The 99,902-nt window shown below is 59.6% G+C and carries 71 protein-coding genes and 30 pseudogenes; 52 read left to right on the plus strand and 49 right to left on the minus strand.

Annotation, left to right across the window (positions count from 1 at the left end):
* Positions 1-118 precede the first annotated feature (118 nt).
* From EHH60_RS32355 to EHH60_RS38850, 6 genes and pseudogenes are all read right to left on the minus strand, one after another.
* Positions 119-915 (minus strand): annotated as a pseudogene (locus EHH60_RS32355) (IS66 family transposase); the annotation flags it as partial.
* A 70-nt stretch (positions 916-985) separates the two neighbouring features.
* Entirely contained in the window at positions 986-1,333 is a 348-nt protein-coding gene (gene tnpB / locus EHH60_RS32360; RefSeq protein ID WP_036032545.1) for an IS66 family insertion sequence element accessory protein TnpB, read from the minus strand.
* 350 nt (positions 1,334-1,683) lie between these two features.
* Positions 1,684-3,280, minus strand: a pseudogene (gene tnpC / locus EHH60_RS32365) (IS66 family transposase).
* Between the two features lie 100 nt (positions 3,281-3,380).
* The gene (tnpB, locus tag EHH60_RS32370) at positions 3,381-3,734 is read right to left on the minus strand and encodes an IS66 family insertion sequence element accessory protein TnpB (protein ID WP_124163395.1); all 354 of its coding nucleotides are present in this window, start codon (positions 3,732-3,734) and stop codon (positions 3,381-3,383) included.
* A gap of 21 nt (positions 3,735-3,755) precedes the next feature.
* Positions 3,756-4,166, minus strand: coding sequence for an IS66-like element accessory protein TnpA (gene tnpA / locus EHH60_RS32375; protein ID WP_148090219.1), 411 nt, complete (start codon positions 4,164-4,166; stop codon positions 3,756-3,758).
* A 32-nt stretch (positions 4,167-4,198) separates the two neighbouring features.
* Entirely contained in the window at positions 4,199-4,354 is a 156-nt protein-coding gene (locus EHH60_RS38850; RefSeq protein WP_081493138.1) for a transposase, read from the minus strand.
* A 581-nt stretch (positions 4,355-4,935) separates the two neighbouring features.
* Here EHH60_RS38850 and EHH60_RS32385 point away from each other — a divergent pair.
* Positions 4,936-5,124 carry a hypothetical protein gene (locus EHH60_RS32385; protein ID WP_124163396.1) on the plus strand — a complete coding sequence of 63 codons (189 nt, stop codon included), beginning with the start codon at positions 4,936-4,938 and terminating at the stop codon, positions 5,122-5,124.
* A gap of 295 nt (positions 5,125-5,419) precedes the next feature.
* On the opposite strand, the gene EHH60_RS32390 is transcribed toward EHH60_RS32385, so the two are convergent.
* Positions 5,420-5,788, minus strand: coding sequence for a hypothetical protein (locus EHH60_RS32390; protein WP_124163397.1), 369 nt, complete (start codon positions 5,786-5,788; stop codon positions 5,420-5,422).
* A gap of 1,530 nt (positions 5,789-7,318) precedes the next feature.
* Between EHH60_RS32390 and EHH60_RS38225 the strand changes: the two are divergent.
* The 4 genes and pseudogenes from EHH60_RS38225 to EHH60_RS32425 all read left to right on the plus strand — a co-directional run.
* Positions 7,319-8,044, plus strand: a pseudogene (locus EHH60_RS38225) (IS3 family transposase); the annotation flags it as partial.
* A gap of 544 nt (positions 8,045-8,588) precedes the next feature.
* Positions 8,589-9,065, plus strand: a pseudogene (locus EHH60_RS32410) (reverse transcriptase domain-containing protein); the annotation flags it as partial.
* 916 nt (positions 9,066-9,981) lie between these two features.
* Complete coding sequence (locus EHH60_RS32420; protein WP_124163400.1) at positions 9,982-10,878, plus strand: DMT family transporter; 897 nt, start codon at positions 9,982-9,984, stop codon at positions 10,876-10,878.
* 221 nt (positions 10,879-11,099) lie between these two features.
* A complete protein-coding gene (locus EHH60_RS32425) occupies positions 11,100-12,245 on the plus strand; it encodes an NAD/NADP-dependent octopine/nopaline dehydrogenase family protein (RefSeq protein WP_124163401.1) in 1,146 nt (381 codons plus the stop codon).
* Positions 12,246-12,650: 405 nt separating this feature from the next.
* On the opposite strand, the gene EHH60_RS32430 is transcribed toward EHH60_RS32425, so the two are convergent.
* The 4 genes from EHH60_RS32430 to EHH60_RS37270 are packed head-to-tail and all read right to left on the minus strand — an operon-like array spanning position 12,651 to position 13,828.
* Complete coding sequence (locus tag EHH60_RS32430; protein ID WP_124163402.1) at positions 12,651-12,965, minus strand: hypothetical protein; 315 nt, start codon at positions 12,963-12,965, stop codon at positions 12,651-12,653.
* Positions 12,901-13,464, minus strand: coding sequence for a P-loop NTPase family protein (locus tag EHH60_RS32435; protein ID WP_124163403.1), 564 nt, complete (start codon positions 13,462-13,464; stop codon positions 12,901-12,903). The genes EHH60_RS32430 and EHH60_RS32435 overlap by 65 nt, the downstream gene beginning before the upstream one ends.
* A gap of 6 nt (positions 13,465-13,470) precedes the next feature.
* Positions 13,471-13,653, minus strand: a complete 183-nt coding sequence (locus tag EHH60_RS32440; protein ID WP_124163404.1) for a hypothetical protein — start codon at positions 13,651-13,653, stop codon at positions 13,471-13,473.
* 22 nt (positions 13,654-13,675) lie between these two features.
* The gene (locus tag EHH60_RS37270; RefSeq protein ID WP_157786090.1) at positions 13,676-13,828 is read right to left on the minus strand and encodes a hypothetical protein; all 153 of its coding nucleotides are present in this window, start codon (positions 13,826-13,828) and stop codon (positions 13,676-13,678) included.
* A gap of 697 nt (positions 13,829-14,525) precedes the next feature.
* Between EHH60_RS37270 and EHH60_RS32450 the strand changes: the two are divergent.
* A pseudogene (locus EHH60_RS32450) lies at positions 14,526-14,720 on the plus strand (DUF3892 domain-containing protein); the annotation flags it as partial.
* 54 nt (positions 14,721-14,774) lie between these two features.
* Here the strand turns inward: EHH60_RS32450 and EHH60_RS37790 are convergent.
* Both EHH60_RS37790 and EHH60_RS32455 read right to left on the minus strand, forming a co-directional pair.
* On the minus strand, positions 14,775-15,017 hold the full coding sequence (locus EHH60_RS37790; RefSeq protein WP_162130869.1) for a hypothetical protein: 243 nt from the start codon (positions 15,015-15,017) through the stop codon (positions 14,775-14,777).
* Between the two features lie 158 nt (positions 15,018-15,175).
* Positions 15,176-15,421, minus strand: a complete 246-nt coding sequence (locus EHH60_RS32455; RefSeq protein ID WP_124163405.1) for a hypothetical protein — start codon at positions 15,419-15,421, stop codon at positions 15,176-15,178.
* A 519-nt stretch (positions 15,422-15,940) separates the two neighbouring features.
* Here EHH60_RS32455 and EHH60_RS32460 point away from each other — a divergent pair.
* The 3 genes from EHH60_RS32460 to EHH60_RS32475 all read left to right on the plus strand — a co-directional run bounded on the left by EHH60_RS32460 (position 15,941) and on the right by EHH60_RS32475 (position 19,962).
* Positions 15,941-16,549: a hypothetical protein gene (locus tag EHH60_RS32460; protein ID WP_158626795.1), complete on the plus strand. Its 609-nt coding sequence runs from the start codon at positions 15,941-15,943 to the stop codon at positions 16,547-16,549.
* Positions 16,533-16,784 carry a hypothetical protein gene (locus tag EHH60_RS32465; protein ID WP_124163407.1) on the plus strand — a complete coding sequence of 84 codons (252 nt, stop codon included), beginning with the start codon at positions 16,533-16,535 and terminating at the stop codon, positions 16,782-16,784. The genes EHH60_RS32460 and EHH60_RS32465 overlap by 17 nt, the downstream gene beginning before the upstream one ends.
* Before the next feature lie 2,140 nt (positions 16,785-18,924).
* Complete coding sequence (locus EHH60_RS32475) at positions 18,925-19,962, plus strand: cytochrome-c peroxidase (RefSeq protein ID WP_050996292.1); 1,038 nt, start codon at positions 18,925-18,927, stop codon at positions 19,960-19,962.
* Between the two features lie 257 nt (positions 19,963-20,219).
* On the opposite strand, the pseudogene istB (EHH60_RS32480) reads toward EHH60_RS32475, so the two are convergent.
* Positions 20,220-21,018: pseudogene (gene istB, locus EHH60_RS32480) on the minus strand (IS21-like element helper ATPase IstB).
* Between the two features lie 116 nt (positions 21,019-21,134).
* On the opposite strand from istB (EHH60_RS32480), the gene EHH60_RS32485 reads away from it, so the two are divergent.
* Both EHH60_RS32485 and EHH60_RS32490 read left to right on the plus strand, forming a co-directional pair.
* The gene (locus EHH60_RS32485; protein WP_124163408.1) at positions 21,135-21,353 is read left to right on the plus strand and encodes a hypothetical protein; all 219 of its coding nucleotides are present in this window, start codon (positions 21,135-21,137) and stop codon (positions 21,351-21,353) included.
* 1,032 nt (positions 21,354-22,385) lie between these two features.
* A protein-coding gene (locus EHH60_RS32490) for an IS3 family transposase (RefSeq protein WP_124163409.1) occupies positions 22,386-23,554 on the plus strand; the annotation gives its coding sequence in 2 pieces (ribosomal slippage) (positions 22,386-22,659 and positions 22,659-23,554; 1,170 coding nt in all).
* 119 nt (positions 23,555-23,673) lie between these two features.
* Here the strand turns inward: EHH60_RS32490 and EHH60_RS37275 are convergent.
* On the minus strand, positions 23,674-23,844 hold the full coding sequence (locus EHH60_RS37275; protein WP_157786092.1) for a hypothetical protein: 171 nt from the start codon (positions 23,842-23,844) through the stop codon (positions 23,674-23,676).
* Between the two features lie 531 nt (positions 23,845-24,375).
* On the opposite strand from EHH60_RS37275, the pseudogene EHH60_RS38235 reads away from it, so the two are divergent.
* Positions 24,376-24,694: pseudogene (locus EHH60_RS38235) on the plus strand (transposase); the annotation flags it as partial.
* 239 nt (positions 24,695-24,933) lie between these two features.
* Here the strand turns inward: EHH60_RS38235 and EHH60_RS38240 are convergent.
* Positions 24,934-25,269 (minus strand): annotated as a pseudogene (locus EHH60_RS38240) (IS3 family transposase); the annotation flags it as partial.
* A 344-nt stretch (positions 25,270-25,613) separates the two neighbouring features.
* On the opposite strand from EHH60_RS38240, the pseudogene istA reads away from it, so the two are divergent.
* A pseudogene (gene istA, locus EHH60_RS32500) lies at positions 25,614-27,144 on the plus strand (IS21 family transposase).
* A gap of 16 nt (positions 27,145-27,160) precedes the next feature.
* Positions 27,161-27,906: pseudogene (istB, locus tag EHH60_RS32505) on the plus strand (IS21-like element helper ATPase IstB).
* A gap of 236 nt (positions 27,907-28,142) precedes the next feature.
* Here istB (EHH60_RS32505) and EHH60_RS32510 read toward each other — a convergent pair.
* Positions 28,143-28,459: pseudogene (locus EHH60_RS32510) on the minus strand (integrase catalytic domain-containing protein); the annotation flags it as partial.
* A 153-nt stretch (positions 28,460-28,612) separates the two neighbouring features.
* Here EHH60_RS32510 and EHH60_RS32515 point away from each other — a divergent pair.
* The gene (locus tag EHH60_RS32515; protein ID WP_199752318.1) at positions 28,613-28,984 is read left to right on the plus strand and encodes a site-specific integrase; all 372 of its coding nucleotides are present in this window, start codon (positions 28,613-28,615) and stop codon (positions 28,982-28,984) included.
* Positions 28,985-29,407: 423 nt separating this feature from the next.
* On the opposite strand, the pseudogene EHH60_RS32520 reads toward EHH60_RS32515, so the two are convergent.
* Positions 29,408-29,916: pseudogene (locus EHH60_RS32520) on the minus strand (transposase); the annotation flags it as partial.
* Between the two features lie 484 nt (positions 29,917-30,400).
* Here EHH60_RS32520 and EHH60_RS32525 point away from each other — a divergent pair.
* Together EHH60_RS32525 and EHH60_RS32535 are read left to right on the plus strand one after the other, a co-directional pair.
* Positions 30,401-30,802, plus strand: a complete 402-nt coding sequence (locus EHH60_RS32525) for a hypothetical protein (protein WP_036031912.1) — start codon at positions 30,401-30,403, stop codon at positions 30,800-30,802.
* A gap of 1,534 nt (positions 30,803-32,336) precedes the next feature.
* Positions 32,337-32,777 carry a transposase DNA-binding-containing protein gene (locus tag EHH60_RS32535; RefSeq protein ID WP_245454641.1) on the plus strand — a complete coding sequence of 147 codons (441 nt, stop codon included), beginning with the start codon at positions 32,337-32,339 and terminating at the stop codon, positions 32,775-32,777.
* Between the two features lie 647 nt (positions 32,778-33,424).
* On the opposite strand, the gene EHH60_RS32545 is transcribed toward EHH60_RS32535, so the two are convergent.
* Both EHH60_RS32545 and EHH60_RS32550 read right to left on the minus strand, forming a co-directional pair.
* Positions 33,425-33,736 carry an oleate hydratase gene (locus tag EHH60_RS32545; RefSeq protein WP_245454642.1) on the minus strand — a complete coding sequence of 104 codons (312 nt, stop codon included), beginning with the start codon at positions 33,734-33,736 and terminating at the stop codon, positions 33,425-33,427.
* A gap of 72 nt (positions 33,737-33,808) precedes the next feature.
* Positions 33,809-34,567: a glucose 1-dehydrogenase gene (locus EHH60_RS32550; RefSeq protein ID WP_124163410.1), complete on the minus strand. Its 759-nt coding sequence runs from the start codon at positions 34,565-34,567 to the stop codon at positions 33,809-33,811.
* Between the two features lie 1,285 nt (positions 34,568-35,852).
* On the opposite strand from EHH60_RS32550, the gene EHH60_RS38245 reads away from it, so the two are divergent.
* The gene (locus EHH60_RS38245; RefSeq protein ID WP_244621071.1) at positions 35,853-36,014 is read left to right on the plus strand and encodes an acetoacetate decarboxylase family protein; all 162 of its coding nucleotides are present in this window, start codon (positions 35,853-35,855) and stop codon (positions 36,012-36,014) included.
* Positions 36,015-36,241: 227 nt separating this feature from the next.
* Complete coding sequence (locus EHH60_RS38250; RefSeq protein WP_050996351.1) at positions 36,242-36,448, plus strand: hypothetical protein; 207 nt, start codon at positions 36,242-36,244, stop codon at positions 36,446-36,448.
* 139 nt (positions 36,449-36,587) lie between these two features.
* Here EHH60_RS38250 and EHH60_RS32560 read toward each other — a convergent pair.
* The 5 genes and pseudogenes from EHH60_RS32560 to EHH60_RS38855 all read right to left on the minus strand — a co-directional run.
* Positions 36,588-37,701: pseudogene (locus EHH60_RS32560) on the minus strand (IS3 family transposase); the annotation flags it as partial.
* Positions 37,702-37,794: 93 nt separating this feature from the next.
* Positions 37,795-38,994, minus strand: a complete 1,200-nt coding sequence (locus EHH60_RS32565) for an IS256 family transposase (protein WP_124163411.1) — start codon at positions 38,992-38,994, stop codon at positions 37,795-37,797.
* A gap of 1,587 nt (positions 38,995-40,581) precedes the next feature.
* A pseudogene (istB, locus tag EHH60_RS32570) lies at positions 40,582-41,326 on the minus strand (IS21-like element helper ATPase IstB).
* Between the two features lie 13 nt (positions 41,327-41,339).
* Entirely contained in the window at positions 41,340-42,068 is a 729-nt protein-coding gene (locus EHH60_RS32575) for an IS21 family transposase (protein ID WP_050996325.1), read from the minus strand.
* 229 nt (positions 42,069-42,297) lie between these two features.
* Positions 42,298-42,390: pseudogene (locus tag EHH60_RS38855) on the minus strand (IS66 family insertion sequence element accessory protein TnpB); the annotation flags it as partial.
* Positions 42,391-43,120: 730 nt separating this feature from the next.
* Between EHH60_RS38855 and EHH60_RS38605 the strand changes: the two are divergent.
* The 7 genes and pseudogenes from EHH60_RS38605 to EHH60_RS32610 all read left to right on the plus strand — a co-directional run bounded on the left by EHH60_RS38605 (position 43,121) and on the right by EHH60_RS32610 (position 53,420).
* Positions 43,121-44,524 (plus strand): GGDEF domain-containing protein, encoded by a 1,404-nt coding sequence (locus EHH60_RS38605; RefSeq protein ID WP_124163412.1) that lies wholly within the window; start codon positions 43,121-43,123, stop codon positions 44,522-44,524.
* A gap of 464 nt (positions 44,525-44,988) precedes the next feature.
* The gene (locus tag EHH60_RS32590) at positions 44,989-46,815 is read left to right on the plus strand and encodes a putative bifunctional diguanylate cyclase/phosphodiesterase (protein ID WP_245334225.1); all 1,827 of its coding nucleotides are present in this window, start codon (positions 44,989-44,991) and stop codon (positions 46,813-46,815) included.
* Positions 46,816-47,651: 836 nt separating this feature from the next.
* On the plus strand, positions 47,652-47,870 hold the full coding sequence (locus EHH60_RS38860) for a PaaD-like zinc ribbon domain-containing protein (protein WP_420886585.1): 219 nt from the start codon (positions 47,652-47,654) through the stop codon (positions 47,868-47,870).
* A gap of 152 nt (positions 47,871-48,022) precedes the next feature.
* Positions 48,023-49,228, plus strand: a complete 1,206-nt coding sequence (locus tag EHH60_RS32595; protein WP_158626796.1) for an HlyD family secretion protein — start codon at positions 48,023-48,025, stop codon at positions 49,226-49,228.
* Positions 49,228-51,198, plus strand: a complete 1,971-nt coding sequence (locus EHH60_RS32600; RefSeq protein WP_124163414.1) for a glycosyltransferase family 2 protein — start codon at positions 49,228-49,230, stop codon at positions 51,196-51,198. The genes EHH60_RS32595 and EHH60_RS32600 overlap by 1 nt, the downstream gene beginning before the upstream one ends.
* 79 nt (positions 51,199-51,277) lie before the next feature.
* Complete coding sequence (locus EHH60_RS32605) at positions 51,278-52,321, plus strand: cache domain-containing protein (protein WP_124163415.1); 1,044 nt, start codon at positions 51,278-51,280, stop codon at positions 52,319-52,321.
* A gap of 42 nt (positions 52,322-52,363) precedes the next feature.
* Positions 52,364-53,420: pseudogene (locus tag EHH60_RS32610) on the plus strand (IS630 family transposase).
* A gap of 13 nt (positions 53,421-53,433) precedes the next feature.
* Here EHH60_RS32610 and EHH60_RS32615 read toward each other — a convergent pair.
* Together EHH60_RS32615 and EHH60_RS38865 are read right to left on the minus strand one after the other, a co-directional pair.
* Positions 53,434-54,535: pseudogene (locus EHH60_RS32615) on the minus strand (IS630 family transposase).
* A gap of 322 nt (positions 54,536-54,857) precedes the next feature.
* On the minus strand, positions 54,858-55,127 hold the full coding sequence (locus EHH60_RS38865) for an avidin/streptavidin family protein (protein WP_124163438.1): 270 nt from the start codon (positions 55,125-55,127) through the stop codon (positions 54,858-54,860).
* Between the two features lie 757 nt (positions 55,128-55,884).
* Here EHH60_RS38865 and EHH60_RS32625 point away from each other — a divergent pair.
* A pseudogene (locus tag EHH60_RS32625) lies at positions 55,885-56,004 on the plus strand (IS3 family transposase); the annotation flags it as partial.
* Between the two features lie 266 nt (positions 56,005-56,270).
* Here the strand turns inward: EHH60_RS32625 and EHH60_RS32630 are convergent.
* A pseudogene (locus tag EHH60_RS32630) lies at positions 56,271-56,554 on the minus strand (integrase core domain-containing protein); the annotation flags it as partial.
* Between the two features lie 796 nt (positions 56,555-57,350).
* Between EHH60_RS32630 and EHH60_RS32635 the strand changes: the two are divergent.
* Complete coding sequence (locus tag EHH60_RS32635) at positions 57,351-58,997, plus strand: extracellular catalytic domain type 2 short-chain-length polyhydroxyalkanoate depolymerase (protein WP_124163416.1); 1,647 nt, start codon at positions 57,351-57,353, stop codon at positions 58,995-58,997.
* A gap of 724 nt (positions 58,998-59,721) precedes the next feature.
* The gene (locus EHH60_RS32640; RefSeq protein ID WP_124163417.1) at positions 59,722-60,147 is read left to right on the plus strand and encodes a hypothetical protein; all 426 of its coding nucleotides are present in this window, start codon (positions 59,722-59,724) and stop codon (positions 60,145-60,147) included.
* Between the two features lie 984 nt (positions 60,148-61,131).
* On the opposite strand, the gene EHH60_RS38870 is transcribed toward EHH60_RS32640, so the two are convergent.
* Positions 61,132-61,389, minus strand: a complete 258-nt coding sequence (locus tag EHH60_RS38870; protein ID WP_081493085.1) for a transposase — start codon at positions 61,387-61,389, stop codon at positions 61,132-61,134.
* Positions 61,390-61,412: 23 nt separating this feature from the next.
* Here EHH60_RS38870 and EHH60_RS32655 point away from each other — a divergent pair, with 23 nt between their 5' ends.
* Positions 61,413-63,011, plus strand: a complete 1,599-nt coding sequence (locus tag EHH60_RS32655; protein ID WP_124163418.1) for an oleate hydratase — start codon at positions 61,413-61,415, stop codon at positions 63,009-63,011.
* Between the two features lie 383 nt (positions 63,012-63,394).
* Here the strand turns inward: EHH60_RS32655 and EHH60_RS38260 are convergent, their stop codons facing one another.
* Positions 63,395-63,598 (minus strand): histidine kinase dimerization/phospho-acceptor domain-containing protein, encoded by a 204-nt coding sequence (locus EHH60_RS38260; protein ID WP_245454644.1) that lies wholly within the window; start codon positions 63,596-63,598, stop codon positions 63,395-63,397.
* A 139-nt stretch (positions 63,599-63,737) separates the two neighbouring features.
* Here EHH60_RS38260 and EHH60_RS32665 point away from each other — a divergent pair.
* From EHH60_RS32665 to EHH60_RS38270, 5 genes and pseudogenes are all read left to right on the plus strand, one after another.
* Positions 63,738-64,208: pseudogene (locus tag EHH60_RS32665) on the plus strand (IS701 family transposase); the annotation flags it as partial.
* Between the two features lie 1,317 nt (positions 64,209-65,525).
* A complete protein-coding gene (locus tag EHH60_RS32670) occupies positions 65,526-66,302 on the plus strand; it encodes an acetoacetate decarboxylase family protein (protein ID WP_036031505.1) in 777 nt (258 codons plus the stop codon).
* 197 nt (positions 66,303-66,499) lie between these two features.
* Complete coding sequence (locus EHH60_RS32675; RefSeq protein WP_124163419.1) at positions 66,500-67,537, plus strand: hypothetical protein; 1,038 nt, start codon at positions 66,500-66,502, stop codon at positions 67,535-67,537.
* Between the two features lie 646 nt (positions 67,538-68,183).
* A complete protein-coding gene (locus EHH60_RS38265) occupies positions 68,184-68,366 on the plus strand; it encodes a hypothetical protein (protein ID WP_225114960.1) in 183 nt (60 codons plus the stop codon).
* Between the two features lie 395 nt (positions 68,367-68,761).
* On the plus strand, positions 68,762-68,923 hold the full coding sequence (locus EHH60_RS38270; RefSeq protein ID WP_245333213.1) for a hypothetical protein: 162 nt from the start codon (positions 68,762-68,764) through the stop codon (positions 68,921-68,923).
* A 1,915-nt stretch (positions 68,924-70,838) separates the two neighbouring features.
* On the opposite strand, the gene EHH60_RS32685 is transcribed toward EHH60_RS38270, so the two are convergent.
* Complete coding sequence (locus EHH60_RS32685; protein ID WP_074448437.1) at positions 70,839-71,009, minus strand: YegP family protein; 171 nt, start codon at positions 71,007-71,009, stop codon at positions 70,839-70,841.
* A gap of 126 nt (positions 71,010-71,135) precedes the next feature.
* Between EHH60_RS32685 and EHH60_RS38275 the strand changes: the two are divergent.
* The 4 genes and pseudogenes from EHH60_RS38275 to EHH60_RS38280 all read left to right on the plus strand — a co-directional run.
* Positions 71,136-71,307 (plus strand): annotated as a pseudogene (locus EHH60_RS38275) (IS3 family transposase); the annotation flags it as partial.
* Positions 71,308-72,074: 767 nt separating this feature from the next.
* Positions 72,075-72,401 (plus strand): hypothetical protein, encoded by a 327-nt coding sequence (locus EHH60_RS32695; RefSeq protein ID WP_124163420.1) that lies wholly within the window; start codon positions 72,075-72,077, stop codon positions 72,399-72,401.
* A gap of 283 nt (positions 72,402-72,684) precedes the next feature.
* Positions 72,685-73,835 (plus strand): annotated as a pseudogene (locus tag EHH60_RS32700) (IS3 family transposase).
* 911 nt (positions 73,836-74,746) lie between these two features.
* Positions 74,747-75,280 carry an MATE family efflux transporter gene (locus EHH60_RS38280; protein WP_245454645.1) on the plus strand — a complete coding sequence of 178 codons (534 nt, stop codon included), beginning with the start codon at positions 74,747-74,749 and terminating at the stop codon, positions 75,278-75,280.
* A 129-nt stretch (positions 75,281-75,409) separates the two neighbouring features.
* Here EHH60_RS38280 and EHH60_RS32710 read toward each other — a convergent pair whose 3' ends face one another.
* Both EHH60_RS32710 and EHH60_RS32715 read right to left on the minus strand, forming a co-directional pair.
* On the minus strand, positions 75,410-75,631 hold the full coding sequence (locus EHH60_RS32710) for a hypothetical protein (RefSeq protein WP_124163421.1): 222 nt from the start codon (positions 75,629-75,631) through the stop codon (positions 75,410-75,412).
* Positions 75,632-75,716: 85 nt separating this feature from the next.
* Positions 75,717-76,133 carry a hypothetical protein gene (locus tag EHH60_RS32715; protein WP_036032173.1) on the minus strand — a complete coding sequence of 139 codons (417 nt, stop codon included), beginning with the start codon at positions 76,131-76,133 and terminating at the stop codon, positions 75,717-75,719.
* A 454-nt stretch (positions 76,134-76,587) separates the two neighbouring features.
* Here EHH60_RS32715 and EHH60_RS32720 point away from each other — a divergent pair, with 454 nt between their 5' ends.
* Positions 76,588-76,869 (plus strand): PIN domain-containing protein, encoded by a 282-nt coding sequence (locus EHH60_RS32720; RefSeq protein WP_124163422.1) that lies wholly within the window; start codon positions 76,588-76,590, stop codon positions 76,867-76,869.
* A complete protein-coding gene (locus EHH60_RS32725; protein WP_244429440.1) occupies positions 76,848-77,006 on the plus strand; it encodes an NYN domain-containing protein in 159 nt (52 codons plus the stop codon). Before EHH60_RS32720 ends, EHH60_RS32725 begins: the two co-directional genes overlap by 22 nt.
* A 27-nt stretch (positions 77,007-77,033) precedes the next feature.
* Here EHH60_RS32725 and EHH60_RS37800 read toward each other — a convergent pair whose 3' ends face one another.
* Positions 77,034-77,231: an ImmA/IrrE family metallo-endopeptidase gene (locus tag EHH60_RS37800; RefSeq protein ID WP_050996322.1), complete on the minus strand. Its 198-nt coding sequence runs from the start codon at positions 77,229-77,231 to the stop codon at positions 77,034-77,036.
* A gap of 1,009 nt (positions 77,232-78,240) precedes the next feature.
* On the minus strand, positions 78,241-78,441 hold the full coding sequence (locus EHH60_RS32735) for a hypothetical protein (RefSeq protein WP_036032177.1): 201 nt from the start codon (positions 78,439-78,441) through the stop codon (positions 78,241-78,243).
* Positions 78,442-78,479: 38 nt separating this feature from the next.
* On the opposite strand from EHH60_RS32735, the pseudogene EHH60_RS32740 reads away from it, so the two are divergent.
* Positions 78,480-78,754 (plus strand): annotated as a pseudogene (locus EHH60_RS32740) (transposase); the annotation flags it as partial.
* A gap of 292 nt (positions 78,755-79,046) precedes the next feature.
* On the opposite strand, the pseudogene EHH60_RS38285 reads toward EHH60_RS32740, so the two are convergent.
* Positions 79,047-79,344, minus strand: a pseudogene (locus tag EHH60_RS38285) (IS481 family transposase); the annotation flags it as partial.
* A gap of 103 nt (positions 79,345-79,447) precedes the next feature.
* On the opposite strand from EHH60_RS38285, the gene EHH60_RS38290 reads away from it, so the two are divergent.
* From EHH60_RS38290 to EHH60_RS32760, 3 genes and pseudogenes are all read left to right on the plus strand, one after another.
* Complete coding sequence (locus EHH60_RS38290) at positions 79,448-79,714, plus strand: transposase (RefSeq protein WP_036032180.1); 267 nt, start codon at positions 79,448-79,450, stop codon at positions 79,712-79,714.
* 17 nt (positions 79,715-79,731) lie between these two features.
* A pseudogene (locus EHH60_RS32745) lies at positions 79,732-80,532 on the plus strand (IS3 family transposase).
* A gap of 1,074 nt (positions 80,533-81,606) precedes the next feature.
* Positions 81,607-81,861 carry a ParB N-terminal domain-containing protein gene (locus tag EHH60_RS32760; RefSeq protein WP_124163425.1) on the plus strand — a complete coding sequence of 85 codons (255 nt, stop codon included), beginning with the start codon at positions 81,607-81,609 and terminating at the stop codon, positions 81,859-81,861.
* A gap of 147 nt (positions 81,862-82,008) precedes the next feature.
* Here the strand turns inward: EHH60_RS32760 and EHH60_RS32765 are convergent.
* A pseudogene (locus EHH60_RS32765) lies at positions 82,009-82,555 on the minus strand (IS66 family transposase); the annotation flags it as partial.
* 60 nt (positions 82,556-82,615) lie between these two features.
* Here EHH60_RS32765 and EHH60_RS32770 point away from each other — a divergent pair.
* Positions 82,616-83,620, plus strand: coding sequence for an IS110 family RNA-guided transposase (locus EHH60_RS32770; RefSeq protein WP_124163426.1), 1,005 nt, complete (start codon positions 82,616-82,618; stop codon positions 83,618-83,620).
* Between the two features lie 349 nt (positions 83,621-83,969).
* Here the strand turns inward: EHH60_RS32770 and EHH60_RS32775 are convergent.
* The 3 genes and pseudogenes from EHH60_RS32775 to tnpA (EHH60_RS32785) all read right to left on the minus strand — a co-directional run.
* Positions 83,970-84,877 (minus strand): annotated as a pseudogene (locus tag EHH60_RS32775) (IS66 family transposase); the annotation flags it as partial.
* Between the two features lie 47 nt (positions 84,878-84,924).
* Complete coding sequence (tnpB, locus tag EHH60_RS32780) at positions 84,925-85,245, minus strand: IS66 family insertion sequence element accessory protein TnpB (protein ID WP_430642467.1); 321 nt, start codon at positions 85,243-85,245, stop codon at positions 84,925-84,927.
* A gap of 23 nt (positions 85,246-85,268) precedes the next feature.
* Positions 85,269-85,730 carry an IS66-like element accessory protein TnpA gene (tnpA, locus tag EHH60_RS32785; protein WP_433960407.1) on the minus strand — a complete coding sequence of 154 codons (462 nt, stop codon included), beginning with the start codon at positions 85,728-85,730 and terminating at the stop codon, positions 85,269-85,271.
* Positions 85,731-85,757: 27 nt separating this feature from the next.
* On the opposite strand from tnpA (EHH60_RS32785), the gene EHH60_RS38875 reads away from it, so the two are divergent.
* Positions 85,758-85,961, plus strand: coding sequence for a hypothetical protein (locus tag EHH60_RS38875; RefSeq protein WP_199752320.1), 204 nt, complete (start codon positions 85,758-85,760; stop codon positions 85,959-85,961).
* A gap of 323 nt (positions 85,962-86,284) precedes the next feature.
* On the opposite strand, the gene EHH60_RS37810 is transcribed toward EHH60_RS38875, so the two are convergent.
* Entirely contained in the window at positions 86,285-86,911 is a 627-nt protein-coding gene (locus EHH60_RS37810) for a hypothetical protein (protein ID WP_199752322.1), read from the minus strand.
* A 187-nt stretch (positions 86,912-87,098) separates the two neighbouring features.
* Between EHH60_RS37810 and EHH60_RS32795 the strand changes: the two genes are divergently transcribed.
* Positions 87,099-87,314, plus strand: coding sequence for a helix-turn-helix domain-containing protein (locus EHH60_RS32795; RefSeq protein ID WP_124163427.1), 216 nt, complete (start codon positions 87,099-87,101; stop codon positions 87,312-87,314).
* A complete protein-coding gene (locus EHH60_RS32800; RefSeq protein WP_124163428.1) occupies positions 87,304-87,537 on the plus strand; it encodes a hypothetical protein in 234 nt (77 codons plus the stop codon). Before EHH60_RS32795 ends, EHH60_RS32800 begins: the two co-directional genes overlap by 11 nt.
* Positions 87,538-88,013: 476 nt before the next feature.
* Here EHH60_RS32800 and EHH60_RS37815 read toward each other — a convergent pair whose 3' ends face one another.
* The gene (locus EHH60_RS37815; RefSeq protein WP_199752324.1) at positions 88,014-88,172 is read right to left on the minus strand and encodes a hypothetical protein; all 159 of its coding nucleotides are present in this window, start codon (positions 88,170-88,172) and stop codon (positions 88,014-88,016) included.
* 322 nt (positions 88,173-88,494) lie between these two features.
* Here EHH60_RS37815 and EHH60_RS32805 point away from each other — a divergent pair.
* Positions 88,495-88,629 (plus strand): annotated as a pseudogene (locus EHH60_RS32805) (transposase); the annotation flags it as partial.
* Positions 88,630-88,723: 94 nt separating this feature from the next.
* Here EHH60_RS32805 and EHH60_RS32810 read toward each other — a convergent pair.
* From EHH60_RS32810 to EHH60_RS32820, 3 genes are all read right to left on the minus strand, one after another.
* Positions 88,724-89,560 carry a Mom family adenine methylcarbamoylation protein gene (locus EHH60_RS32810; RefSeq protein WP_124163429.1) on the minus strand — a complete coding sequence of 279 codons (837 nt, stop codon included), beginning with the start codon at positions 89,558-89,560 and terminating at the stop codon, positions 88,724-88,726.
* A gap of 458 nt (positions 89,561-90,018) precedes the next feature.
* The gene (locus EHH60_RS32815; protein WP_124163430.1) at positions 90,019-91,221 is read right to left on the minus strand and encodes an IS91 family transposase; all 1,203 of its coding nucleotides are present in this window, start codon (positions 91,219-91,221) and stop codon (positions 90,019-90,021) included.
* An 11-nt stretch (positions 91,222-91,232) separates the two neighbouring features.
* Positions 91,233-92,108: a tyrosine-type recombinase/integrase gene (locus EHH60_RS32820; protein WP_199752326.1), complete on the minus strand. Its 876-nt coding sequence runs from the start codon at positions 92,106-92,108 to the stop codon at positions 91,233-91,235.
* 379 nt (positions 92,109-92,487) lie between these two features.
* Here EHH60_RS32820 and EHH60_RS32825 point away from each other — a divergent pair, with 379 nt between their 5' ends.
* Together EHH60_RS32825 and EHH60_RS32830 are read left to right on the plus strand one after the other, a co-directional pair.
* Complete coding sequence (locus EHH60_RS32825) at positions 92,488-93,681, plus strand: DUF418 domain-containing protein (protein WP_245454646.1); 1,194 nt, start codon at positions 92,488-92,490, stop codon at positions 93,679-93,681.
* Positions 93,682-94,086: 405 nt separating this feature from the next.
* Complete coding sequence (locus EHH60_RS32830; protein WP_245454647.1) at positions 94,087-94,362, plus strand: cupin domain-containing protein; 276 nt, start codon at positions 94,087-94,089, stop codon at positions 94,360-94,362.
* Between the two features lie 389 nt (positions 94,363-94,751).
* On the opposite strand, the pseudogene EHH60_RS32835 reads toward EHH60_RS32830, so the two are convergent.
* From EHH60_RS32835 to EHH60_RS32850, 4 genes and pseudogenes are all read right to left on the minus strand, one after another.
* Positions 94,752-95,784: pseudogene (locus EHH60_RS32835) on the minus strand (IS110 family RNA-guided transposase).
* Positions 95,785-95,866: 82 nt separating this feature from the next.
* Positions 95,867-96,580, minus strand: a complete 714-nt coding sequence (locus EHH60_RS32840) for a ParB/Srx family N-terminal domain-containing protein (protein WP_124163433.1) — start codon at positions 96,578-96,580, stop codon at positions 95,867-95,869.
* 307 nt (positions 96,581-96,887) lie between these two features.
* Positions 96,888-97,958: pseudogene (locus tag EHH60_RS38300) on the minus strand (Ulp1 family isopeptidase); the annotation flags it as partial.
* 308 nt (positions 97,959-98,266) lie between these two features.
* The gene (locus EHH60_RS32850) at positions 98,267-99,589 is read right to left on the minus strand and encodes a hypothetical protein (RefSeq protein ID WP_158626798.1); all 1,323 of its coding nucleotides are present in this window, start codon (positions 99,587-99,589) and stop codon (positions 98,267-98,269) included.
* Between the last annotated feature and the right edge of the window lie 313 nt (positions 99,590-99,902).

Here is a 99,902-nt window from a genome sequence, read left to right on the forward strand (position 1 = left end):
TGAAGTGATTTGGGACCTACTCCTGAAAGTCGATCCCGAGGGGCCTACCCTCATCGCTGCCACAGCTTGTGCACACAGATTTTCAGATCATCTCGATCATCCTTTCCGTGTGCTTCTGCAGCACACTATCATCGCCATGCAGGCGCTCGGCCGCCATGACATGGGCTTCGACCAGGCGCAGCAGGGGATCCAGCGCCGCACAGACCGACCCCACGGCGTCCGCCAGGGTCGACAGCGCGATCGGCACGCCTTCGAGGGCGTAGCGCTCGGCCTGGCGGTTTAAGGGCTGATGTTGGCCGTACTTCTCGAACATGATCATGGCCAACAGGCTCGGGCCGGCCCATCCCCGTGCGACGGCATAGAATGGCGCCGGGGCCTGGCTGATCTTCTCGCAGTCGCGGCAGGAGAACTTCTCCCGCACCGTCTCGATCACCTTCCACTGGCGCGGTACCACTTCCAGTGTCCTCGTCACGTACTCGCCGAGCTTGCGCAGACGATTGCCGCCACAGCACTGGCAAGCCGTCGGCGGCTCGATGACGACTCGTTCGCGCGGTAAATGCTCAGGGAACGTCTGTCGTTCGCCGCGCTTGCGCGTAAATCCGCGCCCCGTCGTCGCCTGGCCACAGCGCGCTCTGCCGCCAGCTCGTCTTCAGTGGCGTCACTTTCCAACTCTTCGAAGGTCAAGGCCAACTGCTCGATCAGGCGCGACGAACGCTCCGACCGCTGGCCATAGATCTGATGCCTTAGCTTGGCGATTTGCAGCTTCTGCTGGGCAATCAGCGCTTCGTCCTCAGACGCTTTCGCGCGGGCGACCGCAAGTTCAGCGGCGACTTCCAAACCCTTCGCACGCTCGGCTGCCAGCGCCGCTTTCAGGACGGCAATGTCATCCGGAACAGCGTCGCGCTCAGCATCCATGCGACACAGTGAATCACAGATTGGAAGCGTTGGGACTCCCCAAAAATGCAAAACCTGCTGGATTTTGTACTCAACCTGCGCTTCTCGGTCGCCAGCTCAGTTGTGGATTCCGCCAGTCGATCCCTTCCAGCATATAGGCCATCTGCGCCGCTGAGATCGATACCGCGCCGTCCGACGCCGAAGGCCAGATGAACTTGCCTCGGTCCAGGCGCTTGGCATAGAGCGACATGCCCAACCCATCATGCCAAAGAATCTTGACCAGATCGCCGCTGCGGCCCCGGAAGATGTAGAGATCGCCGGCATGGAGATCGCGCTTCAGGCTCTCCTGAACCGTAAGAGCCAGGCTTCGCATGCCGCGGCGCATATCGGTGTGGCCGGTCGCGATCCAGACCCTGACGCCGCTCGGAATCGGAATCATCGTCGTCGCAAGAGCTCAAGAACCTGCTGCAGCGCCTCAACGTCCACGTCACGGTCAACGCGAACACGACAGCCGCCCCCGAGCTCAATCTCGATGATTCCGGCCCTTGCACGCTGCGCAGGCGGTGAAGACGCCAGTTGTGGTGCGCCGCTCGAGATCGGAGCCGCTACAGGTGTGACCTCGACGGGAACGAGAGCAGGCGCAGCATCGCCGCCCAGTCGCCCCTGGCGCGCTTGTCGTAAGCGCGTATTTTACCGCACAGGCTACGCGCGCGCCTGGCCGCGGCGTCGCGTGACGCCGGGCCCCAGCAGTGTCATCGGAACGGCTTGGTTGACCTGAGCGTTCGAACGTCAGCCGCTATTCTCAGCTGGCAGGTTTTTTTGAGCGGTGCAGTTGAACGGCAACAGATCTTCGATATCGGCGTCTGGCGCGCGCTGGGGCAATTCGGTGAGCGCGTGACGTAGCCATGCATAGGGATCGACGCCGCATGCCCGGCATGTCAGCACCAAACTGTAGATCACGGCGCTTGCCTTGGCGCCGGCAACGGTGTGGCTGAACAGCCAACTTTTTCGTCCGGTGCAAAACGGCCTGATGTCGCGCTCCAGAACATTGTTATCGATCGGGGCGAGACCGTCACTGGTGTAACGGGTCAGATAATCCATTGGTTGCGCGCATAGGCGATCGCCTTGCCGGTCAAGCTTTCGGGGAGGACCTTCGGCGCCTGGTCGTCGAGCCAGGTCCGGAAGGCGGCCAATACCGGCAGGCTATGCTGCTGGCGCAGCCGCAAGGTGTATGCGGCGCGCGTTTCGTCGTCGGGCGGCGTCTGGCGCGCCACCCTCTCGACCTCATACAACGCCTCGAAGAACTTGTGCGCCTGCAATGGCGGACCGCCGGGCGTCTTCCTGGCCTTGAGCGCATCGGTAAATTTCCTGCGCGCATGCGCCATACAGCCAAGATGGTCGCGCCTGTCAGCGTGCCCCAGGCGTCATAGCCGTCGCTCATCAACAAGCCGCGATAGCCGGCCAGGAAGGCCTGAGGATGTTCCTGGCCGCGACCGGGCTGGTAATCGAACAGCACGACCGGCTGCGCGTAGTCCTGGCCGCTGCGATAGGCCCACATGAAGGATTTGGCCTGCGCATCCCGGCCGTCCTCTTTCAGAACCTGGACCCAGGTTTCGTCGCCGTGGACCAGGGGCTGCGACCTGAGCTTTTGCTGTAGCGCGTCATAGACCCGATGCAGATGCAACTCGCTCGCCCGGATCACCCAGTTGCCCAGCGTCCCGCGGCTGATGCTGACGTCGGCGCGCCCCAGCGCGTCCGCCACACGGTACAGCGGCGTGCCGTCGACGTATTTGTTGGCGAGCACCAGCGCCAGCGTCGATGGCGTGGCGACGCTACCCGGCAGCGGCTGCGCCGGCATCGGCGCGGTCACGATCGGGGTGTTCAGCGCGGTGCGCTCGCAGTGACGGCAGGCATATTTGAACCGCACATGTTGCAGCACCGACGCCTTCACCTCGACGTGCAACTGCTCGGTGACGGTCTCGCCCATCCGATGCATCCGATTGCGGCAGCACGGACAGTCCTTTTGATCCTCACCCAGATCATGTTCGACGCGTTGGCGCGGCAGATCGTCAGGCAGCGGCTTGCGGCCGCGTGTCTTCGGTGCCGGCTTTGGAGCCTCCCGCAATCCCGTGTCCGGCACGGCGACCGCCTCGACATCGTCGTCGTCCCGGCTTTCAGCGGCGGCCTGCTCGGCTTCGTTGAAGATGCGCTCCTTGAGCGTTTCGCTCTTCGGCGCGTAGCGGCGCAAGCGCTCCAGGCGCAACTGCTCCTCAAGATGCAGGACGCGTTGCGCGAGTTTCTCGTTCTCCGCCTTCAGCGCCGCGAGCTCGGCCGCGTGCGCCGCGATCAAGGCTTCCAGCTCGTGCGTCGTGGGCCTGCGACTCATCGTAGTCTTGAATCGAAGTCATGCCGCCGCGTCAACCGAGTTCCATGCGGTGGCCGGCGTCATCCGATAGCGCTGATGACGCCGCCCGCATCGAACACGCTCAGCCCACGCTGTGATATTGCCGCACCGGATGACGACGCACCGCCGCGATGTTGATGCCGTCAAGCAGCCAGTGCAGCTCCTCCGTCGTCAGCGTTAGCACCGCCTCCTGACTTCGGGGCCAGTGGAATCTGTCGGCCTCCAGCCGCTTCAGCAGCTTCCAAAATCCTGACCGGTCATAAATCAGCAGCTTGATCCGGTCGCGGCGACGATTGCAGAACGCGAACACCGCGCGCTGGAACGGATCCAGCCCCATCGACTGCTCGACCACGATCGCCAGGCTGTTGATGCCCGCCCGGAAGTCAATCGGTTCGCGGTGAAGGTAGACCCGAAGATCAGAGGCCAGCCGGAACATCGCAACGCCCCAGCGCTTCAATCACCGCCGACAGCTAACTGCGCGTCGCCGCCTTCCAGCGAAAGCGTTCACGCCGTTGGGCATCGATGCCGTCAGCCGCCCTGCACAGGATCGCTCCGTCGCGCAAACCGCGATCGCGCCAGCAGATCGAGTTGGCGACGGCGACGGCGCGCGAACCGGAACAAAGGCTGGCGCAATCGGCGCCTCCGGCTGGCCATCCCCGTTCTGACGTTGTCGCTTGGCCACCCACTTGCGCAGCAGGTTCGCGTTCACGCCGTGTTGCAACGCCAGCCCCGCCAGCCCCGCCAGCGACACGCCAGGCTGCAGACAGGCCTCGACCAGCCGCTGTTTGCTGGCCGGATCATAGCGACGCCGCCCATTGCGCAACACGCCGACCGTCTCAAGTCTCAAAAGTTCTTCTGGAGTGATCATCGATGGTGTCCACCTCGTTCATGGTGGACACCTCATCCCATCCCCGCGCTCAACTGCATAGGTGCGTAGAAAGGAGCGCTTACCGCTTGTCGACGCCAGGTGAACAGCAGGCTATGAGCCACCCCGTGCCGGCGTGCCACCCCGCAGACCGTCTCGCCGGGCTGCAAGGTCTCTTCGACAAGGCGCACCTTCTCGTCCTAACTCCATCGCCGCCGACGCTCGGCGCCCAACACATTGACCTGCATTCCCGACGTGACCTTAAAGCTAGAGTTAAGGTCAAATCCTTAGGCCGCCCCGCAAACTACACAAGGCGGTCGCCGCCGGAGGGATACTCTCTAGCGACAGACTCTGACACTCTTTACGCACCCGCGCAATTACGCAGACATGGAGAAAACCGGAAGATGGGATTGAGCCGAAGGGAATGGGGGCGGAAGGCTGCAGTGAAGGTGCGGTCAGATATGCCTTGCGCCAAGGGCGTTTAGCGGCGCGGCCCGATGGCACGCTCGATCCATCTCAGCTCGGCTGGCGGTGGATGCGAGACTCCTCGGGAGAGAGGCCCTCAGCGTATTTCTTCCGGTAGTCGATGCCACCGAAAGGATGCGGAGACGATCGGGATCGCCGCCACCTTCCATGGAAGTGGTCTGTGGAGGTGGCGATCCTCCTCAGTATCTTCGTCTCTAGAAAATGGGCGATGTTGATCCGATCGGCCCGATAGAGATCTGCGACGACCTTAACGCGAAACTCGCTGAATTTTGGGTTGGTGCGCAGGTTGGGCCGCGCGATGGCACCAGATGAAGCCGATGATGAGAACGCCGTCCTCCTAGATATCAACGATCCGATCGCGGTCGCCGGAAGGATAATCCATCTGGCGGTGACTTTTTACCAGGAAGACCTGAAGCGCCGGCGCCGGGAGACCGGGATCGTGTGTGTGAGGGACAAACGCCATGGCAAAGGGTAAGAGCGAGGACTGCGTAAACCAAGCGCCTCAGTTCGCGCGTGACGGATAGCTCGCAATCTTGCGAGTGAGCTGCCAAAGCTCGACCCTATTGGTCTTGGCTAATTGCTGTGGTCGCTGCTTAGCCGCTTCCTCATCAGCGCAAATCAGCCTTACGCAGTGCACTACATTCCCGTCGGGCTCGAACAAGTAGACCATGAACTCCTCGATCGAAGGGCTTCCAGTCACGCGCCGGCCGTGACTTTGAAGGTTATTGCTTGGTCCGATGGCGCTGCGTGCATGTCTTTGGTGGAGGTAGTCATTGCTCATGCTTAGCTGATCGCGACAACCGGCCGGCGTATTGCCCAGTTGCAAAGTTCCTGCATGGACATCGCTCGGATCTTATTTCCCGCCGGTTGCGCTCGACGATAGCTAGAATCAATTCTTCGGTGGCGATCAGAGCCAGCTCCATTTTTTCCTTAACAATAGTCGACGTATCTCGACCGATACTGTCGAGATGGTTCAGGGCCACCGCTTTGAAGCTATGGGCTAGGCGCTCCTCGGCATCGTCGCGTGCATAGTCTATAATAGTATCCAGGTGGGCGACGATTTGAGCCCGTTGCTCGGTCGGTTTTGGACCGTCAAGCAACGTTATCGCTCGAATAAAGGCCTCTTCAACAGGGATCATATCAGGTTTCCTTTGTTGCTGGATTGGAAGCCGCAGTAGCTCGCACCGGTGCTGCAGATTAGCGAGGCTCGACCCGCAAAGGCAACTCCTCAGAAAAAGGAGTTGATGTTGCGCAATTTTGAGGGGCGACCATCATCGGCATGGATCGGTGTGCGGCGGGGGCGAGGCAATGCAGCGATCAAACCGGGGTGGTGTCCTAATTAGGCACCCTTCACAAATCACACCAACGAATTGGCCCCGGGCGATGGTGCCCGAGGTCTTTCACCTAGATGAGACTGCAATTTCTGCACACTACATCGCAAAACTGCTCCGCATTTAGTTCAAGGTGGATGGCGCGCCGTATGGCGCTCGCCTTCACGAACAACGACTGGGAGCATTAGGTTAGTCAAGCCGGACACGAATTCGATAGCTTTGCGAGCCTCCTCATCCCGCTGTCTCCGCGTTTGGTCATTTGGGACTTTCAACATTCTGTGTCATCAAACAAACAAGCGGAAGGCAAGAAGACAAGCGAAGTTGTCGGCGGGCTCTCGTACTCCAGTTCGACATCTGCAGCCGAGCAGTGCGTCTAGCACCCATAAAGGGAAGATGGCATCACCTTGCACAACCATAGATAGCGAGTCGCTTTCGACTCAACGTCACCTCAGTAGCACACTTCTCCGGAGTGTATGCACAACGTCAAGCCCATTCAGCAGCACAAAACTGAGGTGCAAGGCGGCCTCCGACTTCACTATAAGACGACGGACGCGTAAGCCGGATGCGAGGCCGCACATTGCACTCTCTTCATGATGCTTCCACAACCAGATGTCTTGGTGAGATGAGTCAGCTGCATCTTCGATCCCAAGAGCGAGGAGGGGTGCGATGCCCGACGTTGAAGGTATTCCGTTTGATGCGCCCCTCTACCATGGGAGCAAAGACCGTGGCAGCACGTTCCTGCGCTGCCGAGCCATAAACCTTAAATTCAGCGTGGGCAACGAGGTGAGTCATCTATTGCCGAAGGGGTTAGTACCGTCAGCGAACCCCGCAATCAGCCATTGTTGGCGTCGCGAGCTATCCCTCAAGCACAGTGGGGTCATGCTTGGAGTGCTATTCAGGAATTCAAGTTAGTAATTCTGGCGGTCAGATTGGCTTTTACACTCCTTACATGTACGTGACAACGAATGGAGCTATCGCCCAAAGTTGGTGACCGGCGGGAATCGGTGAAGTGGCCCCCGGATTTGGGACCAGAAGCCTAGTTGGAATGTAGCCGTTCCGTTTGGTAAACGGAGCGGACGATGACGAAGAAGACGAGACGGAAGATCGACGCGGCGCTGAAGGCGACGATCGCTTTGGAGGCGCAGCGTGAACAGGTGAGCGTGGCCGATCTGGCGCAGCGCTAGGAGGTGCATCCCACCAGATTTATTCCTGGAAGAAGCAACTGCTGGATCAGGCGGCCAGAGCTTTTGATCCCGCTGGGGAGGCGGCGGACGTTGGTCGCGACCGTGAGATCGAGAAGCTGCATGCCACGATCGGGCAGTTGGTCGTGGAGCGGGATTTTTTAGCGAAGAGGTCCGGAAGATGAGCATCCCGGACCGCAGGGCGAAGCTCGACCGCGCGCATGGCGTGCTGTCGATCCGCCGCCAGTGCCGGCTGCTCGGGCTGTCGCGCTCGGGCGTTTACCGGACGCCGCAGCCGGCCAATGACGACGATCTGACGCTGATGCGCCAGATCGACGAACTGTTCACCGCGCGGCCGTTTCTGGGCTCGCGGCGGATGGCGTGGCTGCTGAGCGAGGATGGCGTTCCGATCAACCGCAAGCGCGTGCAGCGGCTGATGCGCAAGATGGGGATCGAGGCACTGGGGCCGAAGCCGCGCACCAGCAAGCCTGCGCCGGGGCACCTGATCTATCCCTAGCTGCTGCGCGGCATGACCGTCGACCGGCCGAACCAGGTCAGGGCGACCGACATCACCTATATCCCGATCGGACGCGGCTTCCTCTATCTGGTGGCTGTGATCGATTGGGCGAGCCGGGCCGTGCTGAGCTGGCGCCTGTCCAATACGATGGACGTGTCGTTCTGCATCGACGCCCTGGAGGAGGCGCTGGCGCGGTTCGGCAAGCCGCAAATCTTCAACACCGATCAGGACAGCCAGTTCACCAGCGCGGCCTTCACCGGCGTGCTGGAGGCCGCCGGCATTCGGATCTCGATGGACGGTCGCGGCCGCTGGATGGACAACGTGTTCATCGAACGGCTGTGGCGCAGCGTCAAGCACGAGGACGTCGTGTGCTGTGGAAGTCAGGCGTCGGCCTGAATCCTGACGAAGCTTTGTCAGAGATGGAGGATGGCCCTCCGAAGTCGACCTGCAGGGGTAGACGTCAAACCGCTCCGAGCTGCGAGGGTAAAGAGCCCTAGTAGTGAGCGTTGGAGGAAAAGGCGGAGGAAACTCCGTCAGGTGAGATCCGAGGAGACGAACGTAAGTAAACCGCTGATGACGTGTCGTAACGTGTTCTATCGACGTCGAAACCGGGATCAGGATGTCTATCCCGCGAGCAAGGGTTGGGGGGAGCCTGCCGACTGTCCAACCGGCGTCCGGCATGAAGGTGGCGTGACGTCGGATCAGGCTTTGACAAGGAACACAGGAACCTGTCGCTCCGATGTGAAGGGAGGACTCCAAGCGGCTCGTCGCCGCAAGGAGCAGAGTACCGATGCGGAGCACAGGGGCGGAAACGCCCGTATTAGGGACGAAGGCGCTGTAATGGCACTGCACCGAAGGGGCGTTGTCATCCGGCTTTACGCGGTCGACAACCCGAAAGGGGATGATCGGCATGAGTAAGGCCAAGCCGTTTTGTATTGCCAAACGCGATGTGTGGGAGGCGTATAAGCACGTGAAGGCTAACCAAGGGGCAGCTGGTGTTGACGGGCAGTCGATCGAAGACTTCGACCGAGATCTGAGTAAGAATCTCTATGGGATCTGGAATCGGATGAGTTCGGGCAGCTACTTTCCGCCTCCGGTGCGGCGCGTTGACATACCGAAAGGCGGAGCTGGCAGCACGCGACCGTTGGGAATACCAACGGTCTCGGACAGGATCGCCCAGATGGTGGTCAAGCGTTATCTTGAACCGATTCTGGAGCCCGTGTTCCACATGGATTCCTATGGGTATCGGCCAGGGAAATCAGCACATGATGCACTGGCTGTGGCTCGGCGTCGATGCTGGAGCCACGATTGGGTGCTCGACCTCGACATCAAGAGCTTCTTCGACGAAATCGATTGGAGCCTTCTGATGAAGGCCGTGCGCCGCCACTCCGGGCGGTTTTATCCCTCGAAGCTTCAAGAGGAGTTGCGCACGATCGATGCCTACATCGTTCGATGGGCAACACGACAATACAAACGGTTCCGAGGACACACGTTGGCGGTATGGGAATGGTTGCGATCGCTGAAGCGACGCAATCCAGGCCTGTTCGCTCACTGGGTTGCCGGATCAACGGTTGGATGACGGGAGCCGGATGAATCGCGAGGTTCACGTCCGGTTCTGAGAGAGCGCGGGGCTGCAATGCCCCGCGCCACTCACCTATCTCAAGGGTTATTCGGATGGCCACGAGGCCAAAGCCGGAATGCCCGATGGATCGAGTTTTACAATTTCCAGCGCCCCCATCAGGCGCTGGAAAACCGCGCGCCGATGACGGTCTGGCGGGCAGGTGTCACCGGCGCATTCGGGGAACAGGCTGTGGATATGACGCTTCTCGCAAGCGAGAAGCGTTACAATGCTGCGCGTTGCCCACATCCCCACAGCCAGGACAGCAGCAAGCAACAGTAGCGTAAACTATTGGCAACAACGAACGGCAGCAGCTCCACTTAAGAAACCAGACCCGGTGGTCCTCAGCATAGGGTCCACTCATTTGGCCACGATCAAAACCGGCAGTGAGCTCGTCTTCCTGGACATAGAATTCCTACGCGCCGTTCGATGTCTCTGATCGTCTGAACGACAGATTGCTTCCATTGACTTCCGTTCGAATATACCCCGCCGATGCCGCTAATTCTCTCGTGGGGCTTCGTCCTGTCGGTCTTACTGACGCAACGAACGCGTGCGAGTCTGGCGACGGGGCCTCTTCTTTCGCTGCAAAAGGAGCAACAAGGTTAGCGTTCAGTGGCGGACCATGCCGCCGACCAATTCAGGTAGTTGCCCCGGTTATAGCTAGAGATACCATGAGTTTTATCGTATGAGAACGTCTTCTCTCGGACCGATTGCATTGGTGAATTCAAACCGTGTCGCTGTCTATAAAGCTATCGGATGTAGTCTGGTTTCGGCCGCCCTTTTTACCATTATGGTGGTGCTTATCAAAGGAATGGGTCCACAGTATCCAATTGGACAGATTTTGTTCGTTCGTAGCTTGTTCGCTATGGTCCCAATCTTGTGGTTGGCATATCGGCTGAGCGGATGGCAGGAGCTGCGCACTAGGCGGATTAGCGCTCATCTCTATCGCTCGGGTGCTGGCATATGCTCGATGTTCTTCACTTTCACCGCTGTCAGCATGATCCCGTTAGCAACAGTCATGGCGCTAAGCTACGTTGCACCGATATTCGTTACGATCCTAGCTATTCCCATGCTTGGCGAAACCGTACCGCTCCATCGCTGGGCCGCCGTGATCATCGGCTTTGCTGGCGTTCTCTTGGTCGTTCATCCAGATGTTAGCGGCATCTCGCTCGGCGCTGTTCTGTCGCTGGCCGGCGCGTTGACTGCCGCGCTCGCGATGATTTTTATCCGCAGGATGGCTGATACCGAGTCAAGCACTGCGACCGCTTTCTATTTCACACTGGCGGGAGTCGTCGTTGGCGCAGCCACCTTGCCCTTTGCAAATGTTTGGCCAGAACTCGCTGATATACCGACTTTGATTGCTATCGGGCTTGTCGGCGGCATCGGGCAGATCCTGGTAACTATGGCTTACCAGTTGGGGGCTGCTTCGATGGTCGCGCCCTTCGGCTATGTCTCGTTAGTTTTCTCACTTGGTATCGGTTTCATTATCTGGGGTGAACTTCCTACCATGATCGAATTATTTGGTATCTTCGTTATAACTATCTCCGGCTTTGTCACTGCTTTCTATGAGCGACAACGATGAACGTTGCCCTTCACAACGCGCTTTGCGGAGATCAAGAATGCCGACGGAACTCACCACGTAAACCTGACATCATTGCTGAGAGGAATGCGCTGCAGGCCATAGATTGCGCGGCTTTCAACAGCGTTCGCCTATCCTTCGGCACGAGCCGCCCGCCCAGAAGACGAATCTCTGTCACTACGCTCGCGAGATCCGCTTCGGGGCACTATCCTGTAAAACCATAAATGAAAGAGGATATCATATGGGCAATCATAGGTGGAGGACATGGTGGTCAATCCATGGCTGGTCATCTAGCCATCATGGGATGTCGCGTTAGATTGTACAATAGAACGGCGAGAACAATTGAAGAGATAAACAAACTTGGTGGGATCAATATTGACGGCGCTCTCCAAGGTTTTGGCGGACTTGAACTCGCGACTACGGACATCGGCGAAGCGCTCGCAGGGGCACACGTTGTGGTGGTGGTCACCCCAGCAACCGCGCATGCTGAGATAGCGACCAAGTGCGCTTCGCACTTGGTTGACGGGCAGATCGTTTTCCTTCATCCGGGTGCGATGTGCGGGGCTATAGAATTCCGCGAGATTCTCCGAAATGCGGGTTGCACCGCAAATATCCCAGTTGCGGAAAGCAATCATCTTCTCTACGCGTGCAGAAGTGCGAAACCTGGTTACGCCGAAATCCTTGCCATCAAGAAGGATGTATTACTTGCCACGTTGCCGGCAAACAAGAATAACGAAATCCTGGAATTGCTCAACGAGGTGTTCCCGCAGATTCGGGGTGCAAGAAATGTCCTGGAAACGAGCCTGTCCAATGGCGCTGTCATAATGCATCCGGCCCCCACGATCTTTAACCTCTCCATGATCGAATCTCAGCACGACTGGCTTTACTATTCAGAAGGTATCACCCCCACCATTGGAGCCTTTGCGGAAGATATCGACCAGGAACGCGTAGCTCTTGGGAAGTCTTTCGGCTTTGACTTGCCCTCTGTGCGCGAGCTGTACCGATTAATTTACGGTGTGCAGGGCGAAAGCCTTTCCGAAATCTGTCGCAAGAATCCGGCCTACGAGAAGATTAGGGGGCAGAAAGACCTGCGGACGAGATATATTCTTGAAGATATCCCGTTCGGCCTCGTTCCCATGATCGAATTGGGCAGGATGCAGGGATTGTCGATGAGCCGAATGAAGTTGATCGCAGAACTTGGCCAATATCTGCTAAAAGACAATTCATTCTTGTCACATGGGCGTACCCTGGCGAACCTGGGCCTCGGCAATATGACATCTGAAGAGTTTGCCATGTTCGTTCAAACGGGTGAGCGACCCGTCCGCCATCGTGGTTCGCCCGCCATGTGTCGGCATAGCCGCCGCGCTTGACCGCGACCCATCCCGCGTCGGGTTCGAGAGAGTGCGCCAGGGCGACACAGTTGACCGCCCGGCGCAGATGCATTTGGCCGAGCAGGTAGCGGGCGGGCCAGCAGATCGCCGCCTCCATCCGCGTGACATCGCTGAAGGACGGCAGCAGGCGCGTGCGGTTCTGCATCCGCATCGTTTTCTCGAGTTCGCCTTGCGCCTGTTGAGCGAGCAAGTCCTCGAACTCGTAATTGTAGGCAGGCCACGGAGCGCCATAGCCCGCGACCGCGCGTATCGGGATCAGACGCAGCGTTCGCATCGCCTCGGCGAGACGCGTGCCCACGTGCGGGCCGCACCAGACCGAAGGCGCGACGTCCCCTATCACGGCCTCTTCGAGCGGGTTGAATTTCGGCGGTTCGTCGCGCCGGATCAGAATGCAGTCCATGTTTTACCTCTGTTTGGCGCATAGAGCTCGCGAACAAGCCGCTCACGATACGCCTGTTGCTTCCGTGTTTGTCGATCAGTGTCGGCTGCAGACGACAGCCCATGCTCCAGCTTGTGGCAGTCAGCGCAGACCGCTTCCAGGTCTTCGAGGCGCTCGCGAAAAATTCGCTCATAGGTGCGGTGATGCACCTCCCGCGCCAAGTCGCCGCAGCGCTGGCAACCGCCGTGCTCGCGCTCAATGACGGCGTCCGCCTTGGTGCGCCATTGCTCTGATCGCAGATAGGCGTCGTAATCCGTCATTCGCCGCGCTCAAAATTGTAGCTTGCTGTTGCTGCTTTGCGGGCGTTCTCTTCGCGAGGTTGCAGTCGGCAAACCGCCCAGTGTCGCTCTGAAACTCGAGTCCGAACTTGGTTGCGTACCCAAGCTCTTCGAACCGAGATTTCTTGTGATGCAGCTCGGTGTTGAACTCGCGCTCGCCCTTGTCGTTGAACAGCCGACGCCGATGCACCACAAACCCCTGGTCGACCATGTTGTCCCAGTGCTTCGATCCGTGGATGTGCTCCAGCTCCGGCGGATCGCTGCGCCTGTAGCCATCTCCTGCCTTGGCCGGATGCGCGAGGATCTGCACATGGCAGTCGAGGTCGACGGCGAAATTGTACAGCTCGCGCAGGCACCGGCCGATAGTCGGTCTCGCTTTCGCGCGGCTCGCGGTTCGCTTCCAGCCGATTCCAGGGATCGATCTGCAGGAATCCGGACGCTGTGGCGATGCACAGCAGCCTCCGCCTGCGACAACAGCCATTGCAGATCAGGCCACCGGTCGGGATGGGCCCATAAACAGATAGTGCTCATTGATCCAGCGGTCCGCATCGGCGATCTCCCTGTCGGTCATCACCGACAAGGTGCCAGCCGCGAGCTTGCAGCGGTGTCCCCAACTGTTGAACCCCGGGGACCAGATCGTCATCGGCGGCGGATCCGGCAGATCGCTCATTCCGGTACAGGCCGCTCGTCGGCTACGGCAACGGGCCATAGAGCACCAACTCGCGCACCGCCTGCGCGCCATCGCTGCGCAGATGATCGTTGGCGTCCTTTGAACCTTCCGGCCAGTTGACGAAATAGAACCGCGCGATGCCGAACAGTTGGGCCATGGCCGCGCGCAGCTTCAAACCGGCGCTGTCCTGATCGCCGCACCAGATGATCCGCTTAGGCCCACGAGCCTGGGTGCGGGTTCGCCCAAACGGCGTCGGAAGCGATGGTGGCCAGCCCGTCCTCGAAGACCAGGGCTGGCCGCCTCTACCCCGAGAGAGTCGGGCGACACTCACCTCGTCCCCTCTAGAAGCGCGCGTATGCGTGCAGCGATCCGCCGCGCGTCCTTCGGCCTAAGATTGGGCTTCACGCTATCGAGTATGCCCAACACTGCCTGAGCCTCCTCGGCATCAAATGTCGCGACTTGGCGATCTGCCAGGCTCAAAGACTGATCGGCGACCCGGGCCTGATTGGCTGCAAGCACCTCAAGCGCTTGCGACCGTAGGGCCGTGATCTGCCGCTCGAATACATCGGTTGGCCCCCGGCTGAAGTTTAGCGGCCACGTGGCTCGGCGCCCGTCTGGAGAAAAAAGCGTTGTCCCTATCCCGCGCCGCTAACTCCACCGCCAGCCTCACAACAGCGGAAGAAGCTGACGGTGGGATACATTCATCGAAAAAAGCCGTGCCACAACTACCAGAACCGGTTGCCGCATCACAGCCGCGGGTCGCTGGGAGTGCGGGCGGGACTCGGCGCGGAGAAGGATGCGAGACACCTACTAGGATTGGTCGGCCACTAACCCACGCCCGAGGTCTAAACTGAGGCTCTTTTTTCTTGCAGATGGGAGAGACCCGAGTGATCAGCCGCATACGAATTCAATGCATCAACAAGACTGACAGGCAGAACCCTCACGAGCGAGTCAAAAACGTTGGCGGAGTAAATCCGGACGGGTCCAGGTGGAAGCAATCCGTCAATGCCACGATCAAAGAAATCGAAAACGGTGTATGGGAGTTCTATGTCGAAGAAGAACACAAGGCCAATGTGATCGTGGCCGTCCACAACGGGCACAAGTACATCAAGACGAGGGGGTCAGGCGGCGGCGGACAGAACGACGTAGGCGGGCGGCAGCTTCTTGCCTATGGCCTTGGCCCCGGCCGCCGTGACAACGAAGACGCGCATCGAGCCGAAATCGCGTTCGGGGTTGCGGACCATGTAGCCCTTGCCGATAAGGCGCTGTGCGACACCGATGTCTTCGCCGTTGTCATGAGCGGCGACGAAGTTGCGGCTGATCGAGTTGCCGTGTTCGAGCCCGAGCGCGCGGCGCGTGATCATCTTTTCCTGAATGCGTGAGCAGGTATTCGGTCACGGCGCTCCCCTTCAGCTGAACAAGGCGTTCTGATCCGAGTGCATTGCCTGCGGCGCGGAGCGAAGCGGTTTTGCGGGGGTGGGCTGCGGGAGATCGACGGCGGTCAGGCTGTCCTCGTGAGCCGTCATGCCGCTGACGTTCTTCCGGCGGTCGTGCCGATCTTGACGAGTTCCGAGACGCGCGGACGGATCGCCAGGACGCTTTCCTTCAGTTGCTTGGCGATCTCGTCAGCCGTCAGGCGGTAGCCGTTGAGCATCAGTTCGATGATCGCGATGCGGAGCATCGCTGCCCGGCTGACAATCTTCTCGGCGGCGTCACTCGAAGCGCCACCGCCCTTCGATCCCGGCGTGTTCAGATAATTTTGAGACATACACAAAGCTCTCCCGTTCGCCCTGAAGGGCGTTGTTCAGATCAGCGACGTGCGGTGTGGATTTCTCGTCCCCGTCCGGCGTGAATCACGCCGGTCCCGCCGGAATCAATGGATAGTCGACGGATTATCCGTCACGCAAGAGTTTTGATAGGCATCTTGACGGACGGCCGCTGGCCCATCGTTAGCGAGCCGGAAAGAGCAGGCCGATCTCGCGCATGGAAATCGCCAACTCCATATTATCTTTTGGGGCCGGTTTCGGTTATGCGCGGAAACGTCCGCAAAACTAAACCCCTGCTTTCGATAGGGCCTGCGAGACCATTGGAGGGTATCCCCTATATATAAGATAGTAATATATAGTCGTAATATATTCTGATGAAGATATGTGTGTAGGGGATTACGTCTATGTATAGGGGCGAAACCCCGGAATCGTCAGTTGATGTTTTGCTGGATGATGGATGAGTCCGTCACTTCGACGGATGGAAGTGGATATTATCCGATGCGCAGGAAGGTCATGTCGGAGTGGGACGCCAAGGCGGCGTTCCTCAAGTGCCGGACGATGGTTGGTCCTTCGTTGGCTTCGCCAGCGCCTTGCCGTGCCATCCTAGTGAGGCAGAGGCCATCGCGCGGTATCTGCACCGGAAGAAGCTGATCTGGCTCTCGATGCGCGCTGGACACGGCAGAGTGTTCCCGGCGGCGATGCGTTCCGGTCGAGGTCGCCCGAGGGCGAGGGGAGTCGAGCAGCCGCCGTTGATTGATCCGGAACTGGCTGGCTTCCTCACCCAGGCGCATCCCACGTTCCTGAAGATCAGGCTCTTGCTCGGCCGCGATCCCGGCGGGGCATGGAACGAGCATCAGGCGCTCAAGGCCGAGATCAAGTTCGCCATCGCGGTCGAGGCGACGAACCTCATCAACCTCTGCCGCACGTTCGCCAAGGAACACCCCGCCATTCCCGTTGCCGCGCTCCGTGATGCACTCTGGCTCGATAGGCCGCACACCATGCCCATCGTCGCGCAGACGCAGCCCGATCTTGCCCCGGCCTGGCTCAGAGCATTTCGCCTAGCAGCCGAAGGGGAGGCGGCGGCTCTCGAAGAATCTGACCGACGAAGAGCGGATGATCTCCTACATTGAAGCCGCCGGCGCATCCGGCATTGCCGCCTACGAGATCGCCAACAAGGGCAAGATCGCTCGCGACCGGGTCGCCATCATCGGCGAGATGTTCGAGAACATGGGCACCAATCGGTCGGCTGTGGTCCGCACGTCGGATCGTGGACGCAAGGGGACGCGATACTTCATGCGGAAGTACGGCCAGCCGGTGATCGGCGAGGGCGGCAGGCTACTTTACTGTCGCGACTTGGCGATCTGACAGGCGCAGAGCCTGATCGGCCGCGCGCGCCTGATTGGTTGCAAGCACCGCACGCGCTTGCGACCGCAGGGATGTGATGTGCCGATCAAAGCTCAACGAGCGAAGGTTTGAAGGGTTGATTGTCACCGCCCATGCGGACCCATAGTAGAAGTTAGCGGCACGTGACTCGGCGCTTTGTCGGAAGCGCTGTCCCTACCACGCACCGCTAACTTCACCACGGTCAGCCTCAAGCAGCGGAAGAAGCTGACGGGGTGTGGTATCATTCGGCGAACGCCCTAGCACAACTACCAGGACTGATCGTTATCCCTTGTTCATCAGTATCGGTCCTGAAGTCGCGCGAGCGCGGCTCGTCACTTTGACGGCAGGCGATGTCCTACCGCGCTCACACTGCCGGGGAAGTTAGCGGCGACGTGACCCTGAACGCCTTCCGCTCAGCAAGGAAAGCGCTGTCCCTATCACGTGCCGCTAACTTCAGTAGTCAGCCTCGGCGTCAAGAGGCCAACCACCCGGCTTTCCCGTGAGGGCTGTCACACCACGGGATAAAGCGGATTATAGCGGGAGAGGGGTCGTGGGGAGACCTACCAGGGTTAGTGCTTGCCGGTGCCCACGTGAAATCTCACAGTCTTCATCGCTCCAGGCGGCACAGTCTTCATCGCTCTAGGCGGCGCAGAGTCGGCGCTCTAGTGTTTAGCGCCGGTGCAAAGATCGCGCGGCACGTGGTTGTGTCTTGCTTTCGACCTTAATCCCCACAGCGACTGACTTCGTGACGCGCGCCTTACCTACATACTCTTGTAGCTGACCAGTTCGTGCTCTCTTGGCTGAATCGCTGTCGGGACGCACCCTATGCCAGTCGCGAGCCCAATCGCCGGATGGAGTGTAGCCATGACGAATGAGCCGGATGTTCCCTCGGACGTATTGCTCAGATCGAACTGAATGAAACGGCCGCGATCTGTATTGAGCAGATGGATGACGAAATCACGCTCGTCATTGCAAGTATTGTCGGCGTTCACTTCCAAGTGACAGTGGACCAGGCGCTTGAGCTATCTCGGGCTCTCGCTGTTTCCGCGGAGAAAGCGCGTCAGTCGCTGCTTTCAACGAGGTATCATAGCGCGTTGCCACCCCACGGCGTTGATCGATCCTGTTGAAAGATCCGCTCGACCTGGTTGCGAGCTCTCAGGAGACGATCTCCAAGGGGGCCATGGAGCGGAAAACGGGGTAGTTCTTTGAATGAAGACGTCAAACGTGTCGTAATTAACGACCTCGATAACACGCTATTCGACTGAGTTGACTTATGGCATTCACCGCATGATGGCGACGGTCAACGAAATTAGGCGGCATCAGCTTCGATGACCTGAAGCCCGAAATCAACACCTCGTGCAGCAACCCCGCCTCCGGCTCAAGTGACCAAGAACGTCCATTGGTCATGTCCTTTGTCGCAGGAGCAAAGATACCGAGTCAACAACAACAGTTCGTTCTTGACGCTCGTCAAGCAAGGCAGTGCGCCGGTCGTGAAGCTCGTCAAGGTACTCGGCAATCGAACGGTGCGTCTCCTGCCATTCGAGATGGCGGCAGTGGTGAAACGACCATTAGCGCCATCAACCGCGGGGGGGGGAATGGGGCCTCTGGCGTTATGTCATCACTGAATCTCCGTCTGACCAACCAAATCAGGTAGGCACGCGACGAGCGGCTTTGGCGCTACAGTTCTTGCTGGTCCCTGGAGCTTGACGGCACCCCACGGAAGGAGCGGTGGTCAGGCGGCAAGTCTGGCCATCAAGGTTAGCCGCGTGGCAGGGACAGCGCTTCGTTTATGCGACGTCCAAGGCGCCGAGTCATGTCGCGGCCAGCTCTCCGGCAGCGCGGGCGCGGTAGGGACAGCGTCGTTTCGCATGTTTCGCGACGTCGAGTCGCGCTCGCGCGGCTTCCGGTCCGCGCGGGCGCAGCGGCCCTTCCAGCCGAGCCGATCACAAATGGAGCCAGTGCGGTAATGGCGAAGTAACAGGATGTTAGCGATTGGACGCACTACCGAGATCAAAATCGACAAGACGGCGGCCGTCATAGTTCAGCAGATGGACGATGAAATCGCCTTTTCTGAAGAACTGTTCTTCGGTAGCGGCGCCGCAAAATCTGGAAGTCTCACGTCATGCGCAAGGTATCGATTACTACCGTTCTGATGCTCGTCTCATGCAATGCTATCGCAAACGACGATTTGATGATGACAGCCAGACAGATCTTCAAACCGATCCCTTCTGCTATCCCCACCCTAAAGGACAATCCCGTGACGACCGAGAAAGCGGAGCTCGGGAAGATGCTGTTCTTCGACCCTCGTCTGTCGGCGAGTGGGATCATTAGCTGCAATACGTGCCACAATCTTGGAACCGGCGGCGTCGACGCGGGTCCAACGTCAGTTGGTCACGGTTGGCAACGGGGAGCGCGGCGGGCGCCAACCGTCTACAATTCAGTGTTCAATGTCGCGCAATTCTGGGACGGACGCGCGCCGGATCTTAAGGCACAAGCCAAGGGGCCCGTTCAGGCGAGCGCCGAAATGAATGCGACTGCGGATCACGTAACGACCACACTGAATTCGATGGAAGATTATGTTGGCAGGTTCAAGCAAGCATTCCCGCTTGATACACCGCCGGTCACCTTCGACAATTTCGCGAAAGCGCTCGAGGCTTTCGAAGCGACGCTCACGACACCAGCAGCTCCGTTCGACCGATATCTGAACGGCGATGGCAACGCGCTGGATGGCAACCAAAAGGCGGGATTGCGGCTGTTCATGGACAAAGGCTGCGCCTCCTGCCACAACGGAATCAATATTGGTGGGCAGGAGTTTTTCCCGTTCGGCGTGATTGAAAGACCAGACAGCAAACTGCTTCCCGCAGCCGACCAGGGGCGTTTCGCGGTCACGAAGGCCTTCAGCGACCGATACGTGTTCCGCGCCGCCCCTTTGCGCAACGTAGCCTTGCGAGCTCCCTACTTCCATTCGGGTCAGGTTTGGACGCTCCAGGAAGCCGTCGGCATTATGAGTGAGGTCCAGCTCGGCGCCGAGCTCACCGAGAAGGAGACGAACGATATCGTTGCGTTTCTTAATTCACTGAGCGGCCGTTTGCCCAAGATCGAATATCCGATACTGCCAACGCGCACAAAGGAGACGCCGCCACCGTCCTTAGACAGATAGTGCCCTTGTTCACTATCCTGGGTGTTCTACGGTTTAGTTGCGGCGACGCAGCTCCGCTTTGTAGCTGCCGCAAGCCGGAGCGCGTTCAGGCTCATCGAACCGATCTCTGAGGATCGCACTGCTCCCTGTGTCAAGTGACGTCCGGATTTAACCCCGTAGCGACATGAAGAAGTGACCCCCTTGTTGTTTTGGCGGATGTGGAGCAAGCCGCTCGCGGAGCGCGCCCCCATAGCGCCGTAGCGAGCGAGCGGCTTGCTTCACGACGTTTTCTCCGATTTAGCTTCTTGCGCCGCGGCCTTCTGCAAAAGCCCGCTACGACGCTTTTCCTTCAAGCGGTAGCTGTCGCCGCGGATTGTGATCACGTGACTGTGGTGTAACAGGCGATCAAGGATCGCGGTGGCGACCACAGGGTCGCCGAAGACTGAGCCCCACTCGCCGACGCTGCGGTTGCTGGTGAGCAGGATCGCGCCTCTCTCGTAACGGCGGCTGACGAGCTGGACGAAAGAGATGTGCGGCATTGGGCTCAAAGGGCAGATAGCCGAGTTCGTCGATGATCAGGAGCTTTGGCTTGGCAAATTGCGCGAGCCTCTCGTCAAGCCTGCCTTCGCTGTGTCCTTTGGCAAGTTGCGCAACGACCGTCGTGGCTGCGACGAACTGCACGGAATGCCCAGTCAGGATCGCTTCACGCCCCAGCGCGACCGCCAGGTGCGTCTTGCCAACGCCAGGCGGCCCAAGCAGCAGCACGTTCTCGCCATTGGCAATCCAGCGCGCGCCAGCAAGCTCACGTACCTGCTTGGGGTCTAGCGACGGCTGGGCCGAGAAGTCGAAGCCGGAGAGATCGCGAACGAACGGGAAGCGAGCGAGTTTGAGGGTCATCTCGATGCGCCGCTCGTCCTTGCGGGCGATCTCGCGCTCGCACAGTAGCACCAGGGTCTCGCGCAGGCTCAGCTCTTGTCGGCCGGCCTCGTCCAATAGCCCATCCAACTGGTCGCGGACGGCGGTCAGCTTCAGGCGGGTCAGCATATCGCTCAGGCGATCGGAGACAGCGGCGCGCATCAGAAGCTCCCCCCGACGATTGCCTCATACTCGCCGAGCGGCCGCAGCAGCGCCGGCGGCACAACGGACGATCCTGCGAGCGCGCCAGCGCGGTTCGATCCAGTCAGGCCCGCAAAATGCTCGGGGTCGACGACGCGGCGGCGACGACCGGCACAAATCGGATGGACGGCCACCTCATGGATCCCATGGTGGATGCGCACGAGCCGGGAGAGCGTGAGGTCGTCAGGGCGATCAGTCTTAAGCGTGCAGTGGTGCTGATCGCCAATCCGGCCCGTTGTCGTGCGGCGGCTGCCGCTGATCGTAAGCTGGCCGAACGCCTTTTGTCTGCGGCCTGAACGTCTTCATTGTTCTTGACGGCAAGTGGCCCACGCGGGCCGCGTTTCGTTGGGTGAATTGCTACGCGGTCTCGTCAGCTTTCAGTCAGCTGGCCCCGGTACAAAACGGTTGGGTTTAGCGAGGGCGGCAGCCCGCTAAACTCATCGGCAGCGTGGGTGTGGCAGGATACGGGCCTTGATGCCTCCATGGCTAACCGGCTCCGAGCCGCGCCCTCGCTGCTTCCGACTGGTGGGCAGGGATCAAGTAGTTAGGCTCGTCCTCCGACGACGATGACCTCCCGGCCAGCTTCCTCCGCTGCTATGAGGCTGGCCGTGTGGGAGTTGGCTGCTCGTGGCAGGGACAGCGCTTCCTCCGTGTATGCGTGGGGGATAAGCGCCGAGTCACGTTGCCGCAAACGTCAAAGGGTGGTGCGGGCGGGGATAGGGACAGTGTCTGATTCCAACGCAACCGAACAGCGCCGAGTCTCCGCACTGCCTGCGACCCCAAGTCACCCTTACCTGTCTTGGTAGTTGAACACGAGAAGCATGATGCTGCGCCCGCCATGCCTTCGGAGCGGCGCGGCGAGGCTCTCGTCGGTGCCCCGCTGACGTTCAGCCGTGATGAGTAATTGAAGTCGTTCAGCTGCGGCTAGCAGCTCCGGGTCGGGGTGGATCGTTTCGCTCGGCTTAGGCTCGGGCGCGATGGCGCGCTCGCAAGCCCTCAGCCAGGCCGGCAAAGACCGGGCCACGGTTCGTAGTTCATTGTGGCAGGTCTCTCTTGACGGGATTGGCGATGGGCCAGTGAGGCTCCGGACCTCTCAAGCACAGAGCCTCACCACGGAAAGGAGGACAACGCACTGGCCGCAACAGCGCGATCCCACCCTAGGCAGACTCGCCGCCACTAATTCTGCGATTTCCCGGTAAACCGTTTAGGCTGAACGACTGCCCGGCCGAACGACTGAACAACTGAGCGCCTTAAAGCTCCGAGAGCGACTCGCCCGCCCGACTAAACGGGTTTTGAGCTGCTGCCGGTTTGATGGACACCGAGATTAGGTGTTTCATGAAGCCGGAGGTGCACGGAAGTTCAGTCGCGAGTTCAAGATCGAGGCGGTCAAACTGGTTAGGGAGCGTGGGGTGTCGGTGGCGCAGGCCGGGCGCGACCTGGATGTTCATGAGAACGTTCTGCGCAAATGGGTGAAAGAGTTCGGCTCCGATCCGGTGCAGGCCTTTCCCGGCCACGGGCAGATGAAGCCGGAGCAGCAGGAGATCGAGCGGTTGCGCCGTGAGGTCGCCAAGTTGAAGGCCGAGCGGGACATCCTAAAAAAGCCCGCAGCCTTCTTCGCGAAGGAAGCGACATGAAGTTCGTCTTCATCGCGAAGCACCGGGCGATCTGGCCGGTGGCATGGCTATGCGATGCGCTGGGGGTGTCGCGGTCGGGCTTCCATGCCTGGCTGAATCGTTCGCCCAGCGCCAGATCCCGCAGCGACGAAGAGCTCGGCGGCAAGGTGAAGGCCAGCTTCATGGCGAGCGACCGCACCTATGGTGCGCGCCGGGTGTGGCGTGATCTGCTCGCCGATGGGGCGGACTGTGGCCTGCACCAAATCGAACGGATGATGCGCCTGCAAGGCTTGCGGGCGCGGCCGCGACGCCGGCGCTTGCCGAAGGACAGCGGCGATCGACAGCTCGAGACCGGGCCGGCGAACCTCCTTGACCGGCAGTTCGCCGCCGAGCGGCCGAACCAGAAGTGGATCGCCGACTTTACGTATCTCTGGACGGCCGAGGGCTGGCTCTACGTCGCAGCGGTGATCGACCTGTTCTCACGCCGGGTGGTGGGTTGGTCGATGAGCGCCGCCATGACAGCTCAGTTGGTAACCGATGCCCTGCTGATGGCCGTCTGGCGACGCGGCAAGCCGGACGCCCTGTTGCACCACTCCGACCAGGGCAGTCAGTACACCAGCGAGCAGTTCCAGCGTTTGATGGCCGACCACGGCATTCTCTGCAGCATGAGCCGTTCCGGCAACGTCTGGGACAACGCAGCGATGGAGAGCTTCTTCTCGTCGCTCAAGACCGAACGGACCGCCAACAAGATCTACCGAACCAGAGACGAGGCACGAGCCGATGTGTTCGACTACATCGAAAGATTTTACAACATGATCCGCAGGCACTCGACCATCGGCTATCTCAGCCCGGTTCAGTTCGAGCGCAAGGTGGGATTAGCTTAACCTGGTGTCCATCAAACCGGCAGCAGCTCATTTGGCCTAGAAGGCTCTTAGTTTGAGCGCGGTTGCTTGAGAGAAGGGCCGAGGCATGCGAGAGGCCGACTGCAGCCTCTAAAGCCCGTTCAGGCTATGCTCTGGTCAGTAAAAACGCGCTGCCCGCTCACCAGCTCGCGCGTAAGCCATTCCAAACGAAGCTCGGCTTCTAAAGCGCCGTTGCCTTCGCAGATGGCCGCCGCGACGACTTCAATTTGATCTTCAATAAGCTCCCGGAGGATTTGGATGCGAGGTTCCATTGTGCTGCTCTCCGGGTGAGAGAAAGTCGCCTACCATCTTACGCTCTAAGTTTCCGGCTGGCACCCTGCCAGAAATGGTCGGCTGCCATCACGTTGAAGGTCGCGGCGCACGCCCTGACCTCCGCTCCCACCTTGCTCATTCAAGCGGAGGACCAGGACTACCGGCTTTCAAGTCGATCAGGGGCTTTTAAGTCGGACAGGCAGTAATTTTCTTCTCTCGAGCATACGGGTAAGGACACCACAGCCGGTCGCGCGGCAGCTACGTTATCTATGTGGACGTCGCCTTCGAACTTGAGCTTATGACGCACGAAACGGCCCAAAAAGAAGAAGCTCAGGATTGAGATGAAGCCCGGCTCAATCGCGGTCCTCTCGGACAAAATGCGCGAGGGCGCAAAGGCGGCGTGCATTTGTTCGAGCTGGAACTTGTGGAGCTAGGGCTCAACAAACCGTGTTGCCACTTCAGTCGTGGCGCGGTCCCTGTCGAGCCGTCTTCGGCCGGTGAGGCGTTCGGTGATGTGTCGTCGGATGCTGGACGCGACCATGTTCGGCTCCGCGCGGGAGTTCGCGGCCTAGCTTGGCCTGACGCCTAAGCGGAATTCCACCGGCGGGACGGACCGGCTAGATCGGATTACGAAACAGGGCGATTCCGATCTCAGGTACTGGCTTGACATCGGAACACGCAACGTTGTTCGGTATCCAAGGGCCCGGTCCTGGGCCGGAGGTGGCGGTATCGAAGCCCTGCTTGAACGGCGTCGGCCCATGGTCGTCGCCGTTGCCAACAAGTTGGCCACGGATCGTCTGAGCGATGATGACGATTGGGGAATTCTATGGGCCTAAGCTCGCGGCCTGACCCTTCAGCGTATCTTGACCACCTTACGTTGTGATGGCAAATGACAGCATGATGGACACCGGCGGAGCTGGACATCGAGCAAGCTCGAAGAGCTTTAGGCGCAACAAGCGCGACCCGTAGATGAGACCTCGCCGCGATCTCCATCAGGGTCAGCGGCCATGGCATCGGTCGCATTAACAAGCCTTATACATGAACGCACCCGAACGGTATCCAAAGTGCTGCTTAAATCCCCTGCATCAGCGGGCTCCACGCTTGCCCGTGGTGAGCCGTTCCTTGCCATAAAGTCCGCAGATCCGGTTGATCCCCGACGGTTCGCCCTCCCGCCGCAGCAAGACGAATAGCCAGCGGTATCCGAAGCGCCGCCGCTCGTTGGCGAGATCGCGCAGTCGACCACGGAGAGCCACGTCCGGAGGAAGCTATAGCGGAGATCTTTCCATCAGCGCTGCGATCGAACAGGCCTGCCGGTTCCGACAGGCTCATGACAGCCCGAAGATGCGCGACCGCAACCAGCTTGGCGGCGGGCCCCAGCATTGTTTTGAAAGAAGCTCGAGAAGGGTGGCCGCCCAAAGACTCTCGATGCAATGAAGGGTGTAGTCACGTCGTGTGCCCAGGCGGACTTGGCCATTTGCCGGCGCACAAAGGTTGGAGACACCGATTTCGATCGGCTTTAGCGTCTGCGCCGCATGTACCGTCGCTGTCGGCTTCTCGGTTCCGGCGGTCAGGAGGCCATTGCTTAGCTTGCAATTTTCTGCGGTTGTGCAGTGGCGAGCGGCGCGCGTGCGTCGAACTGCGCCCGCTGGATTACCCACCAGCCATGCTGCATGTTTCGCGGGATCGTGAGCAACTTTTCAACGGCTCAGCCCGCTTCGGCCGACAACTCAACCGGCTTAGGAACTGCCTCGTCAGTGAACGAAGGCCGATGCCCACCCAGAGATTGTCGATGCGCCGGATCAAAGGGGTTCTCCGCCTAAAACATGTTCAAGGCTTGCCGGAGCGAGCCATCGCGCACACCCTGGGCATCAGCAACGGCGCTGCGCACAGCTATGTGCGCTGAGCCGGGCGGCCGGGCTGAACTGGCCGTTGCCGGCCGGAATGATTGACGAAGACCTGGAGCTGCTGCTTTTCCCTGCGCCGAGGCCTGCATCGCAGAGCTTACAGCGGTACGTTCCCGACTGGGGCTATGTCGACAAGGAGCTGCGCCGGCGCAACGTGACCCGCCCGGCTGCTGTGGGATGAGTATCGCGCCACCCATCCCGATGGATTCGGCTACACATGGTTCTGCACGACCTACGAGGCCTGGAAGGGGCGAGCCCGGCCTTCGATGCGGCAGACCCATCTGGGCGGCGAGAAGGTTTTCGTGGATTTCGCCGGCGACACCATCGACGTTATCGACCCCTCAAGTGGGGGGAAGTACAGTCGATGAAGCTGTTCGTCGCGGCGATGGGTGCGTCCAACTATACCTACGCCGAGGCCTGCCAAGCGAGGGGCTCGCCGACTGGGTCTGGGTCCACATCAACCTCTTCGCCTTCCTCAGCGGCGCGCCGACATTCGTGGTCTGCGACAACCTCAAGGCCGCCGTCACCAATCCGACCGCCACGATCTCGGCCTCAACCGACCTATGCGGAGATGGAAGGCCATTACAGCGCGGCCATTCTCGCAGCCTGGCCGCGGCGCCGAAAAGATAAGGCAAAAGTCGAAGTTGCGGTGCAAGTCGCCCAAAGATGGATTCTGGCGCGGCTACGCAACCAACGCTTCTTTTCATTAGCGGAGCTAAACGCAGCCATCAAAATGCTCGTCGTCGAACTCAATGCCCGGCAGATGCGCGACTTCGGCGCCAGCCGCGCCGAACTGTTCGCTGAACTCGACAAGCCCCAAGCTCATAGAGCTGCCGGACCAGGCTTACGCTTTCGCGCACTGGAAGCGATGCCGGGTCGGCCCCGACTATCATATCGAGATCGATGGACACTGGTATTCCACGCCATATCGGCTCATCCGTGAGCTCGTCGATGCGCGCATTGACGAAGGACGGTCGAGATCTTCCACAAGGGCAGCAGGATCGCCAGCCACGCTCGCGCGCCCAACCGGCGCGGCCACACCACCATCACCGACCACATGCCCAGCGCCCATCTGCGCTACGGCCAATGGACGCCCGCCGGTGTGATCGCCGCCGGCGAGCGGATCGGCCCGCCTTCTTCCAGGCCGTGATCGCCACCCGGCCGCATCCCGAGCAAGGCTTTCGCACCTGCCTCGGCATTCTGTCGTTGGTCAAAAGCTACAGCGCCGAGCGTGTCGACGCAGCCTGTCGGCGCGGCATTCTGATCAAGGCGCGATCCGTCGCCTCGATCCGCTCCATCCTCCAGAACGGCCTGGATCGCACCTTTCTCGACGAACCCTCCGAACACCAACCCCTGCGCCACGGCAACATCCGCGGCCGGGATTATTTCCACTGAAGCCAAGGAGACTTGTATGCTCAACCATCCCACCCACGAACGCCTGATCGAGCTCGGCTTGAGCGGCATGGCCAAGGCCTTTGAGGAGCAGCGACGATCGCCTGATCTCGAGGCCTTGCCGTTCGAAGATCGCATCCGCCTGCTGGTCGACCGGGAAGCCGCGGAACGCGACACCAGGCGGCTCACCACGCGCCTCAAGCTGGCCGCGCTCCGCCAGAATGCCTGCGTGGAGGACGTCGATTTGCGCACGCCGCGGGTATCGACCGGGCCCTCTTCGCCAAGCTCGTCAGTGGCAACTGGATCGATCGGCACGAGAATTTGCTCCTAACCGGAGCGACCGGATTGGGCAAAAGTTGGTTAGCCTGTGCCCTCGGCCACAAGGCCTGCCGCGACAATCGCTCGGTTCTCTATCATCGCGTTCCAAGATTGTTCGAAGCGTTGGCGCTCGCGCGGGGCGATGGACGCTATGCCCGCTTGCTCAAAACCCTTGGCCGCGCCCAGCTTCTGATTTTGGACGATTATCGGTGCTCACCGCCGCCGAGCGGCGCGATCTACTGGAAGTCCTCGAGGACCGCCATGGCCGCGCCTCCACCATCGTAACCCGCCAACTCCCTGTGGACACATGGCACGAAGTTATCGGAGACAGCCGACGCCGTCCTAGATCGCCTCGTCCATAACGCTCACCGCCTCCAGCTTGCCGGCGAAAGCATGCGAAAACGCAACGCCAAAACCGTCACCCTTGACGAGCAGCCAGAACGCTGACTCTATCACCGCCTCGGCCGGAGCGGGCTGCTCACGATCGTCTGAATTCGGCGCTCATGATCGCGCGAAATCCCTGCTCACTCATCAGTGAAATGCAGTCATGCCAAGCGTAGATCGGCCTATGAATACAACATCCCCGCGAAGAGGGCCGAGGAACGAGCACGCGTGGAATGCGCCGAGAAGGAGTATACGAGGTTCACGTCCCGGTGGCGGGCAAAGCCGCGATCCCGACAAAGCAAGGCTTCTGCGACATAGGGCTTGTTTACGATATCCGTGTCAGTCGTCTTGCCGGGCCGCTATAATTCAGTGTGACGCCCCACTGGTAGGCCAGAGGTCAAGATCGCGAGACACGAACTCGCTGCCTTGATCGACGCGGATCGTTGCCGGTAAGCCCACTTCCTTGCAGGCCCCTTCCAGCACCTCCCACGACGTCGGTGCCGCGGAAGGTGAACCGCGGCGCCAGCGCCGGCGAGAAGCGCGAGAAGGTATCGACCATTATGAGCACGCGAAGCTTGTGTCCGCTCGCCAACTGGTCATGGACGACGTTCGTCGCCTTCATGGAGAAGCGCAATGCCAGGATCATCACCAAGAAGCTGGCAATGGAAATGGGCAACGCTGCCGCCCGATCGTCATGCATCCTGGGCGCTGCGATTGAGCGACGTGCGCGGGTTCGCGCGCTGTCGCTAACTTCGATCCGAGAACGAAGGTGTCGCCCCTCGACATCAGCCCGGGCGTCCACCGCGCCAAGCCCTATGTCTCTAGCGACGCGGAGATCGATGCGTTGTTGACGGCAGCGCTGGCTCTGGCGCCAGCGGACGGGCTGCGCCGATGGAGCTACCATACCTTGTCCGGCTGCAGGCATGCGTATATCCGAGGCGATGGCCTGGAGCGTGATGACGTTGACCTCGACGCCGGCGTGCTGACGGTCCGGCTGACCAAGTTCGGCAAGTCGCCGTTCGTGCCATTGCATCCGACGACGAGAACTGGGCTGCGCCACTACGTTAACCGGCGCGAGCGCGGCAAGCGAACCCGCTCCAGCCGAACGACCGCCTACTCGCCTTCCTCGAGTCGCTCTTAACGGCAAGACTATGCCGAATGGAATGAGGCTGCCCTGTTCGGCATAGTTCGGCGGGCGGCATAAACCTGCAAGCTGGGCGACGTCGATCCGCTTGCGTGGGCCTATTGCCGTCACGACCTCAAAGCTGTGGCCTGAGAACAACGCTTACCGATCAACCGCACCTCCGAGCGGTTCTCCGAGCAGTTACGGTTCGCGCGGTGCCGGTCGTTTTCGACTGCCTCGGCCTCGACGAGTTCATGGTGGTCTGTCGCGCCGGAGGTGCGGTGTTGGAATTGTCGCCACGTTGCTGCGCGCGGACCAGGCGCCGCTGGCACGGCACTGACCAAGCGGCGACTTCCAACCGACGCGACGACGCACGTGCCCACGGCTGCTCGGCAGCGGTGGAGGGACACTTGCGCAGCATAGCCGTTGGCGTAGGCGCCGCGACCAGAGGTCGTTCGGCGCCATCGGCACCGTCATCGGCGCCCGGGTCCCAATCGCTCGCTTGCGACCGCCACGGCGACGAACCGGAAGCCTCTCTTCCCGGTAGAGCCGGAACAGCCGCCTCCGCTTCGGCTATCGCGTCTGCCGATGTGCTTTAGGTCGCCTGCCGTTCGCTCATCCCGAAGGCGTCTAGGAGATGGGCGACAGCTTTCCGCTGGGCCGCGGGCGTCACCATTTCTTTCCCACGAGTTCTTTCCCAGGAGGTCCTTCAAGGCTGCGTTGTCCAGCATGGTGTCGGCGAGGAGCTGCTTCAGCTTCGTGTTCTCGTCCTCCAGCGTCCTCAGCCGCTTGGCCTCGGAGACATCCATCCCGCCGAACTTGGCCCTCCATTTGTAGATGCTGGCGTCGCTGACGCCATACTTGCGGCACAGACCGGCGACCGAAACGCCGGCCTCGTGCTACTTCAAAATCCCGATGATCTGCTCTTCCGAAAGGCGGCTGCGCTTCATGCTCTGTTCTTGTCGTGGGCCAGAGCGAACTTCACACTGGATTAAGCCCGTGGGGCAAGGTCACTTAGCTCAATATTCCGTCTTCAGACCGGATCAAACGCGCCGCTTGTCACTACACAACCGCAGAGAATTTCGAGCTCAGCGATGGACTCCTGAAACAGCAGAATTGGGGACGCACAGAGGGTTCATGCGGCGCCTAGCGGCGGCAGCCGCTAAGCAGTTCGATATTGGTCTCTCCAACGTATATGCGCCGGAAAGTGGCCGAGTCCGCCTGGGCACACAACCTGATCACACCACATTAGCGCTGTTGGATCACCGTTCCAATGTTCTGAGGACGGAAGCCCCAACGGATGTCGCGCTTCTTCCTCGCAGCCAACGCTACCAGATAAGACAGGTACAACATGTTGATGGTTGTGGTACCTCTGGTGCTCGAAAACCTGCAGCGAACCACCCAGCTCCTAGCAATCTTTTCGGGAGATATGCAATGCCAGAGACCTTAGGCGAAGACGGAAAACGCGAACGGCGACCACGTGGAGGGCCCGAACTGGCCGAGGCATCGCGCCCTGGAGCCGGTGGCCCCACGGATGATACTGGAGAAAGCACCGCAGCTGCATCGCGCATTTCATTTACGGTTCCGGAATGGCAAAAATCCATCGAAGCGACAGCAAACCTGTTCGCCGCGTCGCTCCGCGACGCGCTAAAGCTGGCTGCTTCCTCTTTGCACGATCAGGCCACCTTCATGAAGACTCTCGCGGACTCTAAAACTCCCTCTGAGCTACTGAAGTGCCACCTGGATTTTGCGGAGCAATCCTGCTCGAAATTGTTTGGCGAAGGCTGGAAGATGTTGGATCGTCTCAGGCACAGCCATCGGTCTTCGGTAAGTTAAGAGGCGCAAGGCGTGAAATAGGCTGACGGCGCGCAAATCATCCGGCGTGTGGCACGTACACGCCGTTTAGAATTAAGCGGGAAAACGAAGAACGATTCCGCCCTTGCTCCGTTTGCCTTTCCCCAGCGACCAGGCTGATCAGTGAGGCTGGTCGAACTTTCGCCGAAAGTAGTGCGAAAGAGAAAGTGACAGTTCGACGCCTTTAAAATTGTGGACCCCGACGTATCAGTGACCCCGGTATCGGACACGCCAGCGTCATCCTGCATTGGTCCGAAGTTCGGCGGGACCACCAGGGACGGATAGTGCCGAGCATCAGTTTTCAGACCAAGGCGAACAAATTTGACGCACACGAAGCGCCTGCAGACCCTCCAATTCTCGATTCAGCACGACCCTTGCTCGGTTCTGGGCAGCATCACCGAATGTTCCAGATGCGGTGAGTTAGGGGCGGGCTCGTTGCGGCTAGCGCCTGGTGCGCCCCGCCGGTTTGCTGTGAGGCGAGGTGAATCAGATCAGGATTCTCAACTGGTGGCGCTCATTCGCTCGCGCTCGTCGCCGTCATGTCGGACGACGGCACCAAGAAGGCAGGTAAGTAGCACAGCATCAGCCTCACCTAAGCGGGAGAGCAGATGGCCAATCCACGAGTTCCGCGTTCGAGACGAGTTAACGGCGGAAAGTGCACCCGCAGCTCCGGAGCAGCAGGCGGCGATCTCAGCTCGCAAGATATTGGAAGCAGAGATGCGCACTGGAACGGTGGTATCGTACAACGCTGAAAAGGGCTGGGGGTTCATTCTCCTGACGATGCCGACCAGGAGGATTTGTTCGTGCACATATCGGACCTTCGCGACTGCGCAGGGTCTGATCTGGTGTCGGTCACGCGCGTGACTTTCGAAATTCGCTTCAATCAACAGCGCTCGAAGTACAGAGCCGTCCAGGTCAGGCTGATCGATTGAAAGATCGCGTATCCTACTGCGGGCGTGCGCATTACATATCATTCATAGCGCAAAGGCAATAATGGACGATGCATAGGCTCATCTGATCAGAAACCAAGTCGTGGACGTTTACGACGGAGATCGCGCTCGGAAGCGCGACGTTAAGCTGATTGATATGGATGGTCGTCAGCCATCTTTCTGGCCAGCGCGACCTTTGCACGCTTGCTTCCTTGCCGGTGGGCAACACGCACCGCCCAGGCCTTCATCGGAGACCATCGGGTTGATCGCCTGAGAACAACGTTGGCAGCTTCGAACAGGGCGTAAGCATCCGGTGAGGCTTTGAATTACCCATAACTTTGACTACTCGGGATGATCCGCTGATCGGCGAAATCTTGAATCGAAAGAATCACTTGTGATTCCTTGCTGAGCACCTGATTCGCGAGGGGGTGCTCTATGGGGCTGACGTTAAGGGATCGATCGGCAAAAGGCCGCTTGCGGTCCTTGGAAGGTGAATGTTGGATTGATCGAGAGAGTAGTGGATGCGAGTTTAGGGACGAGCGGCTTGGCGACAATTCCGCAAACTGCTCACGCAGATTGGACGCCCCATGGGACAACGCATTCCGCTCGTCTGCCAGGATTGGGCGAATACCAAGGCCGCCTACCGCTTCTTCTCTAATGACCGGGTCAGCGAAGCGGACATTCTGGCCGGCCATTTCCAATTGACAAGTGATCGCGCCGCCGCAGAAGCGATCGGCATCACCAAGAGCATAAACAGTGGACGGGATAAGGCGGGCCGCCTCAGATCGCACACGGTTTGCGGCATCCTGATTCATTCGAGCCTCGCAGTTACAATCGAGGGTGTGCCACTGGGGTTGGCGGCCGTTAAGTTCTGGACCCGGAAGACATTCGAGGGGACGGCAGCGCTTAAAATGAAGATCAACCGACCCGGATTCCCATCGAGAGAAAGGAAAGCGTTCGGGGGTTGGAAAATCTCAAGCAGTCTCGCCACTCTTGGATCATCCGGGACGATGCATCCGTATTGCTGATCGCCCGGCCTTAAACGAGACGTTAGTAACGCCGCGACCGTTGTCGTAGGCATGACCAATGCTCTCGGAAGAGAGCTGGCCAGCGGAGGGCTTGAAATCGTGAGCATGAGATGCTGGCGCTCTTCTAGTGCGGCCCACAGTCTAGCTAGAGGGATGAGGTCGGCTCGCAACCGCGCTACGTCAGAGATCGCCCTCGCGACCGTCTCAAAGAGCATATTGAGCTGAAGCAGAAGCGTATTGAATAGCACCATATCGCCGATCGTGACCGCGCCGATTCTCCTGCCTGGCGCGCAGATCGCCGCGATCCGCGAGGCTTCCCAATTTAGGCAGCTTCGATTGTGCGTCTAAGGTGCCCGTTGACATCAGCGGCAGGAGTGGAAAGCCCCACCTGGTCACCGGGCGCGCTATTCTCTAGACATCAACGTCGATGGTAATGTCACCGCGCGGGAGAAGCACGGCACAGCCCGTTGCCCGATGTCCGCTACGTCAGACAGCGTCCCACCTCAACTCAGGTACTCATTCATCAGTTCACCAAGCTCGGTTGGGCTAATCTGTTTCAGAATATGTTGGGGTAGGAACGCCGGTCCTGGGATCTCAATTTCCTTGCCGTCACGTAGTCTACCCTTGGCTGCTAGCGATTGCTGATATCATAGGTCAATTGAATACCTCGGGCACGCCGCGTTCAATCTGAGGAGGATATAGACGGCTTCCATCGCCGTCTGACCGAGTATTTCAGCCAGTAGAACCGAACGGAACAGATCCCAGAGGCACTCGAAATGTTCCTCCATCTCTGGATCACCTCGGATGACGCCCCCTCTTTCCGGGTCCCAACTACCGTCCAACGCCCCACCCGGAAGGTTCAGCGCTCGAGAAGGTAATGCGATCGGCCACGCATATGCTCGTCGGGGATCATGAACGCCGCGCCGGAGAGTGCCGCCAAGCTCGAACCAACGAACCACGGCGTCTTGCTGTCCACACCAGCGGGCTTGCCCGGGCGAGCAAAGGATCAGATCTCGTTTATGTGACAGTAGTCAGAAGATGCTTTCGGGAGCCTGACACTTGTACGGGACGCCGATCGTCAGACCGCCATCGACGACGATTTCGGAGCCCGTAAGATAAGAGGACTCGTCACTGAGCAGGAACAAAACTGCCTGCGACACTTCCGGCGGTTCGGCTGCCCGCCCAAGCGGAATGGGAAAACTGGAAGAATCGAAGTCCTTTGTCATCCAAGTGTTGATTAACCCCGGATGGACTGAGTTTATGCGAACCCCAGACGCAGCGGCCTCCAAAGCAGCGGACTTGGTTATGCCCCGCACACCGAACTTGGAAGCAACGTAGGCGTGAAGCCCTGCACTACCCCTCAGCCCCTCGACCGACGAGATGTTGACGATCGAGCCTCCGCCCGCGCGGCGCATGGCGGGCAGGGCAGTCTGCATTCCCAAAAATACACCGGTGAGATTGACAGCAAGGGTCTTCGTCCACTGCTCGAGTGGAAACTGCTCGATAGGAGCAATACTGGCTATGCCCGCATTGTTGACGAGGCCATGCAGCGCGCCAAAGTTGCTCTCCGCAGCCGCGATCGCTCGGCGCCATTCCTCTGGCTGAGCGACGTCTTGACGCACATAGATCGCGGATGTGCCAAGGCCGGCCGCGAATGCCTCTCCTTCTTTACGAAGAATATCGGTGATCACGACTTTAGCTCCCTCCGCTACCAGCAGGCGCGCATGAGCGGCCCCCATCCCTCGAGCCCCGCCGGTCACCAGAATGACCTTTTCGCTGAGACGTCCCATAATTTTGCTTCCTCGATCAGTGTGGTGGCGCAAGGTCTTGCGACATCCACTATGTCAATTAGCCCTGTTCGATCTGCTGTGTCCCGCTGCAATGCCCAACGGCTGTGCGTAGTGGCCGCGCAACTCGCCGCGAAAACCAACTCGATAACGATTTCACGTCGTGGACACGCGTCCGCCGCTCAGGCGTTATCGTCGGAGTGTTGAATTAGCATCGCGACATTGGGCCACCTTGTTGAGCCCGACAATTCACGACCGAGTTTCCTCCGGAAGATGGGCGTGAACTGCACGCGAGGCAATGCCGGTTCCGCACAGGCGCACGTACTGAGCTGTTCGAGGCTGGCCGCGGGAGTAGGGCGCAGAACGCATAAAGCTCTCCGAGCCTTGCGAATTGGAGTATCCACTCTGTGCAATCCGCGCGCCGAGACTCTGATACGAACGCAAACTCACGCGACTCTTGCAGAGTTGCTGGAGCTGTTACGACCTTTTCGCGCGACCTGGGTATCCGCTAGCATGCTTTTCGGGCCATGCACAGCGATAGCGCTTCGACTTATCAAGACTTATCGAGCCACACACAGCTTTGATAGCCATGCGAGCTCCTCATCCGTTTATCTCCCGCTTGATCATGTCGGACTCTCGACACTCCGCGTCGCCAATCAAACAAGCGGGAAGGCAACAGAAGAAGCGGCGAAAGTTGTCGAAGGCCTTCTCTCGTACTCCAACTCGGCATCTGCAGCCGAGCGAGTCTTATAACACCCAATGAGGCGCTTGGCATCGATCGCAGACGACAGATAGAGAGGCCTATCGAGTTATCGTCATCCTCGGTGAGCACGCTTCGCCGGAATGAACGCACAATCGTCAAGCTCATTCTGCAGCACAGAATCGAAGTGCAACGCGCAGAACTGGACGCGTCGGGGGCAAGACGATCGCGATCACTGGATCTATGAGCCGACGGATCACCGAGCCGCACTGGAAGTTGCACATCACAGTCTCTTCAGGATGCTCAACAACCGAGTAGTCTTGGTGAGATGAGTTAGCTGAATGTTCGATTGCGCCTAAACACTTCAAGAGCGAGGAGGAATGCGATGCCCGACGTGAAAGGTATTTCGCTTGATGCGCATCTCTACCTTGGGAGCAAAGACCGTGGCAGCGCGTTTCTCGGGTACCGAGCCATAAACCTTGTATTCAGCGTGGGGCACGAGGTGTCCTCTCTATTACCGAAGGGATTAGTACCGTAGCAAACCCTGCAATCGCCCTTGTGCCGGTCGCGAGCTATCCCTCAAGCACTGTGGGGCCGTACTTGGAGTGCTCTTCAGGAATTCAAGTTCGTGATCCCGGCGGTGAGGCCGGCTTTTTAATTCTTACCTACGTGACAACGAATGATGCAGCGCTCGCCTCGGGACGAGAGGTTCTTGGTGCTCCAAAAAAGTTGGCGTACATTACCGGTTAGAGACGGTGGTCTAATTCAGGGTACGCTCGAGCGTCCAGCGGGCAAGCGTCTGCCGACCCTTACCGCTCAACCAGACCAGCGCGTGAGCTCGAGTTCGCAACAGATGATTTCTGCGCGGACGTATTTCTACTTGGTTTCGGCATCTGCCCCCCTATCAATAAGCGGGATGGGCGCAGTGACGCAACTCGTCAAACGGTGCACCGCGCGAATGTTGCCACGCGACGAGCTTGGCGAAGAAGTTTACTGGACCCACCTTCCTAACTTACGACTCCCCCTCGATTGTCGATCCCGTGCACAATTTGGCACTTGGCGAACGCGTGCTCGGCACATACGAGGAGCATGACGCCAAGCTCCAGGCCATTGATATCCTTTCGGAAACGGCAAATCCAGGAAAACAGCGGTCCATAAAGCTTCAGGAGTTCATCCAATCCTGAGTTCTGCCCCGGGCTCTCGGCGTGCCCACTGAACCTCCTCCGAATGAGTGGACACCTGTAGTAGGCTCATTGAGCCCGGAGGTGTCGAATGGAACGTCAACGTCGGTCCTTTACGGAAGAGTACAAGCACCAAACCGTTGATCGCGGAATGGAGGCGGGTTCGGTTGTAGAAGCCCTCGATGAAGGCGAAGATATCGCGCTGGGCCTCGGCGCGGGTATTGTAGTCGCGATGATGGACCAGCTCGGTTTTCAAGGTATGGAAGAAGCTCTCCATCGGGGCATTGTCGTAGCAATCGGCCTTGCGGCTCATTGATGCCATGATGCCGGCGCCGGTGAGGACCGTGTGAGGCATACTGCACGCCGCGATCGGAGTGATGGATCAATCCGGTCTGCGGCCGTTGCTGGTTGATGGCCATGGTCAGTGCCGCGGATGCGAGTTCGACCTGCATATGGTCTTGCATGGCCCAGCCGATGATCTTTCGGCTGAACAGATCCATGACGGCCGCCAGATACAGCCAGCCCTCCGCGGTCGGGATGTAGGTGATGTCGGCGAGCCAGACCCGGTTCGGGGCGGGAGCGGTGAAGTCGCGCGCGATCAGGTTCGGTGCGATCGGGAGGTCGTGACGGCTGTCGGTGGTGCGCCCCCGGCGTGGCGACGCCATGATGGCGCGGACACCGTGCCGGTGCATCAGCTGCTCGATCCGGCCACGGCTGGCGCCACGTCCCTGCTTGCGCAGGATGGCATGGACGCGAGGACTGCAGTAACGGCCGCTGCTGTCTTGATGGACTTGCCGGATTGCGGCCAGGAGGCTGGCATCGGATTTGGTCCGCTCACTGACCGGGCGATCACGCCAGGCGGAATAGCCGGCCGGCGAGACCTCGAGCACGGCACACATCAGCCGCACCGGATAGGCGTCGCGATGGTCTTCGATGAAGCGGAAGCTCATGTCCGGGTTCCGGCGAAGATCGCGATCGACTTTTTTAAGATGTCGCGCTCCATGCGCAGCGTTCGTTCTCCTGGCGCAGACGGGCGATCTCCGAAGCCTGGTCCGCCGACATCGGCGTCGCCTTCGTGGTGGGGCGCCACGCCGCCGATGTCGGCTCCTGCCGCAGCTTGTCAACCCAACGCCGCAGCACCGAGTCACGCAGACCGAGTTCCTTGGCAACAGACCCGATCGAAGCGCCCACTCAAAGCCAACTCAACGGCTTGGCGCTTGTACTCTTCGGTAAATGAACCGACGTTGACGTTCCATTCGACACGTCCGGGCTCCTCTACTCCGATCGTGTCCCGTGGCGTGGTGTAGGTGAGTGCGGGTCACTGCGTTCGCCGGCATGGTCCGGATCGGTCAGGTGGCGATTGCCGGGAAGCTGACGGCGGGATCATCGCCCAACGGGGTGATTGTTTCCAGTGTCATGTAGCGACCGCGCTGGACCGCCCACTCGTCGTTCTGTTCGAGCAGGATAGCGCCGACCAGGCGGGTGATGGCGTCCTCATTGGGAAAGATGCCGACCACTTCGGTTCGGCGCTTGATCTCGCCGTTGACGCGTTCGAGCGGATTGGTCGAGTGCAGCTTGGCGCGGTGCGCGGCCGGGAAGCTCATATAGGCCAGCACGTCGGCCTCGGCCTCATCGAGGAACACCGCGAGCTTGGGCAGCTTGGGACGCAGTTGATCGGCAATGCGCCGCCATTGCGCCCGTGCCGCCTCCGCGTCGTCCTGGGCAAAGGCGGTGGCAATGAAGGCGGAGACGACGCGCCGTCCGCTCTTGCCGGCATGCGCCAGCGCGTTGCGTATGAAGTGGACGCGGCAGCGTTGCCAGGTGGCGTTGAGAACCTTTCCGACCGTGGCTTTGATCCCCTCATGGGCGTCGGAGACGACGAGCTTGACGCCGCGCAGGCCCCGCCGCGCCAGTTTGCGCAGGAACGCCGTCCAGAACGTCTCGGCCTCGGACGGGCCGATGTCCATGCCGAGCACCTCGCGCCGGCCATCGCTGTTGGCGCCGACCGCGATGATCACCGCGACCGAGACGATGCGCCCGTTCTGGCGCACCTTCACGTAGGTGGCGTCGATCCACAGATAGGGCCAGTCACCCTCGATCGGGCGATTGAGGGAGGCCTTCACCTTGTCGTCGATCTCGCCGCACAGCCGCGACACCTGGCTCTTGGAGATTCCGCTCATGCCCATCGCCTGCACCAGATCGTCGACCGAGCGGGTGGAGACGCCCTGGACGTAGGCTTCCTGAACCACGGCGGTGAGCGCCTTCTCGGCCATCCTCCGCGGCTCAAGAAAGCCCGGGAAGTAGGAGCCTTTGCGCAGTTTGGGGATGCGCAGTTCAACCGTGCCGGCCCGGGTCTCCCAGTTCCGATCGCGGTAGCCGTTGCGCTGGACCTGGCGCTCCTGGCTCTTCTCGCCGTAAGCCGCCCCGGTCAGGCCCTCGACCTCCAGCTCCATCAGCCGGTGGGCGGCAAAGCCGATCATCTCGCGCAACAGATCGGCATCAGGGGTCTTCTCCACGAGCGCGCGCAGGTTCATCATGTCGTCGGTCATCGGTGGTTCCTCGAATCAGGTTGGTGTCGCAACCCAAACCTTACCGACGAATCATCGGTGACCACCCGCAAAGCCGCTCGCTCGCTACGGCGCTATGTGGGGCGCGCGTCGCGAGCGGCTTTGCTAATCAGCTACACCACTCCTTGGGAAACGACCTCTACTCCGAGCACGAAGTTTGGGTCGCTCGTAGAAAGTTCGGCATCTTCGCTCCTTTTCGCGCTTTGGCGAAGGCAATCCCGCCTTGGTCCTGATGCACCTCAGGCCATTTGAGCCTCGCGGTATCGCAGCAATAAGGGTGCCAACAGAAAAACGCGGTGCACTCGTTCGTTGATGCGAAAACGGTCGCATGCCTTGCATGTTGACTGCATGCCGTGGTTGCGTTCATGACGTGCATGTCTTAAGGCGGACGGGCCGAACTCGGCTGATTATGCCGCTACAGCGCGCTTAGCGAACTTCTTCTAGCAATAGCCTATCGCGGCGATAGCTGTTGACTCGTGCTTCAAGTTCCTGGTGTAGCTGACGACATAATTCGTTGCGGCCGGCCGCTCATCGCGGGGCGAGTATCTGGTCTAACGGGGGTAAGGCAATTCCTGCCCGCATTGCCATCTCACACAGGTCGTGCGCCATGGCCGGGTGAATTTCGATGGCGCGAAACTCTCGTTGGCAGAGGACCCGGAGCTTCGGCTATGCCAACGTATAGCTTTCCAAGGAACGCCTCGCCTGCCATTCCTTTTTTGAGGCCGGCGCGATGACTGGGACATTAAAAAGGCGCCCCTATGAAAGGCGACGCTCTGGCCGATAGCACTCTTCTTCAGAACCGCCTGATCTCGAAGCTAAAAGGTGGATTGAAGTTGACTCTCGACTCTTGTCGCTGGACGGAACGACAAGACGAACTGCTGCGCGAGCTTGTTGATGCGGGCGCGCCTGCGAAATCCATTTGCGAAACACTCAATAGGTCCGAGGCAGAGCTTCGCAGGCGCGGCTATACATTGGCCTTCCGAGGAAATGATCAAAGCGAACGGCCGCCGTCTGATGCTGAAGCGGCGCTCGGCAATCGGCTGTTATGCATGCGATCCTCGCGGAAGTCAGCGCAACAGCATCGGGCGCGGCTTCTGCTCTTTGGGCTTGGCGTCCGGTATCCTGTTATGACGGGCGAACCGTCAACTTTATTGGCTTCATCCATCTCGCGGCCGCGATGATCTGCGGTTCCGCGCCTTTCTCCATAGCTGCCAGGATTGTCAATTGTTGAACATGGTGTTCTCCTGACGGAACACCAGCGGGGAATTTGATACTTAAACTGTCTTTTCGCTATATCCGGTGGCGGGGCCGCGGGATTGCGATCAGCGATTCCAGGCCATCGTGATCACGGTTTCCAGACGATGGTGATCACTTGCGGAGGCGAACACGACTGACGTGTTTATGTGTGCTGGAAATGGTCTTCCTCGTCAAGACGGGCGGGAGGGTTTGGAGATCGGTCCAGCGGTCCATGGGAGGGACCCGCGTGCGCGCGGAGTGGCCCTCACGAGCGACGCAGCGGCGTGCGCGGGAGGGACCTGTGGGTCGGTGGGGCGATCGGCCGCGCGGTGGTCACGCTGCTGTCCAATCGTCGGCCCAACGACGCACACTGTCGCCCTTGAGCTCGATGCGGTGGGCATTGTGAATGATGCGGTCCAATATGGCGTCGCCGAATGTGGGATCGGCAATCACGTCATGCCATTGCGCCACGGGGGCCTGACTTGTGATCAACAATGATGCCTTGTCGTAGCGATCATCCACGATCTCGAGTAAATCACGGCGCTGGTCGGCAGTGAGTGCTTCGGGCCCCAGTCGTCTAGGATGAGTAGATTGACGCGCTCCAGCGCCGCGATCAGGCGTGCAAGACGACCTTCGCCAGGCGCCTGGCCGAGATCGGCGAACAAGCGGGGCGCGCGCTCGTAGAGGAGCGAAAAGCCATCGCGGCAGGCCCTGTTGCCGAGCGCGCAAGCCAGCCAAGATTTGCCGGTACCGGTCGGACCGACGATGACGAGATGGTGGTGCTCGCAGATCCATTGGCAAGTGGCGAGGCTTTGAAAGGAGGAGGGGTCGAGACCACGAGCGGTGCGAAGTCGACATTCTCGATGGGGGTGGCAGCCTGGCGGAGCTTGGCATTGCTCAAGCGCCGTACGAGGTGGCGGTTGTCGCGGGCGGTGACCTCGGGATCGACGACGAGACCAAGCCAATCGGGGTGTGGCATTTCGGCGGCCTCGGGATTGTTCTGCAGTTCGATGAGGTTATCGGCCGTGGCAGTGAGGCCGAGCGCGCGCAGGCGGTCGACGGTCGGATGAATGAGCACAATGATCTCCTGATTAGTTGTAGTAGCTGCGGCTGCGGATGTTGGCGTGGAAGAGGACGGGCGCCTCCTGGGCAGGAGGAGCGGTTTTGTCGGCGGCGTTCTTGAGGATGGCGGCGACCGACTTGTAGCAACGGGCATTAAGCAGCAGCGCACGGGCGCAGGCGGCGTCGACACGTTCCTCGCCGTAGCGCCTGACCAGCCCGAGAATGCCGATGGCCGAGCGGAAGCCTTGTTCCGGATGCGGTCGCGACCGCAGGATGACGTCGATCAGCGTCTCGGCCTCGGGGCGCACCTTGGCGGCTTCAGAACGAATCCGCTCATGAGCCCAGTCGCGGTAGCGGCGATGCGAGCTTGGCATATGCTCGTCGATCGTCGTTGGTCGATGCGGCAGAGTGCTGCGCAGACGGGAGGCGACGCGCTTGCCGCGCAGGAAGCTCTCGACGGCTTTTAGCGTGATCCGTGCCTCGACCTCTTCATGCACGAGGTTGTGAGGCACGCTGTAGTCATGCTTGGCAAGCTCGACATGATATTCGAGGTTCACCCGACAGCGCTTCCACTCAGCGGACTCGTAGGGTTCGTCGGGTAATGGGGTCAGTGCCGGTCGGTCAAGCTCCTCGAACAGCTCGCGCCGGCTTCGCGCCCAGCTCCATAGCGGTCGGTTGTTGAGATCGACGAGCAGTGCGTGGATCGCCTCGTTGAGGACGGCCAGCGAGAAGAACCGGCGGTTGCCTAGACGCGCCAAAATCCGTCGCCCGACGATTTGGACGCCGACTTCGACCTAGGCTTTGTCGCGCGGCCGATACGGCCGTGCTGGAACGATGGCAGTGGCCCAGCTTATCTACAATCCGATAACCCTGAGCGGGCCAGCCGGGACGGTGACGGCGCCGGACCACGCGCAGCAGCGTATCCTTACTTACCGGCAACATCAGCCGTTTTGCGAAGGCTGCTGGGCATGGGTAGTCCAGCATGTAGCGAAGCTGAACTGGGGTGATTGTCACCACGCCGTCCGCCGACGACGGCCACAAAAAGCAGCCGCGCTCCAGCCGCTTGGCATAAAGTGACATGCCCAGTCCTTGCAGGCTCGAATTTTCGGCCGCCTACAAGATCTGGCAGGGGGGTTAGCTAAGCCAGCTCATGTATATAAGTGGAACTTCTGTCCCGCATTTTGCCCTGGGACACGCGCAGAACGGAGGTCACAGATGGCATACAAGAAACTCATCAATCAAAGCGGCCTGACACTTACGGTGTTGCTCATCACGCGCGTTGGCTCCGAGCCGAACCCAGTCCGCGCCGATCGTCACAGCGGCGCTACCAGTGGGTGGCAAGCAGACGATTGAGTAAGGTAATACGCAGACTCCCTTCCTCAATGGGCTCGTGATTTCCTCATCCTTCGATGGCGCGTTTTCGAACGGGTCGTAGATCGTGAAGGGCAGCAGCTGGGATACTGTCCTGAACACGCACGATACGAACGTGGTGGGCTCGAACACCTAACCCGCAACGTCGCCGACGATCCCGCAGTGGCGAACTTGGCTGCTCTTGGATGGCAAGTCAATGCTGGCGCCGTCGCAGCCCCGCCCGGATGAGTGCAGCCGATGGACGGAAAGGTAACTCTTGTGACTTCCGCGCCCGTGCAGCTTCATCACCCGTGCCGGCGTGTTGGATAACCTACGGCGGAGGCGAACCATGATGCCTTCTACTATGGTTGTCCAGCAGGACTCCAAGGTGCTTGAAGAAGGGGCCCCACGAGTTCATGAAAGGCCCCCGTGGGATCATCATGGAATGACGGTATAGCATATGAGTACCAATCTTATGTTGCACGAGCCGCCCAGCGCGCTGCGGCTGATCACACGGGCGTATACGAGCCTTCTCATTATCGGCTTCGCCCTGCTGCCCACTCAGTTCATCGCTTACCTCTATTTCCAGCAAGATCCCGCGCTGAAGTTTGAAGACCACCTGTTCCACGAATTCGCCATCGCCGTCGCCACCCTGGAGGGGCTGTTCGTCACATATGTGACGTGGCGCTGCTATCGGTCTTCAGGCGAGCCTCTGTTGCGATGGTTGACCCTTGGTTTTCTGGCCTTCGTGCTGATCTATTCGCTGCACGGCGCCTTCACCGGCATGGCACATCGCAACATTTGGCTGTTTCTGCTCTATGGGCCAGCGTCGCGTCTGGCGATGTCGATTCTGCTCCTCGTCGGGCTACTCAGCTACAACCTGCCGTCAGACGGGCTTGAGAAGCGCTCGGACACGCGCGCATGGCTGACGTGGATTGGCCTGTTCCTTACGATGGACTTAGCTGTCGCACTGGTCGCCTATTCACCCTATGCTGGGCACCCGGTGGTCCGCCTGTCCATGGAGGGCGGCGCATTGCTATTCAGTGCGCTGAACGTCGCCGTCTTGCTCATGCGACGGATTCACTCGCCGCTCATGCTTGTTTTCGGCGTTTCTGTCGCGTGGTTTGCGCTATCGTCGCTCGCATTCATCTTGGCGGCGCCGTGGAATCATATGTGGTGGCTGGCTCACGCGATCTTTGCTGGCGGATTTTTTCTGCTCAGCTATGGCGTCGTCCGGGCGTTCCGAACAACGCAATCGTTCGCCACCATCTATAGCCAGGAAGAAATGACCGCCCGCCTTGCCAAATCGATGGCCGACACTCAAAAGGCGCTTCAGCAAGTGCAACTGAGCAATCAACGGCTGGAGCGCCTCGCCGCAACCGATCCACTAACCGGTGCCGGGAATCGGCGCCACTTCATCGAGCATATCGGCGCGGAGATCGCAAGGGCCAGGCGAACCGGAGCTCCGTTGTCCCTGCTGTCGCTCGATCTCGACCATTTCAAGGATATAAACGACTCACGTGGTCACAGCGTCGGCGACGAGGTCCTGCGCGTATTCGTGCGAAAGTGTCTGGAGGCAATCCGGCCTTACGACTCTGTCGCGCGCGTGGGGGGTGAAGAATTCATGGTACTGCTTCCGGGGGCGACGCTCGACGCGGCTAGCGCGGTCGCCGAGCGCCTTCGATCGGCCATCGAACGCACTGCATTCGATGTCGGGGCCGAACCATCGGTCGGCGTCACCATCAGTGTTGGAGTGTCGGAGTTCAGGCGCGATGGAGACACGCTCGACGGGTTCTTGAACGTCGCCGACCAGCGACTCTATCGCGCAAAATTTGAAGGCCGCAACCGTGTGGTTGTCTCCTAGGATAACGTTCATCGTTCACTTCGTCTCCCGTGTCTGGGGCGGACGCCCGTCCGCTCTTCTCCGAGCCAAAGCCGCAACGCTACTAACAACTATTCGGTCATGGTCCATCCATTGCAACATTTGCAGGCCGGTTCTCACCGCAATAAGCTGCGGCCACTAGCAGCCGGGAGCTCTTATGTCGGTTTCTTGCTACAACGGCGTCCGTGACAGCCGTTCCATCGAGCGTTCAGCTGGCGGTCGCCTCGCCCCGCCAAGGCGGCCGCCCCTTGGCGCGCGCCGCGACCATCAATCCGCTCGCCAGGCACTTGGCAGAAGCTCCGGATCACGAGGCACGACCGGTAGGCACCTGGTCGCGCTGATTGCTATCGCACGTGAACTAGCGCCCTCCCTTGGCGCTTCCAGGGTGATCAACGTCTTGAAGCGGCATATTCAGGATATAGCTCGTTGCTTAGGCCGCACTAACGATGCGCGAACTTGCCGGTCGCTCGACCGCCACTTTTCCGGGAAGCACCTTATCACGACCCGATGGCTCATTGCTGCTTGCGAAGCCGTTACTGAAGTTCCGCAATCGGCGCAACATCTGGTTTTCTCAACAATCATGCTGCGAGCAAGACCCTCGCTGGGCCACCGTGCGTTGCGACGGTTCGACTGAGATGAGAGTTTCAACTCCACGATTGCGCGTATTGCACTTCGATTGGCGCCGTTCTGCCACGAGGGATTTCATTGCTCTCTTCGGCGGCGTCGTTCTCGCTTCACTCTTAGCGCATGTCTATGGGCTTGGCCCTCGTTTAGCGCAGCTGGGACAGCGCTATGTGAATCCGATACTCGACGACATTATATTCATCGCGTTCGTTGCATTCTTGCTGAGCATTGGGCTCACAATTTTTAGTGTTCGGCGCTATCGAGAACTTGCCCGCGGAACTGACACACAAACCATCACAGAAGGAGAAGTCCGCGATCCGGCGCGGCACGATCCATTGACTGCCTTTCCAAACCGCCGCCTGTTTGATTACACACTTGATGTGTACGTTGGCCTCGCCACCGACACGCATCAAGTCGCCATTCTGATGCTCGGCCTCGACGGCTTGAAGCGGATCAAGGATACGCACGGCTATGCAGCGGTAGACAAGGCACTCTGCGAGTTTGCCACAAGGCTTGCCGACATCTTGCCCAAGGACGGTCTCCTGGCGAGGATCGAAGGCGACGAATTCGGGATCGTCCTGCCCAACATTAGCTCCCTCGAGGATCCCGCCAATCTGGCGCGCCGTATCGTGGTGTCTGCCGCCGACAGTTTGGTGATTGAGACTGGCGCAGCCGAGCTTAGTCTTGGAATTGGCATCGCCATCGCTCCGCTTGATGGCGTCACTCCCCACGAGTTGGTCAGGCGCGCAGAACGCGCACTTTATCGCGCGCAATGCGACGGCGCGTCGCGTGTTCGCTTTTTTGAACCGGACATGGACATGCATGTCGAGCGGCGCATCAATATTGAGCGTGAGCTTCGGAGCGCTGTCGCAACGAATATTATCGAGCCCCATTACCAGCCGGTGGTTTCACTCGTAAGTAATCGCATCGTGGGGTTCGAGGTGTTGGCGCGTTGGGAGAACAAGACAACTGGGCCTATCCCGCCTGACGTGTTTATTCCAATTGCAGAAGAAACCGGCCTCATCAACGCTCTTGGAGATCAGCTTCTTCGGCGCGCGTGTCTTGATGCCACTGCGTGGCCAAAGACCTTTTCGCTTGCCTTCAACATTTCGCCTGTTCAGTTGCGGGACTCCGCGCTTGGAGAGCGCATTATATCTGTCCTTGAGCAAACCGGCTTTAGTCCGCGCCGCCTGGAGATTGAAATTACAGAGAGCGCGTTTGTGGAAAGAAGCGGGGCTGCGAAGACCGTGATTGACGCACTTCGTCTAGCCGGCGTCCGCATCGCGCTCGATGATTTCGGAACAGGTTATGCTACGCTTAGCCAGCTGCTTTCGTTTCGTCTTGACAAGATCAAGATCGATCGCAGCTTCGTGTCACATCTCCACGACAGCACTGACTGCCGGGTGATCGTTCGTGCTATAATCGGCCTCGCTGAAGGGCTTGGTTTGACGACCACGGCCGAGGGAGTCGAATGCGAACGCCAGCTCGTCTATCTGGTGTCCAATGGTTGCACAGAAGGACAAGGCTACCTGTTCAGCGGTCCCGTTCCAGCCACCAGTATTCCCGCGCTGCTCAATCGCGAAGCCAGCCGCGGGCCGGTTACTGAAGGGACGGAGCAAGAAACCCACGTGCGTGAGCCGACGCGCTGAGTTCACGCGTGCTCGGGAGGCGCTTGATTAGAATAATCCGGCTAGATTTGCCACGATACTTTCGACGCATCACCTGCATTGTTGCTCAGGGCGGGTCCATTTACTTGGACAGGACGCAGACTCTTAAGAGATCACCATGGATCGATGACGCGATTACGGGCGGAGGCCTGCCGTGCATCACCGTTTGACACTCCAACATCAACGCACAGGGGCTCGCGAAGGGCCCTATGCGCTCAGGGTGCGCGAGCGGCCAAGCGCCTGATCTTCGACTACTCCTCTTCGCTGTAGCGGCGCACAGATACACGATGAGCTGAATCAACGGGGATCAGACATCCGAACTCTGGATATCGTCTCGAAGATCCGCCATTTGAATCCCCTGATGCCCCTCCGACTGAAGCGCCGGAGCTGACCGTTCTGGTCTCCTAGTCTAGCGGCTCCTGATTGCTCCGGGGAGCGCCGGACGCACACGATCCAACTCAGGCATCCGCTGGTCCCCTTCAGGTGCCTTCAGGTGGGAGCCCTCCTGATCAGGCCGTTTATGGTCAGCCAAACCTCCCAGGCCGCATTGCTCAGCACCAAACGATCCCCAAGGCTTCCATAACGAGACTCAATCCGATTTGCGACCTTACGTTAGAACATGACCTAGACTGTCCGATTTCTGACATGCAGTCGGTCTGGTAAACTTCCTTGAAGCAATATTCCTTGTTGATCAAGCTTGTCGCAGTTGGCACAGGGTTTGAACAGAGAGGTGCATCCACCGCAGCCGCCCCCGAAGCGGCGGCTACACTAACGCTTCTTCGGCTGTGGCCCTTTGGTGCAATGACACGAGCTGCCACATGGAGTCGGTCTCAATAGCACGTCACATAAACTGCCCTCAATGTGGCTCTGCATTTGTCCACCTCGAGTGGCATGAACGTATGGGTGCGCGGGAGGTCCAAGATCTCTGGCGCTGCTGGAACTGCAGGAATGAATTCATGACTGTGTTCACTTCTGACGATATGGATCCTCCTGCCGCTGAGATCACGAAGCTATTCTTTACCAGCCTGTTAGTCTGATCATGACGCCTGAGCCGCTAACGCTCGCATCCGAGCGGCATTGGACCTGGCAACCCAAAGCCGCGGGGGCCCTTAGGCGAAAACGATTGTACCGTAGGCTGCTCAGTAATACCCTGCGCGACCTTCCCGTCATAAACAGTTGGAATGTGCTTATGAGGCTCGTACGTGCAATCGTCGGCTTGGCCCTGTTGGCAGTGGGATTGTACATTATTATCGGTGAGCACTTCGCTGGAACATCGGCGGATGCTACACTCAATGCGCGGCTCTACATCGTTCGCGCCCCGATCGAAGGAAAGGTAACGCTTGCCGTGCAGAGCATCGGCGCGCGCATTAGTCCCGGCGCGCTGATAGCAGAACTCACCGACCAACGCTTCGATACCGCGAGGCTTCTTGAGCTTGATCGCGATCGCACAAACCAGCAGATCGAGCTCGACCGTCTCGATGGCCAGCGAGAGGCCTTGTCCGCATCCAGGTCGCGCTTCGATGTTCAATCAACTGATTACCAGCGCGGAAGGGTTCGGCAGATTGAGGCTCGAATTGCCGAAACGAAAGCAGCTCAAGACGCTGCGGCCACACGCCTTCGTCAAGCGGACGCAGAATTTAGGCGAGCAAACGAACTAAGCACGCGTGGTGTACAGACGGCGGCGCATTTGGATCGGGCTCGCGCCACTTACGACGTGGCGCAGCAAGAACTGGAGAGTGCGCAGCAGCGAGTGAAATACTTAGAGACGGAACTTACGTCCGCTCGCGACGGCATCTTCATCGGGGAGTCCTGTAACGACGCTCCTTCCTCGGCTCAACGTATCCGAGAGCTCGAGCAGCGGCTGGCCGAGCTGAATGTCGACAAGGAGCAGGTGAAAGCACGTATTGTACAGCTCGACCGGCAAATCGCTGCCGAGCGTCTTCGTGTCAACAACTTGAGCTTCGCTACCCTTAACGCCAGCGTGATTGGTCTAGTCTGGGACATACTAGTAGACGATGGCCAATACGCGCGGCGCGGCCAGGATCTCGTCAAGATCGTAGACTGCAGTACACTGATCGTCACCGCCGGCGTCAGCGAATCTCTCTACGACCGTCTCTCGGTGGGAACGGCCGTGCAATTTCGGTTGTTTCGAGATGATCGTATTTTCAATGGAACCATAACTCGCCTTGGCGGATCCGGTGCGGCCTCGCTCTACACCAATCTTGTTGTAGGGCCAAGTGCTCAACATCTCCAGCGCTTTGACGTCACAGTGACAGTTCCAGATCTTGCAGGAGAGGCAGATGTCGGTTGCGCGATTGGACGCACTGGACGCGTCATCTTCACAGCTGGCCCAATCGCACAGTTCCGCCGCTTTATAACGCGGTACGGACTCTGATGCTTCAGCTGTCGCCACTCGTTGCTGCCTTCGCAGGCGCCGCCTTCATAATTGGGCTTCGCCTTACCGTCTTTCCATTTCTCAATCCGATGAAGTGGTATTGGCGCGCTCTTCTCCTCGGGGCTGCTGCCGTACTGTCTTGGCGTTATATGGCTTGGCGCTTCACCGAAACGCTGGCACCGCTCGACTGGACTGCGGACGCGCTGTTCAGTTGGGGATTCGTCACCCTCGAGGCCCTGACGATGCTTTCCTCTACCATCGCGTTTTTCATACTGTCCCGAGTGAACGACCGGTCGGCAGAAGCAGACCAGTACTCTGAATGGTGGCTGCCTGGAGAAGCGCCGCGTGTGGACGTTTTTATCACGACTTACAACGAGCCGTCGGAAGTGCTCGAGCGCACGATCATTGGCGCGACGCAAATCCGCTATTCACAGCTTCGGATTTTTATCCTCGACGACGGCGCCAGGAATTGGGTACGGCAACTTTGCGAGCTGCACGAAATCGGATATCTCGCACGTTCGGATAAGGAGCATGCTAAAGCGGGGAACATTAACCATGCACTTCGCGCGCGCGCCCGCGATCCAGCTCCCCCGATCTTTGTCGCTGTACTTGACGCAGATTTCGTTCCCCATGCGGACTTCATCGAGCGGACGCTAGCGTTATTTCACGAGCCAAGCGTCGCGCTCGTGCAAACCCCGCAGCACTTCTTCAATCCTGATCCGATCCAACATAACCTTGGAATAAGCACCGCATATCCGGATGAACAACGTCATTTCTTTGACAACGTCGAGCCAGCGCGGGACGCTTGGGGGATTGCCATCTGCTGTGGGACATCATCCGTAATGCGGGTCCAGGCCGTCGAGCAGATTGGCTGGATTCCAACACAAAGCGTAACCGAGGACTTCCTGCTCACCCTTAAGCTTGCGGAAAACGGCTGGCAAACTGTATACCTAAACGAGCCGTTGACTGAAGGTTTGGCTCCCGAAGGACTGAAAGAATATATTACTCAGCGTGGACGGTGGTGCCTCGGCTTGATGCAAATCGTCCGCAACTCATACAGCCCCTTTGTCATGCGCGGCCTTGGTCTGATGCATCGAATCGGGATCCTGGATTCATTGCTCTACTGGGTCAGCACCTTTCCCTTCAGGCTTGCCAGCCTGATTTGCCCGCTGTTGTATTGGTGGTTCGGCATCACCATCGTGAACGCGTCGCTGGTGGAAATTATCAGTTACTATATACCTTATTACCTAATGGTTCTTGTGTCCCTGAACTGGCTTTCAAAAGGGTTGTTTGTCCCGCTTCTCAACGATACGGCTCAACTGATCGCGGCCTGGCCCATCAGCCAGGCAGCTGCTCTCGGGCTTCTGACCAGCGGATCGCATAAATTCTCGGTGACGGCCAAAGGCGGCGACCGCACCAAGGTCATAGTTCAATGGGCGTTGATGCGCCCGTTTGTACTCCTGCTCGCTCTGACAATCGGCGGCTTGATCGTGCCGTTGAACTCCGATTTTGTCTTCGATACGTCCGCAACAGCGGGGGACGGCACAACTGTCGTGATGTTCTGGACAGTTTACAACATTCTGGTGCTTTTCGTGGCAGTCGTGGTGTGCATTGAGCGACCGCGATACGATCGACCTCAGCGCCAGATTCCAGAACCCATCACGTTGGTGATCCAAGGTGAGAAGCATCGCGGATGGCTTCTCAATCTGGGCCGAGGGGGCGCGCGAATCAGCGGTCCATCCGGACTTTCCGCCGGAGCAGCAGGGCAGCTCGACCTGCCCGGGATTAGCGGCGTAGACGCGCATGTTGCTGCGACTACCCGTGACGGCTATCGAATCAAGTTCTCTCCAACTCCCGAGCAAAGGGCGAAAATTATCAAGAAGCTTCACACTGAATCCGCCATGCCAGGGACCGATCGAGGGAACATCTTGCAAATGATTCGTGAGTTGGCGCGAGCTCTAACGAGTTGAGGAGCGCGAGATGCCGAGAAGACCGAGCCTACTCTCCTTGGTGTTCTGTGGAGGCGCCTTGCTCATATCGGTGCCGGCCATGGTGACCGCGACGATCTACACGGCCTTGCTACAGCAAGGGGGAGAGCAGCTGCAGTTCGACGCGTTAAGAATTCGCGGCGAAATGAGTTCCGCGCTGTTGGCCCGCCGGCTCTATGGAGTTTGGATGGATGTAGCGCGGTCCGCTGAGCTCATTGACCTAACTGATCTTAAGAATGCGCGAGAACACATCGACTTCTTGAGCCGCCTTGATCGACGCTATACTTGGCTTGGGGTCGCGGATCTCGAAGGGACCATTCTCGCGGCTAAAGACGGCATGCTCGAAGGAGTAAGCGTTGCACAGCGACCTTGGTTTAGGCGGGGCCTTGTCTCGCCGGCGGCTATCGATGTGCATGCCGCTCAACTACTGGCCACCCAGTTGCCGGCACCTCGTGAGCCCTATCGCTTTATCGACCTGGCAGCGCCGTTGCGCCACGCCGGCTCCGTTGCCGGGGTCATCGGCGCTCACCTTGACTGGAAATGGGTCGCAGAAAGCATGGACTCGTTACAAGTACCCGGCATTGATGTGCTGCTGCTTTCGGGGGATCGAACCGTCCTGTTTGGTCCGCCGGATCTTATCAACAAGTCGCTCAACATCGGCTCCGCACTTGCGGCTAGTCGCGTCACGACTGCGTCTCTGCGCGAACGTTGGCCTGACGGCAGGGACTACTTCACAGTGATCGTTCCGACGGTCGGCTTCGCGAACCTTCCAAGCTTCGGTTGGTCTCTTCTGGTTCGGCAGAGTGCCGACGAGGCGCTTGCGTCCACCCGTAATCTCATCCGATCATTCTGGAGTAGTTTCGGTGCTTGTGCCATTGCCATACTAGCACTGCTCTTTTGTGCGGCGCAGTGGCTGAGGACGCCCCTTCGCCGGCTCTCGAATACAGCCGAGGCCCTCTTGCACGATCCATCCGCGCACCCGCCATATTCCGAGACACGCTTCAATGAAGCGGCGAGGCTCAGTGACGCGCTCGCTCGCATCCAGTCGAAGCTGATGGGACACTCTGTTAGCAATTCGATCCAAGGACCGGGTGGGGACAACTAGTACCCACTTTCCTTGGGAAGTGGGTCATGATTCAACGTCGGGATGATACCCGACGCAAGAGAAGTCCACCTTTCGAGGAAAGATCGCAAGGTGCTTGAGGAACGTTGCCGCTCACCGGTGACGTTGCAGCGCGATTTGAAGCGGGCGCGGATCGTTCTTTTGGCTGCTGCCGGTCGCAGCACCCGATCGATTGCCAAGGAGGTTGGGTCCAGCCGCGGATTGTCAGCCTTTGGCGGCATCGCTATGCGAATCAAGGCCTTGAAGGTCTGCAAAGCAAGCCTCTCCCGGGCAAGCAGCCGATCTATACGAAGGCCACTGACAAACGGATTTTAAAGTTGCTCGATAAATCGCCTTCTGCCGGGTACGCGCGCTGGACTGGGCCTCTGCTGGCTGGGGAACTTGGCGATGTCGACGTGCAATATGTCTGGCGATTCTTGCGCAGCAACAAACTCGATCTCGCCGCTCGCAAGTCCTGGTGCGAGAGCAACGACCCGGAGTTTACGGCCAAAGCCGCCGACGTGGTTGGCCTGTATGTCGCCCCGCCAAAGAAGGCCATCGTGCTATGCGTGGACGAAAGCGCCCTCGATCCAGGCCTTGGAAAGAGCGCAGGGTTATCTGAAACTACCCAACGGCAGATCCTTGACCGGGCAAAGCCACGACTACAAACGGCACGGCACGACCACGCTGTTCGCAGCGCTGGAAGTCGCCACCGGGAAGATTCTTGCGACGCATTCGAAACGACGTCGCCGGGTCGAGTTTCTCGACTTCATGGATCGCGTGACCGCAGCATTTCCGAACCGACAGCTTCACGTCATTCTCGACAACCTCAGCACCCATACGAAGAACGAGGAATGGCTTGAGGCACATCCCAACGTGAACTTTCATTTCACGCCCACCAGCGCGTCCTGGCTCAATCAGGTCGAGGTGTGGTTTTCGATCTGACAGGGGCAGTCGTTGAGCGGCGCCTCGTTCACAAGCCTCAAACAGCTTGAGCAGCACATCGATGCCTATATCAAAGCACAGAGCTGAGCCATTCGTCTGGACCAAGAAAAAGGTCAGGCGACGCCGATTCAAAGGCCGACGTATCACTCAGCTATGATTCCGGGTACTAGCTAGTGTCCTGAACCAGAAGTTCGCAACATTGCTGCGTTTTGTGCCGGGGCATTGTATCGGCAGAAGCGCTCGATGGAAGCAAGGATGCCGTCAGCGGACTTGGTCCATCGGAATGGTTTCTTATCGGCATTGTGTCGTCAACGAACGAGGTGATGTCCGCCATAAGGGCAGCGAGACTGCGCGCCTGATCTTCTTATCGGTAAGGAGCGCGGAGAAGCGCTCGACCTGATTGAGCCATGACGAACTGGTCGGGGTCAGGTGCACATGCCAACGCGGTCTTTTGGCCAGCCATTTCCGGATCAGCGGCGTCTTGTGCGTTGCATAGTTATCCATGACGAGATGGACGTCGAGTTGGCGCGGGACAGCGGCCTCGATCTCGTCCAAGAACTTGCGGAACTCTGCGGCACGGTGCCGTCCGTAGCACTTGCCAATAACCCGTCCGGTCGCAATGTCGAAGGCGGCGAACAGCGATGTGGTGCCGTACCTTTTGCAGTCATGGCTTCTTCGAGCCGGCTGACCGGGACGCATCGGCAGCATCGGCTGACTGCGGTCCAGCGCCTAGATTTGGGACTTTTAGTCTACACACAGAACGATGGCGTGTGCCGGCGGCGAGACGTAAAGGCCGACGACGTCGCGCACCTTGGCGACGAAGTTCGGATCGGTGGAGAGCTTGAATGTCTCCAGCCGGTGCGGCTGGAGCCCGAAGGCCCGCCGGATGCGTTGCACCGTTGACACCGACAGGCCGCTGGCCTTGGCCATGCCCCGATAACTCCAATGAGTGGCGTTCTCGGGGCAGCTTTCCAGCGTCCGCACGATCACGGCTTCGATGCGGGCATCGTCAATGGTGCGCGGCGCCCCGGAACGCGGCTCGTCGTGCAGCCCGGCCACGCGCTGCTCTACAAAACGCGCCACTTGCCTACCGTTCCCCGCTCCAGGCCTAGCTTGGCCGCCACCTCCTTGTTCTGACCGCCTTCCGCGCAGGTCAGCACGATCCGGGCCCTCAGAGCCAGCGCCTGCGGTCTTCCGCCGCATCGTCAGCGACTGATGTTCGGCGAACTCATCATCGCTCAATATCAGTGGCGCAAGTCGCTGGGCCGGCAGCCGCCAAATCTGGCACAGCGACGCGACTCTACTGCGAATCTACGATTGCGAAATTGTGACTCAGGACACTAGAGGTTCATCTGCCCCCAGATTGGGAGAATCAGCAAGACGTCGGCCATCGAGAGATAATCAGCCTTAACACGATTGCTCTACCTCCTCGTAAAGAAACCCGCCCCGTCATTTGTGACACTTTCAGTTCGATCCCACGTAGAACAGGGTCCCCGCAGCTGGAATATTCTTATCAGCGACGCGGCCGTTCCAAATGGTGATCGTTTTGCAGTTTGGAGCTGCGGGTGCCGTCCAATTGACGTAAAAAGCGATCCTATTTGCGGTAACGACGCCTGCGACAGGGTAGGGGCTGTCCCTGGTAGGAAACTCCAGTCGCATTGTTAACATACGTTCCGGCGAAAATCCCCGTCGATGCATCGAGCGTTTGGATCGACAGAAGAGAGCCTCGCTGATTTACCCATTTAGAGGGACTGGCAACCGCGCGTGAGCAGGCATCGACGTAACGGCAAAGAGCAGGAGCACAATCAAGCGCGTCATGGAATTCCCCTAGGCAACAGGCAACTGCGCAGACGCTGCCGGAGATGCGCTCTCATACCGACGCCTATTTCGCTCCCGCAGCATCCACTAAGAGTTCTCGCGTTGTCGTATCGCCGGATTGTTCAGAGGCCGACTTGCCGACGGCCTCATCATTCTCGAGCGACATTGTTTACCGCCTCTTGAACATGCTCAAGGAGCAAATGACGCAACGGGTCATCTTGAGGTATTCGAGCAATGCCTTTTTTGTCTAGTTTCGTTCCGAGGCGATACTCTTTTCCTTCAGCTTCGATCTATGGCGAAGCGTGTGCCAGCCGATGGTTCTACACTTCGCCTTCCTACAGAGTTTGCGGATCGCATAGTGCATTCCGTAGTGGTAGTTCCAGTGAACGGGCGACCCTCCGAGCCTCGGAACACGTACCCAGTGTCCTTCTTACGCCGGTACAGCATCGTGTACACATCAATGTCGAGCGGTATATGCCGCGTGCGGTTACTCTTCGGCGCGACTAGCGTCTTCCCACGATCATCGTATGAATGTCTCACCGCAACGTTGGGCGTGAGCCAATCGAGAGACGACCACTGAAAGGCCGCTGAGCTCTCCTTGCCGCATACCCGTCCGCAGCGCCGTCAGAACTAGTTCGTGCACTAGGCCATTTGCCTGGGAAAGGAGCAACTCACACTCTTCTGGCGAACGATAATCAGTTTCGGGCAACGCCCTTTTTGGCCAATTGATCTTCGGTGGTGACCTTGCCCCTCAGGCTTAATACAGGTTGAAGTTCGCTCTGGCCCACGACAAGGACCAGAGCATGAAGCGCAGCCGGTTTTCGGAAGAGCAGATCATCGAGATTTTGAACACCCGGCTGAAGCGGTTGCTGGCCGACGCCATGCTGGACAACGCGGCCTTGAAGGACCTCGTGGGAAAGGAATGGTGACGTCCGCGGCCACGGCTGGCATCTCGACTCTACCATTGTTAGGAGGTTGAGCATGTGTACATGTTGCGCGCCGGCTGGAACGATCGCCAGGCGGCGGAGCCGTGACCACAGGAGACGCCCCTGAAGTCTTGGACGGAACTTGCGACCGCTCTATCAGCCAAAAACTGCCTAAAACCGGAGCCGTCGCTTGGCCATCGTCAGATAATTTGCGACTGGTCAGGCTCTTCGACAAGGGAGGCTCTGGCTCATCAGCGTTAGAGTTAAGCGGCCTGCAGTTGATGCTGCATGCGGCGGTTTGCGATGTGTCGCGCTTGATGCGGTTTCGTTCGGGGAGGATCGCCTCAGCCCTGCCGCAGTAGACATCGGCTGGCGTGAGGTTGTCGATGCTCTCATGATAGCGGACGTGATCATAGGGTTCGACGAAGGCCCCTACTTGATCTTCGAGATCATCGGGTCGGTCGCAGTTGTCGAGCAGAATGCGGTTCTTCAGCGTCTGATGCCAGCGCTCGATTTTTCGCTGGGTCTGAGGGGCGTTCGGACCGCCCGCGCCCAACCGACAACTGCTCCGAGCAGAATCGTCTCTCGTGCGATCACTAGGTCACCGCTGCTCGGCGGCTATGATTTCCGCCTTTATTTTTTCGCGCTCGGCTTCACTCTCACGAACAAGCTCATTGGAAGCTGAATATTCTACCTCACCCACGACCCAAGCCTATCACCTTCTCCAAAGTGCTCTCGGCCGGAGCGAAGGGCTCGTAGAGCCTCGCAACAAGGATTGCGATTCTGAAACGCGTGCGTGAAGGTCGCTTGCAAATCCCGCAATCAAACGACGGTCTTATGAATAACTGTGCAGTTGACCAACATACCAATGTCGACTTTTGACGGCATTTCGTGCAACGACTTGAATTGACACACGCAGGCGCGCTGAACTCAACAGGGTAGGTTGAACCTACAAGTTTTGGCGGGTGGAACGTTCAACGAATCAACACTAGGGTTGGTTGGAAGGTTCGAACATCTTGCATTAGGGAACTGTTGATAAGGAGTGCCAAGCGAAGCGACCGCTGACGTCGGCATCGGTTCGGCTGCGTAGAATGCCACCATGTCCAAACGCCTAGCAGTTCATTGGGGCAGAGGCCGGCCATCAGCTGGGATTCTACTCGTATCATAATCGAGCTAGTGGTTTTCGGCTGGCGAAACCCTGGAAACCAGCTTCGGTATCCTTGCTTCAACACGCGAATTCCACGTGCGCATTGATCGCCTGTCATGAATTGTCTTCACCAGCACCTATCCCCCGCTTTCCCGGCGGCGTCCGGGAACGTCTGACCAGATGAAGGAGATCAGACATGGCCTACCAGAAACTGATCAATCAAAGCGGACGGATGCTCAAGGGGTCGCTCATCACGCCTGTTGCCTCGGAGCCGAACCAGCCCGACACGGTCATCACGTCGGCGCTGCCGCGGGACGGCAGGCAGACGGTCGACTATGGTAATCCGCAGAATCCTTTTCCGAACTGGCGAGTGATTTCTTGTTCCGATGGCGCGTTTTCACATGAACACCGGAGACCGCCCGTCGGTTCGATTAGCACGTTTTTCAAGGACTTGGCCATCTTGCGGCAACACGCTATCGGCGGCATTTGTGCCGCGGTCGTTGGAATGTCGCCGCTCTCTGCCGAGCCTTTGGCATTGCGCAGCTATCACGCGCCGATCGGCGAGAGCTCGATCTCCGGCATTTCATCAGGCGCCTTCATGGCAGTCCAGTTCGGCGCAGCCTGGTCCTCGATTGTCAAGGGAGTGGGGGTGGTCGCTGGCGGTCCCTATTGGTGCGCTGAGGCCAAGATGTGGCGTGCGACGGGTCCGTGCATGAAAGGGCCTGCATCGGGCCTGAACATCGCGGCGTTCACGACGAAGGCTGATGCGAACGCGTCAGCAGGCAAGATCGATCCGGATAGTAATCTTGCCGGGCAGAAGATCTATCTCTTTCACGGCTACAACGACGCGGTCGTCGATAGGGCCGTGACCGATGCGGCTGCCGACTTCTACCGTCGCTATCTAGGTGACGCCAATCGAGGCAATCTCTTCTATCAGACCGCCCTCGGCGCCGGGCACTCCTTCGTGGTGGCCAAGCAGGGCGACACCGGACTGAATAGCTGCAGTGCTAACAAGGAACCATATATTGACCAATGCGGCTACGATCAGGCCGGAATCATCCTGCAGCATATTTATGGCCGCCTCAATCCACCTAATCGCGGGCAGCTCGCGGGCGTCGTGAAGAGCTTCGATCAGTCACTCTATACCAGGCCGCAGGCGCCCGCCGCGTTGAGCCTGAGCGATACCGGCTATCTCTTCGTGCCTCAGGACTGCGAGCAAGGTGCTCTCTGCCGTGTCCACGTGGCGCTGCACGGATGCCGCCAGAATGCCCGCGAGATCGGGCTCAAGTTCGTCAATGATACCGGCTATAATGCCTGGGCGGATACGAACCGTTTGATCATTCTCTATCCACAGACCAGGACCAGCTTATATCGGCCCACCAATCCGCAGGCCTGCTGGGACTGGTGGGGCTACGTCAATCACACGAGCAGCTACGTGACGAAGTCTGGGGCGCAGATCCAAGCGGTTAAGGCTATGCTCGACGCGCTCGCGGCCGATGGCGCGACGCCCGTCAGCGCGACGCGGCAATTGACATCAGCACCTCAGGGGCTCACGGTGATCGATGCTTCGGATACTAGCGTTGATCTGGTCTGGTCGCCGCTGCCAGGAGCAACGACATACCGCGTGCTGCGTGCAGGCCCTGATGACACATTTCAGAGGATCGGCAGGGTTGCAGGAGCCAGCTTCGGCGATTCCGATCTTAGGCCGCAAACAACATATCGCTGGCGCGTCTCGGCCGTTCTCAATGGAGCAGAAGGACCTGCGTCCGAGGAGGTTAGCGCGACCACGCGATCGACGCCTCCACGCTGCAACCATCCGGGGTCTTGTCCGGTGACCAAATAGAAGACTCTTGGCCTCTAACGTCTGCGACGAGAGGCCGGTTCGCATCGGCGCCTTGCTAATCCGGCAATCTCATCTTCCAGACGTGGAGACGCTGCACGGGACGTTTACCCATGTCCGATATTGCCCAGGTGTCTGCTTGTTCGCGGGATAATCGAAGCTGGCGGTACAGCGAAGAAACCGACCGGAGGCTGTTGAGCGACCGCGCCAATGAGCCGCATAAAAACGAACAGGTGACTCTCGATCGACCTCGCTTCGGCATGAAAGCTCCTCGGAAAAATCGCCGGACCGGAGGCTATCTCGATGGCAAGCATGGCTCCGCGTTTGTGTTCGGGGATACGCCATCGAGGATCCTAGTGACGGCCCTGTCGTTAGCGCGGCAATGTCGTGCGCATCAACCGCTAGCGCGCTGTGAGTGATCTGAAGCCCCTGGGCAAGGTTGTCTCCTCCTAGCGAGGCTCGGCAGCTTGCATTAGGAATTCAATTGTCGCGAAGACCTGCTTGATACATTCGAAGTCCGCTGTACGACAGCCATCTTCCAGGAGCGAATGGATGCCACCAGTTTTCGTAGTTGCCGCGAAGGTCTTTCTAAGCGCTACTATCCAACGCAAGCGTAGGGCTACGCAATCAGTGTTTGCCCAAAGCTGTCCCGGGCTCCTCCGCGCCGCCCAACTGTGCGCCAGCGGAGGTCGCGAAGCGGACCGCAGCACTGCCGCAGCAGCCGGCGGTGACGCCGGTCGCAAGTCCGAAAGTTCTGAACGTGCCGGCGCTGGTCGCGCTGGCTTCGCGACAGCCGGGACTGCAGCCGCACGTCGTCCCCGGCGCTACGGATGACGAGCCAAGCGAGGAAACCCGTCACAACCGGGCAACTTTTGATTTTATCCCTTGTAACAAACTGCAAACGAAAACTGGATTGCGAGCGGCCTTCGCCAGCGTGGCAGCCGATCTCGTTTCCAGTCGAATCGATGGAGGTGAAGGCCACTGGGTTCCCGTTGGCAAATCGAAATCCGGCAAGTATCACATAAAGACGGCCTCAGATAGCAAGCGTTACGCGCTCGTCTCGTCCAAGCAGATCTTTGTGCCGGTCTTCTACGTCGTAGTCATGAGATATTTCGGGCGTGGCAAAGAACGCGCATCCGTGCGAGCGCACTAGCTACGCCTTCCAGCAGACCCCGACACCGCTTTCCAGATTGAGACACTCGTCCTAAATAGCACTTTCGAGCAGTGCTATGCAGTAACGTAGGGGGTGACTGCTTGAGATGGGCAGCGTAGGAGGCGGATGCCGAATACCACAGAACTTCTCAAAGAGAGCGATACGCCATGACCGAGCGTCGCGAAGAGATGTGCGTTTGCAGGCACGTCGGGCGCACGCGCCCGGATAGCCTCTTCTACAGGCCCGCAGGGAAGAGCACGGCTAGTGCAAGCTGGTGCTGATTGGCGCGACGCGGGAGGGCAAGAAGGAACTGATCGGCTTCAGATCGGCGTGCGGAAAGGCGCAGAGCTGGGCAGAATTCCCGATCCTTCGAGGAAGCCCCGGCAGGCGCTCTCCATCAAATGCCAGCGATCTGCGACCTGAACCGTGTGCGGCGGGGCCTTTTGCCTCGGCGTCGCCCTAAGCCTCCGCGCCGGTCGCTGGCGAGGGTCGCGATTGAGTGATGCGCAGCGAGCCGTCCCCGGGCGACTGCGGGGCTCCTCGTCCAGCAACAGGATCACGATCCGAGGTGTTACATTATAGACGATGCTGGCGTATCGCAGACCGCGTGACGTCTGCGAGAGGGCGGATCATCGCTCGATGACATTGCGCCCTCTGTAGGCCCTATCGCAGCGATGCGGATGCTTGCGGCGCGGATTCGGCCGGATGACAGCCTTGATGCGGCGTGCGGCCAACTCGTCGCGCAAGCTTCTGACGGCGTAGGCTCGATCAGCCGACGACGCGGGCTGCGTGAGTGTTGCCAGGAGTAATCAGGAAAGAAGCGGGCGGCCAATATTGTCGATCAACACTTGGATTTTGGTGGTCGTTCGCCGCGCGAGCAGCCGATCACCTTGTTGAAGGTCCCTCTTTTTTGGGCCGGCCGCGGGGCCATGGCCTTTGATTTAGCTGGAATCCACCGAGATCGAGCCGGACACGCCGCTTGATTCAGTCAGAGCGTAAAAACGTTTGTCCAAATCCCTCTCGGCTCCAGCGACTGACGCGGTTGTACACCGTTGTGTACGGACCGTAGACTTCCGGGCAATCATGCCAGCGCGAACCTGCTTTTGGCAATTGGACAATGCCGTTGATCACGCATCGATCATCGACCCGATGCGCTCCCTTGCGCCCTCGCGGCAACAACGGCTCAATCGGCCGCCTTTCCGCGTAGCTGAGCCAGTCCTCACCCCGCTTGATCCAGCGCAACCTTGGATGCGTCCGGCCATGCTATGTTGCTTCGAATTGTCGAATTGCAATCGAGGCAAGCCATGAAGGCGTATTTTATCGGCGGCGGCATTGGATCGCTCGCGGGCGCGGCGTTCCTCGTCCGCGATGCGCAGCTGCCGGGGCGCGACATCGTGATCTACGAGGCGCAGCCGCTGGTTGGTGGCAGCCTGGACGGCGCGCAGCTTCCGAACGGCGCCTATTCGCTTCGCGGCGGGCGCATGCTCACCACCGACCATTACGAATGCACCTGGGATCTGCTGTCGAGCATTCCCTCGCTCGAGCATCCCGGCCGCAGCGTGCGCGAGGAGACGGTCGCATTCAACGTGGAGACTCCGGCGCACTCCAGCGCGCGTCTGGTCGACCGTAACCGCTTCAAGGTCGATGTCTCGCATATGGGCTTCTCCGGACGCGACCGGCTCGAGCTGCTCCGGCTCACCGAGGCTTCGGAGGAGACGCTCGGCAACAGCCGCATCACCGACTGGCTGTCGCCCGGATTCTTCGAATCGAATTTCTGGTACATGTGGCAGACCACCTTCGCCTTCCAGCCCTGGCACAGCGCGGTCGAGCTGAAGCGCTATCTGCATCGCTTCATGAACGAGTTTCCGCGCATCGAGACGCTCGGCGGCGTCAAGCGCACCGTGTACAATCAGTATGACGCGATCGTGCGGCCGCTCGCGGACTGGCTCAAGCGCCAGGGCGTGCAGTTCGTGCGCGGCACGCGCGTCGTCGACATGGCGTTCGAGACCGACGGCGCGCGCTTGCGGGTGCGCCAGCTCACGCTCGACCGCGACAGCCGCACCGCCAACGTCCGGCTCGAAGACGACGACATCGTCTTCTTCCAGAACGGCTCGATGACGGATGCCTCGAGCCTAGGCTCGATGACCGAGCCGCCGCCGCGCCTGACCAAGGCCGAAAGTCAGGGCTGGGCGCTATGGGAGACGATCGCGCAAGGACGTCCCGAATTCGGCAATCCGTCGGTGTTCAACAATTCGATCCCCGAATCCTATTGGCTGTCCTTCACCGTCACCTGCCGCGATCCACGCTTCTTCGACCAGATGGAAGCGTTCTCCGGCAATAGGGCCGGCACCGGCGGGCTTGTCACGTTCAAGGATTCCAACTGGCTGATGTCCGTCGTGCTCTATCACCAGCCACATTTCATGGGACAGCCGAAGAACGTGCAGGTGTTCTGGGGCTATGCGCTGCATCCCGACCGCATCGGCAATTTCGTGGCAAAGCCGATGTCCGATTGCGGCGGCGCCGAGATCTTGAAGGAGCTCTGCGGTCACCTGAACTTCGATCCCGTCGTTTTCGACGACACGATCTGCATTCCCTGCCGCATGCCCTACATCACCAGCATGTTCATGCCGCGCAACCTGGCCGACCGGCCGCTGCCGGTGCCCAGGAATTCCGTCAACCTCGCCTTCGTCAGCCAGTTCGTCGAAGTTCCCGACGACGTCGTGTTCACAGTCGAATATTCGGTGCGTGCGGCGCAGATGGCGGTCTATCAGCTCATGAAGATCGATTGCCCGGTGCCGCCGGTGACGCGCCACGACAAGTCGTTCGCCGTGATCTTCGCGACGCTGGAGAAAGCGTTCGCGTGAGGCGTTCGCCGGGAAGGGCGTCGCCATCGCGCCACAGTAAGCGGCAGGCTGACGTGAAAGACGCGCCCCCTGACGGGTGGCCGCCATACGCTTCGACGATAGTATGCGCAATCGAGAGGCCTATGCCCATGCATTGCGCCTCACCATGAAAAACGGCTTGAAGATCCCGGCCACCTTCCCCGCAAGAATGCCGTGACCTGCGTTGGTACTAGAGACAAGGACGAGGTTGCCCTGAGCGAGACTGAGTCGCCGAGCTGGACCATGTCGCCACGCGAGTGTCTGCGGGCCGGCTCCGTAACCAGTTCGACATCGTTGAGCAGGGCCTGCACGGAAAGGAATCGAAACACCTCGCAGACCGTGGCATTGGGGTCGCGCTCGCGCCGTTAGGTCGTGTCTCGCTTCAGCAAAGACCGCAGCCGGCCGATGACTTCAGCGGTTCGCTGACCGTCACGGCGGATGTGATCGAGGGTGCCCCCGATTGCGCCGAGGTCGGGTGTCAGATTCTCTAATTTCTGCTGGGCCGGCTCGGCATTGATCAGAATGTCAGTGAGCGGCTGGTTCAGCTCGTGTGCGGGCGAAACGGACATCTCTCCCGCGGTCGCGCGACCGTTTGACCGTGTGAGCCTTGCCGCTATGCTGGAGCTACTTTAGGATTCAAGCGTTCCCCCGCTAAGAAGCTTCAATCACAGTCTAATTCCAGATGGAAGCCTTTATTGAGTACAGACCCTAAACGCCCGATTTGCTGCTTTCCGTGTCCCCACCGCGGACCGCCCTCCGCAGCGGATATGGGATAAAGGTCAGCAGCATCTCCCAGGCGACGAAGCCTAGCTCATTGGCGATCGACGCGCCTCGGGGGGAGAATCTCGCCAATCTTCCGGCGGCGACGGATCTGCGCGCGCTGGCCGCAACTATCAAGGGCACGGTGGATTTGTGAGCAGGCGCATCAGCAGAAGGAGGAGCTTGGACTTGATCACTTCGAAGGGCGATCATGGCAGGGGACTTCATCGCCACGCCCCTGATGACAATGATCGCCTACGCCTCCTGCAACTCGTCGCCTCGCACACGCGGGGCGGAAACAACAGAATCAACCGGCCTCCGCCTCAATCAACCATGCCCACCGCACGTCACGCCATCATCGATCTCTCCCTTTCGGCCACCCTCTTAGCAGTGTCCATATTGCCGAAAGTAAACCCTTGAAAAACAGTGGCGAAAACAGTTTCTGCCAACGTAGCGCTAGACCGAGTTGATGAACGACAGCATCTAGCTCGCCGCGCGCCGCGCAATGGTGCCCCTTCGGTGACGCGCTGACGCTTTGACGTTCGCAAAGAACAGGGTCGCAGCGGAACCGGCCCGCGACCCCCAGGATCTCTATCATCCGCCGGGCGTCTCGGATTCCCCGGCCAAGCGAGCTGCGCAGGGCGCACAGCTGTCGCTGATGCTTAGCTTCCTGGCTTTCCACTTCTGTAGTATCGCGACTCATACTCTCGTTTTGATGAGACGATCCCTCAGCTGATAGTCAGAAGATGTTTTCGGGGGCCTGACACGTGCGGGACGCCGATCGTCAGACCGCCATCGACAACGATTGTCTTAGCCGGCAAGGTAAGAGGGCTCGTGCGCTGACAGGACCAAGAAATGCTTGTGACACTTCCGGCGCGCTTCCTCGGTCACTGGCGGGGCAAGGTCTTCCTGCATCACGCATGAGACTCATGCTGATGATCCTGAGGTCGCGGACATGCGCTCGCCGCTCAGGCACGACTAATCTTCGGCTGGGTTGCCTCCAATAATGTCGTATCCCAATGGGCAGATGGTACCGAGCTCTTTGTGAGCGGGAGCGCGAGGAGCTGGAGTATAACGATGCATGTTCTCCGAATGTGCGAACTGAAGTATCCATTCTGTGCAAGCGCCGCGCCAGACACTGACAAGAACGCAAACTCACCAGAACTTACAGGGTTCTGGAGCTCTACCGACGTGCCTCGCAGGACGTCGGTATCCGCGAGCATGTATTTCGGCCATGCACCGAGATAGCTGTCGCGGCCGATCTAGTTTAGTCAAGCTAGCCCCGAATTCGATAGCTTTGCGAACCTCCTCATCGTTGCGTTCGCGTTTGGTCATGTGGGACTTTCAACATTCTGTGTCATCAAGCCAACAAGCGGAAGGCAAGAAGACAAGCGAAGTTGTCCGAGCTCTCGTACTCCAGTTCGACATCTGTAGCCGAGCAGTCCGTCTAGCACCCCATAAAGGGAAGATGGCATCGACTTTGCATAACCATAGCGAGTCGCATTCGACTCAACGTCACCTCAGTAGCACGCTTCTCCGGAGTGTATGCACAACGTCAGGCCCAGTCAGCAGCACAAAACTGAGGTGCAAGGCGGCCTCCGACTTCACTATAACGCGTAAGCCGGATGCGAGGCCGCACATTGCACTCTCTTCATGATGCTTCCACAACCAGATGTCTTTGTGAGATGAGTCAGCTGCATCTCCGATTGTAAACTCTCAAGAGCGAGGAGGGATGCCATGCCCGACGTTAAAGGTATTCCGTTTGATGCGCCCCTCTACCATGGGAGCAAAGACCTTGGCAGCACGTTCCTCCGCTGCCGAGCCATAAACCATATATTCAGCGTGGGGAACGAGGTTGGCCATCTATTGCCGAAGGGGTTAGTACCGTCAGCAAACCCAGCAATCGCCATTGTTGGCGTCGCGAGCTATCCCTCAAGCATAGTGGGGTCATACTTGGAGTGCTATTCAGGAATTCAAGTTCGTGATTCTGGCGGTGAGATTGGCTTTTACATTCCTTACATGTACGTGACAACAAACGATGCCGCGCTCGCCTCGGGACGAGAGGTTCTTGGTGCTCCAAAAAAGCTGGCGCACATTACTCTGATTAGAGAAGGCGGTCTGTTTCAGGGAACGCTCGAGCGTCCGGCCGGCAAGCGCCTACTGACCCTCACCGCGCAACCAGACCAGCGCAAGAGTTCGGACTCCCAGCAGACGCACTCTGCGCGAACGTATTTCTATTCGGTTCGACATCTTCCGCCCATCAATGAGAGCGGAAAAGGAGCAGTAACGCAACTCATCAAGTGGTGCACCGCCAGAACGTTGCGACGCGACGAGTTTGGTGAGGAAGTTCACTTTACCGGACCCACCTCCCTAACCTACGACTCCCCCTCAATAGTGGACCCCGTGCACAATTTGTCAGTTGGCCAAGCCGTGCTCGGCTCATACGAGGAGTATGACGCCAGGCTCAAGGTGATTGACATCATATCGGAAGACACAAATCCAGGTAAACAGTGAGCGATGAGTTTGTGGCCTCGTTCAATTCTGAGTTATGCTCAGATAAGCTGCTACCAGCTTTGCTGGACACTGAGATTAGGTGTTCAAGAGGACGGAATTGAGCGACCAAGAGACGGAAGTTCAGTCAGGAGTTCGTTTAGGGCGCCCCTGAACCGACATATTGATCGTCTTGGCCGCTTCAAGGGGGTCGTCAGATCATGAGCCATACGCAAGAAACGAAAAAGCGGCGCGCTAGGCAGACGCGGTGCGTGCGGCGCTCGCTGGTGGATCTTACCGCGGCGGCGAGCCGAGCCGTTGACGATGGCCTGTTTGTATTGTCCGGCGAGATTGCTGCTTCCAATCCGCGGTCGGAGCGCACAGGCGCGAATACGTCTGATCAAACGATCCTAGCAAAGCAAGCGACGGCTCCGAGCCCCTTTGAGGAGCTTGAATCTCGGAATGCGGCGGCGCCGCTTAAGGACGAACTCATAGATTCCGACAGTACCGCGGAGATGATGGTAAAGGTTGTCGAGGACTCTCAAGAAAGAGCTTCTGAAAACCTCAAAGCCAGCCTGAACGTTGCGTTGGACCACGCAAAGAATCTTGTGGAGACACGGGTGGGAGGCGACGCGGTGTCGAAAGACGTCGGCGATTCCTGCCTTGAAAGCGATTTTTTGCCCGTTCTCAAAGATGCCGCAACGGAGTTCCGCGCGGATGCGGTCGAATTGATTATACAAGAGGAACCAAACGACGACGCAAAGCAGCCCCAACCGCGATACATGCGGCGGCTCACTGACGAGGCGGTCAGATTACTGGACGATCTTCGGAGCGGAAAGCTGGAGAATGAGGCGAACTTCATCCTGAGCGAATGCTTCAGAGAAGCCGCCAGCGCGTTCTCTATCATCAATCAGCAGCTCAAGCGCGACGGCTATGCTGCGAGCATTGATCCATCAATTTTCATCTGGCTTGCCAATATCACCGAACCGCAGACGCGTGACGCTGGGACCATGCGACTTGAGATCGTACACAACCACCAAGGTCGTCCGAGCACATACGCACGCCAGGTCGCTCAATTCATCTGGCATCTTGTCGAGGGGCAGGGCTGCCGGCGACAGGCCGCATATCGGGGCGCGCTCACGAAGTTCACCGTAACCGAGAGTTTCGTCGAGGACGCCTACGCCTTTTGGGAGCCGATCTTCAAACGGGCGGGACCGCACGTGAGGATGCTGACCCGCATTTCAGATCCAGAAGTGTAAAGCTAAGCAGCGCGGGCATGCGTCCGATTTGACTGAGGCCGAGGCCCGCCCGGCAACTTCGTCCGCGTTTTGGAGGAAGAGGAGGCTGACGTCGGCGCCGCTCCTGCATGGCTTAAGATGGCGCTGCTAAGGGTGCCGGCGCGAAGCCAGCTGATCTGCCCGTGCAGACGCCGACCAAGTACGAGCTGAGGGCCAATTTTGAGTGGACGCGGGGGGCCGACGCCGATCGGCAGCCGAGGGAGACCAGCGCCTTGTGAGCGTAGACCCATGACACCGCGCCAGCTAAGTATTGCTGGGGGCAGTGGCTGCGCGGCTGTCGGTATTGACACAATGTCAGCAACTTGACGCGCACGCCGCGACGAAGTGCCTGCAGAGCCCGCGAATTCCCTACGGCACGCGACTTGCTCTCTTTGCGGCATCATCACCAATCGCAGTGCGATGGTCTTCGGGACGGACTCGGCGCGCGTCGCTTTTAGCGTCTGATCCGCTCCGACGGTTTGCTGCGCGATAAGTTAAGGGCGCTCGGTTGTGGACCGGAGATAATGCGGGGACGTCTTGGATGCGATCTGGAGTTCTTCTTTTGGGAGCCACGACAATTGCGCTCGTCGCAACCGGTGCAGCGAATGCGGCAGACCTTGAGCCAGAAGTGAAACTGCCACCGGCGGTGTGGAACTGGTGCGGAGGCCTATATTGGCGGGCACGTCGGCGGCGGCTACGGCCGCACCTCCTTCAGCAATCCTACGGTCCGCCAATCTATGGCGATGTCGTCGATACCCCAGTGTTCCTCGCCGGCGGCCAGATCGGCTACAATTGGCAGAAGAACGGCTGAGTGGTGTGTCGAACTCGATGCCAGCAGGCCCCAACGTCTTTGCCACCAGGACCGGCCGCATCGGCTACGCGTTTGGCGCGCTGGGCCGCACGCCGGCCTATCTCGAGGGAGGTGCGTCGCTTGGCAAAACAATCGAGGGGACGTCTTCAATAACCAGGAGTTTGATTGGCCACAGGAGAAAACCCATGTTGACTATGGTCGCTTCGGTGCCACCATGAGGCTGGGCGTCGAGCAAGCGCTTACGCCTGCATGGTCGGTGAAAGCTGAGCATAACTATCTGCATTTCGGGGGACCGAGCGTCGCAACGCCTCCCACGGTGCAGAAACCAGCCGTTCGCAGTTCTTCCGGCGAACACAACCAGCCTGTCCAGCAACTATCACATAGGAAAGATCGGGTTGAACTACCATTTTGGCGCCGACCCGCGGACGGCGCAATGGTCCGATGCGCCGCTGTACGCGAAAGCACCCGCCGGCGCACCGATTGCTTACACGGCTGGTTGGTCGTTCGAAGGCGGATCACGGCTCTGGCTCAGCGGGACGATTCCAATTGAACAATAGCGCAGTGCCGGATGGCAGCATCGCTCGCTGAGCGATGGCCTTCCACCGGTGCTGTGCATTGAGCCATGTGACGCCTCTGTGTTGAACCAAGAAATTGATCGTCGAGACGACCTCGTCGGATGCCCGCGACTCGCTAGATGCGAATATATAACACGCAAAGCGTGTGATGATCGTCGTCAGGGGTGCCTGCCTTGTGGAGGGCTGGGGAAACGCAGCGTGCCAGGAACTGCGCATTTACCCGGCCGCTCCAACGAGCTTAAGGTTAGGTGGAAGGTTTTGGTCGCTTGGGAATGTGAAGCCGCAAACGCGATTGCGGAGATACTTCAAGCTCGCGACCTGATCGCGGCGATGTGAACGCGGCGATTCGCTTACAAGCACCCTCTCACGTGAGGGTGGAAAAACCTGGGAGGCTTCAAAAAACCCGTAAAATGGTGAGCGCACAAGGGATCGAACCTTGGACCTCTCCTGTGTGAAGGCCAGCCGTCATTCTTGAATTTACCGGCAGGGTGAAATTCCCCGTTTTCCCCGGATCAATCGGCCGCGTTGATGCCCCTCCGTATCCGCCACATCTTCTTGGGAGGGAGCTCTGGGCGAGGGGGTTCTGTGCAGTCGGGCGGCGCTGGGGGTAGCCCGCGAGCCGCCCCTGCGGCGACATGCGGCGCCGCCCGGTGCCTTCGGCAGCTGGAAAAGGAGCCTGCAACCGCAAGGCGAGCGGAAGGGAAGCGCCCTGCTCAGGAGCGGCCAGCTGAATAAGCGCGAAAAGGCCGCCTTTGGGGGTGAGCATCCGGTGAGGCTTTCAATTACCCATAACTTTGAGCACTCGGCCTGGTTTGCTGATCGGCGAAATCTTGAGTCGAAAGAATCACTTGTGATTCCTTACTGAGCACCTGATTCGCGAGGGGTGCTCTATGGGGCTGACATTAAGGGCTCGGATCCGCAAGAGGCCGGTTGCGATCCTTGGAGGGTGAATGTTGGAGTTGCATCGGATTTCAGTGCAAGAACTGGTCTTAGCCGGCGGCTGCGGCCCCTTTTGCGTAAATGCCCGAACCAGTTACGGCGGCTAGGGTTGAATAAATGGGGTAACATGGCGACATGAGTTGATCTGTGTGCCGGGCGAGCCCTCTTAGTCGGTGAGGCGTTCGGTGATGTGTTTTCAGACGAGGCCAATGATGCCGTCATGTCGAGGCAGCCTGCGACACGTTGGGAGATTACATTGTCGAGCACATCGGTAGGACGGTTGCAGGCGCGCGCGATGCGAAGGCGGTCCCCACATTTCTCTCTGGCGATCTGCGCGAAGCGCTCTCGGAGGGCACTAGACCACTTCGCCCCAGCCTCGCGAGCTAAAATGAAGGAATCTGCGCGGCTTACAGAGGCGCGGCGCAAACAGCTTGGTCGGGGCGGCAAAGCATCCTGCGCTTCGTATGGTGAGAGACGTATGCGGGCTGAGACGCATTGCGAGACGGTGAGGCTGTAGGGCGGTCCAAACAGGCCGCCCTTTTGCTTGGCGGCTCGCCCGAACGACTGAAAGCCTCCACGCCTGGTACATTTGGAGCCGCGCTTGGCGCGGCGGCGATCTGACCTTGTCGGGCGTCGAGGCTTTCAGTCGTTCGGGCGTTCAGGCGTGGAGCCTTCAGGCGGGAGGGGATAATGTGCTCCGGAGTGACATCTGGAGAGAATGGAGCGTCATTTGTCCGGGTCGCGTCCGGGTGGAAATTCCGAAACGTCCGCGTTACCGCAGTTGAAAAGATTGATGAAAAAGGCAAGCCCAGACGGGCCGGGACTTTTGTCGGGGTCATGCCCAAAACCTTGAATGTCCCGCCACGAGCGTTCTACTCTGGGGCGGACAGGATGGGGTGAGAAGGAAAATTATCTTATCGCCTGTCCGACCTGAAAGTCTGATGGAATGAGGGTGGGGTTACCCCCGCACCGGAGTGTCGCGGTCGGTGCTTTTCACGAGTTCGATGACCGCAAGGCAATCGGCTCTGTTGTGATAGCCCTCGCCAGACTCAGCGATCTTGCGCATATTTCCAGCGAGTAGCGTCCAACGCCACTCATCGCGCGTGTCGCGGTAAATTTGAAAGTACACGGCCTACCTCCTGCGTGGGTGTCGATGCCCGGCAGGGTACTGCTAAAAGCTTGCAGTGGTACCTACCCGGGCTGGTGGGGGGGTCAATGGGAGCCTCACGTTAGAGGTCCCCGCCCGGTTCTCTAGAGCTTCTTCCATACCTTGAAAACCGAGCTGGTCCATCATCGCGACTACAACACCCGTGCCGAGGCCCAGCGCGATATCTTCGCCTTCATCGAGGGCTTCTACAACCGAAACAAGACTCCACTCCGCCCTCGGATATGTCGCCCCGATCGAAATGGAGCTAAAAGCCGCTTAACCCGTCCACTTTTTCAGGGGAAGATCACTTTGCCCTGGCCGCTGATGCAGGGATATCGCATCACGCTTCTTCGCACGGGTGAAGCCTTTTGAGATGACCGACATTAAGTCTGATAGCGTCGCGCGTACCGAAATCAACGTCGTAAGGCTTGGCAGGGGTGTGGAGTGATGGGGGTAGCAAAGCTACAGTTCGCGCCGCGCACTGCCCCTCTCGAAACTGATTGTCCCGATGTCTTGGCTCACGCGCTCGCGAAGCTGGGGCGATGCGATCAACGTCCTGCGTCTGACGAGGAGCTGCCTAAAATCGTGTTGCCGTTCCTTGCTTGGGCGGCTTTGCGACGGCAGGACCTTCCGGCTCGCGCCATCAGGGTCGTGATGAAATGCTGCGGTGAGCCGATGGTTGAGAGGGCGCTCGGTATCCATCGCTTGCGGCAACTGAAACAGAGATATGGGGAGGTCAGCGCACCGTTCGCGTCGGCCTGATCGTTCTGAAGACTGACAGGCTGAGCGGCGTTAAGTCGCTCAGTCGTCTGCTCTGTGAGAATACCAATCCTGGTAGGTCACTTAAGGCCGCTCCCTCGCTAAAATCACTGCCGGGGTTCGCGGCACGTGAAGGGACAGCGCCTTCCTTCCTCCAGCGGAATGCGCCGAGTCATGCCGCCGCTAACTTCACCCGCAGTGCGGATGCGGCAGGATAGCGCCTTTCAAGGCTCGCCGATGTAGGCGCCGAGTCGCATCGGCGCTGTTTTGAGCCGACGAGGAAAGCGTATGTTCAAGCGACAAACCACGGCATCAAGGGCTAAGCCATTAAGACATTTCCGCGCGCGGAAACGGATTCCGACAGCGCGCGACCTTGCTGAAGCGTTCCATTTCGCAACGCGCGTATTCTACAGAAGAGTGCCGGCAACGGGCGTGTGGTTTGAGATAAGAGATCGTATGGTCAGAACAGCCGAAGGGCAGTTCTATCTTATCGAAGATCACCCCATTAAGCTTGGCGGCCATGAAGTCGCACGGCCTTACAGTCTAGCGAGCGTCTTTGCGTGGCTGCAGGATTCCCCACAACAGATTGAGCGCACTGTCGTCAAAGGCGGCTAAGCTTTGAACAGCCCACGCGGGCTTTTTTTTTCGTTTTGTGGATGCCGCGCAGGTCTCGTCAGCCTTTCGTCAGCCAGCGCGGATACGGAGCCCTTGGGTTAGCGACACGCGCCAGGGACAGCGCAATGGCACCAGGATGGTCAGCGCCGAGTCACGTGGCCATTAACTAGTGGTGCGGGCGGGGTAGGCACAGGGTCTGATCCAACGCAACTGAACCTCCTCCGAATGAGTGGACACCTGTAGTAGGCTCATTGAGCCCGGAGGTGTCGAATGGAACGTCAACATCGGTTCATTTACCGAAGAGTACAAGCGCCAAGCCGTTGAGTTGGCTTTGAGTGGGCGCTTCGATCGGGTCTGTTGCCAAGGAACTCGGTCTGCGTGACTCGGTGCTGCGGCGCTGGGTTGACAAGCTGCGGCAGGAGCCGACATCGGCGGCGTGGCGCCCCACCACGCAGGCGACGCCGATGTCGGCGGACCAGGCTTCGGAGATCGCCCGTCTGCGCCAGGAGAACGAACGCTGCGCATGGAGCGCGACATTTTAAAAAAGTCGATCGCGATCTTCGCCGGAACCCGGACATGAGCTTCCGCTTCATCGAAGACCATCGCGACGCCTATCCGGTGCGGCTGATGTGTGCCGTGCTCGAGGTCTCGCCGGCCGGCTATTCCGCCTGGCGTGATCGCCCGGTCAGTGAGCGGACCAAATCCGATGCCAGCCTCCTGGCCGCGATCCGGCAAGTCCATCAAGACAGCAGCGGGCGTTACTGCAGTCCTCGCGTCCATGCCATCCTGCGCAAGCAGGGACGTGGCGCCAGCCGTGGCCGGATCGAGCAGCTGATGCACCGGCACGGTATCCGCGCCATCATGGCGTCGCCACGCCGGGGGCGCACCACCGACAGCCGTCACGATCTCCCGATCGCACCGAACCTGATCGCGCGCGACTTCACCGCTCCCGCCCCGAACCGAGTCTGGCTCGCCGACATCACCTACATCCCGACCGCGGAGGGCTGGCTGTATCTGGCGGCCGTCATGGATCTGTTCAGCCGAAAGATCATCGGCTGGGCCATGCAAGACCATATGCAGGTCGAACTCGCATCCGCGGCACTGACCATGGCCATCAACCAGCAACGGCCGCAGACCGGATTGATCCACCACTCCGATCGCGGCGTGCAGTATGCCTCACAAGCCTATCGCAACGTCCTCACCGGCGCCGGCATCATGGCATCATGAGCCGCAAGGCCGATTGCTACGACAATGCCCTGATGGAGAGCTTCTTCCATACCTTGAAAACCGCGCTGGTCCATCATCGCGACTACAACACCCGCGCGAGGCCCAGCACGATATCTTCGCCATATCGAGGGCTTCTACCGCCGAACAAGGCTCCACTCCGCCATCGGATATGTCGCCCCGATCGAAATGGAGCTAAAAGCCGCTTAACCCGTCCACTTTTTCGGGGGAAGATCAGTCTCCCATTGCGGCAAGCTGTCGGACCAGCTTAGAGAGTGCCTGAAGACGTGGGGCCGACCGATTCTGGTAGTTGTGCCGCAGCTTTTTCCGATGGATGTATCCCACGTCAGCTTCTTCCGCCGCTGAGGCTGGCTGTGTGGGAGTTAGCGGCGCGTGGTAGGGACAGCGCTTCTTCTCTCTCATCGAGCGCCGAGTCACGTGCCGCTAGCTTCAACCATAGGGCCAACGGATGCACATATGAGGTTGGTCTCGCGTTCGAAAGCGCCAACGCGCTGCTGGCCAGTCTCGTTGATGCTGCACGCCGTCGAGTTTGACCGGTTCGCGGTCCTCCTGCATCACCGCCGTGACGAGCAGTGGCAGAATCTTCCTCGTCTTTAACCACTACTGCGAGTCGACCGGAGATGGTCCGGTTCATCGTGAACTGCACGACGGATGGGGACACTCCTAACGCGTCAGCCGCGGCGTCGCGCCAAAGCTGGCGGCTCAAAGCATCACATTTCGCTCGCCGCGGGCACGATCATCGTAAGAGCCGAGGGTAACACACGATTCAGCATGTGGACGATGATGACCGCCTTCATACTGAAAGTTGTGCTCGATCCGGTCTTCATATTCTTACTGGACCTGGTGTGCGAGGCGCAGCCCTCGCAACGCTGGCATCTCAGATCGCAGCCATAAGCCTCTATATATCGCGTATTCTACGAATGCTCGCGGGATAGTCCGCGTCAGGGCCACTCACATGTCAGTACGAGCAGATCGCATCAGACAGCTCGCATTCATAGGGTCGCGGGCGAGTATAACCAACAGTTTATCTGCCGTTGGCTTGATGCTCTTCGGAGCCGTTCGGCGAGAATGCGATCGCCGCGGTGGGAATAGCTATTCGATTGCTGACGATCGGCGCACTGCCTGTCACCGGCTTCTGTATAGGCTCTCAAGCTATCCTGGGTTTCGGTTGGGGCGCACCAGATTTTGCTCGCGTATTGAAGGCTGCGAAGTTGATGCTCTCGATGACTGTCGCTCTTTCCGTTGCCTATTCTGCGGCCGTTGTGATCTTTGCCCGGCCTTTGGTCAGGCTGTTCAGTGATAGCGAGAATGTCACGAAAGTTGCGGTCTCGACCTGCATCGTCTTCCATCTCTTTTTTGGGCTTTTTGTTATTCAGAGCGTCGTCACAACGATGCTTCAGTCGTTCGGGAGAGCACGTCTCAGTGCAGTTGTTTCCTTGGCGAGGCAGGGATATCTCTTCGTACCGGCCGTACTATTCCCGCTCATGTGGGGTTTCAATGGACTTTTGGCCAGTCAAGCAATCGCTGAGCTGGACCCCGGAATGATCGCGCTTATTGTGATGTTCCACCAACTCGCTCAGATCGGACGAGCGCTGCGGCACCCCGCTTCAAAAGCGCTCGAGATCGCGGGTTGAGCTGACAACGGACATCATCGGGAATCCAGCGCATTGAGTCTTCTCCCCGGGCCAGATCCGCAGTGAGTGCTGGATCCGCGCTGATCGCTTTGTACGAAACGTACAGCGCCGCGTTCATCGACAGAAGCGCTATTCCTGAAACAAGCTCTCCGTTAAATTGTCGCTGGAGGCATGGAGTGTCGTGATGGCTACGAGCAGTTCGATTTCCGCCGGATCGCATAGATCGCGATTGACGAGGCGGCGGCGGTCTGCGTTGAGCAAGTCGACGCCGAGCGGCCAGGGCGGGTGAAGCAACGATCGTTCATGAAGCGGCGGCGGAAGTAATAATTGCCCAGCAATCTTGAAGCGCACCGCGCTCGCATAACTTTTTTATGGAATATTTTCCTATTTTCCGAATGACCGAAACCGCTGGTTAATTTCCAACCAACCGCCTTACTTACGACGCCTTCGCTTGTCGTCGGCGGACAGCGTCGTGCTGGCGTCGCCTGCGTTTCCGCATACGTCGAACTAGCGCTATCGAAGGCATCGATGGCAGCGTCGTGGCTGCAGTCGGCCCCTCGACCGCGTGGACATTAGGCGGCTCCATCACCTGGGCGGGTGCGGGCCGCGCCTCCATGATCTCGAGAACCGCACGACCCTTGTCGGTGATGCGCCAGCCACCGTTCATGCGCTCGATGAGACCTTGGGAGAAGATATCCAGGTCGGGCACGCGGGCCGCCAATCGCTTCGTGCGCTCGCTCCAGTCCCGTCCGCTGGTCGCCAGGATCGCCATATCGCGCTTGAGGTCGGCCATGGCGGCGAACCCGTCTGGATAGCTGACCAGCACCTTGAGAACCGTCACCTGGAAGTTCACTGCCCCACTCCGTACCCGGCTTCCGCGAACTTATTTCCCCTACATCTTAGAGGCACTCGAGACCTCCTGTCGAGGTGCGGGCGTGGTGATGGCTTAGAACTCCAGCCCAACTGCTTGATGCTGGCCAAGGCTCTGCTTCACCCGCAGTGGCCTAGTCCGCTCGCGAAGCTCATCGGCGATCAAAAATGTGCGGCGTCTGGGGGTCGAGGCCTTGCGACCTGGTACCGCATGCCCATATCGACGAAGCTCCGGCTCGCTCGGGTCATTATTCTCCTAAATCATTATTTTGATCATTTTCTCACGATCCTCATTGGAGAAGCGCCCGCATGACCACCTACACTTACGTCGACAATTCCAACCTCTACATCGAGGCTCCCGCGTCTCGGCCGCCAAAAAGGGCAAGGCGAAGAACATTGCCGAAGCCATGAGAAACGGCATTGTGGATCACGGTTGGATGCTCGACTACGGCACGCTGTACAAATATGTCAGCGGGGAGGACACCGTCGCCAAGTTGTGGGGCTCGCCACCTCCCGGCGACTCCTTCTGGAAGATGGTCGACAAGGTCGGCTTCAAGACCCACGTCTACAACAAGAACGCCGGCAATAAGGAGAAGAAGGTCGACGTGGCGATCGCCACGGCGATGATGGATGACACTTCAACGTCATCGACAAGGAAAACGACGATATCCTGCTGGTGGCCGGGGATTCGGACTATGTGCCGGTCGTCGAGAAGCTGATCGAGCGCGGCTTCAAGGTCGAGGTGGCGTTTTGGGGTCAAGCGGCTCGGGAACTGCGCCAAGCTGCCGCAAATTTCTTCGAGCTTGATGGCAAGCTTGATGAATTCACCCGCGCCGCGCCGCAAGCAGCCGCTTAGATCGCTCCCGCGATCCAGCGGGCGCAGCTAGGCCCGCGCGAAGCGGCGGCGGTTCGCCACTCGCTGGTAGGCGCCGGTCACGTTGAGCCGCATGCGGACCAGCGGCTCGCTTGCGCCATACATGTCGGACGCTTTCGAAATCGTGAGGCTGAGGGCGGCGATGTGCATGGCAGCCTCGTCCGAGACCAGGAGCGCCGGTCCGAGCCAGTTGGCCTCCTCCTCCATAGTCTTGTCGTAGTTGCGGGTGCCTGACGGGTCGAAATCTGCATCGGCGGATGCAACAGCAGCCCGTGGGCCAATTCGTGACTGATATCAGCGGCCTGCCATTTCCTGTCGTGGGCATCGTTATTCACAATGAAGCGCTCCTGGCCGACCGCAAGCGTCACGGCCGAGAAGTCTTTCTGACCGTTGCCTGTTCGTAGGTAAGCGACCGCGTCAGGAGCCAACTTCGCGTAGTCGCTGAGCGGAAAAACCGGAAACTCCAGATGCTCAGCGAGACGCCAGGGGCAAAGCGGCAAATGCGGCGCGATATCCAGCTCCTTGCGGAGGCTGGTCCACATACCAGTTCGCTTCTGCTTTGAATGGTCATGCCCCAACATCAGGTTGGCGCGTACTGCAGTTACAAGACACTCACATCCATGCAGACAGCGCGCTAGGTATATCTCTGTCTGAGATACTGCCAGTATGCGTTCGGCCCGAATCACTCACCTGAAATGTTAATTCACGAGTGGTTTCAGGGGCGACTGGAGTTGATTATTCTACCCCTGCTCGGGTGGACCTCCCACGGCGACTCCTTTTTTCGGGGATGGGGCGAAATGATGAAGCAACTTGTAAAAACAACTGAATGGCGCGAGACCAGCGACACTGGCCGCTTCGTTCTTCGCTGGGCGGAAAGCATCCTCGAAACCAGCTTGATCACCAATCAGGATGGGTCAACCTCGCGAATCAGCCGTCCACGAATTCGGGAATTCGAAGAGGAGCGCGATATTCAAACAGCCATGAACGGACCGCGATCGAAAAAGAAACTGCGCAATTGGGCGGCCGGGAGACTTCATAAGCTACGATGGCGTGCAGGTACCTGCACGCTGCGATTAACTGGTCGACCGTTAAGAAGCTGGACCGAGCTGAGCTGTCGCTTCACCAGGGCAACAGCCCGCCCCGTATGGCGGAATCTGACTGAAATCCCGCGGCGATGGTGGGGCGCGCACCATTACATCTTGGCTGAGGCGCGGAATTATTCCGCGTTCTCCGCCGGCAGAGCTAAAGATAGAGATAACTCACGTGCCTGCCCCGGCGTCACTTGGAGGTAAACGCCGACGACGCTCGCAATGGCAATGGAGATTTCATCATCCATCTGCTCAATTATGATGGCACCCGGCTTGTCGATTTCGATCCGGCAATACGTCCAATGATAACCATCCTGTTCATTCGCCATCACGACACAGCCTCCATTTGTCATCGGTTCAGCTGGAGGTCGTGTGGGCGGACGGCGTCTTCCTGCAGGCTCGCATGGAAGACCACAGCAAATGCATGCTGGTGCTGATCGGCGCGACGCCGGAAGGCAAGAAGGAACTCATCGGCTTCCAAGTCGGCGTGCGCGAGAGCGCGCAAAGCTGGCACGAACTGCTCGTCGAAGCCAAAACCCGTGGGCTGAAGATCGCCCCGAAAAAGTGGCCGTTGGTCATGACGCGCTCGGCTTCTGGAAGGCGCTCGACGAGGTCTTTCCCGCGACGCGACATCAGCGGTGCGATGGCCGACGATTATCTCACGTCGGCGCGTCTTGCGGTAAACCATGCGTTCGATTGTCCAAGCCGTCATCGTTCCTCACGGTAGCACCAGTTGATCCGAACCGAGTTGCCGCGCCCTCTCTATTGCCGCCCTGCGCGTCCTGGGGAACATCAATGGGATCTCCGTCCTGAATTCATAGTCTTTGACCGAAATACTGGGCGATACGATCCGGATGCGCCAATAGCGGCGCCCCTTGGCTTCTTCCCGTACTCGCGCTCCCACCGCGAAGGGTCAATCGTAACGTAGCGCCCTGGAGCTCCGCGTCAGATGGAGTATGCTCGGCTGCAGGGCTTAGAGCCAATCGAGCGGCAGCAGCACTGTGCCTCCGGAAAGCGGCGATGATCACCTCTTTCTCGATGGAAGGATTGTCGATTGGCTCCCTTGGGGCCTGTCGAACGATCGGCGACGGTCTCGCGCTGCTTCACTTCGCGACAGTCTTCTATTGATCCCATAGCGCTTGGCGAGTGCTCTTAGGCTCTTTTTGACTATTTTGTATTGCTCGACGGACTCCCTCCGTCGTGGTGGTGCAGCCGTGTAAAACTTGTCCCATGGCGCATCCTTCGAATCGTGCGATGATCTGAGGCCGACAAACTGGACCATTTTTGGCTAGAGTTCTCGCTGCCGAATCCCTCGGCTGGGACGAGCGATGGACCATGAAGGCCTCGAAGTTTTCAGATGCTCAGAAGGCGTTCATCCTGAAACAGGGCAACGACGGGGTTGCGGTGGCGGAGATCTGCCGTAAGGCCGGGATCAGCCAGGCAACCTACTTCAATTGGAAGAAGAAATATGACGGGCTGCTGCCCACCGAGATGCGTCGGCTGAAGCAGCTCGAGGAGGAGAACGGCAAGCTGAAGAAGCTGGTCGCGGACCTGTCGCTCGACAAGGAGATGCTGCAGGACGTGATCCGCCGAAAGCTATGAAGCCCGGTCGGAAGCGCATGCTGGTCGACGCGGTCCGCAGCGAATGGCAGGTCTCGATCCGCAGGGCCTGTGACGCTCTCGAATTTGACCGCTCGACCTACCACTACAAGTGCCGTCGCTCCGGCCAGGCTGCCCTCGAACAGAAGATCAAGGAGATCTGCCATGTTCGTATCCGCTACGGTTATCGTCGTGTTCACGTGCTGCTGCGTCGTGAAGGCTGGCGCCATGGCCAGAACAAGACGCGGCGGATCTATCGCGAATTGGGCCTGCAATTACGCAACAAAACGCCGAAGCGCCGGGTCAAGGCCAAGCTGCGCGATGATCGCAGGCCGGCGACGCGATCGAACGAGACCTGGGCGATGGACTTCGTCCATGACCAGTTGGCGACCGGACACAAGCTGCGCGTGCTCACGATTGTCGATACCTTCTCCCGCTTCTCGCGGCGCTGGCGCCGCGATTCACCTTCCGCGGCACCGATGTTGTGGAGGTGCTGGAAAGGGCCTGCAAGGAAGTGGGAGTCCCGGCAACGATCCGCGTGGATCAAGAACAGCGAGTTCGTGTCCCGCGATCTTGACCTCTGGGCCTACCAGCGCGGTGTCACCCTGGACTTCTCGCGGCCCGGTAAGCCAACCGACAACGCGTTCATTGAGGCCTTCAACGGCCGCTTCAGGGCCGAATGCCTCAACGCCCACTGGTTCCTGTCTCTTGCGGACGCCTAGCAAAAGGTGGAGACTTGGCGCAGATACTACAACCGAACCCGGCTCCATTCCGCAATCGGATATATCGCCCCGATCGAGATGGAGCTAAAAGCCGCTTAAACCCGTCCACTTTTTCGGGGGAAGATCACACCGTCTGTCGCGAAGGCGGCGAGCCGCGCTCGCGTCAGGAACGCACCCCGCAACGCAAAAAGGGCTCGACGACGCGGTAAGTAAAGCGGACGCCTTGGAGGAGAATCTGTCCCCATCTCTCGTCTGAGCGGCTCCATTTCGGATAAGGTCAGGGGGCCGCTTCCCGAGCGCGTCCATTTTTGAGCAGATAACCTCAACCTGCGATCGCCGAACGGTGGTGGGTCCGCCGCACTGAACGGCAGTTTCGCATTGGCCCGCGAGACGGTCGGTCCGACCTCGAACAATGCACCGTTGCCCGGAAACGCGCAGGCCCGCACCAGCCCATGCAGGACGCCGCCGATCCGCTGAACGCGAAGTCCGTTGAATCCATATCCCGAATGCTCACCTTGCGTAGCGACGGCTGATCGCCGCAGTCCCAAATTATCTGACGAGGGACAGCCGTGATCACGGTGAGCCGAGACCTTGAAGCTTCGGATGACGTTCCTTCTGCGCCTTCGAGCTCCAACCCTTGGGCGTCTTCAGTTCGATGCTAAGCAGAAACCCGCCGGTGATATAAACGCGAATGTGGGTTCGCCCGCCGTAAGGCCCGTTAGCTTTTCATCCATGCGCTCGCGCCGCGAACGCTTGGCTCGGTTCATATCACCGGCACAGGTGATCGGAAGGCCGCAAGGAACGACAACCGGTCGGGGGTGCACAAAAAGAAAGCCGCCTGCGTCTTCACAAGCGGCTAAGTCAAGGGAGGAACGTCCAAGGAGGGCCGCGACAGCAGTAGCGCTGCCGCAGTCCATATATAACCATTCGCGATTGACGGCTCAACTGAACGTGTGGTTGACGAACGGATACGAAGGTTTATTGGGCTCGCCCTCGAAAGCGCGATGTGGCCTTCTGCCCGCCAGGCGGAGCTCTTACGACCAGTCAAAGTTGTCGCTCGTGCCCTGACGCGCGCACAGAATAGAAGTGGTTGGCCGCGCGGAACTCGGCGCCAGCGTCGAAGGGTTTGCTAGTCGCTGTCTTGGACGACCGATCCTCGCACCGGATGACGACATGGTCCTAGTCGGCATGGCGGCGGACAAACTGCTCGAAATCGCCGAGGCGCCAGTTGTTGTCGCGCGTGGGTGGAGCGATCAGCAGAAGCGCGCCTATGTCATCTCCGACGATCGGCTGACCGACGCCAGCCATTGGGATGACGAGATGCTGGGGCTCGAATCGAACGATCTCTTGCAAAGCGGGTTCGAGCTATCGCTGACCGGGATAAGTCTGGACGAGGGTCGCGCCTATCCGCGGGCGCCAGCGAGCTAGAGCGATGTCGGAATTGCCCGCTGGCGACGATCCCCATAGCCGACATGACGTTCATACGGTACGGCGACCAGGGGGAGACGGTTGACTGGGCAATCAACTTCGCAATCCTGCCGCTCCCTCCGAGTTACCAGGCGAACACCCGCGACGGTTGTTGGTCAAGCAGATCCTGCCGTCGTCGAGGAAGCGAGCGAAGCCCTCCCAGCGCCTGAGCATGTAATTCATAGGCTTCAGGACCTCGGAGGAGCGCGAGAGGGTTTCTCGCTCGCGGAGTAGCCAGTCGTGCATGTCGTCGAGCAGCGGCTTGCTTCTTTCCTGGCGCACAATACCCCGCTCGTCGGCGCTGCGGCCGTTGATAGCGCGCTCGATCTCGAACAGGGCGTCAAGGCGCCTGACCGCCTCCAGCGCGATCGGGGAGACCGGTTTGCCTTACTGTCCGTCCCGAGCGGTTTTCTCGATGTCGGCCAGCTCGAAGAAGCCCCCGCCGCGCATGGGCGAAGCAAAATGCCGGCGTGATCGGCATCGCTTTCCTTTGCGGATCGAACAACGGCTCGAAGCCGCTATAACAATCGGCTTGCAGGATGCCGGCGAAGGCGGCCAGATGCTTCTGGCGATGCTCGCCCCGTCGATCGCTCGAGGCGTAATAGACCGCAGCTGGCGGCGCCGGCCCACCGTAGGGCCGGTCATCCCGCACATAATGAGATGGACGGTCCCCGCCCTGATAAGCTGCGAAGAGCCACCAGAAGGAGAGCGAGCTATGGCTATGATGACAATCGGGCTTGATATCTCGAAGAGCTGGTTTCAAATCCACTGGATTACGGCGGATGGAGAAATTATCCGCAAAAAACTCGCCCGCGAGAAGGTTCTCGATTTCTTTTCACGGCTTCCAAGTTGCCTCGTTGGTCTTGAGGCTTGCGGCAGCGCTCATCATTGGGCTCGCGAACTGATAAAGCTTGGACACAGAGCCCGTCTTATGCCGGCCCGTTACGTAAGAGCCTATGTGAAAACAAATAAGCACGATGCTGCTGATGCAGAAGCGTGCTGGGAAGCCGTCCAACGGCCTGGCATGCGTTTTGTCCCCGTAAAAAGCGCCGAACAACAGGGAATTTTAATGCTACATCGCACGCGTGATTTGCTTACTCGACAGCGCACGGGCGCGATAAATGCACTGCGCGGTCATTTGGGCGAGCTGGGGATTGTGACCGGAAAGGGAAAAGCAAACGCGAGAGAGCTCATGGCACTTGTCGACGTTGACGATCGCATTCCACAAAGCGCACGCCGCGCCCTCTCAATCCTTGTCGATCAGATCAACGACCTTGAGCTAAATATTGAAAGCTACGAGAAGATGATCCTCGCAACCGCGAGAGACAACGAGGTTTGTCGCCGTCTCATGAAGGTGGCGGGCATTGGCCCATTTGCCGCCACCGCCTTGGCGGCGTCTGTCGATCATCCACAACATTTCGCTTCCGCAAGGCATTTCGCCGCCTGGCTTGGATTAGTACCGAAGCAGCATTCAACCGGGGGTAAGGAGCGCTTGGGTGGCATCAGTAAGCGCGGCGACGGATATATTCGCAAATTGTTGATACATGGCGCCAGAGCAGCCGTTCATCGCGTCCGTATCCATCAGGTCACAAATACCTGGATAACAGAGTTGCTAGGCAGACGTCCCTTCAACGTCGTGACGGTGGCGCTTGCTCACAAAACTGCCCGGATCGCTTGGGCGATCATGGCCAATGGTGAAGAGTACCGCGCGCGAGCATAAGTCGAGCACGGTTCCGTTTGCGAGGGCAAAAACAGAGTGATGGCAACCGGTCGGACCGGGGTCGGCTAAGCCCGTTGGACCTATCGAGCTTCAGAGCTCGTCAACGTAATTGGGCGCCGATCCGCGGATCTCATCAAGGCTCGTGGCATCGCCATAAAGCCGGATAGATAGCTGCAAACGACCGCTAGCCCGAACAAAGCAAATGGCCTTGCAAAGCGGGGACCGTCCATAGATAAGTCGAGCACGGTTCCGTTTGCGAGAGCAAAAACAGAGTGATGGCAACCGGTCGGACCGGGGTGGGCTAAGCCCGTTGGACCTATCGAGCGTCAGAGCTCGTCAACGTAATTGGGCGCCGATCCGCGGATCTCATCAAGGCTCGTGGCATCGCCATAAAGCCATAGAAATAGGTCCAGATCCGGCCGGTCGTGCACTTGCCCTTCGCCAGGGATGCGGATGGTGGTGTCGTCGCCATGAAGGCGCTCGGCTGCGAGTACATGACGCTCTATCAGCTGGAACAGCGGCATGACGGCGAAGGTTCGTGGCCGACCTGGTCAGCCAGCGTCGACAACGGCAGGTCGATCCTCTCGGCCTTAAAGCGCACACTCTGGCGGTTGAGCGGGATATGCATGCCGAACTTGTCGAACAGGATCGTCGCCAACAATTGCGGACCGATGAAGCCGCGCGGCGTCGCGTGGAACGGCGCCGGCGGCTGGCTGATCTTCTCGCAATCGCGGCAGGTGAACTTCTCGCGTACCGTCTCGATCAGCTTGAAGCGGCGCGGGATCTCCTCCAGCGTCTTGGTCACATCCTCACCGATCTTCGCCAGCCGCGATCCACCGCAGCAGGCACAGGTCGTTGGAGCCTCAATGACGACGCGCTCGCGTTCGATGTCTTCCGGCCATGGCTTGCGAACCGGCCGCTTGCGCATGAAGGGGCGGACGTTCTGCGTCTTCGCCGCTGCGCGCGGCAAGCTCATCCTCGGTCGCCGTGGTAACGAGTTCTTCGAGCTCCAATTCCAGCTGCTCGATCAGCCGCGCCGTGCGCTCGGAGCGCTGCCCGTGCAGTTCGCGTTTGAGCTTCTTGATCCGCAGCTCGAGATGCGCGATCAGCGCCTCGTTGTCCGACAGCGCCGCCCGCTCCTTGGCGGCATCCGCCACGGCCACATCGCGTTCAACCTGCAACGCCTCACGCTCGCCCAGCAGCGCCATGTAGGCACTTAAAAGATTCCGATGGAAGATCGTCCGGCTTCGATATCATGAAGCCATTGAATCAGATCAAGCAGCAGATTCAAACCGTAAAAGCGGCTATCCGACCCGTGTCGGCCGATGGGTTTCTTGAGGGTTACGCCAATCGATCCCGGACAGCAAATAGCTCAACTGCGCCGGCGAAATCGTTACCGATTCGCCGGCAACCGATGGCCAGATGAACTTTCCTCTCTCGAGTCTCTTTGTGAACAAGCAGGCTCCCTGGCCATCGTGCCAGATGGCCTTCACAAGATCGCTGCGGCGACCGCGGAAGACGAACAGATGACCGCTGAGCGGGTCTTTGTGCAGCACCTCCTGCACTTGGAGTGCCAGCGACGGAAAGCCTCTGCGCATGTCCGTGTAGCCTGTCGCGAGCCACACTCGCACATTCCCTGGTATAGCAATCATCGGCGTCCAAGCACATCGAGGACCCGCGCCAGCGCTTCCGGATCGACGTGCGCATCCACCCGGATGCACCGTCGGTTGTCGAGATCGATCTCTATCAATCCAGTACGCGCGGCTGCCACGGAGCGAACTCGGCCATCAACCGCAGGCAAAAGAGTCGGATTTTCCTCAGCCGAGGCCGCTACGGCGGCGATCTGCACCGGCGTAAAAGATGGTACAACTTGTTCCGATGTCCGTGCTTGTCGACGCCAGGTAAACACCAGGCTGGTCGCTACTCCGTTGCGACGCGCAACCTCAGTCACCTTCGCACCGGGCGCCAACGTCTCCTCGACAATCCGCGCCTTGTCGTCCTGCGACCACCGCCGCCGCCGCTCCAGCCCCGCCCAAAACCCTCGGCCCGCATCGCCTGATGACCTTAAAACTAGCAGACCGTGTGAAAAGTGTGCGAAGCGGATTCCAATGCCGGGCTCGCTGCGTTAGATTCGCGCATGGCACACATTTCTGGTTCCGATCGCTCGCAGCTGCTACTCCTGCCAGAGGCGATTGACGACTACGTCGGCGTCGAGAATCCCGTCCGCTTTATTGACGCCTTTGTCGATGGGCTCGATCTCAGGAGTTTAGGCTTTGCGCGGGTAGACGCGAAGGTCACAGCGCGGCCCGGTTACGACCCCGGTGATCTACTGAAGCTCTAAATTTATAGCTACCTCAATCGTGTTCGTTCAAGCCGGAGGCTGGAAACCGAGTGCCATCGGAACATAGAGGTTATCTGGTTGCTACGAACCCCTCAAGCCGGACTTCAAAACCATTGCTGATTTTAGGAGCGAAAATCGTGCGGCGTTTAAATCGGTTCTCCGCGAGTTCACGATCCTATGCCGACGCCTCGATCTCTTTGGACGTGAGTTACTGGCGATAGATGGCACGCGCATCAAGGCAGTCAACAACAAGGACAAGAATTTTTACAAAGGCATCACTGAAGGCACTCATCGCCACAGCCGACAAGAATCTCAATGACTATCTAGGCGGCGTCGGCCGCGACGGCCTCGCCAGCAACGCGAGCCGATGCCACAGCACGTCCCCCTTCGGAGGCAATATCTGCGACCCGTTCGAGGATGTCATTCAAAGCCGTTTCAATTGTCTTGCGGAATTGCAGATCGCGCGTCACGCGCGTCACGCGCGCCGGGAGCCCGGCGGCCTCGGCTCGGAAAAGCCCAGTGATCTGCTCGACGATCGCCATCGCTTCGTCGATCTCGATCAGGCGGCCTTCGCGCACCGCGTTGCGCAACTCGATCTCGCGCGTCCTGGCGTCGCGGACGCGGCTGTCAGCGGCGGATTTCTGCGCGCGCCGATCCGCGTCGTTGCGAAAGCGGATGTAGCCTTGCACGACATCGACCAAATAGAACTGGTCCTTGCCCTGCTTCTCGATCCAGCCCTCTTTCGAGAGTTGCCGCACGCGCTCTGCCGAGACCATGAGCAGGCGCCCGGCAAGATTGCTCGTCAGTAGTTGGCCGCGCCCGCCGCTGTCGGCGCCTACTGGTGCGGCATTGCCGCCGGGGGCGGCGGAAGCCCCGCCGGGTTCGGGGCGGCCCCGTGACGGCCCCACGGGCGATTGAGGGGCCGCCGCAACCCTTTGATCTTCCGCCATTTTCAGGCTCGCATTCGATCCTTGGGTCTTCCAACCACCGACCAGTGGCTTAAATCTGGGCCATTCCGCCGGCGATTTGGCCCAATACCGCCCGGCCGATTGCCCGGCGCTGATCGGTCAGCTTCCCGGCCTTCGGGGTCGAGGCCCTCTGCATTCCGCGATGGCCTGCCAATGAGGAGACCCGGGAATGACGAATTCAGAGACCGGCGCCACGCCCTTCGCAACGCCGCAATCACTGACCGACTGGCGCGCGCGCTTCGGCTATTCGCAGCGACAAGCCGCCGATGCGATCGGCTGCTCGCGCGGCGCATGGGCCGGTTATGAGCACGGCGACCATCCGATCACGAAATACATGTCGCTCGCCGTCGCGGCGGTATCGCTCGGAGTTGGCCGTGAGATTTGACGAGATCGAGACCCGGGCGGTCGTGGCGATCCGCAAGGCGGATCATTTCACCGCATCCATCTTCCTCGGGCGCGGCAAGTACCGCATCGAGAAGCGATCGACCGTCATCGCCGCGATGCAAGCCGCCCGCGAGATCGAGAGCGATCCCGCCGCCTTTACCCGGCGCGGCTCATTTGCGCCATTGCGCCCGACGGTCACGCTACGCTGCTCACCGCGGCGGTAATCGCAAAGCTGCTTTCGCCCTAGTCCTAATGGATGCCCGCAGGCCCTACAAACAAATGCAGCAGTGTACAGCGTAATTCTGCGCGACCGTTGCCGCAGTGCGATTGTCGCTCATAGTCGGCAGACGATCTGAGCCATGACGAATCGTTTCTGCGGTAGCCGGGGCGAGGAGCGGCAGAGCCAACGTTCGTGATGTTAGCTGCTGTGGCCTCGTCCAGTCTCAAGAGCTCAGCCGACGGGTCGTGACTGACGCTGCCACCCTTGTTTGCGCAAACGCGCATGACGGCATTCCCATCTTGGGTACCACACCGCGTCGACTTCGACGCGAGGAAAAGAGCCGTCGTACCGAAGCTCCAAGACGCACCCCTCGCTGATCGCTTCACAAGCTGTTTGAACCCACATGGCCCGTGACGAATGGAAAATAAAGGACCGTGGCGGGAATTGGTTCTCCGCACCACGGGAAAGGATCAAACGAGTTTAGCTGAGCCGCTCGCAACGCTCGCATTTAGGACGACCACCGGTGCCCGACGCCAGATACTGCCGCTCAATATTGTTGCCTTCGGTGCATTTGTCGTTGTCGTGATAGACGTTCTTTGTATTCGGCCTTTTCGAGTGGAAGGGCGATACTTTAGCCATAATGAAATTCTCCTTCAAATGCGCCCGTCGAATCGACGCGCGTAGAAGTAGTTTGCGGTTTTCTGCAACTTTTGCGGGTCAAACCTTCTGTTCACAACATTTAGTACAAAGATACCGTGCCAGCGCAGGTGGGGAGTGGTAGCTGCTCGAACTGCTCGGTCGACGCTCGGAGAAGGCGCCGGTTGCGGCCTTTGGCCGAGATGTACGTGATGGCGCTATGAGCGGGTGCGCGAGGAGGGGCATCATCGCGAGCCAGGCGGTGCTGATCGCGATCGGCGTCGACTGGGAAGGCCCGCTGGCGGCGGCTAGCCAAATGGGCGGCAAATACCCCACGCTCACCGGTTGGGCCGAGGACAACATCGAGCAGACCTTGGCTTACTTCCGTCTGCCCCTGGTGCACCGCAAGCACATTAAGTCGACCAACATGGTGGAGCGCCTCAACGGGGAGATCCGGCGCCTGCCGGTCCTGCGGCATTTCAGATCAAGGCGAGAGGCCGGGGAAGATGCCTCTTGTGCAAGCGGACGCGCTTGCGGAGAAGAGCACGACGGTATCACTGCCAAGGTTGAACTTTGACCGGGGCGCAGCCGTTGCCTGAGCAGCCGCATGCCTGATCTCGGTGACCACGGGCTTGCTGTGAGATCGCGCGATCACGTTGGAGCGGGGCGGTCGCCGCTGCCGCGCCGCTGTGCCGATTGGGGTCGGCCATCGCCTGCTTGCCACGCGCAATTCCGCGATACATCCCGGCGCCGCGCCGCTCGATCTCGGAATATCCGATCTCCTTGGGCACGAGCCGGGCCCGCGCCACCGGGTCGAAATAGATGTACCGCATCTGGTAGCCGTCGAGTGGCGTGCTCTGACCGGACCATGACCCGCCAGTCCTGGCGAAGTGCGCCGCGCGGTTCTTGCCGGTCACTTTCGTCATCTTGAGCGTGACCGAGCCGTCGGGCAGTCGCAAAAGGCTCTTGTTCAATGATGCCGGTGAGCACGAAGCCTGCCGCGCGATAGATGTCCCGTCGCCGCACTGGCACCCATCGGCGAACGAGATCACCCATTCGGTGTGGGGATAGTGCTTCTTGATCATCCGCATCGCGACCGCCAGTACGCGGCTCTCGCTGTTGCGCGGCAGCGCCTCGGAAAACGCGAGCCGGTTCAATTCGAAAAAGCCGTTCCACGGGGTCTCGCGCACCAGCCCTTGAATGTTGCTCTTGTCCATAGACGGGCCGAACGTCATCGCGCCTTCAAGGCGCCCGCCGAGGAAAACGCCGAGCGAAAGGAAACCGTTGTTGACCGTCTTGTGGCTGTAATGCAGCCTGATGATCAGCGCGTCGGCGTCTTTTTTCTTTCGAGATCGGCGCGACGCGGATTTCTTTAGTCTGTCCCATGGCAATCACTGAGTTCGCGACCTGATTCGAGGCTCCGGTTCGGGAGAGTCACGGCGGTACCATCAACCCACAAACAGCCCGTCGCGGAGCCGCCAATGCCCTGAATTCACTTCCGCTTTTGTGAAGGGTTTCGGATGCCGGCCGCATGAGGGGCGGCGCGGCGTATTCGGTGGCCGGCGTCCGAAAGCCTCCAAGGGAGGAAACCGCGCGTGAGGAAACGTAAGGCGGTGCGGCAGGCGCTATGGGGATTTGAGCGCCGCGGGCGAGCTCGTTGATCGGGATCGAGCCGGTCCAACGCGTTGCGCAACGGTGAAGTCGCTGACGAATGCGCGGCGGATGGCATCGGCTCCCGCACATTGTCCGACGATTTGCGCCGACTGGTGGATATCTGGGCGCGCTCTGCCGTGGCCGGTCGAGGGCCAGCGGGCGCGGCGAGCGGATTTGCGGGATTGCTGCGGCACGGTCATGAGGTGTCGATCCTGATGTGGTTCGTTCTAGCTGTCGGCCGATGCCGTGGCATTGCACCGCGCGCGAAGACTTCGATGATGATCATGCGACCGCCGCAGCATGGACAAGCCGGCTTGCTGGGATCGACGGTGGCCGCGGTGGGCTGACCTTCAGGTTTTGCAACGGCAAGCAGCTCACGGGCGCGTGCGATGTTGCCGGCGCAGGCATTTTTGGCGAACAGGCCGTAGTGGCGGATGCGCAAGCCCTTGGGCAACACGTGGATGAGGAAGCGGCGGATGAACTCGAAGTTCTCGAGCGTCATCTGCTTGTAGTTGTAGCGATCGCGGCCTTCGATGCGATAGTCCTTCCACTTGAAGGTGACGCCCTGCCTGTCGAAGCCGATCAGGCGGCTGTTGGCGATGGCGACGCGGTGGGTATACCGCGACAGATAAGCCAGCACTGCCTCTGGCCCGCCGAATGGCCGCTTGGCGTAGACAACCCATTCGGCCTTGCGCAGCGGTGCGAGATAAGCCGCGAAGGATTGCGCCTCGGCGAGATGGGCGTGATCGCCGAAGAAGCTCAGTTGGCCGGCTTGGTGGGCAGCGACGAGCTTCTCCAGGAACACGCGCCGGAAGAGGCGGGAGAGTACGCGAATGGGCAGGAAGAAGCCCGGCCGACACGACACCCAGCGCTGGCCGTCAGGCGAGATGCCGCCGCCCGGCACGATCATGTGCACGTGGGGATGATGGGTCAGCGCCGAGCCCCAGGTGTGCAGCACGGCGGTGATGCCGATCCTGGCCCCCAGATGCTTCGGATCGGCGGCGACCGTCAGCATGGTCTCGGCCGAGACTTTGAACAGGAGATCATAGACCACGGCCTTGTTCTGGTAGGCGATGTCGGCGATGGCCGCCGGCAGCGTGAACACCACGTGATAGTACGGCACCGGCAGCAGCTCGGCCTCGCGGTCGGCAAGCCAGTCCTTCGCGGCGGCGCCCTGGCACTTCGGGCAGTGCCGGTTGCGGCAGGAGTTGTAGGCGATAGTCGTATAGGCGCAGTCCGCACAGCGCGCGACATGGCCACCAAGGGCTGCCGTGCGACACCGCTCGATCGCCGACATCACCTTGAGCTGCTCGAGGCTGACATGGCCGGCATGGGCTCGACGCCATGCCGGGCCATGGCTGCGGAAGATGTCCGCAACCTCCAGGGCCGGGCGCGACATGCGTCTTGGCGTCAGCCGGGCGGCCGGATCTCCTTGAGCTTGAGCGCGATGTGCTCCAGCGGGCTCATGACCTCGCTGATCGTCTTGGTGGCGACGCGGGTATAGAGCGCCGTGGTGTCGAGCTTGGCGTGACCGAGCAGCACCTGGATCACGCGGACGTCGATGTTCTGCTCCAAGAGGTGGGTGGCGAAGCTGTGCCGCAAGGTGTGCAACGAGACGCGCTTGTTGATCTCCGCCATCTGGGCAGCAGCGTGACAGGCGCGGTTGAGCTGGCGCGTGGTCATCGGCTGGGCCGGATCGCGGCCCGGGAACAGCCAGCCCTGCGGGCGCGCCGCCTTCCACCATGCCCGCAGCAGGTCAAGCAAGCTGGGCGAGAGCATGACGTTGCGGTCCTTGCCGCCCTTGCCCTGCTCGACGCGGATGATCATGCGCTTGCTGTCGATGTCGGAGACCTTGAGTGAGATCACTTCGGTGGCGCGCAGGCCGGCGCCATAGGCTACGCTCAGCGCCGCCTTGTACTTGAGCCCCGGTGCGGCAGCGAGTAGCCGCGCCACTTCCTCGACGCTGAGCACCACCGGCAGCTTGCGCGGCTCGTAAATGACGTGCGTATGCTCGACGATCTCGTGGCGCTTGAGCGTGACCCGGAAGAAGATTCGCAGTGTCGAGACGGTCTGATTGATGGTCGGCACGCCGACGCCGCTCGCCGTCAGATGCAGCTGATAGCGGCGCACGTCCTCGAAGCTTGCCGTATCGGGCGAGCGCCCGAGAAACGCCGCGAAGTTCTTGACCCTTTGCACATAGTCATGTTGGGTCTTCGGCGCGAACTTGCGGATCGTCGTGTCTTCGATCATGCGCCGGCGCAACGGGCTCATTGCCTCGTCGGTCATGGGGATGCTCCTGTCTTGAGTGAGGTTGTTGCAACCCCTCAATCTCAAGACAGGACGCCCTTGGCGCTATCGGCTTGGCCACCCTGCTTGCCGCAGCGGCCTACCGCGCGAGCGGTTTAGTCCCTTGTGTCATAGCGGATATGGCCGGACTTGCTGCTGGCTCAACCGCGTCGAGAATTACCCGAACCGGACCTCGGCGGTGCCATCCGGACCACATCGACTGGAACCGGCAAAACCCCGAACGCCCAATTCAGGTAGTTTGACGCGGCACGAGGCAGGATTCTAAGTCTCTCCACCGGAAATGGGGAGTCCTGCGATGTCCAGCGGAAGCATCGGCTCACGCAGCGCGCCAACGTCGAGTGAAGCGCCTCCAAATCCTATGAGCCCGTCGGAGCGGCTCGACGCGATTGACGTGCTGCGGGGCTTGGCCCTGTTCGGCGTGCTCGCCATGAACATCGTCACCATATTTCGGGTCTCCTTCTACGCGCCGTTCTTGCCGAACGCGGAGCCGGCGGGGCCGCTCGACCGGGTGGTGGCGGCTGTGCTGAGGGTCGCCGTCGACTCGAAGGCGGTTGCGCTGTTCTCGCTGCTGTTCGGCGTCGGCCTCGCCATCCAATTCGAGCGGCTTCCCGGCGATGCGCGGCGCATGATCTTGCTCATGCGCAGGTTGGTGGTGTTGCTGGCGATAGGCCTGGTGCATCTCTATTTGATCTGGAACGGCGACATTCTCGTCGAATATGCGCTGGAGGGCTTCGTGGTGCTGCCCTTCCTCGGCGGCGCGCGATGGCTTATGGCGGGTGCAGCCCTGCTGCTCCTGGGGCTCTACGTGAGCATGCCGGTGCTACCGCCGATCGTGCCGCTGCCGGGAGCAGCCGAGATGGCCGCTCTTGCCGCGGACGCGATGCGTGCCTACGGCACGGGCGGATTTTTCGATGTGCTCGCGTTCCGGATCCGCGAGGTGCCGGCCATTTTTCCGCTGCAGGTCATGGTCTTTCCGCGCACTGTCGCGCTGTTCCTGGTCGGCGCCTTCGCGTGGCGCAGCGGCGTTTTGCGTCGGGCTTCGGCGAACCGGCGCCTGCTGTTCGTCGTCGCAACCTTTGGCATTCTTCTCGGCGGCGGATTGAGTCTCGCGGCAGCAGGACAAGAGCTCTTCGATTGGCCGTCGCTCGGGCGCGCGCATCTTCCGGTAGAACGGCTGGGCGGCGTCGTGTTGGCCCTGGGCTATGCGGCCGCAGTCATCGCCACTGTGAACCTCTCGGGCGGGCGGAGGATACTGGGCTGGGCGGCGCCGGTTGGCCGCATGGCGTTCACCAACTATCTGGCGCAATCTGTGATCTGCGGCTGGATCTTCTACGGCTATGGTCTAGGCCAATTTGGCCGCCTCGGCGTGGCCGCGACACTGGCGATCGGCATTTTCGTGTATGTCGCGCAGGTGGTGTTCAGCGCGTGGTGGCTGCGCCGCTATCGGTTCGGTCCTGTCGAGTGGCTCTGGCGCTCGTGCACGTACGGGGTGCCGCAGCCGATGCGGGCAACGGTCGATTTAGCCATCATGCGCGCGACGATAGCAGATTGATGCGGGCCCCAGATACCCAAGCAGCGTTCTGCTTCAAGCGGAAGCCGCCCAAGCGGGTACGGCTGGTTTGGCCCGTGGTGGCCCTAATCAGAGCGCCGCAAGGTCTGCTTCCTGAGGCGAGCCGAAAAGGGCTATGCAAGTTAGTCAAGGCAGCCTTTTAGCCGAAACGGCCCCGTCATGTTCACAGTTGCGGGGGGCTGGCCTCCAGCACAACCTTGCCGTTAGGCGTAAATTCCGACAAGCTGGGAAGGGCAGACCGGGACAAGACCCATTTTTTACCAGAGGCTACTTTCCATGAAGGTCATAATCGCAGCCGCTTTGGCTTCAATGTTCGTGACTACGACAAGTGCACAGGACTCCCCATTTCGAAAGGAGTTGAAGCGAGGTGACCTAACGGGCACGAACATGGAAATCGTCACCATCATCAGCGAGATAAAGCCCGGCGAGACATCGATGCTGCATATCCATCATGGTGACGAGCCGTACTATTTTCTTGAGGGTGGTCTTATCGAGTTACCCAATGGAAAGCAGGTGGCTATTCCGACCGGCGCCGTCGGGATGAATGTTCGGGATGTGCCTCATGGAGCTTACAAGCTCGTTGGCGATAAGACGCTGAAGGTTCTGACGGTGCATATCTTCGAGAAAGGCAAGCCCCTTTATGATAAGCCACCGCCAAAATAGCAGGCGCCTGGCGTCTCGTGGACCAAAGCGTCATTTCGCTGCGCTGCGGTAGTTGGTCAGTGTCGGGGCGTAGCGGACGTCGAGTAAGCCGCACCCCCAACCCGCAACACCAATCATCGATCGGTGAGTACGCTCTGTAATGGGCCCGATGATGTCAAGCCTCCCGAGTGAACGTCACGCCGCCGAGCTCATGCTTCTGTCCGTGGTCAACGCCTGGCCGCCACATCATGCTGTCAGAGGGAGCGGTGAGCCATCTAGATGCGCGTGGTTCGTCAGATGACGGCCACTGGGCGTGTAACGGCTTCACCGGATCCACCGTCCCGGCGACGGGACTTCGGGCACTGGGCTTCAGTTCAGCCCGGTTGCGTTCTTAATCTCCTCCACCTGTTCTATGCTGCGATCGGCCCCGCTTCAGCCCATCGGTAAGTTGTGCCGTCGACCCAGACCCGATGCAGGATCACTGCGAGCTTACGTGCCAGGGCGACTTTTGCGCGCTTCGAGCCTCGCCGCTTGGCGACGTCCATCCCCCAGCGCTTGAGTTTTGAGAACCGCGTTATGCGCGATAGCAGAACGTTGGCGGCCTCATACAGCACCGTGCGCACTATCTCGTCGCCGGCCAGCGTGATCCCGCCCGTGACGTCCTTTTCTCCGGATTGGTACTTCTTTGGCGTGAGCCCGAACAGCGCGCCTGCTGCCTTCGATTTTACGATGCGATGAGGGTCATCACGCCGATTTGTAGGTAACAGCCACCAGGGGACCAACGCCCGGCACTGTCATGAGCCGGCGACAAACCGCATCGTCACGCACAATTGCCAGCACAGCCTTGTGTAGCCTTCCGTACTCTGCCTTCAGGGCAGATCGCGCCGAAAGCATCGCTGTAGCAATGCGCTCCAATGTCGCCTGACCCGCAACTAACTCTCGGATCCGCGCTTCGAAAGTCTTCCGCGTCACCGGGCCAACCTTCAGCCCAAAGCCACGCAAAATCCCGCGGATACTCAACTCCACGTCGATCAGCCGCCCGAGAAGCTGTTTGCGTGCGATCAGGAGGGCCCGGATCTCCTGAGCATCGACCGACTTTGCGTGTACCGGCCGGAACCATCCCATCCGGATCAACTGGGCGATTCCGCGTGCATCCTTGCGATCAGTCTTCACCGTCATCGCAGACAATGCGGCCTTCACATGCCGCGTTTCGAGCAGAACCGTTTCGACCCCTGCTCTTTTCAAACCCGCATGCAGCCATTGCGACAGCGGCCCCGCTTCCAGCCCGATCCGCTTTACTGCAAAGCCAAGCCTCTCGAAAAATTCGGCTAAGGCGTCGGGTTCGCTCGCTACCTTCGCCTCCTTCAAGATCTTACCCTGGGCATCCACAACGCATACGCTCGACAGTTCCAATGACACGTCAATTCCGGCATAGTTCTCCACGGCTGTCCTCCGTCTCCAGATGCTTGGGGCCGACTCAGGTCGTGACCCCGTTTCATCATCTATCGGGGGACGGCCACCATCATCACCCCTTGCTCGGAGCAGGGCCCATTACCGCATCTAGATATTCCGCGCAGATTGCGGCGAGCGCATTGCCTTGCGGCGATCGGTTGGGATTGTCCGGATCGCGCGGCTTGGTCGCCCTGGCGATGGCTCGCTCGAAGATCCCGAATTGCTCGCCGTACAGAATGAACGTCATGTCGCGGAATGGCGACCGATCGCCGTCCGGCAATTCGGGCATCTGCTCTAACTCGCCGACGCCGACCGAAAGCTTCGATAGCTCGTCCTCCTTGATCCCGGTCAGCGCGATCTCAAAACCGCCCTCGACCAAATCGCTCAATTCGAGCCGCAGCATCTCGTCATCCCAATCAGACGCATCGGTCAGCCGACTGTCCGCGATGACATAGGCGCGCTTCTGCTGATCGCTCCACCCGCGCGCCACGATGACCGGCACCTCGGAGATGCGGAGGAGTTTGCCCGCCGCCAGTCGGCCGTGCCCGGCTAGAACCATTCCGTCATCCGCCGCGAGGATTGGCATCGTCCAACCCCATTCGCGAATCGACGCTGCAATTTGCTCGATCTGCTCGGCCGAATGCCGCCGCGAATTCCGTTCATATGGCCGCAAGCGATCGATGGGCCATGTTTCCATGGCCCGCATGCCGACTAGGACATCCATGATTTGCCGTCTTCTGCGCTGTAGGAGGCAGCAGGGCTGCAGGTGATCGAAATATCTCGTCACGATTCGCGCCGGATCAACTCCGGCAGAATGGTCTCTCCAGGAAGCCGCCCGCCTGGCCTTGATGCATAGCACAATTCGCTTTTCTAGCCGCTGGCGGCGTTGTGAACCTTCTTCACTGCCTACTTAACGGCGCCGACCCTTACAGGTCCTCCTGCATTGAGTCTGATTTCGTGCGCTTGCTCGCGGCGACGTGGGACGCGCCTAATCGTCGGGCGCGTCCCTAGCCGCAACGCACTCGACGGGGGCCGGTCCTGAAACGCCGCCAAAACCCTGCAGATCGACACGGCTGCGGACGGGCGCATCGCCATCAACCCCTAAGCCGGTCCCGGAGTGCCTGCCGATTGGCGACGAGGTTGTCGAGGTGCAGCGGCTCGTCTTGTGGCCGCTCTCCTTGCGCCAATCGTCGAACCAGCTCCCGTGTGCCGTCCACCACGAACACGCCGCAATCATAGCCGTTCTGCTGCGGGGCCATGCCGGCTCGCTGCAGAAAAGTCACGCCTAGCCGTGCTGCGAGCCGTTCTGCAGGCCCGTCATTGTGTCCCTGGACGGAATCGTAATGATAGGCGACCGGCTGTCGTTCCGGGCGGCGATCTATGAGTAGCAGCGACCAATGGGTGCCATTAGGATCGGTCGCACCGGCATCGTTCACTGGCAGGAATAGGAAGTGGGCGACATCATTGTCATCCCGATCATAGATGATGCGCTGCAATGCGCTGAGCGCGTCGCGCTCGGCGCCCCAACTCAACTGAAAGGCAATGAGAGGATCGACGAACCGCGTTCCGGCGGCAAGATTCGGATGATTCACTTGCAACTGCTGCGTCAGGAGCTCGTAGTCCCTCTGGATATGCTCGTCGCCGAGCCATTCCGTGGCGCCGAGAGCCCGCCCGCTACGGTCGTGGGATGAGGTCGCCGGCGCTGGCGCGGCTTCATCAGCAGCTCGAGGATGATGGATGAGGTGAACGTCGTTGGGTCCCTTCGGTCCCAAAACGGCCGTGTAGCGTTCGCCGCCAATCTCGTAGTTCATGATTGGATGTTCCGCGACAGGCAAGAAGTCCCACTTGCCCAACGTGGACAGCATCATGTCGGGGGCCGGCTGGGAGCGATGAGAAAAATCCTTGGGAACGGCAAACGAAATATCGAATGTATCGCCCACAGCGGGAGACCGCAGGTGAATGAGCCGAACATCATCGGGCCCGCCCGGTCCCAGCACGGCCGTGTAGCGTTCACCGCGAATGTCGTAGGTCTTTGCGGGCTCTGCTACATCCGGCAACAGACCCCAGCGGCCCAGCTTGGACCGCATCATACCCGGCGCAGGCTGGGTGCCGTGGGAGAAGTCCTCGGGAACAGACAAAGACGCATCAAAAGTCTCGCCGAGCGCTGGGAACACCGCCTCAGCCCTGTCGGACGCCGGCGCGGCTTGCTCCATCCTGCGTGAAGCCAGTGCTGGCGAAGCTTGATTCCCTAACGGCGCGCTGGGCTGCGGAGCGTTTTCCGACCGAGGATGGAGCAGGAAGCTCTGCCTGGTCAGCCCCATTGGCACCAACGGCGACGTGTTACGGTCCACGAAGCTGGTCGGTCGGTTCTCCCCGCTCGGCAGGACGCTGCTCCTGCTCGGTGCAGCAGGTTGTTCATGCCCGCTGTGATGCATTGTGGGCTGCCTCTCCAATTCCTGGAGGGGAGCCCACATCAGCACGCCAGCGCCTGCATTGAGGTCGTTTGGATTGACGGGGACTTGCGGCAGAGCGGAATGATCATCCAGCAGTCGGCGAACTTTCGCAGGAGGGAACTCTTCTGGATAAACGTGATTCCCTCTGGCTCTAGGGAGAAGGGCGGCTGAGCGGGGTGGTCGCCTAGCCGTCCCTGAATTTCCGCGCGAAGCTCATGTTCCAGCCGCTCAAGTTCGGATGGATCGGTCGGCGGCTCCTCGGCCTCATCATCGAACAGTGCCCAGACGTCCGCCGGAACTCCATCCAACCTGGGTGATGGGACAGCATGGCCGCTTCGCTCCTGAGACGCGCCCGCACCGGAAACCCGCTCGGCACCCCGAATCCTTTTTAACGCCGGCACTAGATTTCTGTCTCCCGGGAACAACTTCCGAGCAAATTCTCTGCGCGCAGCACTGTCTAGCCCCGATATCGTGTGGCCCGCAGCGTTAAGCGCGTTAGAAAATCTGCGAAAACTTAAATCATACAGAGCAGCGGTGCTCGTGCCGATTCCGCTGAGATCAAGCCGTTCTAAGAGGTGCGCGTCTTCCGCTGAGGGGGCAACGGGCGGCCGTCCGGCGTGATTAGCGACATAGGCCGGATCAAGATACGCACTAACAGCGTTCAACCCAGCCAACATAGCCTTTTCGACGGGAGAGTTGGAAAAGTAAGTCTTGACGTGATCGACCAGGGACTGGTGGTCCCCTAAATCAGTCGTTTGGCCACGAGCGCGGAGATCATTCACGAGTTGGCGAAGTGCAGAAGTATAATTGGCAGCCGTTTTCGGACGTAGGTTCGTCTGAGCCGCCCATTGAGCAATCGCTTTATCGATAAGGTACTGTTCTTCTTCAGACAAACGTGGATAGCGACTACCGGCAGGATCAAGATACGCGCGAAGGGCGTTCAACCCAGTCAACATAGCGCTTCGGGTGCTGGGATTGGAAAAGTAAGTGTTGACGTGATCGACCAGGGACTGGTGGTCCCCTAAATCAGTCGTTTGGCCACGAGCGCGGAAATCATTCACGAGTCTGCGAAGTGCTTGAATATAAGTGGAAGCCGAGGATGGACTTAGGTTCCTCTGAGCCGTCCATTGAGCAATCGCTTTATCGATAAGGTCCCGGTCTTTTTCAGACAAATCCGGATAGTAATTGCGATTAACCCGCTTAGGGGCAGCGGGAGCGCCCTGACTCGCGTCCGCCAAGTGCTGCTCAAAGCCCTCTTGCCCGGCCTGCGTCTCTTCCGAGACGTCGTGCTGCACCTGCGACCAAGCTGTTACGTTGGATGGGTCAAAGTTCTGTCGGTCCATGCTAGCCTCACGTCCAAGATCACCTGAGCAGACTCCAAGGGTCTGTACCTAATTAGCGAACTCTGATTCCCTCGCAGCGGGTTGATTCCACGCGGGGGACTTCTAGTCTGCGCGAGCTTTCGAGAAGCTGACAAGGCCACGTAGAGCCGCAGCAGGATGTTGCTCGGCCCGCCCGGAGAGCCGGTCCCGGAAATCTGGACAGGGCGATAAGTGGAGTTTCTGCCTGACGGCGGGCAAGATTGTCCCGCGAATCAGGAGAGACGATGAGCAAACGAGCCCGCCGGCAGCACGCACCGGCATTCAAGGCCAAGGT

This window comes from Bradyrhizobium sp. RP6 (genome assembly GCF_003837805.1).
Taxonomy (GTDB): Bacteria; Pseudomonadota; Alphaproteobacteria; order Rhizobiales; family Xanthobacteraceae; genus Bradyrhizobium.

Bases quoted from the DNA above. Each gene is read 5' to 3' on its own strand.
- EHH60_RS32465 (WP_124163407.1), top strand. From the start codon at position 16,533: ATGATCTCCTACATTGAAGCCGCCGGCGCATCCGGCATTGCCGCCTAC.
- EHH60_RS32770 (WP_124163426.1), top strand. From the start codon at position 82,616: ATGGCTATGATGACAATCGGGCTTGATATCTCGAAGAGCTGGTTTCAA.
- EHH60_RS32565 (WP_124163411.1), bottom strand. From the start codon at position 38,994: ATGACCGACGACATGATGAACCTGCGCGCGCTCGTGGAGAAGACCCCT.
- tnpB (WP_124163395.1), bottom strand. From the start codon at position 3,734: ATGTTCCGGCTGGCCTCTGATCTTCGGGTCTACCTTCACCGCGAACCG.
- EHH60_RS32535 (WP_245454641.1), top strand. From the start codon at position 32,337: ATGGGACAACGCATTCCGCTCGTCTGCCAGGATTGGGCGAATACCAAG.
- EHH60_RS32485 (WP_124163408.1), top strand. From the start codon at position 21,135: ATGCTCGGGGTCGACGACGCGGCGGCGACGACCGGCACAAATCGGATG.
- EHH60_RS32430 (WP_124163402.1), bottom strand. From the start codon at position 12,965: ATGACGGATTACGACGCCTATCTGCGATCAGAGCAATGGCGCACCAAG.
- tnpA (WP_148090219.1), bottom strand. From the start codon at position 4,166: ATGATCACTCCAGAAGAACTTTTGAGACTTGAGACGGTCGGCGTGTTG.
- EHH60_RS32830 (WP_245454647.1), top strand. From the start codon at position 94,087: ATGGAAATCGTCACCATCATCAGCGAGATAAAGCCCGGCGAGACATCG.
- EHH60_RS38290 (WP_036032180.1), top strand. From the start codon at position 79,448: ATGAAGGCCTCGAAGTTTTCAGATGCTCAGAAGGCGTTCATCCTGAAA.
- EHH60_RS32850 (WP_158626798.1), bottom strand. From the start codon at position 99,589: ATGGACCGACAGAACTTTGACCCATCCAACGTAACAGCTTGGTCGCAG.
- tnpB (WP_036032545.1), bottom strand. From the start codon at position 1,333: ATGATTCCGATTCCGAGCGGCGTCAGGGTCTGGATCGCGACCGGCCAC.
- EHH60_RS32635 (WP_124163416.1), top strand. From the start codon at position 57,351: ATGGCCTACCAGAAACTGATCAATCAAAGCGGACGGATGCTCAAGGGG.
- EHH60_RS32525 (WP_036031912.1), top strand. From the start codon at position 30,401: ATGCCAGAGACCTTAGGCGAAGACGGAAAACGCGAACGGCGACCACGT.
- EHH60_RS37810 (WP_199752322.1), bottom strand. From the start codon at position 86,911: ATGGCGGAAGATCAAAGGGTTGCGGCGGCCCCTCAATCGCCCGTGGGG.
- EHH60_RS37815 (WP_199752324.1), bottom strand. From the start codon at position 88,172: ATGGCTAAAGTATCGCCCTTCCACTCGAAAAGGCCGAATACAAAGAAC.
- EHH60_RS38605 (WP_124163412.1), top strand. From the start codon at position 43,121: ATGAGTACCAATCTTATGTTGCACGAGCCGCCCAGCGCGCTGCGGCTG.
- EHH60_RS32795 (WP_124163427.1), top strand. From the start codon at position 87,099: ATGACGAATTCAGAGACCGGCGCCACGCCCTTCGCAACGCCGCAATCA.
- EHH60_RS37800 (WP_050996322.1), bottom strand. From the start codon at position 77,231: ATGGAGGAGGAGGCCAACTGGCTCGGACCGGCGCTCCTGGTCTCGGAC.
- EHH60_RS32820 (WP_199752326.1), bottom strand. From the start codon at position 92,108: ATGACCGACGAGGCAATGAGCCCGTTGCGCCGGCGCATGATCGAAGAC.
- EHH60_RS32475 (WP_050996292.1), top strand. From the start codon at position 18,925: ATGCGCAAGGTATCGATTACTACCGTTCTGATGCTCGTCTCATGCAAT.
- EHH60_RS32455 (WP_124163405.1), bottom strand. From the start codon at position 15,421: ATGTCTCAAAATTATCTGAACACGCCGGGATCGAAGGGCGGTGGCGCT.
- EHH60_RS38860 (WP_420886585.1), top strand. From the start codon at position 47,652: ATGGAGTCGGTCTCAATAGCACGTCACATAAACTGCCCTCAATGTGGC.
- EHH60_RS32655 (WP_124163418.1), top strand. From the start codon at position 61,413: ATGTTGCTTCGAATTGTCGAATTGCAATCGAGGCAAGCCATGAAGGCG.
- EHH60_RS32440 (WP_124163404.1), bottom strand. From the start codon at position 13,653: ATGAGCGATCTGCCGGATCCGCCGCCGATGACGATCTGGTCCCCGGGG.
- EHH60_RS32735 (WP_036032177.1), bottom strand. From the start codon at position 78,441: ATGGCGAATGAACAGGATGGTTATCATTGGACGTATTGCCGGATCGAA.
- EHH60_RS32605 (WP_124163415.1), top strand. From the start codon at position 51,278: ATGGTGACCGCGACGATCTACACGGCCTTGCTACAGCAAGGGGGAGAG.
- EHH60_RS32435 (WP_124163403.1), bottom strand. From the start codon at position 13,464: ATGGCTGTTGTCGCAGGCGGAGGCTGCTGTGCATCGCCACAGCGTCCG.
- EHH60_RS32815 (WP_124163430.1), bottom strand. From the start codon at position 91,221: ATGTCGCGCCCGGCCCTGGAGGTTGCGGACATCTTCCGCAGCCATGGC.
- EHH60_RS38875 (WP_199752320.1), top strand. From the start codon at position 85,758: ATGGCACACATTTCTGGTTCCGATCGCTCGCAGCTGCTACTCCTGCCA.
- EHH60_RS32600 (WP_124163414.1), top strand. From the start codon at position 49,228: ATGCTTCAGCTGTCGCCACTCGTTGCTGCCTTCGCAGGCGCCGCCTTC.
- EHH60_RS32760 (WP_124163425.1), top strand. From the start codon at position 81,607: ATGGTCCTAGTCGGCATGGCGGCGGACAAACTGCTCGAAATCGCCGAG.
- EHH60_RS32595 (WP_158626796.1), top strand. From the start codon at position 48,023: ATGAGGCTCGTACGTGCAATCGTCGGCTTGGCCCTGTTGGCAGTGGGA.
- EHH60_RS32695 (WP_124163420.1), top strand. From the start codon at position 72,075: ATGTTCAAGCGACAAACCACGGCATCAAGGGCTAAGCCATTAAGACAT.
- EHH60_RS32670 (WP_036031505.1), top strand. From the start codon at position 65,526: ATGCCCGACGTTAAAGGTATTCCGTTTGATGCGCCCCTCTACCATGGG.
- EHH60_RS32825 (WP_245454646.1), top strand. From the start codon at position 92,488: ATGAGCCCGTCGGAGCGGCTCGACGCGATTGACGTGCTGCGGGGCTTG.
- EHH60_RS37275 (WP_157786092.1), bottom strand. From the start codon at position 23,844: ATGGAACCTCGCATCCAAATCCTCCGGGAGCTTATTGAAGATCAAATT.
- EHH60_RS32390 (WP_124163397.1), bottom strand. From the start codon at position 5,788: ATGATCCCTGTTGAAGAGGCCTTTATTCGAGCGATAACGTTGCTTGAC.
- EHH60_RS32420 (WP_124163400.1), top strand. From the start codon at position 9,982: ATGAGAACGTCTTCTCTCGGACCGATTGCATTGGTGAATTCAAACCGT.
- EHH60_RS32550 (WP_124163410.1), bottom strand. From the start codon at position 34,567: ATGGGACGTCTCAGCGAAAAGGTCATTCTGGTGACCGGCGGGGCTCGA.
- EHH60_RS32675 (WP_124163419.1), top strand. From the start codon at position 66,500: ATGAGCCATACGCAAGAAACGAAAAAGCGGCGCGCTAGGCAGACGCGG.
- EHH60_RS32720 (WP_124163422.1), top strand. From the start codon at position 76,588: ATGCTCGACTACGGCACGCTGTACAAATATGTCAGCGGGGAGGACACC.
- EHH60_RS32425 (WP_124163401.1), top strand. From the start codon at position 11,100: ATGAAAGAGGATATCATATGGGCAATCATAGGTGGAGGACATGGTGGT.
- EHH60_RS37790 (WP_162130869.1), bottom strand. From the start codon at position 15,017: ATGATCACGCGCCGCGCGCTCGGGCTCGAACACGGCAACTCGATCAGC.
- EHH60_RS32590 (WP_245334225.1), top strand. From the start codon at position 44,989: ATGCGCGAACTTGCCGGTCGCTCGACCGCCACTTTTCCGGGAAGCACC.
- EHH60_RS38260 (WP_245454644.1), bottom strand. From the start codon at position 63,598: ATGTCCGTTTCGCCCGCACACGAGCTGAACCAGCCGCTCACTGACATT.